Annotated in this window: 101 protein-coding genes, 1 tRNA gene, 1 pseudogene and 1 riboswitch (2 of these 104 only partly in view); of the genes and pseudogenes, 60 read left to right on the top strand and 43 right to left on the bottom strand. The window is 69.8% G+C overall.

Annotated features, from left to right (window positions below; translation table 11 throughout):
- The 13 genes from ACBJ59_RS27345 to ACBJ59_RS27285 form a co-directional block, all read left to right on the top strand.
- Window positions 1-14, top strand: partial view of an extracellular solute-binding protein gene (locus ACBJ59_RS27345; protein ID WP_375113106.1) — the final stretch only. 1273 nt of this gene lie to the left of the window's left edge; the window shows 14 of its 1287 coding nt (coding positions 1274-1287); its start codon lies off the left edge, out of view; the stop codon is at window positions 12-14.
- A complete protein-coding gene (locus ACBJ59_RS27340; RefSeq protein ID WP_375113105.1) occupies window positions 11-970 on the top strand; it encodes a carbohydrate ABC transporter permease in 960 nt (319 codons plus the stop codon). The genes ACBJ59_RS27345 and ACBJ59_RS27340 overlap by 4 nt, the downstream gene beginning before the upstream one ends.
- Window positions 967-1815: a carbohydrate ABC transporter permease gene (locus ACBJ59_RS27335; protein ID WP_364120674.1), complete on the top strand. Its 849-nt coding sequence runs from the start codon at window positions 967-969 to the stop codon at window positions 1813-1815. Before ACBJ59_RS27340 ends, ACBJ59_RS27335 begins: the two co-directional genes overlap by 4 nt.
- A 4-nt stretch (window positions 1816-1819) precedes the next feature.
- A complete protein-coding gene (locus ACBJ59_RS27330) occupies window positions 1820-3187 on the top strand; it encodes a glycoside hydrolase family 5 protein (RefSeq protein ID WP_375113104.1) in 1368 nt (455 codons plus the stop codon).
- 95 nt (window positions 3188-3282) lie between these two features.
- Entirely contained in the window at window positions 3283-4107 is an 825-nt protein-coding gene (gene efeU / locus ACBJ59_RS27325) for an iron uptake transporter permease EfeU (RefSeq protein ID WP_375113103.1), read from the top strand.
- Between the two features lie 11 nt (window positions 4108-4118).
- On the top strand, window positions 4119-5249 hold the full coding sequence (gene efeO / locus ACBJ59_RS27320; protein ID WP_375113102.1) for an iron uptake system protein EfeO: 1131 nt from the start codon (window positions 4119-4121) through the stop codon (window positions 5247-5249).
- A gap of 15 nt (window positions 5250-5264) precedes the next feature.
- Window positions 5265-6656, top strand: coding sequence for an iron uptake transporter deferrochelatase/peroxidase subunit (efeB, locus tag ACBJ59_RS27315; protein ID WP_375113101.1), 1392 nt, complete (start codon window positions 5265-5267; stop codon window positions 6654-6656).
- A gap of 126 nt (window positions 6657-6782) precedes the next feature.
- Complete coding sequence (locus ACBJ59_RS27310; protein ID WP_375113100.1) at window positions 6783-7739, top strand: STM4015 family protein; 957 nt, start codon at window positions 6783-6785, stop codon at window positions 7737-7739.
- Between the two features lies 1 nt (window position 7740).
- Window positions 7741-8724, top strand: a complete 984-nt coding sequence (locus tag ACBJ59_RS27305; RefSeq protein WP_375113099.1) for an STM4015 family protein — start codon at window positions 7741-7743, stop codon at window positions 8722-8724.
- A gap of 25 nt (window positions 8725-8749) precedes the next feature.
- Window positions 8750-9811, top strand: coding sequence for an STM4014 family protein (locus tag ACBJ59_RS27300; protein WP_375113098.1), 1062 nt, complete (start codon window positions 8750-8752; stop codon window positions 9809-9811).
- Window positions 9798-10613: an STM4013/SEN3800 family hydrolase gene (locus ACBJ59_RS27295; RefSeq protein WP_375113097.1), complete on the top strand. Its 816-nt coding sequence runs from the start codon at window positions 9798-9800 to the stop codon at window positions 10611-10613. The genes ACBJ59_RS27300 and ACBJ59_RS27295 overlap by 14 nt, the downstream gene beginning before the upstream one ends.
- Window positions 10600-11865, top strand: coding sequence for an STM4012 family radical SAM protein (locus tag ACBJ59_RS27290; RefSeq protein ID WP_375113096.1), 1266 nt, complete (start codon window positions 10600-10602; stop codon window positions 11863-11865). The genes ACBJ59_RS27295 and ACBJ59_RS27290 overlap by 14 nt, the downstream gene beginning before the upstream one ends.
- The gene (locus ACBJ59_RS27285) at window positions 11859-12686 is read left to right on the top strand and encodes an STM4011 family radical SAM protein (RefSeq protein WP_375113095.1); all 828 of its coding nucleotides are present in this window, start codon (window positions 11859-11861) and stop codon (window positions 12684-12686) included. The genes ACBJ59_RS27290 and ACBJ59_RS27285 overlap by 7 nt, the downstream gene beginning before the upstream one ends.
- 62 nt (window positions 12687-12748) lie before the next feature.
- On the opposite strand, the gene ACBJ59_RS27280 is transcribed toward ACBJ59_RS27285, so the two are convergent.
- The 5 genes from ACBJ59_RS27280 to ACBJ59_RS27260 all read right to left on the bottom strand — a co-directional run bounded on the left by ACBJ59_RS27280 (window position 12749) and on the right by ACBJ59_RS27260 (window position 16084).
- Window positions 12749-13984, bottom strand: a complete 1236-nt coding sequence (locus ACBJ59_RS27280) for a DUF6745 domain-containing protein (protein ID WP_375113094.1) — start codon at window positions 13982-13984, stop codon at window positions 12749-12751.
- Window positions 13984-14280: a hypothetical protein gene (locus tag ACBJ59_RS27275; RefSeq protein WP_375113093.1), complete on the bottom strand. Its 297-nt coding sequence runs from the start codon at window positions 14278-14280 to the stop codon at window positions 13984-13986. Before ACBJ59_RS27275 ends, ACBJ59_RS27280 begins: the two co-directional genes overlap by 1 nt.
- Window positions 14281-14359: 79 nt before the next feature.
- Window positions 14360-14584 (bottom strand): hypothetical protein, encoded by a 225-nt coding sequence (locus ACBJ59_RS27270; RefSeq protein ID WP_375113092.1) that lies wholly within the window; start codon window positions 14582-14584, stop codon window positions 14360-14362.
- Window positions 14585-14709: 125 nt separating this feature from the next.
- Window positions 14710-15171: a hypothetical protein gene (locus ACBJ59_RS27265; RefSeq protein ID WP_375113091.1), complete on the bottom strand. Its 462-nt coding sequence runs from the start codon at window positions 15169-15171 to the stop codon at window positions 14710-14712.
- A gap of 37 nt (window positions 15172-15208) precedes the next feature.
- A complete protein-coding gene (locus tag ACBJ59_RS27260; protein ID WP_375113090.1) occupies window positions 15209-16084 on the bottom strand; it encodes a CGNR zinc finger domain-containing protein in 876 nt (291 codons plus the stop codon).
- A 28-nt stretch (window positions 16085-16112) separates the two neighbouring features.
- On the opposite strand from ACBJ59_RS27260, the gene ACBJ59_RS27255 reads away from it, so the two are divergent.
- Window positions 16113-16994: an arginase family protein gene (locus ACBJ59_RS27255; RefSeq protein WP_375113089.1), complete on the top strand. Its 882-nt coding sequence runs from the start codon at window positions 16113-16115 to the stop codon at window positions 16992-16994.
- Between the two features lie 149 nt (window positions 16995-17143).
- Here the strand turns inward: ACBJ59_RS27255 and ACBJ59_RS27250 are convergent, their stop codons facing one another.
- Complete coding sequence (locus ACBJ59_RS27250) at window positions 17144-18709, bottom strand: hypothetical protein (protein ID WP_375113088.1); 1566 nt, start codon at window positions 18707-18709, stop codon at window positions 17144-17146.
- A gap of 82 nt (window positions 18710-18791) precedes the next feature.
- Between ACBJ59_RS27250 and ACBJ59_RS27245 the strand changes: the two genes are divergently transcribed.
- Both ACBJ59_RS27245 and ACBJ59_RS27240 read left to right on the top strand, forming a co-directional pair.
- Entirely contained in the window at window positions 18792-19616 is an 825-nt protein-coding gene (locus ACBJ59_RS27245; protein WP_375113087.1) for an SDR family NAD(P)-dependent oxidoreductase, read from the top strand.
- Between the two features lie 115 nt (window positions 19617-19731).
- Complete coding sequence (locus ACBJ59_RS27240) at window positions 19732-21225, top strand: alpha/beta fold hydrolase (RefSeq protein WP_375113086.1); 1494 nt, start codon at window positions 19732-19734, stop codon at window positions 21223-21225.
- Here the strand turns inward: ACBJ59_RS27240 and ACBJ59_RS27235 are convergent.
- The gene (locus tag ACBJ59_RS27235) at window positions 21168-22361 is read right to left on the bottom strand and encodes an FAD-dependent oxidoreductase (protein ID WP_375113085.1); all 1194 of its coding nucleotides are present in this window, start codon (window positions 22359-22361) and stop codon (window positions 21168-21170) included. The genes ACBJ59_RS27240 and ACBJ59_RS27235 overlap by 58 nt on opposite strands.
- 335 nt (window positions 22362-22696) lie before the next feature.
- Here ACBJ59_RS27235 and ACBJ59_RS27230 point away from each other — a divergent pair, with 335 nt between their 5' ends.
- The 6 genes from ACBJ59_RS27230 (at window position 22697) to ACBJ59_RS27205 (ending at window position 28734) form a co-directional block, all read left to right on the top strand.
- Window positions 22697-23785, top strand: a complete 1089-nt coding sequence (locus ACBJ59_RS27230; protein ID WP_375113084.1) for an ABC transporter ATP-binding protein — start codon at window positions 22697-22699, stop codon at window positions 23783-23785.
- The gene (locus ACBJ59_RS27225; RefSeq protein WP_375113083.1) at window positions 23778-24872 is read left to right on the top strand and encodes an ABC transporter ATP-binding protein; all 1095 of its coding nucleotides are present in this window, start codon (window positions 23778-23780) and stop codon (window positions 24870-24872) included. Before ACBJ59_RS27230 ends, ACBJ59_RS27225 begins: the two co-directional genes overlap by 8 nt.
- Window positions 24869-25816, top strand: a complete 948-nt coding sequence (locus ACBJ59_RS27220; protein ID WP_375113082.1) for a carbohydrate ABC transporter permease — start codon at window positions 24869-24871, stop codon at window positions 25814-25816. Before ACBJ59_RS27225 ends, ACBJ59_RS27220 begins: the two co-directional genes overlap by 4 nt.
- Window positions 25817-25901: 85 nt before the next feature.
- Window positions 25902-26654 (top strand): carbohydrate ABC transporter permease, encoded by a 753-nt coding sequence (locus ACBJ59_RS27215; protein WP_364120866.1) that lies wholly within the window; start codon window positions 25902-25904, stop codon window positions 26652-26654.
- Window positions 26655-26656: 2 nt separating this feature from the next.
- Window positions 26657-26932: a DUF2160 domain-containing protein gene (locus ACBJ59_RS27210; protein ID WP_375113081.1), complete on the top strand. Its 276-nt coding sequence runs from the start codon at window positions 26657-26659 to the stop codon at window positions 26930-26932.
- A gap of 17 nt (window positions 26933-26949) precedes the next feature.
- Complete coding sequence (locus tag ACBJ59_RS27205; protein WP_364120743.1) at window positions 26950-28734, top strand: ABC transporter substrate-binding protein; 1785 nt, start codon at window positions 26950-26952, stop codon at window positions 28732-28734.
- Window positions 28735-28744: 10 nt separating this feature from the next.
- Here ACBJ59_RS27205 and ACBJ59_RS27200 read toward each other — a convergent pair whose 3' ends face one another.
- The 6 genes from ACBJ59_RS27200 to ACBJ59_RS27175 form a co-directional block, all read right to left on the bottom strand.
- A complete protein-coding gene (locus tag ACBJ59_RS27200; RefSeq protein WP_375113080.1) occupies window positions 28745-29785 on the bottom strand; it encodes a dienelactone hydrolase family protein in 1041 nt (346 codons plus the stop codon).
- Complete coding sequence (locus tag ACBJ59_RS27195) at window positions 29775-31055, bottom strand: Gfo/Idh/MocA family protein (protein WP_375113079.1); 1281 nt, start codon at window positions 31053-31055, stop codon at window positions 29775-29777. Before ACBJ59_RS27195 ends, ACBJ59_RS27200 begins: the two co-directional genes overlap by 11 nt.
- Before the next feature lie 9 nt (window positions 31056-31064).
- The gene (locus tag ACBJ59_RS27190; protein ID WP_375113078.1) at window positions 31065-32354 is read right to left on the bottom strand and encodes an extracellular solute-binding protein; all 1290 of its coding nucleotides are present in this window, start codon (window positions 32352-32354) and stop codon (window positions 31065-31067) included.
- A 43-nt stretch (window positions 32355-32397) separates the two neighbouring features.
- On the bottom strand, window positions 32398-33264 hold the full coding sequence (locus ACBJ59_RS27185) for a carbohydrate ABC transporter permease (protein ID WP_375113076.1): 867 nt from the start codon (window positions 33262-33264) through the stop codon (window positions 32398-32400).
- Window positions 33248-34210 (bottom strand): carbohydrate ABC transporter permease, encoded by a 963-nt coding sequence (locus ACBJ59_RS27180; RefSeq protein ID WP_375113075.1) that lies wholly within the window; start codon window positions 34208-34210, stop codon window positions 33248-33250. The genes ACBJ59_RS27185 and ACBJ59_RS27180 overlap by 17 nt, the downstream gene beginning before the upstream one ends.
- A 194-nt stretch (window positions 34211-34404) precedes the next feature.
- Entirely contained in the window at window positions 34405-35358 is a 954-nt protein-coding gene (locus ACBJ59_RS27175) for a LacI family DNA-binding transcriptional regulator (RefSeq protein ID WP_364120760.1), read from the bottom strand.
- 191 nt (window positions 35359-35549) lie between these two features.
- Between ACBJ59_RS27175 and ACBJ59_RS27170 the strand changes: the two genes are divergently transcribed.
- The 4 genes from ACBJ59_RS27170 to ACBJ59_RS27155 are packed head-to-tail and all read left to right on the top strand — an operon-like array spanning window position 35550 to window position 40280.
- Window positions 35550-36443 carry an NAD-dependent epimerase/dehydratase family protein gene (locus ACBJ59_RS27170; protein WP_375113074.1) on the top strand — a complete coding sequence of 298 codons (894 nt, stop codon included), beginning with the start codon at window positions 35550-35552 and terminating at the stop codon, window positions 36441-36443.
- Window positions 36440-37312 carry a 5-dehydro-4-deoxyglucarate dehydratase gene (locus ACBJ59_RS27165; protein ID WP_375113073.1) on the top strand — a complete coding sequence of 291 codons (873 nt, stop codon included), beginning with the start codon at window positions 36440-36442 and terminating at the stop codon, window positions 37310-37312. Before ACBJ59_RS27170 ends, ACBJ59_RS27165 begins: the two co-directional genes overlap by 4 nt.
- Window positions 37309-38361 carry a mandelate racemase/muconate lactonizing enzyme family protein gene (locus ACBJ59_RS27160; RefSeq protein ID WP_375113072.1) on the top strand — a complete coding sequence of 351 codons (1053 nt, stop codon included), beginning with the start codon at window positions 37309-37311 and terminating at the stop codon, window positions 38359-38361. Before ACBJ59_RS27165 ends, ACBJ59_RS27160 begins: the two co-directional genes overlap by 4 nt.
- Window positions 38361-40280: a DUF6807 family protein gene (locus ACBJ59_RS27155; RefSeq protein ID WP_375113071.1), complete on the top strand. Its 1920-nt coding sequence runs from the start codon at window positions 38361-38363 to the stop codon at window positions 40278-40280. Before ACBJ59_RS27160 ends, ACBJ59_RS27155 begins: the two co-directional genes overlap by 1 nt.
- Before the next feature lie 42 nt (window positions 40281-40322).
- Here the strand turns inward: ACBJ59_RS27155 and ACBJ59_RS27150 are convergent, their stop codons facing one another.
- Window positions 40323-40568, bottom strand: coding sequence for a hypothetical protein (locus tag ACBJ59_RS27150; RefSeq protein WP_375113070.1), 246 nt, complete (start codon window positions 40566-40568; stop codon window positions 40323-40325).
- A 52-nt stretch (window positions 40569-40620) separates the two neighbouring features.
- On the bottom strand, window positions 40621-41349 hold the full coding sequence (locus tag ACBJ59_RS27145) for a TetR family transcriptional regulator (protein ID WP_375113069.1): 729 nt from the start codon (window positions 41347-41349) through the stop codon (window positions 40621-40623).
- A 108-nt stretch (window positions 41350-41457) separates the two neighbouring features.
- Here ACBJ59_RS27145 and ACBJ59_RS27140 point away from each other — a divergent pair, with 108 nt between their 5' ends.
- Genes ACBJ59_RS27140 through ACBJ59_RS27120 form a run of 5 tightly spaced genes read left to right on the top strand, consistent with a single transcriptional unit; the run spans window position 41458 to window position 48461 of the window.
- Window positions 41458-43080: an ABC transporter substrate-binding protein gene (locus ACBJ59_RS27140; RefSeq protein WP_375113068.1), complete on the top strand. Its 1623-nt coding sequence runs from the start codon at window positions 41458-41460 to the stop codon at window positions 43078-43080.
- On the top strand, window positions 43077-44015 hold the full coding sequence (locus ACBJ59_RS27135; RefSeq protein ID WP_375113067.1) for an ABC transporter permease: 939 nt from the start codon (window positions 43077-43079) through the stop codon (window positions 44013-44015). The genes ACBJ59_RS27140 and ACBJ59_RS27135 overlap by 4 nt, the downstream gene beginning before the upstream one ends.
- Window positions 44008-46245 carry an oligopeptide/dipeptide ABC transporter ATP-binding protein gene (locus tag ACBJ59_RS27130; RefSeq protein WP_375113066.1) on the top strand — a complete coding sequence of 746 codons (2238 nt, stop codon included), beginning with the start codon at window positions 44008-44010 and terminating at the stop codon, window positions 46243-46245. Before ACBJ59_RS27135 ends, ACBJ59_RS27130 begins: the two co-directional genes overlap by 8 nt.
- The gene (locus ACBJ59_RS27125; RefSeq protein WP_375113065.1) at window positions 46235-47230 is read left to right on the top strand and encodes an ABC transporter ATP-binding protein; all 996 of its coding nucleotides are present in this window, start codon (window positions 46235-46237) and stop codon (window positions 47228-47230) included. Before ACBJ59_RS27130 ends, ACBJ59_RS27125 begins: the two co-directional genes overlap by 11 nt.
- A gap of 7 nt (window positions 47231-47237) precedes the next feature.
- Window positions 47238-48461, top strand: coding sequence for an acyl-CoA dehydrogenase family protein (locus ACBJ59_RS27120; protein WP_375113064.1), 1224 nt, complete (start codon window positions 47238-47240; stop codon window positions 48459-48461).
- A gap of 420 nt (window positions 48462-48881) precedes the next feature.
- Here ACBJ59_RS27120 and ACBJ59_RS27115 read toward each other — a convergent pair whose 3' ends face one another.
- The 6 genes from ACBJ59_RS27115 to ACBJ59_RS27090 form a co-directional block, all read right to left on the bottom strand.
- A complete protein-coding gene (locus ACBJ59_RS27115; RefSeq protein ID WP_375113063.1) occupies window positions 48882-49496 on the bottom strand; it encodes a DUF6879 family protein in 615 nt (204 codons plus the stop codon).
- Window positions 49497-49745: 249 nt separating this feature from the next.
- The gene (locus tag ACBJ59_RS27110; RefSeq protein ID WP_375113062.1) at window positions 49746-50606 is read right to left on the bottom strand and encodes a polyphosphate polymerase domain-containing protein; all 861 of its coding nucleotides are present in this window, start codon (window positions 50604-50606) and stop codon (window positions 49746-49748) included.
- 459 nt (window positions 50607-51065) lie between these two features.
- Window positions 51066-51605: a DUF4956 domain-containing protein gene (locus ACBJ59_RS27105; protein WP_364120869.1), complete on the bottom strand. Its 540-nt coding sequence runs from the start codon at window positions 51603-51605 to the stop codon at window positions 51066-51068.
- Window positions 51606-51693: 88 nt separating this feature from the next.
- Window positions 51694-52356 (bottom strand): response regulator transcription factor, encoded by a 663-nt coding sequence (locus ACBJ59_RS27100; RefSeq protein ID WP_375113061.1) that lies wholly within the window; start codon window positions 52354-52356, stop codon window positions 51694-51696.
- Entirely contained in the window at window positions 52353-53756 is a 1404-nt protein-coding gene (locus tag ACBJ59_RS27095) for an ATP-binding protein (RefSeq protein ID WP_375113060.1), read from the bottom strand. The genes ACBJ59_RS27100 and ACBJ59_RS27095 overlap by 4 nt, the downstream gene beginning before the upstream one ends.
- 18 nt (window positions 53757-53774) lie before the next feature.
- Window positions 53775-54173: a hypothetical protein gene (locus tag ACBJ59_RS27090; protein WP_375113059.1), complete on the bottom strand. Its 399-nt coding sequence runs from the start codon at window positions 54171-54173 to the stop codon at window positions 53775-53777.
- 119 nt (window positions 54174-54292) lie between these two features.
- Between ACBJ59_RS27090 and ACBJ59_RS27085 the strand changes: the two genes are divergently transcribed.
- Together ACBJ59_RS27085 and ACBJ59_RS27080 are read left to right on the top strand one after the other, a co-directional pair.
- Entirely contained in the window at window positions 54293-55078 is a 786-nt protein-coding gene (locus ACBJ59_RS27085) for an SDR family oxidoreductase (protein WP_375113058.1), read from the top strand.
- A gap of 152 nt (window positions 55079-55230) precedes the next feature.
- Entirely contained in the window at window positions 55231-56058 is an 828-nt protein-coding gene (locus ACBJ59_RS27080) for a hypothetical protein (RefSeq protein WP_375113186.1), read from the top strand.
- A gap of 120 nt (window positions 56059-56178) precedes the next feature.
- Here ACBJ59_RS27080 and ACBJ59_RS27075 read toward each other — a convergent pair.
- A pseudogene (locus ACBJ59_RS27075) lies at window positions 56179-56691 on the bottom strand (DUF6493 family protein); the annotation flags it as partial.
- 669 nt (window positions 56692-57360) lie between these two features.
- Here ACBJ59_RS27075 and ACBJ59_RS27070 point away from each other — a divergent pair.
- From ACBJ59_RS27070 to ACBJ59_RS27050, 5 genes are read left to right on the top strand one after another with little or no spacing between them, the layout of a single operon-like run.
- A complete protein-coding gene (locus tag ACBJ59_RS27070) occupies window positions 57361-58026 on the top strand; it encodes an ABC transporter permease (protein WP_375113185.1) in 666 nt (221 codons plus the stop codon).
- The gene (locus ACBJ59_RS27065; RefSeq protein WP_375113057.1) at window positions 58019-59194 is read left to right on the top strand and encodes an ABC transporter ATP-binding protein; all 1176 of its coding nucleotides are present in this window, start codon (window positions 58019-58021) and stop codon (window positions 59192-59194) included. Before ACBJ59_RS27070 ends, ACBJ59_RS27065 begins: the two co-directional genes overlap by 8 nt.
- The gene (locus tag ACBJ59_RS27060) at window positions 59191-59967 is read left to right on the top strand and encodes an ABC transporter permease (protein WP_375113056.1); all 777 of its coding nucleotides are present in this window, start codon (window positions 59191-59193) and stop codon (window positions 59965-59967) included. Before ACBJ59_RS27065 ends, ACBJ59_RS27060 begins: the two co-directional genes overlap by 4 nt.
- Window positions 59964-60920 carry a glycine betaine ABC transporter substrate-binding protein gene (locus ACBJ59_RS27055; protein WP_375113055.1) on the top strand — a complete coding sequence of 319 codons (957 nt, stop codon included), beginning with the start codon at window positions 59964-59966 and terminating at the stop codon, window positions 60918-60920. The genes ACBJ59_RS27060 and ACBJ59_RS27055 overlap by 4 nt, the downstream gene beginning before the upstream one ends.
- Before the next feature lie 48 nt (window positions 60921-60968).
- A complete protein-coding gene (locus ACBJ59_RS27050; protein ID WP_375113054.1) occupies window positions 60969-61820 on the top strand; it encodes an SDR family oxidoreductase in 852 nt (283 codons plus the stop codon).
- Here the strand turns inward: ACBJ59_RS27050 and thiC are convergent.
- A complete protein-coding gene (gene thiC, locus ACBJ59_RS27045) occupies window positions 61769-63361 on the bottom strand; it encodes a phosphomethylpyrimidine synthase ThiC (protein WP_375113053.1) in 1593 nt (530 codons plus the stop codon). The genes ACBJ59_RS27050 and thiC overlap by 52 nt on opposite strands.
- Window positions 63354-63466, bottom strand: a riboswitch (TPP riboswitch). Its footprint overlaps the gene before it by 8 nt.
- A gap of 90 nt (window positions 63467-63556) precedes the next feature.
- Between thiC and ACBJ59_RS27040 the strand changes: the two genes are divergently transcribed.
- Genes ACBJ59_RS27040 through ACBJ59_RS27030 form a run of 3 tightly spaced genes read left to right on the top strand, consistent with a single transcriptional unit; the run spans window position 63557 to window position 65898 of the window.
- Window positions 63557-63907, top strand: a complete 351-nt coding sequence (locus ACBJ59_RS27040; protein ID WP_375113052.1) for a hypothetical protein — start codon at window positions 63557-63559, stop codon at window positions 63905-63907.
- Between the two features lie 12 nt (window positions 63908-63919).
- The gene (locus ACBJ59_RS27035) at window positions 63920-64753 is read left to right on the top strand and encodes a universal stress protein (RefSeq protein WP_375113051.1); all 834 of its coding nucleotides are present in this window, start codon (window positions 63920-63922) and stop codon (window positions 64751-64753) included.
- 35 nt (window positions 64754-64788) lie between these two features.
- Complete coding sequence (locus tag ACBJ59_RS27030) at window positions 64789-65898, top strand: cellulose binding domain-containing protein (RefSeq protein WP_375113050.1); 1110 nt, start codon at window positions 64789-64791, stop codon at window positions 65896-65898.
- Here the strand turns inward: ACBJ59_RS27030 and ACBJ59_RS27025 are convergent.
- The 4 genes from ACBJ59_RS27025 to ACBJ59_RS27010 all read right to left on the bottom strand — a co-directional run bounded on the left by ACBJ59_RS27025 (window position 65882) and on the right by ACBJ59_RS27010 (window position 68016).
- Complete coding sequence (locus ACBJ59_RS27025; protein ID WP_375113049.1) at window positions 65882-66379, bottom strand: YbaK/prolyl-tRNA synthetase associated domain-containing protein; 498 nt, start codon at window positions 66377-66379, stop codon at window positions 65882-65884. The two genes, ACBJ59_RS27030 and ACBJ59_RS27025, sit on opposite strands and share 17 nt — an antisense overlap.
- Window positions 66369-66671, bottom strand: a complete 303-nt coding sequence (locus ACBJ59_RS27020) for an ArsR/SmtB family transcription factor (RefSeq protein ID WP_375113048.1) — start codon at window positions 66669-66671, stop codon at window positions 66369-66371. The genes ACBJ59_RS27025 and ACBJ59_RS27020 overlap by 11 nt, the downstream gene beginning before the upstream one ends.
- A gap of 68 nt (window positions 66672-66739) precedes the next feature.
- Entirely contained in the window at window positions 66740-67408 is a 669-nt protein-coding gene (locus ACBJ59_RS27015; protein WP_375113047.1) for an AIM24 family protein, read from the bottom strand.
- 221 nt (window positions 67409-67629) lie between these two features.
- Entirely contained in the window at window positions 67630-68016 is a 387-nt protein-coding gene (locus ACBJ59_RS27010) for a response regulator transcription factor (RefSeq protein ID WP_375113046.1), read from the bottom strand.
- 114 nt (window positions 68017-68130) lie between these two features.
- On the opposite strand from ACBJ59_RS27010, the gene ACBJ59_RS27005 reads away from it, so the two are divergent.
- From ACBJ59_RS27005 to ACBJ59_RS26995, 3 genes are all read left to right on the top strand, one after another.
- Window positions 68131-68202, top strand: a tRNA-Arg gene (locus ACBJ59_RS27005).
- A 461-nt stretch (window positions 68203-68663) separates the two neighbouring features.
- Window positions 68664-69026 (top strand): hypothetical protein, encoded by a 363-nt coding sequence (locus tag ACBJ59_RS27000; protein ID WP_375113045.1) that lies wholly within the window; start codon window positions 68664-68666, stop codon window positions 69024-69026.
- Window positions 69027-69307: 281 nt separating this feature from the next.
- Window positions 69308-69541, top strand: coding sequence for a hypothetical protein (locus ACBJ59_RS26995; protein ID WP_375113044.1), 234 nt, complete (start codon window positions 69308-69310; stop codon window positions 69539-69541).
- Between the two features lie 12 nt (window positions 69542-69553).
- Here ACBJ59_RS26995 and ACBJ59_RS26990 read toward each other — a convergent pair whose 3' ends face one another.
- Both ACBJ59_RS26990 and ACBJ59_RS26985 read right to left on the bottom strand, forming a co-directional pair.
- Window positions 69554-70399 carry a tetratricopeptide repeat protein gene (locus ACBJ59_RS26990; protein WP_375113043.1) on the bottom strand — a complete coding sequence of 282 codons (846 nt, stop codon included), beginning with the start codon at window positions 70397-70399 and terminating at the stop codon, window positions 69554-69556.
- 268 nt (window positions 70400-70667) lie between these two features.
- Window positions 70668-74216, bottom strand: coding sequence for a protein kinase (locus tag ACBJ59_RS26985; protein ID WP_375113042.1), 3549 nt, complete (start codon window positions 74214-74216; stop codon window positions 70668-70670).
- 820 nt (window positions 74217-75036) lie between these two features.
- Between ACBJ59_RS26985 and ACBJ59_RS26980 the strand changes: the two genes are divergently transcribed.
- From ACBJ59_RS26980 to ACBJ59_RS26970, 3 genes are all read left to right on the top strand, one after another.
- On the top strand, window positions 75037-75225 hold the full coding sequence (locus ACBJ59_RS26980; RefSeq protein WP_375113041.1) for a hypothetical protein: 189 nt from the start codon (window positions 75037-75039) through the stop codon (window positions 75223-75225).
- A 294-nt stretch (window positions 75226-75519) separates the two neighbouring features.
- Window positions 75520-75927: a DUF3592 domain-containing protein gene (locus ACBJ59_RS26975; RefSeq protein WP_375113040.1), complete on the top strand. Its 408-nt coding sequence runs from the start codon at window positions 75520-75522 to the stop codon at window positions 75925-75927.
- Window positions 75928-76027: 100 nt separating this feature from the next.
- The gene (locus tag ACBJ59_RS26970; protein WP_375113039.1) at window positions 76028-76951 is read left to right on the top strand and encodes a hypothetical protein; all 924 of its coding nucleotides are present in this window, start codon (window positions 76028-76030) and stop codon (window positions 76949-76951) included.
- A gap of 138 nt (window positions 76952-77089) precedes the next feature.
- Here ACBJ59_RS26970 and ACBJ59_RS26965 read toward each other — a convergent pair whose 3' ends face one another.
- The 5 genes from ACBJ59_RS26965 to ACBJ59_RS26945 all read right to left on the bottom strand — a co-directional run bounded on the left by ACBJ59_RS26965 (window position 77090) and on the right by ACBJ59_RS26945 (window position 81906).
- On the bottom strand, window positions 77090-77671 hold the full coding sequence (locus ACBJ59_RS26965) for a dihydrofolate reductase family protein (protein WP_375113038.1): 582 nt from the start codon (window positions 77669-77671) through the stop codon (window positions 77090-77092).
- A gap of 67 nt (window positions 77672-77738) precedes the next feature.
- Complete coding sequence (locus ACBJ59_RS26960) at window positions 77739-78578, bottom strand: helix-turn-helix domain-containing protein (protein ID WP_375113037.1); 840 nt, start codon at window positions 78576-78578, stop codon at window positions 77739-77741.
- Window positions 78579-79375: 797 nt separating this feature from the next.
- Window positions 79376-79969 (bottom strand): DUF6461 domain-containing protein, encoded by a 594-nt coding sequence (locus ACBJ59_RS26955; protein WP_375113036.1) that lies wholly within the window; start codon window positions 79967-79969, stop codon window positions 79376-79378.
- A 526-nt stretch (window positions 79970-80495) separates the two neighbouring features.
- Window positions 80496-81107 carry a DUF6461 domain-containing protein gene (locus tag ACBJ59_RS26950; protein ID WP_375113035.1) on the bottom strand — a complete coding sequence of 204 codons (612 nt, stop codon included), beginning with the start codon at window positions 81105-81107 and terminating at the stop codon, window positions 80496-80498.
- A 79-nt stretch (window positions 81108-81186) separates the two neighbouring features.
- The gene (locus ACBJ59_RS26945) at window positions 81187-81906 is read right to left on the bottom strand and encodes a hypothetical protein (RefSeq protein ID WP_375113034.1); all 720 of its coding nucleotides are present in this window, start codon (window positions 81904-81906) and stop codon (window positions 81187-81189) included.
- 422 nt (window positions 81907-82328) lie between these two features.
- On the opposite strand from ACBJ59_RS26945, the gene ACBJ59_RS26940 reads away from it, so the two are divergent.
- From ACBJ59_RS26940 to ACBJ59_RS26920, 5 genes are all read left to right on the top strand, one after another.
- Window positions 82329-83702 (top strand): DUF262 domain-containing protein, encoded by a 1374-nt coding sequence (locus ACBJ59_RS26940; RefSeq protein WP_375113033.1) that lies wholly within the window; start codon window positions 82329-82331, stop codon window positions 83700-83702.
- Window positions 83703-83723: 21 nt separating this feature from the next.
- Window positions 83724-84662 carry an RNA-binding domain-containing protein gene (locus tag ACBJ59_RS26935; protein ID WP_375113032.1) on the top strand — a complete coding sequence of 313 codons (939 nt, stop codon included), beginning with the start codon at window positions 83724-83726 and terminating at the stop codon, window positions 84660-84662.
- 361 nt (window positions 84663-85023) lie between these two features.
- Complete coding sequence (locus ACBJ59_RS26930; protein ID WP_375113031.1) at window positions 85024-86106, top strand: HNH endonuclease; 1083 nt, start codon at window positions 85024-85026, stop codon at window positions 86104-86106.
- 16 nt (window positions 86107-86122) lie between these two features.
- On the top strand, window positions 86123-89050 hold the full coding sequence (locus ACBJ59_RS26925; RefSeq protein ID WP_375113030.1) for a DEAD/DEAH box helicase: 2928 nt from the start codon (window positions 86123-86125) through the stop codon (window positions 89048-89050).
- Window positions 89047-90231 (top strand): hypothetical protein, encoded by a 1185-nt coding sequence (locus tag ACBJ59_RS26920; protein ID WP_375113029.1) that lies wholly within the window; start codon window positions 89047-89049, stop codon window positions 90229-90231. The genes ACBJ59_RS26925 and ACBJ59_RS26920 overlap by 4 nt, the downstream gene beginning before the upstream one ends.
- Window positions 90232-90685: 454 nt before the next feature.
- Here ACBJ59_RS26920 and ACBJ59_RS26915 read toward each other — a convergent pair whose 3' ends face one another.
- Genes ACBJ59_RS26915 through ACBJ59_RS26905 form a run of 3 tightly spaced genes read right to left on the bottom strand, consistent with a single transcriptional unit; the run spans window position 90686 to window position 97056 of the window.
- Window positions 90686-94837 (bottom strand): AAA family ATPase, encoded by a 4152-nt coding sequence (locus ACBJ59_RS26915; RefSeq protein ID WP_375113028.1) that lies wholly within the window; start codon window positions 94835-94837, stop codon window positions 90686-90688.
- Window positions 94834-95811 carry a hypothetical protein gene (locus tag ACBJ59_RS26910; RefSeq protein WP_375113027.1) on the bottom strand — a complete coding sequence of 326 codons (978 nt, stop codon included), beginning with the start codon at window positions 95809-95811 and terminating at the stop codon, window positions 94834-94836. Before ACBJ59_RS26910 ends, ACBJ59_RS26915 begins: the two co-directional genes overlap by 4 nt.
- Before the next feature lie 3 nt (window positions 95812-95814).
- Window positions 95815-97056, bottom strand: coding sequence for a P-loop NTPase fold protein (locus ACBJ59_RS26905; RefSeq protein WP_375113026.1), 1242 nt, complete (start codon window positions 97054-97056; stop codon window positions 95815-95817).
- Between the two features lie 1400 nt (window positions 97057-98456).
- Between ACBJ59_RS26905 and ACBJ59_RS26900 the strand changes: the two genes are divergently transcribed.
- Together ACBJ59_RS26900 and ACBJ59_RS26895 are read left to right on the top strand one after the other, a co-directional pair.
- A complete protein-coding gene (locus tag ACBJ59_RS26900) occupies window positions 98457-98732 on the top strand; it encodes a hypothetical protein (protein ID WP_375113025.1) in 276 nt (91 codons plus the stop codon).
- A gap of 333 nt (window positions 98733-99065) precedes the next feature.
- Complete coding sequence (locus ACBJ59_RS26895) at window positions 99066-100301, top strand: serine hydrolase domain-containing protein (RefSeq protein WP_375113024.1); 1236 nt, start codon at window positions 99066-99068, stop codon at window positions 100299-100301.
- Between the two features lie 86 nt (window positions 100302-100387).
- On the opposite strand, the gene ACBJ59_RS26890 is transcribed toward ACBJ59_RS26895, so the two are convergent.
- The 3 genes from ACBJ59_RS26890 to ACBJ59_RS26880 all read right to left on the bottom strand — a co-directional run bounded on the left by ACBJ59_RS26890 (window position 100388) and on the right by ACBJ59_RS26880 (window position 103087).
- Window positions 100388-101032, bottom strand: a complete 645-nt coding sequence (locus ACBJ59_RS26890) for a TetR/AcrR family transcriptional regulator (RefSeq protein ID WP_375113023.1) — start codon at window positions 101030-101032, stop codon at window positions 100388-100390.
- Window positions 101033-101052: 20 nt separating this feature from the next.
- Complete coding sequence (locus ACBJ59_RS26885; protein WP_375113022.1) at window positions 101053-101703, bottom strand: hypothetical protein; 651 nt, start codon at window positions 101701-101703, stop codon at window positions 101053-101055.
- 256 nt (window positions 101704-101959) lie between these two features.
- A complete protein-coding gene (locus ACBJ59_RS26880) occupies window positions 101960-103087 on the bottom strand; it encodes an alkene reductase (protein WP_375113021.1) in 1128 nt (375 codons plus the stop codon).
- Window positions 103088-103214: 127 nt separating this feature from the next.
- On the opposite strand from ACBJ59_RS26880, the gene ACBJ59_RS26875 reads away from it, so the two are divergent.
- The 3 genes from ACBJ59_RS26875 to ACBJ59_RS26865 all read left to right on the top strand — a co-directional run bounded on the left by ACBJ59_RS26875 (window position 103215) and on the right by ACBJ59_RS26865 (window position 108017).
- Entirely contained in the window at window positions 103215-106631 is a 3417-nt protein-coding gene (locus tag ACBJ59_RS26875; protein ID WP_375113020.1) for a BTAD domain-containing putative transcriptional regulator, read from the top strand.
- A 388-nt stretch (window positions 106632-107019) separates the two neighbouring features.
- Window positions 107020-107346 (top strand): hypothetical protein, encoded by a 327-nt coding sequence (locus tag ACBJ59_RS26870; protein ID WP_375113019.1) that lies wholly within the window; start codon window positions 107020-107022, stop codon window positions 107344-107346.
- A 374-nt stretch (window positions 107347-107720) separates the two neighbouring features.
- The gene (locus tag ACBJ59_RS26865) at window positions 107721-108017 is read left to right on the top strand and encodes a hypothetical protein (RefSeq protein ID WP_375113018.1); all 297 of its coding nucleotides are present in this window, start codon (window positions 107721-107723) and stop codon (window positions 108015-108017) included.
- A 121-nt stretch (window positions 108018-108138) separates the two neighbouring features.
- Here ACBJ59_RS26865 and ACBJ59_RS26860 read toward each other — a convergent pair whose 3' ends face one another.
- Window positions 108139-109659, bottom strand: a complete 1521-nt coding sequence (locus ACBJ59_RS26860) for a hypothetical protein (protein ID WP_375113017.1) — start codon at window positions 109657-109659, stop codon at window positions 108139-108141.
- A gap of 1237 nt (window positions 109660-110896) precedes the next feature.
- Here ACBJ59_RS26860 and ACBJ59_RS26855 point away from each other — a divergent pair.
- From ACBJ59_RS26855 to ACBJ59_RS26845, 3 genes are all read left to right on the top strand, one after another.
- Window positions 110897-111883 (top strand): hypothetical protein, encoded by a 987-nt coding sequence (locus ACBJ59_RS26855; RefSeq protein ID WP_375113184.1) that lies wholly within the window; start codon window positions 110897-110899, stop codon window positions 111881-111883.
- Window positions 111884-112356: 473 nt separating this feature from the next.
- Window positions 112357-113262, top strand: coding sequence for a S41 family peptidase (locus ACBJ59_RS26850; protein ID WP_375113016.1), 906 nt, complete (start codon window positions 112357-112359; stop codon window positions 113260-113262).
- A gap of 296 nt (window positions 113263-113558) precedes the next feature.
- Window positions 113559-114056 (top strand): hypothetical protein, encoded by a 498-nt coding sequence (locus ACBJ59_RS26845; RefSeq protein ID WP_375113015.1) that lies wholly within the window; start codon window positions 113559-113561, stop codon window positions 114054-114056.
- Between the two features lie 8 nt (window positions 114057-114064).
- Here the strand turns inward: ACBJ59_RS26845 and ACBJ59_RS26840 are convergent, their stop codons facing one another.
- Window positions 114065-114358 carry a hypothetical protein gene (locus ACBJ59_RS26840; RefSeq protein ID WP_375113014.1) on the bottom strand — a complete coding sequence of 98 codons (294 nt, stop codon included), beginning with the start codon at window positions 114356-114358 and terminating at the stop codon, window positions 114065-114067.
- 2 nt (window positions 114359-114360) lie between these two features.
- A protein-coding gene (locus ACBJ59_RS26835) for a hypothetical protein (RefSeq protein WP_375113013.1) crosses the window boundary here: on the bottom strand, window positions 114361-115343 show its 3' portion. It continues 775 nt past the right edge of the window; only the last 983 of its 1758 coding nucleotides appear in the window; its start codon lies off the right edge, out of view; its stop codon occupies window positions 114361-114363.

Genomic DNA, 115343 nt, shown 5'->3' with positions numbered 1-115343 from the left:
AGAGCGAGGGATGACGACACTCACGAGAGGGCCGGAGGCGGTCCAGCTTCCGGCCCCCACCCCTGTCGGCAGGCGTCGCGGTCGCTGGGTGACCATCGCCCTGTTCCTGCTGCCCGCCATGGTGCTCTTCCTGATGCTGGTCGTGGCCCCCATGCTGGTGGCCCTCTATTCGAGCGTGTTCAGGTGGAACGGCTTCGGCGGCCTGCCGACCAACTTCATCGGGATGGACAACTTCACCCGGCTGTTCAGCAGCGAGATCTTCGCGCAGGACCTGTGGCACCTGCTGGTCCTCGTCCTGCTGTCGATCTTCGTGCAGCTGCCGTTCTCGCTGGCCATCGCCATGCTGCTGAACCAGCGCATGCGCGGGCGGGCGTTGTACCGGGTGCTGTTCTTCGCCCCGTACGTGCTGTCCGAGGTCATCACGGGCGTGCTGTTCTCGCTGATCCTCGCCCCTGACGCGGGCATGGCGAACCAGCTCCTGTCGATCGTCGGGTTCGAGTCGGAGTGGCTGGCCAATCCCGACACCGTGATGCCGTCGCTCTTCCTGGTCATGACCTGGAAGTACTTCGGCTTCCACATGATGATCTATCTCGCCGGGCGGCAGAACATCCCGAACGAGCTCATCGAGGCCGCCCAGATCGACGGGGCCACGGGGTGGAAGACGTTCAGGTACGTCACGCTGCCGCTGCTCGGCCCGACGATCCGGATCAGCATCTTCCTGTCCGTGATCTACACGATCCAGCTCTTCGACCTGGTCTGGATCCTCACCGGCGGCGGGCCCTCGCACTCCTCGGAGACGATGGCGGTCACCATGATGGACTGGGGGTTCAAGCGCTCCCAGGTCGGCTACGCCAGCGCGATCAGCGTCGTGATGTTCGCGCTCAGCCTCGTCTTCGCCCTCATCTACCAGCGTTTCGTCATGCGCCGTGACCTGGAGGGCGCGACGACCTCCCTGGGAGGCCGCAGATGAACCACGGGAAGATCAAGCCGGCCAGGCGGCGGCGCAAGACGCTGCCCCTGCACGTGATCGCGTTGATCGTGGGCGCGTTCATGGTCATCCCGGTGGTCTACGCGCTGATCGGCGGTTTCAAGGAGAACAGCGAGCTGTCCGCCAACCCCTTCGGCCTGCCCGAGACGTGGGTGACGGCCAACTACACCGACGTGCTGGGCTCCGGGTCGTTCTGGCGGCAGATGTGGAACAGCATGTTCATCGCCGTGGCCACGACCGTGCTGACCGTCGCGCTGTCGGCGCTGGCGGGGTTCGTCTTCGCCAGGTTCGCCTTCCGCGGCAGGGAGCTGTTCTTCACGATGTTCACCGCCGGGCTGATGTTCCCGTTCGCGGTGGCCATCCTGCCCATCTTCGTGCTGCTGCGCACGTTCGGGCTGCTGGACAACCCGCTCGGCGTGATCCTGACGCAGGCCGCCTTCGGGCTGCCGCTGACGATCATCATCCTGCGCGGCTTCTTCCGCAGCATCCCGGGCGAGATCGAGGAGGCGGCCACCATCGACGGGTGCACGCCGTTCGGGTTCTTCTGGCGGATCCTGCTGCCGATGGCCCGGCCCGCGATCGCCACCGTCTCGGTCCTGGCCATCGTCGGGAGCTGGAACAACTTCATGCTGCCGCTGGTGGTGTTCAGCGAGGAGGTGAGCTGGACGCTGCCGCTCGGCATCCAGCAGTTCCAGGGCCAGTACGCCTCCGACACCGCCCGCATCCTGGCCTATCTGATCCTGGCCATGGTTCCCGCGCTCGGGTTCTACGCCATAGCGGAACGACACCTGGTCGGTGGCCTCACCGCGGGTGCCACGAAGGGGTGACTTCATGCTGCACGTGTCCGGAACCCATCTCCTCACGGACGACGACACGCCGGTACGCCTGCGGGGGGTGGGTCTCGGGGGCTGGATGAACATGGAGAACTTCATCACCGGCTACCCGGCGAACGAGTCCTCCATGCGGCACGCCGTACGCACCGTGCTGGGCGACGACCGGGCGGAGCTGTTCTTCGACCGGCTGCTGACCTCGTTCTTCACCGAACAGGACGCGGCCCTGCTGGCCGGACTGGGCATGAACTGCGTCCGCATCCCGGTCAACTACCGCCACTGGGAGTCCGACGAGCGCCCCCTGGAGATCGACCAGCGCGGCTTCCGCCACCTGGACCGGGTGATCGGCCTGCTGGGCGCGCACGGCATCCACAGCGTGATCGACCTGCACGCGCTGCCCGGCTCGCAGAACCAGCACTGGCACTCCGACAATCCCACCCACGTGGCCGCGTTCTGGCAGCACCGGCACTTCCAGGACCGGGCGGTGCACCTGTGGGAGGTCATCGCGGACCACTACCGCGACAATCCCTGGGTGGCCGGATACAACCCGGTCAACGAGCCGGGCGACGTGTCGGGCAAGGTGATCGGCCCGTTCTACGACCGCCTGGTGAAGGCGATCAGGGCCGCCGATCCGCGCCACGTCCTGTTCCTCGACGGCAACACCTACTCCACCGATTTCTCGATATTTCGGGAGGTGTATGAGAACACGGTCTTCGTCCTTCACGACTACGCGCTGGCCGGTTTCGCCCACGGCGGCCCGTACCCCGGGTACACCCGCGGCGAGTGGTGCGACCGCAACCAGCTGGAGCGGACGTTCGACAAGCGCTCCCGCTTCCAGCGCGAGACGGGCACGCCGCTGTGGGTGGGCGAGTTCGGGCCCGTCTACACCGGGGACCCCGTCGTGGACGGGCAGCGCTACCAGATCCTGCGCGACCAGCTCGCGATCTACGACGAGCACGGCGCGGGCTGGTCGCTGTGGACGTACAAGGACGTGGGGTTGCAGGGGCTGGTGCACGCCTCGGGGGCCTACCTCGACCGGTTCGGCGACTTCATCGCCAAGAAGCGGCGGCTCGGCGCCGATCGCTGGGGCTCGACGATGGAGGAGTCGACGGACGTGCTGGCCCCGCTGCACGCGCTGGTCGAGACCGAGTTCCCCGGCTGGGACCCGTACCCGTGGGGCGCCCGCTACCAGGCCGACGACCTGATCAGGCACATCCTGCTGGCCCAGGCACTGCTCCCCGAGTACGCGGAGCTGTTCCGCGGGCTCGGCGACGACGACCTGGTCGCGCTGGCGGACTCGTTCCGCCTGGAGCGGTGCGTACGCCGCGAACCCCTGCTCGACCTGCTGGCCGACAATCTCAAGAGGTGAGTGGGGGGTCCCTGTCGTTCCGGATGCTTGCGTAGGTATGCTTCGCCTGCCCTAATTTAGGCAAGGCTTCCCTCAGCGAGTGGCGGTAGGCAATCGTGTTCGCCAGTTACCTCATCGGATTGCGCGAAGGACTCGAGGCGGCGCTCGTCGTCTCGGTCCTCATCGCCTTCCTGGTCAAGAGTGACCGCAAGGACAAGCTCCCTCAGGTCTGGAGCGGGGTCGGCGCGGCCGTCGTGCTGTCGGTGGCGTTCGGGGCGCTGCTGACCTTCACCGCCGCCCGCCTCAGCTACACCGGGCAGGAGCTGTTCGAGGCGATCACCTCGCTGCTCGCCGTCGTGTTCGTGACCTGGATGATCTTCTGGATGCGCCGGGCGGCCCGCGCGCTCTCCAAGGAGCTGCGCGGCAAGCTCTCCGAGGCGCTGGAGCTGGGGTCGGTCGCGGTGGTCGTGATGGCGTTCCTGGCCGTCGCGCGCGAGGGGCTGGAGACGGCGCTGCTGTTCTTCGCCTCCGTGCAGGGCGCCACCGCTTCGGCAGAACCGTTGATCGGCATCTGCCTGGGGCTGCTCACGGCGGTACTGATCGGCTGGGGCATCTACCGCAGCGCCCTGACGATCAACCTGACGAAGTTCTTCGCCTGGACCGGCGGGCTGCTGATCCTGGTGGCCGCCGGCATCCTCAAGTACGCCGTGCACGACTTCCAGGAGGCCGGCGTGCTTCCCGGCCTGAACACCCAGGCCTTCGACATCAGCGCCGTCCTGCCCGCCGACTCCCCGCACGGCGCCGTGCTGGCGGGGATGCTGAACATCACCCCGCAGCCCAGCGTTCTGGAGGTCGTGGCCTGGGCCGCGTACCTCGTTCCCACCCTCTTCCTCTTCCTGCGCCCGCAGCAGGCCAAGTCCACCGCGCCCTCGGCCGCGTGAACAGGAGCATCATGCGTACCGCCATCAGCATGTCCGCCGGCGCGCTCGCCCTGGCGGCGCTGGCCGCCTGCGGCTCGGGGGGCACTCCCGCCCCCTCCGGCTCCGCCGGACCCGGCAAGGTCGCCGTGGCCGCGAACGACACCGAGTGCAAGGTCGCCGCCACCGAGGTCGCGGCGGGCACCACCACGTTCGCGATCACGAACGGCGGCACCAAGGTCACCGAGTTCTACGTGTACGCGCCGGGCGACCGGGTCATGGCCGAGGTGGAGAACATCGTGCCCGGCCTGACCAGGGAGCTCATCGCCGAGCTGCCGGCCGGAGCGTACGAGACCGCCTGCAAGCCCGGCATGGTCGGCAAGGGCATCCGCAACGCGCTCAAGGTGACCGGCGAGCACAAACCGCTCAACGCCGACGCCAAGCTGGCCGAGGCCACCAGGAGCTACCAGCGCTACGTCAAGTCGCAGACCGACACGCTGCTGGTCAAGACCCAGGAGTTCGTGGACGCGGTCAAGGCGGGCGACATCGAGAAGGGCAAGGAGCTGTTCCCGGTGGCGCGTACGTACTGGGAGCGCATCGAGCCGGTCGCGGAGATCTTCGGCGACCTCGACCCCGCGATCGACGGCCGCGAGGCCGACCTGGCCGAGGGCGAGGAGTGGACCGGCTTCCACAAGATCGAGAAGGATCTGTGGATCCACAAGGACATCAGCAAGAGCGGCCCCATGGCCGACAAGCTGATCGCCGACATCAAGACCATCGTGGCCAAGGCCAACGCCACCGAGCTGACCCCGCTGAACCTGGCCAACGGCGCCAAGGAACTGCTCGACGAGGTGGCCACCGGGAAGATCACCGGCGAGGAGGACATCTGGTCGCACACCGACCTCTGGGACTTCGACGCCAACCTCGAAGGCTCCAAGGCGGCCGTGCAGGCGCTCCGGCCGGTGCTGGAGGAGCGGGCTCCCGACCTGGTCAAGACGCTGGACGAGAAGTTCGCGGCGGCCGAGGCGGCGCTCGCCGTGCACCAGAAGGGCGACGGCTGGCAGCTGCACAACGAGCTGTCGAAGGCCGAGCTGAAGGCGCTGTCCGACTCGATCAACGCCCTGGGCGAGCCGATCAGCAAGATCGCCCCGATCGTGGCGAAGTAGCGGGAGGTGGGCACGATGGCGACCAACGGACAGGGCGCCGCGGACGACCGGGAGCCTACGCCCGTCCCGGCCGGCGGGCAGGGCGCCGCGGACGCCCCCGCCGATGGGCCCGCCACCGGGCCCGACACCACGGGGTCGCCCGCTAAGGGGCGGGAGGCTCGGGTGAGCAGGAGGAAGCTGTTCGGTCTCGGCGCGGCGGGGGCCGCCGTGCTGGGCACCGGGGCGGTGGCGGCGCGGTCGCTGCTGGACGAGCCGCCCCGGGCGCACGCCTCCTCCACCTCCGACCCGTTCCCCTTCTACGGCGAGCACCAGGCCGGGATCGTCACGCCCGCGCAGGACCGGCTGCACTTCGTGTCCTTCGACGTCACGACGGACAAGCGGGCCGAGCTGATGGAGCTGCTGCAGGAGTGGACGGCCGCGGCGGCGCGGCTGACGCAGGGCAAGGAGGCGGGCTCGTTCGGCGCGGTGGGCGGCGCTCCCGAGGCCGCGCCCGACGACACGGGTGAGGCGCTCGGGCTGCCGGCGTCGGGGCTGACGCTGACGGTCGGGTTCGGGGCGTCGTTGTTCGACGAGCGGTTCGGGCTGGCGGGGAAGCGTCCGGCCGCTCTCGCCGACTTGCCGAATTTTCCGGGAGAGCAGCTCATTCCGGAAATTTCCGGAGGTGACCTCTGCGTGCAGGCGTGCGCCCACGACCCCCAGGTCGCCGTGCACGCCATCCGCAACCTGGCCAGGATCGGCTTCGGCAAGGTCTCCGTACGCTGGTCGCAGCTCGGCTTCGGCCGTACGTCGTCCACCTCCCGCTCCCAGACCACCCCGCGCAACCTCATGGGCTTCAAGGACGGCACGAACAACCTCAAGCTGGAGGACTCCGACCTGCTGCGCGACCAGCTCTGGGCCTCCGCCGAGGACGGCAGCGCCTGGATGGCGGGCGGCAGCTACCTGGTCACCCGCAAGATCCGCATGACCATCGAGACCTGGGACCGCACGTCGCTGGCCGAACAGGAGCAGATCTTCGGCCGGGACAAGGGCGAGGGTGCGCCGCTGGGCAAGAAGGCCGAGTTCGACCCGCTGGACTTCGCGGCCAAGGGGCCGGACGGGCAGCCGTACATCAAGGCGGACGCCCACGTACGGCTGGCACACCCGAGCTCGCACGGCAACGCGCACCTGCTGCGGCGGGGCTACAACTTCGTGGACGGCTCGGACGGGCTCGGCCGCCTGGACGCGGGGCTGTTCTTCATCGCCTACCAGCGGGATCCCCGCAAGCAGTTCGTACCGGTGCAGATGAGCCTGGCGCGCACCGATCCGCTCAACGAGTACATCAAGCACGTCTCCAGCGCCCTCTTCGCCTGCCCACCGGGCGTCCGGGACGCCGGGGACTACTGGGGCCGCACCCTCTTCGAAACCTGAGTCCCCGGGCGGCCGGGAGTCGCAGCCGCGGGAGCTGTGCTTCCAGGGCACGAAAGGTTGGCGGAAATGTCAGGTTGGTCTGGTAGGACAGGACAGCCGTATCCCCCCATGACCTAGGACCACCCCGTGACCGATGACCAGCCGACCCACTACGAGCGCTACCTCGACGCCTACGCCGGGTACCCCCTGGCCTATGCGGCCGCCCCGGAGGACGGGGAGCCGGGACCGGACCTGTCCGCCGTCGCCTGGCGGATCGAGGCGAGCGAGTGGGACGACGACGCCCCCGACCAGATCTCCGAAAGTTTCGACTGGTTTCTCGAAAATGCCGACACCGCGAAGGTCAAGGCCATCGTGATCGGGGAGTGGGAGGAGTGCTACGACACCGACAACGCGCCCGTCATCGCCCGCCTCGCCGAGAACGCCGGCCGCCTGCCCGAGCTGCGTTCCCTGTTCCTGGGCGCGATCTCGCCGGAGCAGGCCGAGATCTCCTGGATCCAGCAGTCGGACATCACGCCGCTGCTGGAGGCGTACCCGAAGCTGGAGCGGCTGGAGGTGCGGGGCGGGACGGGGCTCGCGCTGGCGCCGGTGCGGCACGAGGCGCTGCGGGTGCTCAGGTTCGAGACCGGCGGCCTGCCCGCGCAGGTCGTGCGCGGGGTCGGCGGCAGCGACCTGCCGGCGCTGGAGCACCTGGAGTTGTGGTTCGGCGTCGATGAGTACGGCGGCGACGCGACGGCGGCCGACGTGGCGGGGATCCTGGGCGGCGAGCGGCTGCCCGCGCTGCGCCACCTGGGCCTGCAGAACTGCCCGTTCGCGGACGAGCTGGCCGCCGGGCTGGCGGCCGCGCCCGTCGTGGCCCGGCTGGAGTCGTTGAGCCTGTCGATGGGCTCGCTCGGCGACGAGGGCGCGGCGGCGCTGCTCAGCGGCCAGCCGCTCACCCACCTGCGCCACTTCGACCTCGAACACCACTACATGAGCAGGGCGATGATGGCCCGCCTCACCGAGGCGCTGCCCGGGGTCGAGGTACGGCTGTCCGAGCCGCGAAGCCGCGACGAGGACTGGCGCTACGTCCAGGTGAGCGAGTGACATGGACCGGTACGAGGTGACGTTCGCCGATCCCGGCGACACGTTCCGGCCCGGCGACCCGGCCCACCACGACCACTCCTTCGGCCTGAACCGCGAGCACTTCGCCGGTCTGCCCGTCAGGGCTCCGGGCCAGGGCGCGGACCCGTCCGAGCGGGTCGCCTGGCTCGTGTACGACGAGGGCCACCACGACGCGGACAGGAACGAGACGAGCCTGGCCGACGAGCTCGACGGCCTGCTGGCGAGCGTGGACCCCGGCCGGGTGGAGGCCCTCGCGGTGACCGGCTACGGCTCGACCAACGCGCCCAGGGTGCTCGCGGCGTACGCCGACCGGCTGCCCGCGCTGCGCTCGGTGTTCCTCGGGTTCACCGAGACCGAGACGTGGGAGATCTCCTGGATCCGGCAGGGCGACATCACGCCGCTGCTGGCGGCGTACCCGGAGTTGGAGCGGCTGGAGGTGCGCGGGTCGGAGGGGCTCGTGCTGCGGCCGGTCGCCCACGAGCACCTCAGGGTGCTGCGGTTCGAGTGCGGCGGGCTGCCGGGCGAGGTGGTCCGGGCGGTCAGTGCGAGCACGTTCCCGGCGCTGGAGCACCTGGAGCTGTGGCTCGGCGTCGAGGACTACGGCGGCGACGCGACGATCGCCGACCTGGAGGGCGTCCTGTCGGGCGTGCGGCTGCCCGCGCTCAGGCGGCTCGGGCTGCGCGACAGCGAGCGACAGGACGAGGTGGCCGCCGCCGTGGCCGCCGCGCCCGTGGTGGCCCGGCTGGAGGAGCTCAGCCTGGGCATGGGGCTGCTCACGGACCGGGGCGCGGAGGCGCTGCTCAGCGGGCAGCCCCTGACCCACCTGCGCGTCCTGGACCTGCGGCACCACTTCCTCCGCGACGCCATGATCTCCCGGATGCGGGCGGCGCTGCCCGGCATCGTCGACCTCCACGAGAGACGGGTTCCCGAGGTCGACGACTGGATGTACGTGGCGGTGGCCGAGTGACGGCCCCGAAGGTGACGGTGGGCGGGTGACGACGTCGGGGACGCCGGTGCGGTTCGGCGTGGTCGGGACGCCCGGGGATCGGCGGGTCACCATGTTCCGGGACGCCGTGGTCGGGCGGGGGCTCGCGGAGCCGTACGTGATCTCGTGGCCGGACGTGCTGGCCGGGCGCGAGGTCGGCGCGCCCGAGGGGTCGCTGCTGCGCGTCGACTCCCCCGGGGAGGACGCGCGGGCCGACGAGCTGCTGCGCGGGCCGGGCGATCCGGCGCGGGTGGGCGGGGGCGCCGCCTGGCACAAGGCGTTCACCGCCGGGCTGGAGCGGGTCGCGGCGATCCCCGGCGTGCGGCTGCTGGGGGACGTGGGCGAGATCGGGGTGATGTTCGACAAGCGGCGCTGCCATGCGGTGCTGGCGGGGGCCGGGGTGCCGGTGCCGGGCGCGTTCGAGGCCGGGTCGTACGAGGAGTTGCGCGAGGAGATGGCGCGGCGCGGCTGGGCCAGGGTGTTCGTGAAACCCGCCCACGGCTCCTCGGCCTCCGGCGTGATCGCCTTCCAGGCCCACGCCGGCCGCGTGCGGGCGGTCACCTCGGCCACCTGGATCGGCGGGGTGCTGTGCAACTCGCTGCGGGTCAGGACCGTGACGGAGGAGGCGGAGGCGCGGCGGCTGGTGGACTTCCTGGCGGCCGACGGGTTACACGTGGAGCGGTGGTTCCCGAAGGCGTCGAGCGGCGGGCGGGTGTTCGACCTGCGGGTGGTGACCGTGGCCGGGGCTCCGACGCACGCCGTCGTACGTACGAGCCGCAGCCCCATGACGAACCTGCACCTCGGCGGCTCGCGCGGCGACCTGGAGACGGTGCGCGGCCGGGCCGGGCTGTGGGAGCGGGTGCTGGAGGTGTGCGCCCGGGCGGCCGCGTGTTTCCCGGGCAGCCTGAGCACGGGCGTGGACGTGATGGTCGGGGCGGACTGGCGGTCGGTGGCGGTGGCGGAGGTCAACGCGTTCGGGGACCTGCTGCCGGGGCTGGGGGATTTTTCAGGACATGGGCGGGACACCTATGCCGAGCAGGTCGAGGCGGTCATCGATGGCCGCTGGTGACGGGCTCGACATGAACGCGATCATCGGCAGCCACGACGTCCTCCTGGTCACGCTCGACACGCTGCGCTACGACGTGGCCGCCGCCCAGGCCGGGGCGGGGCTGTTGCCGAACCTGCTGCCGCCCGGCGCGCGCTGGGAGCGGCGGCACAGCCCGGGCAGCTTCACGTACGCCGCCCACGCCGCCATGTTCGCCGGCTTCCTGCCCACGCCGGTCACCCCCGGCCCGCATCCCCGGCTGTTCGCGGCCACGTTCCCCGGGAGCGAGAGCACGGCGGCGGGGACGTGGGTGTTCGACGCTCCCGACCTGCCCACGGGTCTGGCGCGGGCCGGCTACCACACGGTGTGCGTCGGCGGCGTCGGGTTCTTCAACAAGCTCACCCCGCTCGGGTCGGCGCTGCCGGGCCTGTTCGCCGAGAGCCACTGGGAGCCGGAGTTCGGTGTGACGAACCCCGCCTCGCTGGAGCGCCAGATCGACCGCGCCGCCGAGGTGCTGCGGGACGCGCGCGGGCCGGTCTTCCTCTTCCTCAACGTCTCGGCCCTGCACCAGCCGAACCACTTCTACCTGCCCGGCGCCACCGGCGACTCCCTGGACAGCCACGCCGCCGCCCTGCGCTACGTCGACCAGCACATCGGCCGGCTCTACGCGCTCATGAGCCGCCGCCGGCCCTGCCTGGCGATCGTGTGCTCCGACCACGGCACGGCGTACGGCGAGGACGGGCACGTCGGCCACCGCACTGGCCACGAGGTGGTCTGGACGGTCCCCTACACCCATTTCGTCCTGGAGAACCATGCGGCCGTATGAGAGTTACGTCTACGCCTACCCGCACAAGACCGCGTACCGGCCGCTCGACCCGCGCCCGCACCTCAAGGAGGTCTGGGCCGGGGAACGGCCGGGAGCGCTGTACGTGCACATCCCGTTCTGCGAGATGCGCTGCGGCTTCTGCAACCTGTTCACCCGCACCGGCGCGCCGGAGGAGCTGGTCACGGCCTACCTGGACGCCCTCGAACGCCAGGCCGGGCAGGTACGCGACGCGCTGGAGGAGACCTCCTTCGGCACGGCGGCCTTCGGCGGGGGCACGCCGACGTACCTCAGCGCCCGCGAGCTGGACCGGCTGTTCGACCTGACGGAGCGGACGATGGGCGTGGACCTGGCGCGGATCCCGCTGTCGGTGGAGACCTCCCCCGCCACCGCCACGCCCGACCGCCTGTCCGTGCTCGCCGAGCGCGGCACGTCGCGGATCTCCATCGGCGTGCAGAGCTTCGTGCCGGAGGAGGCCCGCTCGGCGGTGCGCCCGCAGAAGCGCGCCGAGGTGGACGCGGCGCTGGACGCGATCAGGGCGTCGGGCGTGCCGGTGCTGAACATCGACCTGATCTACGGCATCGACGGGCAGACGCCCCGGTCGTGGCGGTACTCGCTGGACACGGCACTCGGGTGGCGGCCGGAGGAGCTGTACCTCTACCCGCTCTACGTCCGGCCGCTGACCGGGCTGGGCAAGCAGGGGCGGGCATGGGACGACCAGCGCCTGGAGCTCTACCGGGCCGGGCGCGACCATTTGCTGGCGGCCGGGTACGAGCAGGTGTCCATGCGCATGTTCCGGCTCCCCGGTTCCGGTGCGGAGGCGGACTACTGCTGCCAGACCGACGGCATGGTGGGCCTGGGCTGCGGCGCACGGTCGTACACGAGCGGCCTGCACTACTCCTTCGAGTACGCCGTCGGCGCCCGGCACGTGCGCTCGATCATCGACGACTACGTGGCCAGGGCCGACTTCGACGTGGCGAACGTGGGCTTCGCGCTCTCGCCGGACGAGCGCAGGCGGCGGCACCTCATCCAGTCGCTGCTGCGGGCGGAGGGCATGTCCCGGCGGCTCTACACGGACCGGTTCGGCACCGACGTCCTGCACGACTTCTCCATGGACGGGCTCGGCCACTGGCTCACGATCACGGACGAGACGATCACGCTCACCCCGGAGGGCCTGGCCCACTCGGACGCGGTCGGCCCCGCCCTGTTCTCGCCCGAGGTGCGGCGGCTCATGGACGGGTACGAGGCATGCTGACCATCCTCTACCGGGGCCCCCTCGCCAGCTGCGACTACGACTGCGCCTACTGCCCGTTCGCCAAGCGCCGGGACACGCCCGAGCAGTTGCGCGCCGACAGGGCCGCGCTGGAGCGGTTCGCCGGGTGGGTCGCGGAGCAGGCGTTCGAGGTCTCGGTGCTGTTCACGCCGTGGGGTGAGGGCCTGGTCAGGTCCTGGTACCGGCGGGCCCTCGTGGAGCTGTCCTGGCTGCCGAACGTCGCGAAGGTCGCCATCCAGACGAATCTGAGCTGCCGTACGGGGTGGTTGTCGGAGGCATCGGAGCGGGCCGCGCTGTGGGTGACCTACCACCCGACGCAGGTGCCGTACGAGCGGTTCCTGGCCAAGGTCCGCTCGCTCCCGGTGCGCCACAGCGTCGGCATCGTCGGCGACCCGGCGCACCTGCCGTACGCGAGGAGGCTCCGGGCCGACCTGCCGCCCGAGACGTACGTGTGGGTCAACGCCGAGGAGGGCCGCCTCTACACCGACGCCGAGGCCGCCGAGTGGTCGGCCGTCGACCCGCTCTTCCACCACAGCCGCTTCTCGCACGCCAGCGCGGGGCTGCCCTGCCGCACGGGAGACAGCGTGATCTCGGTGAACGGCGACGGCACCGTGCGCCGCTGCCACTTCGTGCCGGAGGTGCTGGGCAACCTGTATGACGGCTCGTACCGGGGCGCGCTGCGGCCCCGGGGGTGCCCCGCCACGGCCTGCGACTGCCATATCGGGTATGTCCACCTGGAGCCGCTCGGTCTCTACGACGTCTTCACCGGCGGGGTGCTCGAACGCATCCCCACCACCTTCTAGCCTCGGCGAGCGAACCGCCGTACCGGACCATGACCGCCCGGCCCTTCCGGGGCGCCGTGACCTCAGGTCTCACGCTGCGGGAGGTAGGCGTCCTCGGCGACCCCGAACGTCCACGCGACCCCCTGGCGGGCGCGCTCGGTCCACGGCGGCACCCGCAGGAAGTAGGTGCGGCGGGTGCCGTCGGGCTCGGGCGTGGAGTTGACCACCTCCACCATGACCAGCGGCTCATCGCCGTCCAGCTCGACCCGCCACAGGACGCCGGTCTCGTCGGAGTGCACCGGCTTCGCGCCCGACTCGGCCAGGTAGCGGTCGAACCCGAAGTGCTCCAGCATGACGCGGCGCAACTCGGCGTTCTCCTCGGAGCGGATGCGCTCGGGGGTGAGCCCGGTCATCGCGGCGCCGAAGCCGGCCGGGACGGGCATGCCGTGCCAGGCGTGCAGGGCGAACCCGTCGGCGTAGACCATGGCCGGCCCGTCCGCGCGGTGCAACCGCCCCTGGTCGTCGAGGTGCAGCTCGACGGGCCGTTCCGTGACGATGGCGACCCGTTCGTACGGCCACCACCACCCCGCGCGCTCGGCGACCCGCTTGAGCCCGTCAAGCCCATCGAGCCCATCGAGCCCGCCCAGCGCCGCCGACCCGGGCGCGTCGAGCGCGTCGAGCCCGTCAAGCCCGTCAAGCCCGCCCAGCCCGTCGAGCCCGCCCAGCGCCGCCGGCCCGGGCGCGTCGAGCGCGTCGAACGCCGAGAGCCAGGGCGCGTCGTGCTGCCCGAGCACGGCGTCGAGGGTCACCTGCCGCAAGCTCTCGCCGCCCCGGTCGGCGATCGCCCGCCGCAGGTCACCGACGAGCCGATCGACCTGCGGCCAGAGCCGCCCACCCGTCTCGGCCCACAGCTCCGCCCACCCGACAGGCCCCAGTTCGCCGTACGCCGCCGCCCTGGCCCGCTCCCAGGGCCTGGTACGCAACTCATCCCGCACACACCGCCCGGCCCCACCGCCCCCCAGCCCGAGACCACCACTCCCGACCCCGGGACCGGCACTTCCCACCCCGCCGGGACCGTCGCCCCCCTGCCCGTCGGGACCGTCGCTCCCATCGGGACCGTCGCTTCCCTGCCCGGAACCGGCCTCCGCACCTCCGGCCAGGCGAGCCGCCAGTTCGGCTCCGGCGGCGGGCGACGGCAGCACCACGACCAGCTCGGGCTCGGCCAGCCCCGCCTCCCGGTACGCCTGCCGCACAGCCTCCTCGGCATCCTCCCCCGGCCCGGTGGCGAGGGCGACCCGCTCCCACGTCAAGGTCGCCATCAGTCGGCCACCACCCGGTAGGAGCCGGGCACGTATTCACGCTGCCGGACCACGCGATACCAGCCCTTCGGCAACGAGATCGCCTCATGCTCCTCATGCACCAGCCGCCCGCCCTCGGGCAGGTGCAGAAAGCCCCGGGCCAACGTGCCGGGACCGGGGATGGCGTGACAGTGCCCGGTGGCCTCACCGTGCGCCAGCACGAGCCGCCCACGGGCATCCCTCGGCTCGGAACGCGCCACGCCGGGCGCGGACTCCTCGGGAACGGGCACGAGCAGGATGTCGCCCTGTCGGTACATCGACCAACCTCCATCGATCGGGGGGATGATCGAAAGCTAACCGGGCCCACCGACAATTCCCGGTCTCACCCGCGCCGCCCTACCGGCCACGCCGCTGGTCGGTCTGCTTCGGATGACCGGCGCCGGCGCGCGTGATCCACAAGGTGCGCTCCTCATCGTCGATCGCGTACCACAACCGACCGCCGGACGTGGCTTCGTACTGCCACTGTTCCAGCGATTGGCCGCCTACCTTGACCACACCGAGCGCACCCTTGAGCGGGTGCTGGCGGCAGTCCACCCGTCGCGGGTCCGCGGTGATGGCCACCCATGCCCGGTCGAGGTTCTCCGGCGCTTGGGCGAGAAGGTGCCGCCAGCCCTCAGCCGCGCGCCTGTCGGCGAAGCGGACGCGCCATGGATGAGGCCGCGGCACGTCGTCGCCACGCCCTGACATCAGACGTCGCCGTTCGGGCGCGTTACCTCTCCGCCGTCGCCGGGGAAGGGCCCCTGCAGTTCGCGGGCGAGCCGGGGATCGCTCCAGACCACCGCGGTCGATCGCCACGACGTCAGCGCCCGCGCGAACGGGAGCAGCTCTCCCGTGTCCGCACCGGCGATCAGGTGGTTGAGGAGCTCACGCACGCACTCATGCCGCTCCGCATCGGGCAGCCAGGTGAGCCAGGGAAGCTCCTCTGCCAGCACTTCCTCCGCGAGATCGCCGTTGCGGCGAGCCACGATGGCGAGCGCTCGGGCGGCGATGCGCAGGCTGGACGCCCCCGCTTCGAACCGTTCCGCGCGCATCAGAATGAGGTTCTCGTCGTCGCGGCGTTCGAGGATGACGTCGGCATTGTCCAGGGTGGGCAGCACCTCTGAGGGTCCCCGGAGGAACGCGCTGTACGGAAAGCTCTTCGTCACCATGGCCACCAGCTTATCTGAAGTAGTTCAGATAAGCAGCTCAGCGGTGGCGGGCGCGGGAGGCGGCGGCGTGGGCGCGGTTGGCGCAGCGGGTCGAGCAGAACTGGCGCCGGCCTGGGCGGCTCCGGTCGACGAAGGCGTCCTGGCACGGGCGGGCCGCGCACAGGCGCAGCCGTTCCCAGTCGCCGGCCGCCGCGAGGTCCAGCAGTTCCGTCACCGCCCGCACCGCGAGCCGCTCGCCCAGCGGGGCGCCCTCGGGGGCGGCGAGCCGCAGGACCGGGGTGCCGTCCGAGTCGACCACGGTCGCGCGCAGCGGCAGCTCGGCCGCCCAGCGGGCCAGGGCCCGCGTCCGCGCCTGCGCGTCCGCGCCGCTCAGGACCTCCCGGAGCCGCCCCCGCACCCCCCGGACGGCCTCGAGCTCCCCCGCCTCACCCCCCTCCCGCCGACCGCCACCAGCCTCCTCCACCGAGCCCGCTTCGCCCGCTTCGCCCCGGCCCCCGCCGGACCCACCCGCCGAACCCGCACCGTCCCGGCCACCCCCCGACACACCCGCCGGACCCGCACCACCCTGGCCACCGCCCGACGCACCCGCCGGACCCGCACCACCCTGGCCACCGCCCGACGCACCCGCCGGACCCGCACCACCCTGGCCACCGCCCGACGCACCCGCCGAGCCCGCATCGCCCCGGCCACCGCCCGACCCGCCCGCCGAGCCCGCGCCGTCCCGGCCGCCGTCGGACGCACTTGGGGTGACCGACTCTCGCTCATCGCCGCCGGGTGCGCCCGGCACGTCCAGTTCCGCGCAGAAGCGTCGCAACGCCGCCACGTCCGGGAGCCGCTCCGGGTCGTCCAGGTATTCGTCCCACGCGTTGGCCAGGTCGATCGCCACGACCCCCGTCTCACCGAACTGGCGCATCCGCACCCCTCCTGTTACCGTCAGGACTATGAGCATAATAACCCCTGACAGAGTCTTGACGGTCCTCGACGCCCCCTCCAACCTCGGCCTGCGCCCACCGGCCCCCGGCACGATCCCCGGCTGCTACAAGGCCCCCTGGGCGCTGCGGAACGCCGGACTTGTGGGGCGTCTCGGCGCGACCGACGCGGGCGCGCTCGTCCCGCCCCGCTACGTGACCACCTGGAAGCCGGGCGACGGCGTGCGCAACGGGCCCGCCATCGCGGCCTACGCCCGTGCCCTGGCCGACCGGGTGAGCGTGATCAGGCGGGACGGCGGGTTCCCGATCCTGCTGGGCGGTGACTGCTCGATCGTGCTCGGGCCCGCCCTGGCCCTGCGCGAGGAGGGGCGGTACGGGCTGGCGTACCTGGACGCGCATGCCGACTTCCGGCACCTGGGCAACTCGCCGCACGTCGGCGCGGCGGCCGGTGAGGATCTGGCTCTGGTCACCGGGCGGGGTGACGACTACCTGACGGACATCGGCGGGCTGCGGCCGTACGTCAGGGACGAGGACGTGATCGTGCTCGGGGTGCGGGACGAGGAGGACCTGCGGGACATCGCCGACAGCGGGCTGGCGTACGTGCCCGGAAACGACATCCCCCTCGACCGGGCCAGGGAGGTGCTGGTGCGGGATGAGCTCGACGGGTTCTGGATCCACGTGGACGCGGACGTGCTCGACCCGTCCGTGCTGTCCGCCGTGGACTCCCCGACTCCTGGCGGGCTCGACGCCGGCCGGCTCACCGGGCTGCTGCGCGGGCTGGCGGGCCTGCCGGGAGCCGCCGGGCTGGAGGTGACGATCCTCGACCCCGACCTCGACCCGAACGGCACCCAGGCGGCCCTGCTGGCCGACATCCTGGTGGCCGCCCTCACCTGACCCCCGACCCCCGACCCCTGACCCCGTCCTCCGCACGTCGCCGCTCCTGGCCTCCCACTTTCGGCCCGCCCGTGACAAGCGCCGCTCGTGACAAGCGCCGCTCGCGACAAGCGCGGTCCCGATGAGGGCGGGTCCCGATGAGGGCGGGATTAGCGGATCACGTAAGCGCTCGTGCTGGAGTGGCCGGCCGCGTTGGTGGCCGTGATGGCGGTCCAGGCGCCCGAGGGCACGTACGGGGCCCAGGCCGACTCGAGCCGCTCCCGCCCGTACCATTCCTGCTTCACCACCACGTCGCCGAAGCGCAGCGTGCCGCCGTGCAGGTTGTGGCCCTCGACGAGGATCCCGGGCCGCCCGTTCAGCTCCTTCCGGTACGCGGCGACGATGATCGGCTGCTGCCACCCGGCCGCGATGTCGTCGGCGAGCGACGGCGTGTCGTAGCGGGCCTGGCAGGTGAAGAAGGGGTCCCACCCGTAAGAGATGACCTTGACGGCATGCCGCCCCGCCGCCATGACCTGCTGGTCGAGCCGGCTCTTCGTGGTCCGCCCGCGCAGCGGCAGCGGGTCCACCCGCCCGCACTCGCCCGTCGCCGGGGAGGGTTCGAAGCCCTCCACGTTGACCCACAGCTCCACGCCCTCCGGGACGCGCCGGGCCGCCGCCTCGACGTAGTCGCTGGTGGAGCCGTAGTAGGCCTGCGCGTTGCTCACGTCTCCCACGACCGGCACCAGCCGGGGCGCCACCTTCGCGGCGGCCTCGTGCGCGCCGTACACCGGGACCTTGCCCGTCCCCCGCCCGTCCTGCACGGCGATCGCCATCGGCAGCCCCGCCCGGGTGCCGGCGAGGTCCGCGAGGCCCTCCTCCACCTGCGACGGCGGGAACCCGCGGCCCCTGCGCGCGTCGATGTACGGGCTGACCACGATCTTCTTCCCGGGCAGCGCGGCGGCGACGACCGCGTGCTGGGCCGCGTACAGCAAGACGATCGGGTCCTTGTCCGCCCGCGCCCGCACGGCCAGCTCGAACGACTGGTACACCCCGCCGAACGCCGACAGCCCCGTGAACCGCTCCCGGTAGTCGGCCAGCACCCGCGCCGTGAAGGCGTTGAGCGCCGCGGTGTGCGCGTGGTCGGGCTCCCACGGCTTGCCCTCCCGCTGGGGCGCCGCGGGCAGCCCGGGGAAGACCGTCATGCCGTACGCGGTCGCCTCCCGCATCAGGTTCCCCAGCCCGTCGCCGTCGGTGGTGACGAGCACGAGGTCGTGCACGGCTTCGGCGCAGGAGGCGGCCAGCGACAGCCGGTAGAAGATCCGCCCCCGGCTCTCGATCCGCCGGTCGAGCCCGGGGCAGCGCAGCATGCCCGGCCCGAACTCCTCGCTGGTCGCGTACGTGTAGACCTGGCGGACCCGCTTGCCCGGCACCTCGGCGCACGGCCTGCCGTCCACGAGGCAGGCGTCGAAGTCGGGATCGGGCCGGGTGTCGAACCGGGGCCCGAACGTGATCAGCGTGTCGCCGCCGATGGTGTGGATCGCCTCGACCATCCGCTGCGTGACGCACCTGTCGGCCCGCGGCATGACCCAGTAGCCGGTGACCGCGTAGGGGGCCGCCACCCGGGTGTCGCGGGGCGGGCATTCCTCCGTCTCCGGATCGTCCGGTATGACCATGCCCACCACAAAGGCGACCGCCACGACCAGCCACAGGATCCGGTGCACCCACGCCCCTTCCACGCGCCCCCAGCCTACGCATCACACCCCCGGTGCGAGCCGCCGTCGAGTGATCGCGGAGAATGGCGGCAGGGGGTGGGACATCGTGCGGATCGATCTCAGTGGCAGGACCGCGCTGGTCACCGGCTCGACCCAGGGGATCGGGGCGGCCATCGCCACCGGGCTGGCCCAGGCCGGGGCCCGGGTGGGCATCAACGGCCGCGGCGAGGGCTCGGTCGCGGCGGCCATCGAGCGGATGGACGACGAGCGCATCGAGGCCGAGCGGACCGTCGGCGCGCTGCCGCGCTACGACCTGGTCGCGGCGCCGGGCGACGTCTCGACGGACGAGGGCTGCGAGCGGGTGGTGAGCATGCTCCCCCACGTGGACATCCTGGTCAACAACCTGGGCATCTTCGGGGCCAAGCCGGCGCTGGAGATCGGCGACGACGAGTGGCGGCGCTACTTCGAGGTCAACGTGCTGGCCGCGGTCCGCCTCACCCGGGCCTACCTGCCCGCCATGACCGAGCGCGGCTGGGGCCGGATCCAGTACATCGCGAGCGACTCCGCCGTCGTCATCCCCCAGGAGATGATCCACTACGGCATGACGAAGACCGCGCTGCTGGCGGTCTCCCGTGGGTTCGCCAAGGAGGCGGCGGGCGGCGGGGTGACGGTCAACTCCGTGATCGCGGGGCCGACGCACACCGGGGGCGTGGAGGAGTTCGTCTACCAGCTGGTGGACCGGGACCTGCCCTGGGATCGGGCGCAGCGGGAGTTCATGCGGCTGCACCGCCCGCAGTCGCTGCTCCAGCGGCTGATCGAGCCCGAGGAGATCGCGAACATGGTGGTCTACCTGAGCTCGCCCTTCGCCTCCGCGACGACGGGCGCGGCGGTGCGGGTGGACGGCGGCTACGTGGACTCGATCCTTCCCTGAACGCGACACCCTCTGAAGGAGAGCCTCCCCTGAGCGCGATCCTCCCCTGAAGGAGAGCCACGGGCTCCCACTGCCGGGGGATGTGACCGGCCCGGCCCGCGGTCAGCCTGAGGGCATGATCCTTCACACTCTCATCGCGGGCGCCGTGGCGCTCGGCGCCCTGGCCGTCCCCGCGCCACCGGCGATCACGTGGCGGGACTGCCCGGCCTACTCCGACGACGTGCTGCGCTGGAGCGGGCTCGCCGAGAAGGACTTCCCCGAGTTCCGGCGCCTGTTCGGCCGTACGGAATGCGGCACGCTCAAGGTCCCCCAGAACTACGCGGACCCGGGCGGCAAGCAGATCACCATCGCCCTGACCAGGCTCAAGGCCACCGACCGGAAGCGGCGGGTGGGCAGCCTGGCGGTCAACCCCGGCGGGCCGGGCGGCAGCGGCTACCTGATGCCCATCGAGCTCGTCATGGGCGGCGCGAAGCTGAACGACCGCCACGACCTGATCGGGTTCGACCCGCGGGGAGTCGGCTACAGCACCAAGGTCAAGTGCGCGGTGGGCCCGCAGAGGCCGCCGGGTCCGGGCCCCGTCACCGAGGAGGAGGCCAGGAGGGTCTACGCCGAGACCGTCAAGGGCAACCAGGAGTGCGGCAAGTCGGACCCCGGCTTCGTCGGCCAGCTCACGACCGCGAACGTGGCCCGCGACCTCGACCGGATCCGCGCCGCGCTGGGCGAGCCGCGGCTCAGCTTCCTGGGCGTCTCGTGGGGCACCTGGCTGGGGACGGTCTACCGCAGCCTGTTCCCCGGGAAGGTGCGGCGCATGTGGCTGGACAGCCAGGCGCTGCCCGTGCCCAGGATGGACGTCTTCACCGAGGTACGCGCCATGGCCACCGACCGCGACTTCCGGCGGATGGCCGCGTGGATCGCCGGGCGCGACGACACGTACGGGTTCGGCTCGACCGAGGAGGAGGTGGTCTCGGCGCTGACGCGGCTGCGCGAGAAGTACGACGCCGACCCGTTGACCTTCACCGACATCGACGTCACCATCGACGGCCGGATGATCGCGGAGGCCGCCGGACAGCCGAGCGTGGCCTGGCCGGACGTGACCGAGGTGCTGAAGGAGCTGGTGGACGCCACCGGGCCGGAGGCGCCGCCCGCGCTCAAGCGGGCCTTCGGCGATGAGCGGCCGCCGAAGCCCGCGGATGCGCCCGAGCGCCAGAACCGGGTGGCCAACGTGTCCATCTTCTGCAACGAGGATCTGGGGCCGCGTACGTTCGAGTCGGCCTGGAACGCCTACCAGCAGCGGCTGAAGCGCTATCCGGTGACCGGCGAGGCCAGCGCGTTCTTCCCGCTGTGCGCGGGGTGGCCGCTGCCCGCCCAGGCCCCGAAGCTGCGGCACAGCGGGGGGTCGCTGGTGATGTCGGGGCACCTGCACGAGAGCCCGTCGCCGTACGAGTGGACGCTGGAGACGCAGAAGGTCATCGGCGGGCACGTGGTGACGATCGATGACGACGTGCACGGCTCCGCCCTGAGGACTCCGGCCTGCCTGACCAAGGTCGTCGCCTACTTCGAGACCGGCCACCGCCCGGGCTCCTGCCCCGGGGTCCCGCTGCCGAGTTGACGGCGGTCGAGGCCGGAGAGCTGCCAGGCCAGGCGGCGGCGTACGGCGGGGACGCGGCCCGCGAGCCCCAGCACCAGGTTGCGCACCGGCCGCAGGGCCGCGCTCGCCGTGGCCAGCGCCGTCAGCCGCCCGGCCAGCGCCACGACCTTCTCCGCCACCGGCCGGCGGGCGGCGGCGTAGCCGTCGAGCTGGTCCTCGGGGCCGCCCGCCAGCACCTTGGCCAGCGCCTCGCCCAGCTTGACGGCGTCCTCGACGCCCAGGTTCATGCCCTGCCCGCCGGCGGGCGAGTGCACGTGCGCGGCGTCCCCGGCGAGCAGGACCCGCCCGTCCCGGTAGGTGTCGGCGATCCGGTGGTGGACGCGGAAGCGCGACCCCCACACCACCTCCTCGACCACGGCGGGCACGGCCTGGGGCCCGCGCGTGTCGAGCAGCCGCTGCACGAACGCCGCGTCGGGCTCGCGCGGGGCCTCGTCCACGGTCGCCACGATCCGGTGCAGCCCGTCGGGCAGTGGCGCCACGACCACCAGGCCGTCGGGCGAGAAGTAGAGGATGACCTCGTCCTGCGGCACCCCGCCGCTCAGCCGGACGTCGGCCAGGGTGAACGACTCGGCGTACGTGCCGCCGCCGAAGCCGATCCCGGCCTGCTCGCGTACGACGCTGTGCAGCCCGTCGGCCCCCACCAGGTAGGAGGCCCGCAGCGTGCGCCCGTCCGCCAGGGTCGCGGTGACGCCGGAGGCGTCCTGCGCGATCGTGGTCACCAGCGCCGGCCGCAGCACCCGGACGCCCAGCTCCGTGAGCCTGGCCAGCAGGAACGCCTCGGTGTCCGCCTGGGAGACCATCAGCGTGTACGGGTAGCGCGTCGGCAGCCCCTCGAAGGGCACCGGCACCAGCAGCCGGTCGCGGTCGCGGATCGTGAAGCGCGGCGTGTGCACCCCGCGCGCGGTCAGGGCGGGGGTGACCCCGTACGGCTCCAGCAGCTCCAGCGTGCGCGAGTGCACGACCGCGGCCCTGGAGGTGTTCGCGCCCTCGGCCTGCCCGTCCACGACGACGACGCCGTGGCCGAGCTGGGTCAGGACGATGGCGGTGGTCAGCCCCACGGGGCCGGCGCCGACGACGAGCACGTCAGTGCTGATCATGATTCCTCCTCGGAAGCCCACGCTTGTAGGCCAACACCTGTTGACACTAGAGCGATGGTCCCCGCATGTCAACGCTTGTTGGCCAACGCTCGCAGGCAGAACCCAGCACAGATGCAGGAAATTGTCCTATATCGCTACTTCCTGACCTTTATCCCGCTAACAGCCATGACCAGGGCACGAATCATCGGGGCGATAGCCCACACCGTTCACGGCTTTCTTCGCCTTGACAGGACGGGAAAACAACAGTCACACCATGCACAAAGGCCACATCGACCCTCTTTGCAGGCACATTCAGATCATGTTAGAAGGGAGGGAAGCAGAGAGGACCGGGCACAGTGACGGTGATTCTCGACGGCGTCTCCGTGCGACAGCGCGGAGAGATCTGGCTCGACGACATCCGCCTGGAATTATCTGATGGAATGACCACCCTCATCGGCCCGATGACGGCGGGAAAGACGACGTTGATGCGGGTCGTCGCCGGTTTGCTGACGCCCGACTCAGGCCGGGTGACGGTCAACGGAAAAGACGTCACCGGAATTTCGGTGCGAAAACGTTCGGTCGCCTTCGTCTATCAGCAATTCATCAATTATCCGTCGCTGACCGTCTACGAGAACATCGCCTCCCCGCTCCGCCTCGACCCGCGATTCCGCCGCGACGGCGTGGACCGCCGGGTGCGCGAGGTGGCCGAGCTCATGGGCATCGCCGAGCTCCTCGACCGCCGGCCCGCCGAGCTGTCGGGCGGGCAGCAGCAGCGCACCGCCATCGCCCGCGCCCTGGCCCGCCCCGTGGACGTGCTGCTGCTCGACGAGCCCCTGGCCAACCTGGACTTCAAGCTGCGCGAGCAGTTGCGGGCCGACCTGAAGAGCATGTTCGCCGGCTCCTCCGGCGTGGTGCTCTACTCCACCGCCGACCCCGGCGAGGCGCTGACGTTCGCCGCGCCCACCGTGGTCCTGGGCGAGGGCAAGGTCCAGCACGTCGGCGACGTCGCCGACATGTACGCGCACCCGCCGACGCTGGCCGTGGCCGCCACGCTCAGCGACCCGCCGCTCAACCTGCTGCCCGGCGTCGTCCGCGACGGGCGGATCGAGGTGCTCGGCACCTCCTTCCCCGCGCCCCGCGCGCACGCGTCCGGCCAGGACGTCCTGCTGGGCGTGCGGCCCCACCAGGTGTCGATCACCCCCGACGGCCCCGGCGCGCTGGAGCTGCCCGCCGAGATCAGGCTCGCCGAGGTCACCGGGAGCGCGACGTTCCTGCACCTCCTCCTCGAAGGCGGCCGCCACCTGGTCGCCCACCTGCCGGGCCCCCGGCTGTTCACCCCGGGCCAGCCCACGGTCGCGTACGTGAACCCCGCGCACGTCTTCGTCTTCGACCGCGCGGGCCGCCTGCTCGCCACCAGCGCCGCGGAGGTGGACCTGCATGGCTGACATCCGGCTGGAGGGCGTGGGCCACAGCTACGACGGCGGCCGGACGTGGGCGGTCAAGCCGATGACGTGGACGTGGCGCGGCTCCAGGGCGTACGCGCTGCTGGGCCCCAGCGGCTGCGGCAAGACGACGCTGCTGAACATCATCTCCGGCCTGATCACACCCACGGTGGGCCGGATCTTCCTCGACGACCGCGACGTCACCGGCGTGCCCACCGCGGGCCGCAACATCGCACAGGTCTTCCAGTTCCCGGTCCTGTACGAGGAGATGTCGGTCTACGACAACCTCGCCTTCCCCCTCAGGAACCGGAAGGTCCCGAAGCCGGAGATCGACCAGCGGGTCCGCCAGGTCTCGCAGCTCCTCGGTCTCGACCACGTCCTGAACCGCAGGTCACGCCGGCTCGACCCGGGCCGCCAGCAGATCGTCAGCCTGGGTCGCGGCCTCGTCCGCTCCCAGGTCGCCGCCGTGCTCCTCGACGAGCCGCTGACCGTGGTGGACCCCACGCTCAAGTGGACGCTGCGCAGCAAGCTCAAGGAGATCCACCGCGACACCGGCCACACGCTGATCTACGTCACCCACGACCAGACGGAGGCGCTGACGTTCGCCGACGAGGTGGTCGTGCTCAACGACGGCGAGATCGTGCAGGCCGGGCAGCCGGCGGAGCTGTTCCTGTCGCCGGCGCACGAGTTCGTCGGCCACTTCATCGGCTCCCCCGGCATGAACATGCTGCCCGCCGAGATCGTCGGGGACGTCGTGCGCATCGGGCAGGCGGATGTGGGGGCGATCTTGGAGCCCCTGCCGCCGGGGCCGGTCCGGATCGGGGTGCGGCCCGAGTTCGTGCTGGTCACCGGCGCGCTCACCTCTCCCGGGGTGCCGGCCCAGGTGGTCGGGGTGGACCGGATGGGTGCGTACGACCTGGTCCACACCGTGGTCGGCGAGCACCAGGTGATCGCCAAGACCGAGGCGGGCTCCGCCCACGAGCCCGGCGCGGTCGAGTTCCTGCACTTCCCCGCCGACCGCACGTTCCTGTTCCGGGACAAGGTCAGGTGCGGTTCCCTCGCACCCCTGAACGGAAGGGGGCCGGCGTGACCGACCAGGCCACTGTCGCGGGCAGCCAGGTGAGCGGCGAGGTCGTCACCGAGGCCACCGCCGAGGAGGAGCCGCGCGCCGCGCTGAAACGCAAGGACAACCGGGCCTGGTGGCTGGTCCTGCCGGTGGTCGTGTCGGTGGCGTTCACCGCGGTGATCCCGCTGATGACCGTGGTCAACTTCTCCGTGCAGGACGTCTTCAGCCCCAACGACCGGGTCTTCGTCGGCCTGGAGTGGTTCCGGTCGATCGCGCGGGACCCGGAGGTGCGCGCGGCGCTGGTGCGCACGCTGCTGTTCTCGGGGCAGGTGCTGCTGCTGGAGATCCCCCTGGGCGTGGCGCTGGCCGTGGTCATGCCGCGCCGGGGCCTGTGGGTGTCGGTCGCGCTGGTGCTGGTCGCGCTGCCGCTGCTCATCCCGTGGAACGTGGTGGGCACGATCTGGCAGATCTTCGCCCGCGGCGACATCGGGCTGGGCGGCTGGACGATCAACAACGTGCTGGGGATCAACTTCAACTACACGCTGGACTCGACGGACGCCTGGATCACGGTCCTGGTCATGGACGTGTGGCACTGGACGCCGCTGGTGGCACTGCTGGCGTACGCGGGTCTGCGCTCGATCCCGGAGCCGTACTTCCAGGCCGCGCAGATCGACGGCGCCTCGGCGTGGGCCACGTTCCGGCACATCCAGCTGCCCCGGCTGCGCGGGGTGCTGACGATCGCGATCCTGCTCAGGTTCATGGACAGCTTCATGATCTACACCGAGCCGTTCGTGGTCACCGGCGGCGGGCCCGGCAACGCCACCTCGTTCCTCAGCATCCTGCTCTCCAAGATCGCGGTCGGCCAGTTCGACCTGGGCCCGGCGGGGGCGTTCTCGCTGCTCTACTTCCTGATCGTGCAGATCCTCTGCTACGTCTTCTTCACCGTGCTCACCAGGTCGGGGAGGTGAGGTGATGGCCGTCAAGCGAGACAGGACCACCGGCCGGCGGCTCCCCTGGGCGCGCACGGTCTTCTGGCTCTACGTCGCCACGCTGATGTTGCCGCTGTTGTGGATGTTCGGCATGTCGATCCGCCCGAACGAGGACATCCTCGGCAGCTTCTCGCTCATCCCGCAGCGCGTGACGTTCGACAACTACGCCACCTTCTTCACCGACTCCGTGTGGTATTCCAGCTATCTCAACTCCATCGTCTACACCTCGCTGAACGCCGTGATGTCGCTGATCGTGGCGCTGCCGGCGGCGTACGCGTTCTCCCGCTTCCGGTTCGCCGGGGACAAGCATCTGTTCTTCTGGCTGCTGACCAACCGCATGGCGCCACCGGCGGTGTTCCTGCTGCCGTTCTTCCAGATCTACCAGAGCGTCGGCCTCTTCGACACGCACCTCGGCGTGGCCATCGCGCACATGCTCTTCAACGTCCCGCTCGCGGTCTGGATCCTCGAAGGATTCATGTCCGGAATTCCGCGGGAAATAGACGAGACCGCGGCGATAGACGGCTATTCGCTGCCGCGCTTCTTCATCAAGATCTTCCTGCCGATGATCCGCTCCGCGATCGGCGTGACGGCGTTCTTCTGCTTCATGTTCAGCTGGGTCGAGCTGCTGATCGCCCGGACGATCACCTCGGTGGACGCCAAGCCGATAGCCGCGACGATGACGCGAACGGTGAGCGCGGCGGGCGTGGACTGGGGGCTGCTGGCGGCGGCCGGCGTCCTCACCATCGTCCCCGGCGCCATCGTCATCTGGTTCGTACGGAACTACATCGCCAAGGGCTTCGCCCTGGGAAGGGTCTAGCCGTGCTCGAATGGATGGTCTGGACCGCCCCCACGGCCCTGGTGTTCGCCGGGCTGGCACTGCTGCTGGTCGTCATGACGGTCTGGGGCCGGATCTCCCCTCCTGTGGCCAGGCGGGGCTTCCTGCGCATCGAGACCGATCGGGGCGACCGGCTCTACATCGGCCTGATCACCGCCGCCGTCGTGCTGGCCGGCTGGATCGCAATCACCGACCTGTCCATGTGGCTCGCACTCGGCTGCGCGCTGCTCGTGGCGGTCGTGATCGGCATATGGGGCTAACAGAAGAGGAGCCTAGGATGAGGCATCGGGCAGGCAAGTCCGCGGCCGTAGGTCTGGCCGCGCTCGTCCTGATAGCGGCCGGCTGCACGCAGGGCGCGGAGCGACCCGCGAGCGACTTCAAGGAGGCCGACGGCAAGGCCGCGGCCCAGCGGTGGGTGTCACAGGAGTTCACGCCGAGCACCCTGAGCAAGGACCAGCAGATCGCGGAGATGGACTGGTTCATCAAGGCCGCGGCCCCGTACCGGGGCATGCAGATCAACGTGGTCTCCGAGACGATCACCACGCACGAGTACGAGTCGCAGCAGCTCGCCAAGGCGTTCACCGAGATCACCGGGATCAGGATCAAGCACGACCTGATCCAGGAGGGTGACGTCGTCGAGAAGCTCCAGACCCAGATCCAGGGCAACCAGAACATCTACGACGCCTACGTCAACGACTCCGACCTCATCGGCACGCACTCGCGCGGCGACTACGTGGTGCCGCTGTCGGACTACATGGCCGGAGAGGGCAAGAACGTCACCTCGCCCACGCTGGACCTGAACGACTTCATCGGCATCAGCTTCACCACCGGGCCGGACAAGAAGATCTACCAGCTCCCCGACCAGCAGTTCGCGAACCTGTACTGGTTCCGCTACGACTGGTTCACCGACCCGGAGATCAAGAAGCAGTTCAAGGACGCGTACGGCTACGACCTCGGCGTCCCGGTCAACTGGGCGGCCTACGAGGACATCGCCGAGTTCTTCACCAGCAAGGTCAACGGCAACGGCACCATCGACGGCAAGAAGGTCTACGGCCACATGGACTACGGCCGCAAGGACCCGTCGCTGGGCTGGCGCTTCACCGACGCCTGGCTGTCCATGGCCGGCAACGGCGACCCCGGCATCCCGAACGGCCTGCCGGTGGACGACTGGGGCATCCGGGTGGAGAACTGCCGCCCGGTCGGCTCGTCGGTCACCCGCGGCGGCGACACCAACGGCCCGGCCGCGGTCTACGCCCTGACCAAGTACGTGGACTGGCTGAAGAAGTACGCCCCCCGCGAGGCCGCGGGCATGAACTTCAGCGAGGCCGGCCCGGTGCCGGCGCAGGGCAACATCGCCCAGCAGATCTTCTGGTACACCTCGTTCACGGCCGACATGACCAAGGAGGGGTTGCCGGTCGTCAACAGCGACGGCACGCCGAAGTGGCGCATCGCGCCCAGCCCGCACGGCGCGTACTGGAAGGACGGCAACAAGCTGGGCTACCAGGACGCCGGCTCGTGGACGCTGCTGAAGAGCACCCCGCAGGACCGCCGGGCCGCGGCCTGGCTGTACGCGCAGTTCGTCACGTCGAAGACGGTGTCGCTGAAGAAGTCGATCGTCGGCCTGACGTTCATCCGCGAATCGGACATCAAGAGCCAGTACTTCGCCGACAACGCCAAGAAGTACGGCGGCCTCATCGAGTTCTACGGTTCACCGGCCCGCGTGCAGTGGACCCCGACCGGCACGAACGTGCCCGACTACCCCAAACTGGCCCAGCTCTGGTGGCAGAACGTGGCCACCGCCGTGACCGGCGAGACCACGCCGCAGCAGTCGATGGACAACCTGGCCAAGCAGCAGGACGACATCCTGTCCCGGCTGGAACGGCTCTCGCGCGAGCGGCAGGGGTACGGCGGCCAGTGCGCGCCGAAGCTGAACCAGGAGCGGCCCGCCCAGTACTGGTACGACCAGCCGGGCGCCCCCGCGCCGAAGCTGGCCGACGAGCGGGGCAAGCCGGAGACCCTCGACTACGACAAGCTGATCGCCACCTGGAAGAAGGCCGACTGAGAGCGGAGCCCTACTCCTTGACGTGCGCGGCGAGCCAGTCGAAGGCCCGCTCCTGCATGGGCACGTCGAAGCTGTGCGGCACGTCGGCGAAGTCGGCCTGGTAGGCGCCGGGGGCGTCGCGGTAGCGCTCGCTGATCCGGGCGTGGGCGCGGCGCATCCCCTCCTCGGGGAACAGCTCGTCGCGCATCGCGTACTGGACCATGAGCGGCGCCGGGGCGCGGGCGGCGACCAGGTCGGGCCAGTCGCCCAGCCGCGGCAGGCCCGGCGGCCACAACATCCAGGTGTGCTTCTCGACGTGCCCGCCGAGCATGTCCCGGTAGGACGAGACCATCGCGGCGACCACGACCGCGCGCATGTCCGGGTCGAACGCCCCGAGCAGCGCGGCCCGCAGCCCGCCGCCCGACAACCCGACGCACCCGACCGGCCCGACGTCGGGCCGGGAGCGCAGGTAGGCCGCCGCCGCGAGGTCCTCCCCCGCCACGACGCCGGTGAACGAGGTGCCCAGCACCGCGCAGTGCTTGGCGACCACGTGCTCGTGCTGCCTGGCGGCGAGGTCGTAACGGTCGGCCTCGCTGAGGGGTCCGTCCTCGATGTCCAGGGGGAAGCGGCGGCTGCCCCACACGAACGCGTCGTGCGCCAGCACCGCGAACCCGCGCCGGGCCAGCTCGCCGGCGAACGCCCGGCCGCCGTAGATGTCGTCCCGCAGCCGCCGCACCTCGGGCGACGGCCCCTCGGGACCGTCGGCGATCTTCTCCTTGCCGGCCCACTTCATCCCGGCGTGGCAGTGCAGCGCCACCACTCCGGGCAGCGGCCCGGCCGCGTCCCGGGGCCGCAGCAGGTAGGCCCGCGTGCGCGGCCCGAACCCCACCGACCAGGACAGCTCCTCGCCGTACAGGTCACCCGCGGTCCAGGTCCGCTCGACCCGGACGTCACCGGCCACGAGGTCGAGCACCCCGATGGCCTCGCGCGCCGCCGCGCGCAGCTCGGGCCCCGGAAGCACCGGGTACAGCCCGCGCTGCGCCGCGGCGATCCCGGCCAGCTCAGCGAACACGCGTGCCGTCGTCCGCCAGGTGCACGGGAGCCCCGGTACGGGCCGAGACGTTGGCCGCGTGGCCGGTCAGCACGCTGCGGATGCCGTCGCGGTAGCCGGCCTGCCGGGCCAGCGGGTCGCCGTCGGGGCCGCGGAAGACGTCGTTGAGCAGCAGGCGGTCGCCCCCGCCGTGCCCGCCGGCCCCTGTCTCGATGGGCACCTCCTCCGGCTCGCTCCAGTGCCGGCGCAGCATGAGCCGCTCCCAGGACCCGGTCGCGTGCTCCTTGGCGGCCGCGCTCGGGTCGATGGCGGCGTGCGGCGGCGTCCACTCCCGCTCCACCACGTCCAGCTCCAGCCGCCCGGCCGTGCCGTTGAAGGCCACCCGGTAGCCCTCCCAGGGCGCGTGGGCGTGCAGGGAGTAGGTCAGGACGGCGCGGTTGGCGTAGCGCACCATGACGGACATGTTGTCGTCGATGTTGATGCCCTCGCCGAAGACGTCCTGGTCGCGGATGTAGCCGTCCTCGTGCTCGGCGTCCAGGTAGAGGCGCTTGAGCCGGGGGTCGGCGGAGATGTCCAGGATGAACGGGTCGGTGCCCAGCCCGGGCGCGCCCTGCCCGCGCTCGGGGCGCTCCTCCAGGCCGCGCTTCCTGGCGTTCTCGGCGCCGTAGAAGCGCAGGTCGGTCTGGGCGAAGACGAGCTCCGGAGCCGACCCGAGCCACCAGTTGACCAGGTCGAAGTGGTGGGTGGACTTGTGCACCAGCAGCCCGCCGGAGTTGGCCCGGTCGCGGTGCCAGCGGCGGAAGTAGTCGGCGCCGTGGATGGTGTCGAGGGTCCACTCGAAGTGCACCGAGGTCACCTCGCCGATCGCGCCCCGCATGAGCAGGCGGCGCACGGCGGAGTTGCGCGGCGAGTACCGGTAGTTGAACGTCACGATCAGCTTGCCGGTGCTGCGCTCGGCCGCCTCGGCGATGGCCGCGCAGCCGTCCGCGTCGATCGTGAGCGGCTTCTCCACGATGACGTCCCGCCCGGCGTCGAGCGCCGCGCACACGTAGCGGGCGTGCGTGGCGTCGACGGTGGTGACGATGACCGCGTCGGCGAGCTCGAGCACCTTGTCGAACTCAGCGGGGGCGAAACACGGCACTTCCTGACCGATCCGCTCGACGTAGTAGTCCATGCGGGTCCGGTTGGTGTCGCACAGGGCGACGATGGTGCCGGCGTCACGCCACTCCCCGAGCAGCGCGTCGACGTACATCTGCGCGCGGTGCCCGAGCCCGACGAACGCGTACTTCATGTCTCTCCTTTAGCCGGCGATGGAGGCGTTGGCCTCCGTGATGAACTTCTGTGCGGCGTCGTCGGGGGTCATGCGGCCGAACATGACCTCCTCCGAGTACCGCGTGAGGATGTCCTCCATGGCGCTGGCGCCCTTCGGCGGGGCGGCGGGCGGGTCGGTCAGCTCGCCCTTGGCCTCGTCGAGGAAGGCCAGCGTCTTCTTGTCCGCGTCGGGTAGCTTGTCCCGCACCGCGGCCAGCACCTTGGAGCTGGCCGGCAGGCCGCGGTCGCTGAGGATGATCTGACCCGCCTCGGGGTCGTTGATCATGTAGTCGATGAACTTGGCGGCCTCGGCGGCGTGCTCGGTCTTCGAGGAGGCGCTGTAGAACATGGCCGGCTGCAGGAACATGCCGCCGGTGGTGGCGCCCTTGATCTTCGGCATCCGCAGCAGGTCCAGCTCCTGGCCGGAGGCCTTGCTGGCGGCGCCGAGCTGGTTGCTCCACCACATGCCCATCGCGCCGGTGTTGGTGCCCAGCAGCGACTGGTCGATGCTGGTGGCGCCGATCTCGGTGCTCTTGGCGGCGTCGGGGGCGCCCTTGCCCTTGATGAGGTTCTGCATGATCGCCCACCATTCCTTGATGGTCTCGGGCGACAGGCCGAGCTTGTTGCCGCTGTAGAACGGCTCACCCTTCTGCGTGGCGTAGATCTGCAGGTAGGCGGGGTTCCAGCTCAGCTGCGTGCCGGTGATCTTGCCGCCGCTGCCGGAGGTGACCTTGTTGGCCAGCTCGACGTACTCCTCCCACGTCCACTGCTTGTCGTCGGGCAGCTCCGCCTTCGCCTGCTCGACCAGCGCCTTGTTGACGATCAGGGAGAAGGCGTTGACACCGGTGGGGATGGCGAACTGCTTGCCGTCGATGGCGCCGGTGGCCAGCACCTTGCCGTCGATGTCGGCGGTGTTGACCTTGCTGGCCAGGTCGGCGAGGGTGCCGCGGTCGGCGTACTCGCGCAGGCCGCGGATCTCCAGGCTCATCACGTCCGGCGCGTCACTGCCCGCGACCTTCGTGGAGAGCGTCTCGTAGTAGCTGGCCCAGTCCGAGAACTCGCCCTCGACGTCGATGGTCGGGTTCTTCGCCTCGAACTTCTTGATCGCCTCTTCGGTCATCTTCTGCCGCGCGTCGCTGCCCCAATAGGAGAAGCGCAGCTTGATCTTGCCGTCGGCGGTCTCGCCGCCGCCGCCGCTGCCGCCGCCGCAGGCCGCGGTGACCGCCAGCACAGCGGTGGCGAGCAGTGCCGCCGACCACATCTTCTTGCCAGAGCTCACGGCTCTACCTCCTATGGGTGTTCTCTGTTGGGGGGTGGAGGAACTACTTCAGGCCCGTGGTGGCCACACCACGGATCAGGTACTTCTGACCTGCCAGGAAGAACCCGAAGATGGGGCCGAGCGCGATGATCGACATGGCGAACATCGGGCCCCACGACGAGTCGCTGCTGGCGTCCAGGAACGTGCGCAACGCTACCGGTACGGTGAAGTTGTCGGGATTGTTGAGATACAGGAGCTGGCTGAGGAAATCGTTCCAGGTCCAGATGAACGTGAAGATCGCGGTCGTGGCCAGCGCCGGCATGCACAGCGGCATGACGACCCTGATGAAGATCCGCCAGTAACCGGCGCCGTCGATCTCCGCCGCCTCGTCCAGCTCACGGGGCAGCGTGCGGATGAACTGCACCATGAGGAAGATGAAGAACGCGTCGGTGGCCAGGATCTTCGGCAGGACCAGCGGCCAGATCGTGTTGATCAGGTCGAGCTCGGAGAACATGATGTACTGCGGCACGATCGTCACGTGGTGCGGCAGCATGATCGTGCCCAGCATGAGCGCGAACCACAGCTTCTTCAGCGGGAAGTTCAGCCGGGCGAAGGCGTAGGCGGCCAGCGAGCACGCGACCAGGTTCGCCACCACCGACAACCCGGTGATCACCGCGGAGTTCCACAGGTAGTAGCCGAAGGGATGCTTGAGCGCGGTCCAGCCCTCGGTGTAGTTGTCCAGCGTGACCTCGCTGGGCCACAGCCCCGGCTGCCGGAAGATGAGCTCCTCCGGCTTGAGCGAGCTGGAGATCATCCAGAGCAGCGGATAGAGCATGACCAGCCCGAAGCCGATCAGCAGGATGTGCTTGACCACCGGCCCGCCCTTGAGCGGGCGGAACAGGACCGGGATCGGCCTACTTGGTGTCGCCATAGAAGACCCAATACTTGGAAGCGAGGAAGTTCACCCCGGTCAGCCCGGCGATGATCAGCAGCAGGACCCAGGCCATCGCGGCCGCGTAGCCCATGTCGTAGTTCTTGAACCCCTGCAGATACAGGTAGAGCGTGTAGAAGAGGGTGGAGTCGGCGGGGCCGCCTTTCCCGCCGCTCACGATGAACGCCTGCGTGAACGACTGGAACGACTTGATGAGCTCCAGCACGAGGTTGAAGAAGATGATCGGCGTCAGCAGCGGCAGCGTGATCGAGCGGAACTGCCGCAGCGGCCCCGCCCCGTCCACGGAGGCGGCCTCGTAGTAGCTGCTCGGGATCTGGCGGAGCCCGGCCAGGAAGATGATCATCGGGGCGCCGAACGTCCACACGTGCAGCAGGATCAGCGTCCCCAGCGCGGTGTCCGGGTCACCCACCCACCCGGGGCCCTGGATGCCGAAGACCGACAGCACCGCGTTGACCAGGCCCTCGGCGCCGAAGACCTTGCGCCACAGGATCGCGATCGCGACGCTGCCGCCCAGCAGCGAGGGCAGGTAGAAGATCGAGCGGTAGATGGGCAGCCCGCGCAGCCCCCGGTCGAGCACCAGCGCCAGCGCAAGGGCGAAGGCCAGCTGAAGCGGGACCGAGACGATCACGTACACCGTGGTGACCTTCAGCGAGGCCAGGAACCTCGGGTCCTCGGTGAACATCTTCACGTAGTTGTCGAACCCGACCCACTTGGCCTCCTCCAGGAGGCTGTAGTCCGTGAAGGACAGGTAGAGGGAGGCGAAGATCGGGCCGATCGTGATGATGAGCAGGCCGGCGAACCAGGGAGCCAGGAACAGATAGGCGGCACGTGCCTCGCGGCGGGACCGTTTCGTGGAGCGGTGACCACCACGTACGGGCTGCTTCGCCGCGTGGTGAGGTTTCACCGCCACCGAAACTTCAGTCATCACGGACCTTCCGGCGAGAAGTGAATGGATAGCGCTTTCCTATAGCTGGCGGGAAAGTTACGTCAACCCTTTGCAGGCGTTACATAGCCGTTACCGATATATCGCCACGGCGTTTTCCCAGCTGACAAGCGTGCCCGCCCGAGAAGTCAGATGAATTTCGTTCCGGTTTAGTACAACCGTTTGCAGCTGCCGGGCTATCGTGGAGCAGCGGTGGAGTCCCTGATCACCAGGCGGGTCTCCAGCGAGGTGGTGGCGGTGACCTCCTGGATGAGCAGGTCCACCGCGAGCCGCCCGGCGGCGGCCGTCGGCATGGCCACCGTGGTGAGCTTCGGGCGGCTCAGCCGGCCGGGCACGATGTCGTCTATCCCCACCACGCTGACGTCCTCGGGCACGCTCAGCCCGAGATCGCCGAGCCCCTCGATGAGCCCGATCGCCACCAGGTCGTTGTAGGCCAGCACGCCGGTCGCCCCCGAGTCCCGGACCCGGGCCGCCGCGGCGAACCCGCCCCGCTCGGTGGGCGCGTTGGGGCCGATGACGACGAGTTCGACGCCCGGCACCTGTTCGGCGGCCGTACGGATCTCCGCGCTCGTCCACGAGCCGGCCGGCCCCGAGACCAGCGCGACCCGCGCGTGCCCCAGCCCGGCCAGGTGCTCGACCGCCAGCCTGGCCCCGTGGCCGACGTCCATCAGCACGGTGGCCGCGCCGCGCAGCCGCCGGTTGATCACCACGAACGGCACCCGCTCGGCCAGCCGCTCCAGCGCCTTGTTGGAGGAGCGCGGGCTGCACAGCACCAGGCCGTCCACCTGCTTGGAGAACGCCTGCACCAACTCCTCCTCGGCGGCCGGCTCCTCGTCGGTGTCGGCCACGAACAGGTGGTAGTCGCGCTGCCGGGCCGCCGAGTGCGCCGCCTTGATCAGCGGCGGGAAGAACGGGTTGGCGATGTCGGCCACGATCAGGCCGAGATTGTGGGTACGCCCGGTCGTGAGCGCCCTGGCCGCCCGGTTGGGCCGGTATCCCAGCTCCTCGGCCACGGTCAGCACCCTGGTGCGGGTGGCGGCGTTCACCATGTGCGGCGCGGAGAACGTCCGGGAGACCGTCGACACATGCACGCCGGACGCCCTGGCCACATCACGAATCGTCACTGTCACAGTCGCCCACCCTAACGCAACCGATTGCAGTACCCATGAGTACGATGAAAGCGCTTGCCACACGGCCGCGTCAGGACAAGGCCGAGAACTCCCAGCTAGACGGGCGGTGACGAAATCGCCTCTTGACGCCTCACCCTTCCTGACACAAAGGTTTAGTGCAACTGTTTGCAGTCTTGAAGGAGCCCCTCACGGTGAGCAGAGTCCTCGTCACCGGAAGCGCAGGACGCCTCGGCCGCAGCGTGGTCAGCACGCTCGCGGCGGCCGGGCACGAGGTCATAGGCGTTGACCGCGCCCCCGGAACACCGGCGGAGGCGGCCGTCGCGTTACCGGCCGACCTCACCGACACGGGCGAGGCGTTCGAGGTGATCGCCAGGTTCCGGCCGGAGTCGGTGATCCATCTGGCCGCGATCGCGACCCCGTTCAGCTTCCCGGAATCGGTGATTTTCAAGGTCAACACGCAGCTCGCGTTCAACGTGTGCGAGGCGTCGGTGGCCCTGGGCGTGGCGGGCCTGGTGATGGCCAGCAGCCCCACCGTCATGGGATACGGCGCGCCCGGCGGCTGGGCGCCCCACTACCTCCCGATCGACGAGGAGCACCCCGTACGCCCCTGGAACGCCTACAACCTGTCCAAGGTCGCGGCCGAGGAGACGATGAAGGCGTTCGCCCGGGCGGGCGGCACGAAGATGGCGGCGGTGCGGCCGTGCTTCGTGATCCCCCCGGAGGAGTGGGCGGGCGCGCCCACGCAGTCCGGCCACACGGTGCGCGAGCGGCTGGACCGGCCCGAGCTGGGCGGGGTGTCGCTGTTCAACTACATCGACTCCCGCGACGCCGCCGAGATGATCGCCGTGCTCGCCGAGGCGCTGCCCGAACTGCCCAACGGCGAGGTCTTCTTCGCCGGCGCGTCCGACGCGCTGGCCAGGAAGCCGCTGGCCGACCTGCTGCCCCAGGTCGTGCCCGGCACCGAGCCGTTCGCGGCCGGGCTCACCGGCACCACCCCCGCCTTCTCGATCGCCAAGGCAGAGCGCCTGCTCGGCTGGCAGCCCAAGCGCAGCTGGCGTACCGAACTCAAGGATGAATCCGAATGAATCTCAGCGGTGTGCTGTTCTTCCCCGTGACGCCCTTCGACGCCGACGGCACCCTTGCCGAGCAGGTGCTGGCCGAGCATGTGCGGCAGGGCATGGAGCACGGTCCGGGCGGCGTGTTCGTGGCGTGCGGCACCGGCGAGTTCTCGGCCCTGTCCGAGTCCGAGCACGCGCGGGCGGTGCGGGTGGCGGCCGGGGTCGTGGGCGGCCGGGTGCCGCTGTTCGCGGGCGCGGGCGGGCCGCTCGGCTCGGCGCTGAACCAGGCGCGGGCGGCGCGGGAGGCGGGCGCCGACGGGCTGCTGCTCATGCCGCCGTACCTGGCCCAGGGGCCCGGGCACGGCTTCGAGGCGTACGTGCGGGCGGTGGCCGAGGTGCTGCCGGTGATCGTCTACCAGCGTGGCTCCGTAGTGCTGGAGCCGGAGGCGGTGGTCGCGCTGGCCGGCGTCCCGGGGGTGATCGGGCTGAAGGACGGCCTGGGCGACATCGACCGGATGCAGCGGACCGTGCTGGCCGTGCGCGAGGTGTACCCGGACTTCCTGTTCTTCAACGGGCTGCCGACGGCCGAGCTGACCATGCCCGCCTACCGGGGCATCGGCGTGGAGCTGTACTCCAGCGCGGTGTTCGCGTTCGCGCCCGAGATCGCGCTGGCCTACCTCAACGGTGACGAGCGGCTGCTCACCGAGTTCTACGCCCCCCTCGTACGCCTGCGCGGCAAGGTCCCCGGCTACCCGGTCGCCCTGGTCAAGGCCGGCGTACGGTTGCGCGGCCTGGACGTCGGCGCCGTCCGCCCGCCGCTGGTCGAGGTGACCGGCGAGCACCTGGAGGAGCTGGAGGCGCTGATCAAGACCGGTCTCGAACGGGCGGCGTCATGACGATCGCGGACCTGCGTACCGAGCTGCGCACCGCCCCGCTGCCGCGCCCCTGGGGCGCGGACGTGCCCGCCAACCACGTGATCGTCACCCACGTCACGCTGAAGGACGGGCGCACCGGCACCGGGTTCTCGTGGACGCCGCAGATCGGCGCGCACGCCGTCAAGGCGCTGCTCGACCACGACCTGCGCGAGGCGCTGATCGGGCTGCCCGCGCACCCCGAGGTGGTGTGGGACCGGCTGTGGCGGCACCTGCGCGAGGCGGGCCCCGGCGGGATCACCACGATCGCGCTGGCCGGCGTCGACCTGGCGCTGTGGGACCTGCGCTGCGGCGCCGACGGGCTGCCGGACGCGCTGGGCCGGCGGCGCGAGGAGGTGCCGGTCTACGGCAGCGGCGTCAACCTGCACTATCCGCTGGAGGAGCTGGTCGAGCAGGCCAGGCGCTGGGTGGCGGCCGGCTACCGGGGCGTCAAGATCAAGGTGGGCCGCCCGGACCTGGCCGAGGACGTGGCCCGGGTGGCCGCCGTCCGCGAGGTGATCGGGCCCGACCGGCTGCTGATGATCGACGCCAACCAGCGCTGGGACCTGCACCGGGCCCGGCGGGCGCTGGCCGCGCTGCGGGAGTTCGGCCTGCACTGGATCGAGGAGCCGCTGCCCGCCGACGACGTGGCCGCGCACGTGGAGCTGCGCCGCTCCGTGGACGTGCCGGTCGCGGTCGGCGAGAACGTCTACACGACCTACGGCTTCCGCGATCTGCTGACCGCCGGGGCCTGCGACGTCGTCCAGCCGAACGTGGTGCGGGTCGGCGGCATCACGCCGTTCCTGCGGATCGCCGAGCTGGCCAGGACGTACGACGTGCCGGTCTACCCGCACCTGCTGAGCGAGGTGTCCGGGCAGCTCGCCCTGTCCCTGCCGCTGCCGGTCATGGTGGAGGACGTGGAGGACGCCTCGTTCGCCGCGCTGGGGTTGCTGGCGGAGCCGTACCCGGTGGAGATCTCGGGTGGCACGCTGCGCGCGGGCGGGCACGCCGGCCTCGGGCTGAGGTGGTCGTGATGGCGCCGGTGAAGGTCGTACTGGCCGGGGCCCAGGGCCACGGCCGCCACCATCTGGGCGTCCTGCGCCTGCTGGCCGATCGCGGCCTGGTCGAGCTGGCCGGCGTCTGCGACCTGCGTCCGGTGGAGGTGGACTTCGGGGCGCCGCTGCAGTCTCCGGACCTGGGCGATCTGATCGCTAAGACCGGCGCCGAGGTCACCGTCATCTGCACACCGATCGACACGCACGCCGACCTGGCGGTGACCGCGCTGCACGCCGGCTCGCACGTGCTGCTGGAGAAGCCGCCCGCGGCCAGCCCGGAGGCGCACCGCAGGATCGCCGCGGCGGTCGCGGAGACCGGCCTCGCCTGCCAGGTCGGCTTCCAGTCGCTCGGCTCGGCGGCCGTCCCGGCGCTGCGCGAGCTGATCGCGAGCGGCGCGCTGGGCCGGGTGCGCGGCATCGGCGGCGCGGGCGCCTGGGAGCGCCCCTCGGCCTACTTCACCCGCTCCCCCTGGTCCGGCAGGCGCCGGCTGAACGGGGTGGACGTGGTGGACGGCGCGCTGACGAACCCGTTCGCGCATGCCGTCGCGACCGCGCTCGCCCTGGTGGACAGCCCGATCGCGGAGATCGAGACCGAGCTCTACCACGCCCATCCGATCGAGTCGGACGACACGTCCTGCGTGCGCGTCCGGCTGGCGGACGGGCTCGTGATCACGATCGCGGTGACGTTGCTCGCGCCGGAGCGGCACGAGCCGTACCTGGTCGTGCACGGCGACCGGGGCCGGGCCACGCTGGTCTACACCGAGGACCGGCTCAAGGTGGAGCTCGCCGACGGTTCGGTCACGACGACCGTGCACGACCGTACGGGGCTGCTGGAGAACCTCATCGACCACGTGCGCACGGGCGCGGAGCTGCTGGTGCCGCTGTCGCGCACGGAGACGTTCACGCAGGTGCTGGACGCGGTGCGGCTGGCTCCCGAGCCGCTGCCGATCCCCGAACGGCACCAGCTGGTACGGCGGGACGAGGCGGGCGAGGTCGTGGGCCGGATCCTGCCCGGCGTGGTCGAGCTGACCGACCGCAGCGCGGCCGAGCTGGCGCTCTACTCGGAGCTCGGCGCGCCGTGGACGGGGGTGGAGCTGCTGGTGGCGGGCCGGGCGGTGGCCGCCTACGACTGGCGTCCCGACCTGCCCGTCACCGACTCACCCCGCCCCTACCTGCACCGGGTACGCACCCTCGGCGGCGTGGAGGTCACCCAGGTCCGCCCCGAGGACCACGTGCACCACCTGGGCGTGGGCGTGGCGATCTCCGACCTCGGCGGGGCGAACTTCTGGGGCGGCCGGACGTATGTCAAGGACCAGGGGCCCACCTGGCTGGACAACCACGGCACGCAGCGGCACCTGGCGTTCACCCGGCTGGACGACGGCGGCTTCGCCGAGCAGCTGGAGTGGACCGGCCCCGGCGGCCCGCTGGTCCGCGAGGAGCGGACGGTCACGGCCCGGCCGGTCGGGGACGCCTGGGCGCTGGACTTCGCGTTCACGCTCACCAACCTCACCGCCGCGCCGCTGGAGATCCACAGCTCGGCCACCAAGGGCCGGGCGGGCGCGGGGTACGGCGGCTTCTTCTGGCGCGCGCCCGGCACCTCCGCCGCCAGGACCACGCTCCCGGGCGGCGAGCAGGCCGTGCACGGCAGCCGGAATCCGTGGGTGGCCATGTCCGGCACCACTCCGGAGGGGCGGGACTGGACGCTGGTCTTCGTCCAGGCGGACGGCGACCCGTGGTTCGTCCGGGTCGAGGAGTATCCGGGGGTGGGGCAGGCGCTGGCCTGGGACACGCCGCTGGTCCTCGACACCACTCTGACCAGGCGGGTCGTCACCGTCGTGGCGGATGGAAGACTGACCGAGGAGGAGGTTTCCGCCCTGGCGGCCGACATGAGACTCTGATGCGAAGTTTCGCGTTGATCGTCTACGGCGGTGCATCCGGGCCTACCTGTCCACGCCCACCGCCTCCCCGCCACCGTGGTCCGGGCAGCGCCACCTCGAGGCGCTGGCCGGCGGGGGCACCGGTGCGGTGTGGAGCGAGGTCGCCCGGGCCACCACCGCCTCCGTCCTGAACACGTACGCCTCGGGCGGGGCCCGCGTGGACCAGGAACGAGTCCTGTCGGCGGTCTGCGCGGAGGCGGGCGTCCGGTTCGGGGGACGCCCGGGGTCGAGCTCGTACGCCGCTCGCACCCGGACGGCCGCTCCTTCCTGTTCGCCGTCAACCACACGGGGACCGACGCGGTCAGGATCGTCCGGGAGGGTCGCTGACGGGCGCGACCTCGGCGACCGTACCCGTCTCGGGGAGAAGGCCCGGCGGGGCGGCGGCCTCGCCCGCCGCCTTCCCCGACGTCGACCTGAGCAGCCTGAGGGCGCCCCGCGACAGGGCGGTCAGGATGTCGGCGGCCTCCGCCAGGTCGGGGTAGCGACCCTCCAGGTGGCCCATCGCCAGCGCGTTGGTGGCCGCGTTGATCCCCTCGGCGATCATCTCCAGCCGCCGCCGGTCACGCTCGTTGTCGGCGGTGTAGCCGAGGGCGGCCAGGTCGGCGGCGTGGTGCTCGCGGTAGGCCGCCGCCGTCTCCACCGCGAAGTCGCGCAGCGAGGACGACGGGTCGTGCCGGGCCCTGAGCTGGATGCGCAGCAGCTCGGGGTGCCGGCAGATCGCCTCCAGGGGGATGCGGAACGTCTCGCGGTGCCGTTCGAGATCGTCGGGAGCCTCGCGGGCCCTGCGGCGCGCCTCCCGCATCGATCCGCGCAACCGCTCGCCGCCCTCCTCCACGAGCACCCCGAGCAGCTCCTGCATGTCCTTGAAGTGCACGTAGAAGCTGGACTGGGCGATGCCGGCGGCCTTCGCGACCTTGACCGTGGTCAGCCCCGCCTCGCCCTCCTCGTCCAGGATCGCCAGGGCGGCGCGAACGAGCTTGCGCCTGGTCAGATCCTTGGCCTCGCTCCTGGTGAGCGGCGTGCCTGTCATCGATCCCCCTCCCCTCGTAACGATTGTCCCGCGGCACTTGTGCGTAATTTCACCGATAGTACTATCGGTGAAATTGCTCTCGGGGGGATCTACCGGGAGGAGGCGTGGATGAAACGCTGGAGAACACCGGCCACGGTGCTGCTGGCCGCGTCGGTGCTGCTGGCGTGCAGCGGACAGCGGCCGGTCGCGGGGCCGCCGCAGTCGAGCGCGCCGGCGACGGGACCGACCCAGGGCGGACGGCTGGTCTACGGGCTCAGCGCGGACGCCAACGGGTTCAATCCCGTCACCGACCAGTTCGCGGCACAGAGCTACAGCATGGCGGGCTCGATCATCGAACCGCTGGTCAGCGTGGACGCCAACGGCGAGTGGAAGCCGTACCTGGCCGAGTCGCTGACCCCGAGCAAGAAGTACGACGAATGGACGATCAAGGTCAGGCCGGGCGTCTCGTTCTCCGACGGGATCGCCCTCACCGGTGACATCGTCAAGGCCAACCTCGAAGCGCAGAAGGCCTCACCGCTGAACGCGGCGGTGTTCGTGCCGGTCAAGTCGTTCGAGCTGGTGGACCCGATGACGGTCAAGGTGCAGCTCAACCAGCCCTGGGTGGCCTTCCCGTACTATCTGGCCGCGCAGATCGGCATGATCGTCCCGCCCGCGTCGCTCAACGACCCCAAGTCGGCCAGCCTCAAGCCGGTGGGCACCGGGCCGTTCGTCTTCAAGGAGTACGTCCCGGACAACCGCATGGTCGTCGCCCGCAACCCCAAGTACTGGCGGCAGGGCCTGCCGTACCTGGACGAGGTCGAGTTCAGGATCCTGCCCGACAGCCAGACCCGGGCCCAGACCCTCGAAGCCGGCGGGGTCGACGCCATCGGGACCTCGCGCGACGAGGACCTGACCAAGTTCGGCGCGCAGAAGGACACCTACACGGTGCACCGCGCGCAGGGCATGGCCGTGCCGGAGTACATGTTCCTGCTCAACACCGCGGTGGCTCCGCTCGACGACGTACGGGTCCGCAAGGCCCTCGCCTACGCCACCGACCGCAAGACCGTCATCTCGACCCTGCGCGGCGGGCTGACCAAGCCGGCCGACGGCCCGTGGTCGGAGGACTCCAAGTGGTACGCCCCCGGCGGCTACCCCGACTTCGACGCGGCCAAGGCCGCCGAACTGGTCAAGGAGGTGGAGGCGGAGAAGGGGCCGATCCGCTTCGAGCTGATCTCCACCCCCGACCCGAACACCATGCAGGGCGTGGAGCTGGCCCAGGACATGTGGCGCAAGGCCGGCATGGACGTGTCGATCAAGCAGGCCGACCAGCCCGACCTGATCAACCGCGCCATCACCGGGAACTTCGCCGCCACCGTGTGGACGCAGTTCTCCTCCCCCGACCCCGACGGCGAGTACATCTGGATGCACCAGGGGTACGCCAAGCCCGTCGGCGCCATTTCGCTCAACATGACCCGGCTCAAGGACGACAAGCTGAGCGCCGCCCTGGACATCGGCCGGACGAACCCGGACGAGGCCGCGCGCAAGCAGGCGTACACCACCGTGCAGGAGCGGCTGCGCGATCTGGTCCCGTACGTGTTCATCGACCACCTCAACACCGGGGCGATCGTGGCCAGGACCAAGGTGCGCGGCATCGGTGAGCACGTGCTGCCCGACGGCGAGAAGGGGTTGCCGCTGACCGGCTCGCCCATCCCGTACCACCCCTTCGGCCAGCTCTGGGTCAGCGAACGGTGATCATCGTCCACCGGCTGGTCCGGCTCCTGGTGGTGCTGGTCGTGGTGACCTTCCTCTCCTTCGTCCTGCTCAATCTGCTGCCGGGCGACCCGCTCACGCAGATCCTGGGCCTGTCGGCGACCGAGGAGGCCCGCGCCCAGCTCCGCCAGGAGCTCGGGCTGGACCAGCCGCTGATCGTGCGCTATCTCGACTGGCTGGGCGGGCTCGCCACCGGTGATTTCGGTGACTCCTACATCACCAGGATGCCGGTCGCCACCGAGCTGGCCGAGCGGCTGCCCGTCACCCTCGAGCTGCTGGTCGCCGCGCAGATCATCGCGCTGGGACTGGCGATCCCGGTGGGCGTGGCCGCTGCCCGCCGCGCCGGCCGCGCTCTGGACCAGGTGCTCACCGCGCTCAGCTTCGCGCTGCTGTCCACGCCCGTCTTCGTGCTGGGCGTGCTGCTGATCCTCGTCTTCGCGGTCACCTGGCAGGTGGTTCCCGCGACCGGCTGGACCCCCATCACCCTCGACCTGGGCTGGAACCTCACCTCCGTGATCCTGCCCGCGATCACGCTCGGCTGCGGGCAGCTGGCGGTCTACGCGCGGCTGCTGCGTACCGACCTGATCGCCACCCTCCAGGAGGACTACATCACGCTGGCGCGCGCCCGCGGCCTGTCGCCGCGCCGCATCCTGTGGCGGCACGCGCTGCGCCCCTCCGCGATCACCCTGATCACCGCCATCGGCCTCAACCTGGGCGCGCTCATCGGCGGCACCGTGATCATCGAGACCCTCTTCGGCCTGCCCGGCGTCGGGCGGCTCATCGTCGACTCCATCTTTTCCCGCGACTACCTGACGGTTCAGGGAGGCGTCGTGCTGATCTCGGTCGGCTACGTGGTGGTCAACTTCGCGGTGGACCTGGTGTACGCCGCCGTCGACCCCAGGATCCGGCGTGCGTAGGCGGCTGGGGCTCGGGTTCTGGCTGGCGATCGGCTGGATCGGGCTGGTGCTGCTCGCCGCCCTCCTCGCCGACCTGCTGCCGTTCCCCCGCTACGACGAGACGCTCGCCGGCCCGCCGCAGTCGGGGCCCAGCGCCGCGCACCCGCTCGGCACCGACGGGCTCGGCCGCGACGTCCTCAGCCGGGTCGTGTACGGGGCCCGCGTCTCGCTCGGCGTGGGCCTCGGCGCCGTCCTGCTCGGCCTGGGCATCGGCGCGCCGCTCGGCGTCCTGGCCGGATACCGGCGGCGGGCCACGGACGCGATCATCATGGCGGTCAACGACGTGGCGCAGGCCTTCCCGGCGCTGGTGTTCGCGCTGGCCGTGGTGGCCTTCGCCGGGGCGAACCTGCGCAACGTGCTCATCGTCCTCGGCGTGCTAGGCGTGCCCTCCTGGGTCCGCCTGATCCGGGGCGCCACCCTGACCTTCGCCGAGCGCGAGTTCGTGCTGGCCGCCCGCGTGCTGGGCACCCGTGACCGGCGGATCCTGTGGCGGGAGATCGTGCCGAACGTGGCGGTGCCGGCGGCGTCGTACGCGTTCATCGGCATGGCCGTGGTCGTGGTCGCCGAGGGCAGCCTGGCCTTCCTGGGGCTGTCCGTGCAGGCGCCCACCCCGACCTGGGGCGGGCTGATCAACGAGGGCCGCACCCTCATGGAGACCGCGCCGCACGTGGTGCTGGCCCCCTCGATCGCCATGTTCCTGACCGTGCTGTCGTTCAACCTGGTGGGCGACCGGCTGCGGTCCATGACGGACGTGCGGGAGAGCGGCCTGGAGCCGGTACGCCAGGCCGCCGCCGCGCCCGCCCTGCCCACCGCGCCGCACCCGATCCGCGACACCCTGCTCCAGGTGGAGGACCTGCGCACGCACTTCGTCACGCCGCGCGGGGTCGTCAAGGCCGTGGACGGGGTCTCCTTCACCCTCGAACGCGGCCGCACCCTGGCCATCGTCGGGGAGTCGGGCTCGGGCAAGTCCATGCTCATCCGCTCCATCCTCGGCCTGCTGCCCGGCACCTCGGTCCGGGGCGGGAACGTGTACCTGTCCGGCGACGACCTGACCACCTACAGCCCCGTCGAGATGCGCTCGGTCCTGGGGCTCCGGCTCGGGACCGTGTTCCAGGACCCGATGACGGCCCTGAACCCGGTACGGACGATCGGGACCCAGGTGATGGAGCCGCTGCGGGTGCACCTCCGGATGAGCCGCAAGCAGGCCCGCGCGGAGGCGGTGCGGCTGCTCGCCTCGGTCGGCATCCCCGACCCCGTACGCATGTTGCGCCGCTACCCGCACCAGCTCTCCGGCGGGATGCGGCAGCGGGTGACGATCGCGATGGCGCTGTCGTGCCGTCCCGACGTGCTGTTCGCCGACGAGCCCACCACCGCGCTCGACGTGACCATCCAGGACCAGGTGCTGCGGCTGCTGCACCAGCAGCGCGAGGAGCGGGACATGGCCGTGGTGCTGGTCAGCCACGACCTGTCGGTGGTGGCGCGGTGGGCCGACGAGGTGATCGTGATGTACGCCGGGAAGGTGGTGGAGCGGGGGCCCGCGGACGAGGTGTTCGCGCGGGCGCGGATGCCGTACACGGAGGCCCTGCTGCAGGCGGCGCCCCGGCTGACGGACCCGGTGCACCACCGGCTGCGCGTCATCCCCGGCCGGCCGCCGGACCTGGTGGACCTGCCTGCCGGGTGCGCGTTCCGCGCGCGGTGCGCGTACGCGCAGGAGCGGTGCGAGCGGGAGGCGCCGCCGCTGTTCGAGGAGGCCCACCACCAGTACGCCTGCTGGTACCCCCGCGACACCGCCCCGGCCCGCCCCCTGGAACCCGCCCTGCTCCCCACCACCGCCTCGCCGAACTCCGGCCACCCACCCACTTCGGACGCCCACCCCTCGGACGCCCAGCCATTGGACACCCACCCCTCAGACGCCCAGCCTTTGGAGCCTTTGGACGCCCAGCCTTTGGACGCCCAGCCTTTGGACGCCCAGCCTTTGGACGCCCAGCCTTTGGACGCCCAGCCTTTGGACGCCCAGCCTTTGGACGCCCGCCGACCATCCACCATCGAAGCCCATCGACCATCGCCCCCCACGGGCGCCCCAGAACCGCAGCACCCCCCGCACCCGTCACCGAGCGAGGCGGCCACGAAGACGACCACCGCGGCCGAAGAGGCGGCAGGCGTGAAGGGAGCTGAGTTCGGTGGCCGGTAGCGGAAGTGCGCACCTCCGTCCCCGTGACGAGGTGCTGCTGCGGGTGGAGGATCTGGTCGTGGAGTTCCCGGCGGGCCGCGGCCGCACCGTGCGGGCGGTCTCCGGGGTGAGCTTCGACCTGGCGCGCGGCGAGACGCTCGGCATCGTCGGCGAGTCGGGCTGCGGCAAGTCCAGCGCCGCCCGAGCGCTGGTCCAGCTCCCCAAGCCCCGCTCGGGCTCCGTCCAGCTCGACGGTCTGGAGCTGACCACGCTGCGCGGAGAGGCCCTGCGCAGGACCCGCCAGCGCCTCCAGATGATCTTCCAGGACCCCATCTCCTCCCTCAATCCCCGCCGCCGCGTCCGCGAGATCGTCGGCGAGGGCCCCCGCGTGTGGAACCTCCCCGGCGACCGGGTGGACGAGGTCCTGGAGGCGGTCGGGCTCGACCCGAAGACGGCGGCGGTGCGCCGGCCGCACGAGTTCTCGGGCGGGCAGTGCCAGCGGATCTCGATCGCCCGCGCCCTGATCCTCGACCCGGAGGTGGTGATCTGCGACGAGCCGGTGTCCGCCCTGGACGTCTCGGTGCAGGCCCAGATCCTCGGCCTGCTGGAGGATCTCAAGGCCCGCTACCGGCTCACGCTCGTCTTCATCGCCCACGACCTGGCCGTGGTGAAGAACGTCAGCGACCGGATCATGGTCATGTACCTGGGCAAGGTGTGCGAGCTGGCGCCGAGCGCGGACCTGATCAGCCGGCCGGCGCACCCGTACACGCGGGCTCTGATCGCCTCCATCCCCGGGGGCGGACTGGACCTGCCGCCCGCCGACACGCTGATCAGCGGCGAGCCCCCGTCCCCCGTCAGCCCGCCCACCGGGTGCCGCTTCCGTACCCGCTGCCCGCGGGCGACGGCGACGTGCGCCGCGGAGGAGCCCCAGATCAGGCAGATCGGCGAGGACCACTGGCTGGCCTGCCACAACCCCGATGATTCGCAACTTCACCGCAAGGAGTAACACCAGCATGGCCATCGATTTCACCCTCGCCCCGGAGCACGAGGAGATCCGCAAGCGGGTCCGCACCTTCATCCAGGGCACCGTCATTCCGGCCATGGAGGACCTGAAGGAGGGCGATCGCGACGAGTACCTCCGGGCGATCTTCCAGCTCCGTTCCCTGGCCAAGGCGGAGGGCCTGTGGCTGCCGCACATGCCGAAGGAGTGGGGTGGCATGGGCCTGGGTCACGTGGAGCTGGCCATGGTGCAGTCGGAGGCGGCCAAGACCCGCATCGGCCCGTGGGTGCTCAACTGCCAGGCTCCCGACGAGGGCAACATGCACACCCTGCTGCACTGGGCGAGCGACGAGCAGAAGGAGAAGTACCTTCGCCCGCTGCTCGACGGGGTGCAGATGTCCTGCTTCGCCATGACCGAGCCGGAGGTGGCCGGGTCCGACCCCACGCTGATCCGTACCGAGGCGGTCCAGGACGGCGACGAGTGGGTGATCAACGGCCACAAGTGGTTCATCTCCAACGCCCGGCGGGCCAACTTCGCCATCCTCATCGCCAGGACGGAGCCGGACGTACCGGAGGGTTCGCGCGGCGCCAACACGGCCTTCCTCGTGGACCTCCCCAACCCGGGCTGGAACGACGTACGCGAGGTGGAGACCATGCACGGCTCCACCGGCCACAGCGAGATCGTCATCAAGGACCTGCGCCTGCCCGACAGCGCGATCCTCGGCGGGCGGGGCAACGGCCACCGCCTGGGCCAGTACCGTCTGGGCCCGGCCCGCCTCGCCCACTGCATGCGCTGGATCTCGCAGGCGGAAACGGCGCTGGACATGATGGTCGACCGCGCGCTCAAGCGCTACAGCCACGGCTCCCTGCTGGCGGAGAAGCAGGGCATCCAGTGGATGATCGCCGACTCGGCCATGGAGCTCTACCAGTGCAAGCTGATGGTCCTGCACGCCGCCTCCAAGATCGACAAGGGCGATGACTTCCGTACGGAGGTGTCGATGGCCAAGCACTTCGTGGCCAACAGCCTCAACCGGATCATCGACCGCGCGATCCAGGTGCACGGGGCCCTGGGCTACTCGACGGACACGCCGCTGGCGAACATGTTCCAGCACGCCCGCTGGGCCCGCTTCGCCGACGGCGCCGACGAGATCCACCAGATGCGCATCGCGGAGCGCACGATCGCCGCCTACCAGGCCACCGGCTCCACCAGCACCGCCACCGGCGACCTCCCCCTGTAACCCCAGACTCCGTCCCTCCGGGGACGGAACCGCTCACATCCCCCTACTCACCTGCATGGCGCCCGGCCTTCTCCGAGAAGCCCGGGCGCCGCGCATGAGCCACACCCTAGGCACGTTCCACATCCGCCCAAATTGACCCCCACCACGCCCCGTCCAACCTCGACCCGACCTCGCCCCGCCTCGACCCCGGCCCAACCTCGCCCCGCCTGGACCCCGGCCCGGCCCAACCCCGCCCTCATCCCGACCGAGCCTCGCCCCGTCCCAGCCCCGTCCCGACCCAGCCCCGGCCCAATCTCGCCCCGCCTCAACCCCGCCTCAACCCGGCCCCGTCCCGACCCAGCCCCGGCCCGATCCCACCCCGCCCCCATCCCGGCCCGGCCCTGTCCCGGCCACCCCGAGCGAGGTCGGGAATCCTTCGTCTCAGACGGTCACCCGAGGCGTGGGCAACGGCACGATCTCCCGCTCGTAGTAGGCCCGGAAGTCCTCACCACCGGCGAACATCTTGTCGAGCTCCCCCCGGCAAGCCGCGATCACCTCGCGATCGTCGATCCGCCGCGCCCCGCTGTGCGTCCCCGTTTCGTCATACGTCACCTCGTACATGACCGCCGTCCCGAGCACGACCAGCTCCGGCAATCGCCGCCCCACCTCAAGCTCGGCCACCTCACCGGCATCAAGCACCCGCACCTGCTCGGCAGTCGCGACCTTCAGCGCCAGAACATGCATCTCCCACTGCAAATAGGGCGTGACCGGGTGCTCAACGATCCGAATTCTCCTGCGGACGAACTTCTCCGCCGGCCGTTCCCGGATCCCCGTCGCCCCCGTCGCATCGCACTCGCCGTCGATCAGCTTCAGCGACCGATTCCAGTCGCCCTCCATCATGGCGACCCAGCTGGGCTCCCCCGCCTCCCGGAAGCTCTGGATCCGTTCGAGCTTCCAGAACACGTCATCGATCTCCCGGAAATTCGGCCAGAAGTCATCGAGATACTCATCCGCACTCAGCAAGTCGCCTGGAATCTCACGAATGCGCTCAAGCATGAGGAATATCCCTTTTAGCCGCAAGCAGCGCGTTCCGCAGAACAACTACCAGACATTCAGTCGTGGGCCGGTGAACACATCCGACGGCAACCGCTACTCATACTCGCTGGTCAACTCCCTACCTATCACCATGAAGTCCCCGTTGTCGAGTTCCCGCAGGTCAGACCGGGCGGGTCGCCCCGGGCACCCCTGGGCAATCCCCGGGCCCAAGCACCAATTCCCACCCACCCGACCTCACCTCTTCATTGCTCATTCCAATCCCCCGACACCGGCCCCGCCCGCATGGGTCTGCCATTCGACTCGGCAGCGACCGGCTCGGGTCGGCGGGCGCCGGGGGCTCGGCCGGTGGGTCAGGTAGCGGTGCAGGACCGGGTGCCAGCGGTTGGCGGGCAGGTCGCGGAGGGCGGCGACCGCGAGGCAGTATTTGCTCACCGTCACCGGCCGCACCCCGAGCCCGCGCAGCACCTTGTCGATCACCGCCTTCCCGTCCACCGACTTCGACTCCAGCAGGACCAGGTCCTCGCGAGCAGGGGTGCTGCGTTGCCCGTCGCGGCAGAGCAGCCCGGTGTCGCACGTGAGCCGGGCCGCGCCGGATCGGTCGATGAGCGTGACCCGCTTGTAGTCGGTGGCCAGCACCGGCTCCATCGTCTCGGGTGCGATGAGGCGCAGCTCGCTGAGCAGCGTGTCGCGGACGAAGTCCAGCGCCTCCCTGGTTAGCGTCCGGCTCGGCACGCCGTCGTACGGGATGCGGTGTTTGTCCGTGGAGCCCCGCGCGCCGTTGAGCTTGAGCTCCAGCCACTGGCCGCCCCCATCGAGGTAGGTCCGGGTGCGCAGCTTGAACCGGCGCCGCCGGTCCTGCCGATGCTGGTGGTAGGTGAGCAGGTCAGGGGTGTCGAAGTAGGTGGAGGTGTAGCGGAACTGCCGCCGCCCGTCGATCCGCAACGCGCAGAACCGGTCGCCCAGCTCCGCCGCGAGTCTCGCCATGGTCGAGGCGGTCACGATGTATTTGCAGTCGACCCGGCTCATCAGCTCCGGCACGTCCTCGAGCCCGATAGCGGGGAGCGCGGCGGCGACTCCGGCGAGCAGCGCATCCGCGTACGGTTCAGCCATCCTGCCCCTCCAGCGATACCACGCCCCCCCGGCCCGCCCTCGACCCCCGCCCGGCCCGCTCGGCCCTCCGCACCCGCACCCGCACCCGCACCCGCACCCGACCGGCCGTCGGCCCCCGACCCGCCCTCGACCATCGCCCTACGCGACCAGCCCTCGGCGTCCGGGCCGCCCCACCAGCCCTCCGCCCCCGCCCCACGCGACCCGCATTCGGCTCCCGCTCCACACAATCCGCCCTCGACCCCCGGCCGACCCAACCGGCCCTCGGCCCCCGCTTCACCCGACCGGCCCTCGACCCCCGACCGGCCTGACCGGCCTTCGACACCCGCTCCATCCGGGCCGCCTTCGACCCCCGCCCCGCCCGGCACACCGTTGCGACCCCTGCCTCCACGGCTACCACCCTCTTCATCAGATTCATCCGGCAAGCCCTCACCGAACGCACCCTCACCCAGCGGCCGCGCGTCACCGCACGCCCACCCTCGGGTTCGGGGCCACGTAGCGGACGTCCACGACCGTCACGTCGCGTACGTAGTCGACCTGGGTGACCACGCAGTGCAGCACCCGCGCCCGCAGCCGGCTCTCCAGATCCACCCGCAGCAGCTCCGGATCGGCGTGTACGACATCCAGCGTCACCACCTGATGGCGCGTGCGGCCGAGCAGCCCGGGATGGTCGGCGATGTACATCACCACCAGCAGCACCCCGTTCAGCAGGAGGGCGGTCAGCGGCCACGATCCGGCGATGCCGTTGACCAGGCCCAGCACGATCGCGATGAAGTAGTAGGCGATCTCCTGCTGCGTGATCTCGCTCGACCGGAGCCGGATGATGGAGAGCACGCCGAACAGCCCGAACCCGACGGCGATGTCGACCCGCTGGACCAGCAGCAGCGACACGACTGCGAAGATGCCCACGTTCAGCGCGACGTAGGCGAACAGCAGGTCGCGCCGATGATGCCGCCGATAGTAGAGACCGTAGGCGAGGACGATGATCGCCACGAGGTCCATCACAAGCCCGGCTACCAAGACCGCTCCTTCCGTCGGTGCCTTGATGAACAGCTTGGCGGCGCACGGTGAAGCGGCGGTGAGCTGATGATTAGGCGACTCTCATCCGGTAGCCCGTGCCCCGGACGGTCTCGATCCGGTCTGCCCCGATCTTGCGTCGCAGGTAGCGCACGTAGACGTCCACCACGTTGGAGCCGGGGTCGAAGTCGAACCCCCACACGTGGCTGAGCAGCTGCTCCCGGGTCAGCACCTGGTCAGGATGGCGGCAGAAGATCTCCGCGAGCGCGAACTCCCTGGTGGACAGGTCGACCGCCCGCTCCCCCACGTAAACCCGCCGGGTGCGCAGATCAAGCGACAAATCGGACACCCGCAGCACCGTCACCTCGGGCGTACGCTCGGCCCGCAAGCGCAACCGCACCCGGGCCAGGAGCTCCTCGAAGGCGAAGGGCTTGGCGATGTAGTCGTCGGCCCCGCCCTCCAGCCCGGCCACCGTGTCGGTCACGCTGTCACGCGCGGTCAAGATGATCACAGGAATGCTCACCATGGCGCCCCGCAGCCGCCGCAACACCGTGAACCCGTCGCTCAACGGCAACCCGATGTCCAGGATGAGCAGATCGAACCCGCCCGCGCTGGCCAGGTCGTAGGCCGCCACCCCGTCACCCACGACGGCCGTCACGAAGCCGTTGGCCCGCAGCCCCTTCTCCACGAAGGAAGCGATCCTGGCTTCGTCCTCGGCGATCAGAATCCGGTTCAATGCAGCCTCCACAGCTCCCACAGCGGAAGAGACATGACAAAACACGCCCCGCCGCCCGGGGCCTCGGTCACTTTCACGTTGCCTCCATGAGCTTGGGCGATGGATCTGACAATGGCCAACCCCAGGCCGGCGCCGTCGTGGGCGCCGGTGCGGCCGGCACCGCGGACGAACCGTCCGAAGATCCGCTCGCGCTCCGCCGGCGCGACGCCGGGACCGCTGTCGCGCACCCACAGCTCGACGCGCCCGTCGCGAACGGCGGAGCCGACGGCGATCAGGTCATCGTCGGCGGTGTGGCGCACGGCGTTGGCCACGAGCTGCATGAGCGCCTGCGTGAGCCGGTGCCGGTCGGCCGGCAGGCGCGCCTCGGCCACCTCGTCGACCCGCCACCGGCGCTCGCCGAGCGCCCGGGCCTTGGCCACCACGCTGACCGTGAGGTCGGCCAGCTCGACGTGGTCCAGCGCCAGGAACCCCGGCTGCTCGGCCTTGGCGAGGGTGAGCAGGTCGTCGACGATGCGGTTCATCCGCTCCAGCTCGTCGGTGACCAGGGCGAGGGTCTCGGCGCGGTCGTCGGGGTCGTCGCCCATGAGCTCCAGGTGACCCCGGATGACGGTGATCGGCGTGCGGAGCTCGTGCCCGGCGTCGTCCATGAAGTGCCGCTGCACGACGAAGGCCTGCTCGAGCCGGTCGAGCATGTGGTTGAACGTCCCCGCGAGCGCGGCCACGTCGTCGTCGCCCGGCACGTCGAGCCGGCGGGTCAGGTCGGAGGAGTCACTGATCTGCTCGGCGGTCTGCCGGACCAGCCGGACCGGCGCCAGCACCTGCCCCGCCACGAGCCATCCGGCCACCCCCGCCAGGCCCATCGCCGCCAGCGCGGACAGCCCGAGCACCCGCACCGCGTCCACGATCTCGTCGCGGTGCTGGTCGTAGAAGATGGCCACGACGAAATGCCCGCGGCGGGTGTCGCCGGCCACGGAGACCGGGATCACCGCGTATTGGACCGTTCCCTGGGTGGTCTCCATCTCGTCGCGGATGACCCGGGTCGCCGTGGCCATCCGCCCGACCAGCTCCTCGTCGGTGTCGAGGCGGACCGGCGGCAGCTTGAAGGGGACCTTGTCCGCCCTCCCGTCGATGATGCTGAAGAAGGTCTCCCGCTGATCGGGAGCGTTGAGCACCAGGTATTTCGTCAGCAGCTCCTGGACGCCGGTCACCGTGCCCCCGGTCTTCGGGTCGAGCGCGGAGCCGGCGTAGTTGCGGAGCTTCTGGACCTCGTTGCCCAGCTCGGCCGTCATGCGATCGTCGAGCCGGGCGAGCAGGATGGTCCAGGTCGCGAAGATCGCGACTGACAGGGCGAGGCCGACGACGGCGAGCATCCAGCCCACGATCCGGGCTCGGGCGCTCACCCGCATCTGGCCTCCCCATCAGTCGTCGCCGTCATCGTCGCCACCACCATCATCGTCGTCATCGTCGCCGCCGCCACCCGGTCTGGGAGAAGGCGGCTCGACCGGCTCGGCCTTGGACCTGCGTGCCGTGGGCCGCTCGCTCGCGCCCGGCTCCGCGCTGCCGCCGGGCTCGGCGCCCGCGCTCCCGGTCGGCGAACCGGCCTTGGACGTCGGCTCCCCGGCCTGCCGGGAGGGCACGGCCGAGGCCGGGGACGACGGTGACGGTGACGGTGACGGTGACGGTGACGGTGACGGCGAGACCACCACGGGCTCGCCCAGATCAGGATTCTGACCCGCCGCCCGCACCAGCCCCATCGACATGACGCCCGCCACTGCCACCCCCAGGGCGAGGACGATCATCGTTCCCCGATGTTTCATGAGCTCGACCCTGACGCCCTTCGAGGAGACCACGCTGAGGCCCAGATGAGAAACCTCTCATCTAAGTGCACCGCACCACAGTAGAATCTTGTTCTATATCCGGCCCGGGAGGAGCGCTCATGCGAGTACGGGACAAGGTCGTCGTCGTCACGGGCGGGGCAAGCGGGATCGGCCGCGCGCTGGCCCTCAGGTTCGCCGCGGAGGGGGCGGCCGGTGTGGTCGTCGCCGACCTCGACGAGGCGGGCGCCGCCGCGGTGGCCAAGGAGATCGGCGCCCGGGCGACCCCCGTACGCGTGGACGTCTCCGTGGAGGCGGAGGTGGCCGCCCTCGCCGACACCCCGTACGGCCCGGTCGACCTGTTCTGCTCCAACGCCGGCATCATCGGCGGTCACGGCCTGGACGCCCCCGACCAGGAGTGGAACAGCCTGTACGCGGTGAATCTCATGGCCCACGTGTACGCCGCCCGCGCCGTCGTCCCCTCCATGGTCGCCCGGGGCGGCGGCTACCTCCTCAACACCTGCTCGGCCGCCGGTCTGATCGGCTGCCCCGGCGACGCGCCGTACGCGGTGACGAAGGCGGCGGCGGTCGCGTTCGCCGAGTGGCTGGCCATCCACTACGCCTCCAAGGGCATCAAGGTCAGCGTCCTGTGCCCGCAGGGCGTGCGTACGGCGATGCTCGAACGCGGCATCGACGCCGACCACGTGACCGCCAGGGCGGTGCACGCCTCGGGGGCGATCCTGGACCCGGCTGACGTGGCGACGGCGGCCGTCGAGGGCCTGGCCGCGGAGCGTTTCCACATCCTCCCGCACCCGGAGGTCGCGGAGTTCGCCCGCCGCAAGGCCGAGGACCCCGACCGGTGGCTGGCCGGGATGTCGCAATTCGTCGACTCCCTGTCGGAGACCTGAGGCCGTGACCAGCCCCCGCCGGAGACCTGAGGCCGTGACCATCCCCCGCCGGAGGCCCGAGGTCGCGAACATCCCGGCCGGAGGCCCGAGGCCATGAACGTCCCCCATCGGAGGTCCGAAGCCATGAACATCGCTGACGGAGGCATGAGGTCATGAACACAGCAGCGGCCCGCCGGGCCTGGCGCCGCCTGGAGCCCGTGCACGGCATGATCTATTTCGTCCCGGAGGCTTCCAGCCGCTACACCAAGCTCGGCCTAACCGGCATGTCCGGATATTTCACCTCCCGCAGCGCCCCCTTCGGCCGCGCCTCCGCCGAGCTGGTCATCGCCACGTTCTACAACTTCTGCCCGACCCTCGTACGCCAGTCACTCCATGACGCCTGGACCATCGTCAGCCCGGAGCAGGTCCTCCAGGCCCGCTACGAAGCGGCCGAGGAAGCGCTGCGCCGGGCGGGCCTGCACGAACTCCCCGACCTCGACCAGACCCTCGCCCTGGCCCGCCGCGCCGCCGAAGCGGCCTGCCTGCACCCCCAGGGCCGCCCCCTCTTCGCCGCCCACGCCACCCTCCCCTGGCCGGACGAGCCGCTCATGCAGCTGTGGCACGCCCAGACCCTGCTGCGCGAGTTCCGCGGCGACGGCCACGTGGCCATGCTCCTCGCCGAGGGCCTGACCGGCCTCGAGGCCCTCGTCCTGCACGCCGCCTCCGGCACCGTCCCCACCCCCTTCCTCAAGATCAGCCGCGCCTGGCCCGAGGAGGACTGGGCGGCCACGGAAGCCGGCCTCCGCGAGCGCGGCCTCCTGGACGGCGACACCCTCACCGAGGCGGGCCAGGCCCTGCGCCGGCACATCGAGGACCGCACGGACGCCCTGGCGATGCCGGCGTACGAGGCGCTGGGCGAGGACGGCTGCGAACGCCTCGCCGAGCTGGCCCGTCCCTTCGGCCGCCGGGTCGTCGACGCGGGCCTGCTCGGCCTGAGCTGACCGCCGCGACCCCGGGAACGCCGGGACGAGGCGGGCCTCGAGAGCCGGGGGCAGGGCCTTGAGCGCGGCCCTGATCCGCTCGGCTCCGGCCGCGCCGAAGCGCCCGCGGTGTTTGAGCGCGAGTTGCGCGGCCCTGCCCTGGACGGGGTACGACTCGTGGCCGAACGCCAGCACCAGGGCCGGTGCCAGGTCGTCCGCGAGCGCCGGCGACTCGCGTACCGTCTCGTCGAACCACGTGAGACCGGCGCGCACCAGCTTGGTCTCGGCCCTGAACAGCAGCCCTTCGAGCGCCTCCGTGACCTCGGCGGGATCGTGGGCGCCGAGGCTGCGGAGGTGGTGGAGGGCGAGGTCGGCCACCGGGCCCGGCGCCACGGGCAGGAGCCGCACGTAGTCGCGGCGGCGGCGCCCCACCTCGGCGGCGGTCGGCGCGAGCAGCTCGTGCAGGCGCGCGAAGAAACGCAGGTCCTGCGCCGTGCCGCCGCGCAGGAAGCGGCGGACGCAACCGTCGAGGATCTCCTCCCGGTCAAGGCCCCCGAGCAGCTTCAGCCAGCCCGTGGGCGGAGCCGCGCGCTCGTGCCGAAGCGCGCGCCCGACCCCCTCGGCCTCGAAGAGGCGGGGCACCAAGGCGGGCATGAGGGGATCGGACGAGGCGGCGACTCCGCCGGAGACCCACGCCACCACCAGCGGATCGTGCGGGGGCGGGGCGACGGCCGTGTGGCGCAGCAGCGCGAGGGCGAGCGGGACCCCGGGATCCCGCGGGCCCCGGAGCCTGCCGGCCAGGCGGACGGCGAGGTCCGCCTGCCAGGCGGCGGGCCGGTGGCCGAGGAGGCGCACCATCGGCGCCGGGTCGCCGAAGCCGGCGGACGGCAGGTGGCGATGCTCGGTCAGGAGGTCGCGGCGGGTCACCCAGGCGGCCACGGCGGCGGCCGTGCCCAGCGTGCCCGCCCCCGCCAGGCGCGTCAGCTCGGCCCACTGCTCCCAGGGCTCGAGCGGCAGCTCCTCCCAGCCGTCCTCGTTCCACAGCGACGCCCGCCCGGACTCGGCCCGGGCGCGCAGGACGGGGAGGTGGCCGCGGAGCTCCGCGGCCACAGATCCGCGGTCGGCGGGGCCCAAGGTGACCAGCCGGTCGATGAGGTCGTCGGCGTCACCCGCGTGGATGAGGCGGCGGATCTCGCGCCAGGCGGTCATTCTCGGCTCCTCCGACGTCGTTGTGGAAAGAACTGTAGGGGTCCGCCACGACAAACGATCAAGAACCACTGATGAGCCGTTTGAGGCATGAGGCACCGGTTACGTACCAAGCTGATGAGCCTGTGGGAGTACATCGAGGACAGGTGGGATCTCATCGTCTTCGAGGCGGTCCAGCACGCCGCCATGGTCGCCCAATGCGTCCTGGTGGCGGCACTGATCGGCGTGCTCGCGGGCGTGCTCACCTACCGCCGCCCGAAAGTGGCGAACCTGGCGACGGCGAGCGCGGGGGTCCTGTTCACGATCCCGTCGCTGGCCATGCTGGGGCTGCTCATCCCCCTGCTCGGGCTCGGCGTGGCGCCTAGTGTGACCGCCATCGTGCTGTACGCGCTGCTCCCGATCGTCCGCAACACCGTCGTCGGCCTCCAGAGCGTCGACCCCATGCTGGTGGACGCCGCCCGCGGCCTCGGCATGAGCCGCCGCCGGGCGCTGGCCAGGGTCGAGCTGCCGCTGGCCTGGCCGGTGATCCTCACGGGCATCCGCGTCGCCACGCAGCTCTCCATGGGCATCGCCGCCGTCGCCGCGTACGTCTCCGGCCCCGGCCTGGGCGAGCAGATCTTCTCCGGGCTGGCCCGGCTCGGCGGGGCGAACGCCGTCAACTCCACACTGACCGGGACGATCGGGGTGGCGATCCTCGCGCTCGCCTTCGACGCCTGCTTCGTGCTGCTCGGACGGCTCACGACCACACGGGAACGTCCGGCCGCGGGAGGCGCGCGTGGCTGACCGGCCCACCGGCGGCGTGCCGATCGAGCTGCGGAAGGTGACCAAGGCGTTCCCCGGGGGTGAGGCCCCGGCCGTACAGGAGCTGGACCTGCACATCCCGGCAGGCGAGATCGTGGTCCTGCTCGGCCCCTCCGGGTGCGGCAAGACCACGACCATGCGCATGATCAACCGCTTGATCGAGCCCACCTCGGGCGACATCCTCATCGGCGGCCAGAACTCCCGGGACATCGACCCCGACCGGCTGCGGCGGCACATCGGGTACGTCATCCAGCAGGCCGGCCTGTTCCCCCACATGACCGTGGCCGCCAACATCGCCCAGGTGCCCAGGATGCTCGGCTGGGACAAGCGGCGGATCGCCGGGCGCGTCGACGAGCTGCTCACGCTGGTGGGCCTGGAGCCGGACACGTTCCGCGACAGCTTCCCGCGCCGCCTCTCCGGCGGGCAGCAGCAGCGCGTGGGCGTGGCCAGGGCGCTGGCCGCCGACCCCCCCGTGCTGCTCATGGACGAGCCGTTCGGCGCCCTCGACCCCATCAGCCGCGAACGCCTCCAGGACGAGCTCCTCCGCCTCCAGGACGACCTGGCCAAGACGATCGTCTTCGTCACCCACGACGTGGACGAAGCCCTCAAGATCGGCGACCACATCGCGATCATGGAGCGCCCCGGGCACGTCGTGCAGTACGCCAGACCGGCCGAGATCCTCACGAACCCGGCGAGCGAGTACGTCGAGCAGTTCCTGGGCGCCGGCTCCTCCATGCGCCTGCTGCGCCTGACCAAGGTGGGCGACATCGAGCTGGACCAGGTTCCGTACGCCTCCGAGGACGCCGACGCGCACGAGCTGCTCCACGAGGTCGAGCGCGACGGCCGCGGTTACGCGCTGATCACCGACGGGATGCGCCGCCCGCTCAGGTGGATCGCCCTGGCCGACCTCCATGGGCGCATCGGCCGGGTGGGCACGGTCGGCGACCCCGTCACCGCCTCCATCGGGCACCGGATGACGCTGCAGGACGCCCTGGAGGCGCTGCTCAACGCCGACACCGACATCGTGCCGGTGGTGGGCAGGCGGCAGGCGTACGCGGGGGCGCTGTCCCTGGGCACGGTGCAGAGCGCGATCCAGTCGATCAAGGCCCACGAGCGCGAGCGCCGCCTGCGGAGAGGCGATGCCACGTGACCGTCGAGAGCGCGGCCGCCAAGGAGGCGGCGACGCCGGAGCCCCGGATCGGCCGGTCCTGGCACGCGTTCCTGCCCCCGCTGTGCTATCTGGCCGTGGGCGTCGCGATGGTGGCCTGCACGCAGGTCGTGCCGCTCGACAGCATCGAGCGCGGCTCGCTCGGCCTGCCGTTCATCCTCCGGCGCACGTGGGAGCACGTCCAGCTGGTGTTCTACTCGACCGTGCTGGTGCTGGCGGTGGCGCTGCCGCTGGGCGTGCTGCTCACCCGGCGCGGGCTGCGCCGGGTGACGCCGATCGTGCTGTCGCTGGTGAACCTGGGTCAGGCCATCCCGTCGGTGGGGCTGGTCGTGCTGCTGGCGGTGCTGTTCCGGATCGGGTTCTGGACGGCGGTGGCCGCGCTGTTCGCGTACGGGCTGCTGCCGACGCTGCGCAACACGATGGTGGGGATCGAGCAGGTGGACCCGCGGCTGGTCGACGCCGGCCGGGGCATCGGAATGTCGGCGGCGGGAGTGCTGTTCCGGGTGGAGCTGCCGATGGCGGCGCCGGTCATCATGTCGGGCGTACGGACCACGCTGGTGCTGAACGTGGGCACGGCGGGCGTCGCGGCGTTCATCGGCGCGGGCGGGCTCGGCGACCTGATCACCGCGGGCGTGAGCACCCAGCGCAACCTGGTCCTGGTCACCGGGTGCGTGCTGATGGCGGTGCTGGCGCTGCTCATCGACTGGCTGGGCGGGCTCGCGCAGCGGCTCCTCGCGCCGAAGGGGCTGTCGTGAGGGCTCTCACGGCCGTGCTGTTCCTGCTCACCGTCGCCGCGTGCGGGCTGCGGCCCGCGTCGTCGTTCGTGCCGCCGGTCGAGCCGGGCAGCATCCGCCCGGTGCCCTCGCTCCAGGGCACGACGGTGCGGGTGACGTCCAAGGAGTTCACCGAGCAGCTGGTGCTCGGCAAGATCGCGGTGCTCGCCCTCACCGCCGCCGGGGCGGACGTGGCCGACCAGACGAACGTCCAGGGCAGCGTGAACGCCCGCGCCTCGCTGACGCGCGCCGACGCCGACCTGATGTGGGAGTACACCGGCACCGGCTGGATCACCTACCTCGGCCAGGCCGACCCGGTGCCGGGGGCGGAGCGGCAGTTCGAGGCCGTACGCGACCTCGACCTGCGCAGGAACGGCATCGTCTGGCTGCCCCCGGCCCCGCTGAACAACAGCTACTCGATCGGCGTCACGCGCGCCACGGCCGGCCGATGGGGCCTGACGAAGATCTCGGACATGACCAGGATCCCCGTGGACCAGCGGACGTACTGCGTCGACCACGAGACCTTCGGCCGGGACGACGGCTTCCTCGGCATGCTGAGAGGCTACGGCCTGGAGTACGGCAAGGACGTCCCCAGGGGGAACGTGCGGCGGGTCTCGGTCGGCGTCCTGTACGACTCCGTCGCCCGCGGCCAGTGCGCCATGGGCATGGTCACCACGACCGACGGCCGCGTCAAGGCCCTCGACCTGGTCCTGCTGGAGGACGACAGGCGCTTCTTCCCGCAGTACAACGCGGCCGTGACCCTGCGGCGCGAGCTGGCCGACGCGCACCCGGAGATCGCGCGCATCTTCGCTCCCATCAGCGCCCGGCTGACCGACGACGTGATGCGCGACCTCAACGCCAAGGTGGACGTGGACGGCGACGTGCCGGTGCTGGTGGCCCGCGACTGGCTGAGGTCACAGGGCTTCGTGAAGTAGGCGATCCGCTGGCGTTAGCCATACCCGAACACGGGCAGGCCGCTGTTCATGTCGGAAACACCACCACCCCAGACCCAGCCGTACCCGGGTCGCACCGGCGAGATGGCTCCGGAGCCGCGTGACGAGATGCGCGACTACGTGGGCCGTGACCTGCTGAGCGGCAGGAAGGCCCTCATCACCGGCGGCGACTCGGGCATCGGCCGGGCGGTCGCCGTGGCCTTCGCCAAGGAGGGGGCGGACGTCGCGATCGCGTACCTGAGCGAGCACGAGGACGCCGCCCACACCCGCAAGCTGGTCGAGGAGACCGGCCGGCGCTGCGTGCTGCTGCCCGGCGACCTGGCCGACAGCGCCCACTGCGCGTCGGTCGTCGAGCAGGCCGTCGCCGAGCTGGGCGGCCTGGACGTGCTGGTGAACAACGTCGCCTACCAGGCGCCGGTGAGCGGCCTGGAGGAGCTGACCGACGAGCAGTGGGAGCGCACGTTCGCGGTCAACATCCACAGCTACTACCGCGTCACCAAGGCGGCCCTCCCGCACCTGCGGGAGGGCTCCGCGATCGTCAACACCTCCTCGATCAACGGCCTGCGCGGCAACAAGTCGCTCATCGACTACGCCGCCACGAAGGGCGCCATCAACGCCTTCACCTACTCCATGGCCCAGAACCTGGTCGAGCGCGGCATCCGGGTCAACGCCGTGGCGCCGGGGCCGGTGTGGACGCCGCTGATCCCGGCCACGATGCCCGAGGAGAAGGTGGGCAAGTTCGGCGAGCACGTGCCGATGGGCCGGCCGGCCGACCCGGACGAGATCGCCCCCTCGTACGTGTTCTTCGCCTCCGGGCGCATGTCGTCGTACTACACCGGCGAGGTGCTGGCCCCCGTCGGCGGGGAGACCCTGCCGGGCTGATCGACGTAGACGGTGCCGCCGCGCTGCCGGAACTCGGCCGACTTCTCCGCGAAGCCCGCCTCCCGGATGTCGTGGCTGATCCGCATCGAGCAGAACTTGGGCCCGCACATCGAGCAGAAGTGCGCGGTCTTGGCAGGTGCGGCGGGCAGCGTCTCATCGTGGAAGGACCGCGCCGTGTCGGGGTCGAGCGAGAGGTCGAACTGGTCCTCCCAGCGGAACTCGAACCGCGCGTCCGACAGCGCGTCGTCCCACGCCTGCGCCTGCGGGTGCCCCTTGGCCAGGTCGGCGGCGTGGGCGGCGATCTTGTACGTGATCACGCCGGTCTTGACGTCGTCCTTGTCCGGCAGGCCGAGGTGCTCCTTGGGGGTGACGTAGCAGAGCATGGCGGTGCCGAACCAGCCGATCATGGCGGCCCCGATGCCCGAGGTGATGTGGTCGTATCCGGGGGCGATGTCCGTCACCAGCGGGCCCAGCGTGTAGAACGGAGCGTCGTCGCAGAGCTCGCGCTGCAGGTCCACGTTCTCCTTGATCTTGTGCATGGGCACGTGCCCGGGGCCCTCGATCATCACCTGGACGTCGTGCTCACGCGCGATCGCGGTCAGCTCCCCCAGCGTGCGCAGCTCGGCGAACTGGGCCTCGTCGTTGGCGTCGGCGATCGAGCCGGGCCTGAGCCCGTCGCCGAGCGAGAACGACACGTCGTAGCGGGCCAGGATTTCGCACATCTCGGCAAAGTTCTCGTACAGGAAGCTCTCGCGGTGGTGCGCCAGGCACCAGGCGGCCATGATCGAGCCCCCGCGCGAGACGATCCCGGTCTTGCGGCGGGCGGTGAGCGGCACGAACTCCAGCCGCACCCCCGCGTGCACGGTCACGTAGTCGACGCCCTGCTCGCACTGCTCGACCAGCGTGTCGCGGTAGACCTCCCACGACAGCGCCTCCGGCCGGCCCTTGACCTTCTCCAGCGCCTGGTAGATGGGCACGGTGCCGACCGGGACGGGCGAGTTGCGCAGGATCCACTCGCGCGTCTCGTGGATGTCGTCGCCGGTGGACAGGTCCATGATCGTGTCGGCGCCCCAGCGCGTGGCCCAGGTCATCTTCTCGACCTCCTCCTCGATGGAGGAGGTCACGGCGGAGTTGCCGATGTTGGCGTTGATCTTCACCAGGAAGTTGCGGCCGATGATCATCGGCTCGGACTCGGGGTGGTTGACGTTCGCGGGGATGATGGCCCGGCCCGCCGCGACCTCCTGCCGGACGAACTCGGGGGTGACGCCCTCGCGCACGGCCACGAACTCCATCTCCCTGGTCACCAGCCCGCGCCGGGCGCAGGCGACCTGCGTGACCGGCTCGCCCGCCGCCCCGCGCTCGTGGATCCACCCCTCGCGCAGGCGCGGCAGCCCCTGCCGGAGGTCGGGCCGGAAGGACGGGTCGGTGTACGGGCCCGAGGTGTCGTACAGCGTCACCGCCGAGCCGTCGGACAGCCGCACCTCGCGCATCGGCACGCGCAGGTCGCCGTGGTAGATCTTGGTGAAGCGCGCGTCAGTCATCGCGCAAACTCCCTTCGCCGGCATTACCCGGAGCAGGTTCTGGCGGTCGGCGGCTGTCAGCCGTCCTCTCAGCCCGGTCTCCACCGGGCTCCCGCGTTGGACGGCGAAGATCGTACCCAGATGTGCCCCCGGCCGAAACCCGCGCGGCGAGGTTTGACGAGCGCCCTCGGCGGTAGGCTCCCCATCAGGGGAAACATGAAGAGAATCGCCGCTGTCGCAGGACTACTCGTCGTGATGGCCGCGTCCGGCGCCACCGCCGCCGCCGGGGACGGCATCGATCAGCACGAAGTAAGCCAGGAACAGTACGACACCCTGATCGCCCAGTGCCGCTACGCCGACACCGGGAAGGCGAAATGCCGGGCCGCGGTCAGAGAGATGTACCGCGTCGGCAGAACCGACAGAAGCCTCGACTGCCGGTCCTACTCCGGCGTGACCGTCTGCGGCACGCTGCGGCTCAGCAGGTCCGAACGCGCGTGCGTCCGTGACTCGGAGGCCCAGGGGCTGCCGTTCCGCCGCGCCGAGGTGGAATGCTACGCGCTGTCCTGAGGGGGCTGGGACGTGATCATCGTAGGGGTGGACGGCTCCCGCACCGGCCTTGAGGCGGCCGGGTGGGCCGCGGCCGAGGCGGAGCTGCGCCAGGCGCCGCTGACCGTCGCGCACGCCGTACCGAAGTGGGTGTGCGAGCAGGGCGCCGTCCGCTACGCCGAGGTGGCCCGGTGGATGCGCGACGGCGCGAACACGGTGCTCACCTCGGCGGAGGAGCGGGCCCGCCGGGAGTGGCCGCAGGTGCGGGTGGAGGGCGTCCTGCTGCCCGGCGATCCCCGCTCCGCGCTGGTCAAGGCGTCCGAGGGGGCCGAGCTGCTGGTCGTCGGCAGCCGCGGGATCGGCGGCGTCCGGGGGTTGCTGGTCGGGTCGGTCGCGTACGGAGTGTCCGCGCACGCGCGTACGAACGTCGTACTGATCCACGGGCGCCCCGACACCCCGCGCGGCGAGATCGTGGCCGGGACCGACGGCTCGCCCGGCGCCGGGCGGGCACTGGAGTTCGCCTTCCACGAGGCCGAGCTGCGCGGCGCCCGGCTGCACGCCGTACAGGCGTGGGCCTGGCCGCACGTGAGCGGCTTCGAGCCGGCCGACCGCGAGAGCGAGCAGGACACGCTGCGGAGGTTGAAGGAGTCGCTGACCGCGCACCGGGAGCGGCATCCCGGGGTGGACGTGGTGGCGGAGGTCGTCCACGGGCACCCCATGGAGGTGCTCAAGGAGGCCGCTTCCGGCGCCGACCTGCTCGTGGTCGGCTCGCGCGGGCACGGCCAGCTCGCGGGCATGCTCATCGGCTCGATCAGCCAGGCCCTGCTCCACCACGCCCCCTGCCCCCTGGCCGTGGTCCGCGCCTGAAAGTTACATGCGTCGCCCCAGGTCACGCCCCCGCGATGATCGTCTCCCTTTCCGCCGCGAGCCCGCGCTCCTACGATCTGCGCAGGCTACGACGGGAGCAGACGATGCCCAAGACCGGCGCCGCGCTGGCCGCGATGCTGGCCCTGGCCGCCGCGGTGTTGTTCGCCACCACCGCGTCGGCCGGCGCCGCCGCCACCAGGATCATGCCCCTGGGCGACTCGATCACCGGATCCCCCGGCTGCTGGCGGGCCCTGCTCTGGAACCGCCTCCAGAGCACCGGCCACACGAACGTCGACTTCGTCGGCACCCTCCCGCCCCAGGGCTGCGGGGTCGCGCACGACGGCGACAACGAGGGCCACGGCGGCTACCTCGCCACCAACATCGCCGGCCAGAACCTGCTGCCCGGCTGGCTCTCCGCCACCCGGCCCGACGTCGTGCTGATGCACCTGGGCACCAACGACGTGTGGAGCAACATCGCGCCGGCGACGATCCTCGGCTCGTTCACCACGCTCGTCAACCAGATGCGGGCGAGCAACCCCGGCATGAAGATCCTCGTCGCCAAGATCATCCCGATGAACCCGTCCTCCTGCGCGGACTGCGCCCAGCGGGCCGTGAACTTCAACAACGCCATCCCCGCCTGGGCCGCGGCCACCAGCACCGCGCAGTCGCCGATCACGGTGGTGGACCAGTGGACGGGCTTCAGCACGGCCACCGACACCTACGACGGGGTGCACCCGAACGCCGCGGGCGACCAGAAGATGTCCGACAAGTGGTACCCGCCCCTGGTCGAGGCACTGTCCGGCACCGCCACGCCCACCGCCACCACCACGACCCCGCCGCCGCCCGGCGGCTGCACGGCCACGTACAGCAACACCGGTCAGTGGCAGGGCGGCTTCCAGGGCGAGGTCATCGTCAAGAACGCCGGCACCACGCCGATGAACGCGTGGACGGTGGCGTGGACGTTCGCCGACGGCCAGCGGGTCACCCAGCTCTGGGGCGGCACGCTGAGCGCGAGCGGCTCCTCGGTGACGGTACGCAACGCCGGCTGGAACGGCCTGCTGGCGCCCGGGGCCTCCACCGCGTTCGGCTTCCTGGCCTCCTGGAACGGCACCAACACGGCCCCCACGCCTAGTTGCTCAGCGTGATGTCCGCCATCCGGGGCGCCGCCAGCCGTACGTAGTCGTCGGTCGCCAGCGCCACGGAGCGGTCGAGCCGGGCGGCGTTGAAGTAGAGCTCGGGCCGGTCCAGCAGCGAGGGATCGGCGACCAGCTCGAGCCGGGAGTCGTAGCTGAAGGGCAGCACGGTCCCGCTCACGCTCCCGGCCAGCTCCTCGGCCTTCTCCTTGCCGGCGAAGGCCACGTACGTGCCGTCGAGCAGCGCCTTGACCGCCTGGAGGTCGAGCCGGGCATCGCCGGGCACGACGGCCAGCACGTGCCGGGTCTGCTTCTTGCCGACCTTGACCATCACGATCAGGCACTTGGCGGCCTGCGCGACGTCGTGCCCGCGCAGCGCGCTGACCAGCTCCGTACGTCCCTCGGGCGCGTGGTCGATCACCCGATAGCGCGCCCCGGCGGCGTCCATGTCGGCGATCAGGCGCTCGTAGGCGGCGTTCGGCTCACCAGTCACTGCTCAACAACTCCTTCGCGGCGGCGATCCGGCCCTCGTCGCGCTGGTAGAACACCCACTGCTTGATCTTGCGGCCGCGGATCAGCCCCGCCTTGGCCAGCACCTTGAGATGCTCGCCGCAGGTGGGCTGGCTCACGCCGAGCTTCTCGGCGATGAACAGCGAGCAGACCCCGTCGCGTACGAGATCGCCGTCGCGCTGCGGCGGGAAGTGCCGCTCGGGGTCGCGCAGCCACTCCAGGATCAGCAGCCTCTTGTCATTGGCCAGCGCCTTGACCAGGTCGACGTCCAGCACAAAGGCATTATGGCAATTAGCTAATTACCTGTCTACCCGTCGCGTCTACCCGTCGCCCGGAGCCGCGGTCACTTGGCGGCCGTCACCACGGGAGCCCCCTCGCTGGCCTGCACCAGCACGAACCCCTGCCCCCTGAACGCCAGCTGCATGGCCTCCCCGCTCCCCCGCCCGATCAACGCCCCCACCTTCATCGTCCGGTTGACGCCGACCTCCAGCCCCGCGCTCCAGCAGACCGCCGACTGACCATCGGCGAACGTCGGCATGCGAGCCGCGTCGAGCAGCACCGGCGTGCCATGCGTGGTCACCGCCACCCACCCCGTCCCGGTGACCGTGGTGTTGAACAGTCCGCCGGCCGCGACCCCCGCACCCTGCACGCGCTGGATGTCCCAGGAAAGCTGCGGCTGGAAGGCCAGCAGGTTGCGCCCGTTGACCGTGATGCCCTCGTTCTCCAGGTAGAACAGGTGGATGTCGTCGGCGTTGTCAGCGAGATAGAGCAGCCCCTGGCCGCGTACACGCATGAGCGAGCCACCCTCGCCCGTCATGGCCTTCTTGAACATCTTCCCGAGGCTGCCCGCGCCCTCGTAGTCGAAGTCCATCTGCCCCTGGAAGGCGACCATGGACCCCTGCTTGGCCAGCACCTCGTGGGGCAACTGGACGCGGAGCATCTTCCCGTTCTCCAGGGCGAAACCGGGGGGCAGTTGCTGGGGGTCGAGGTTGCCGAAGATCGAGCTGCGCACGTTTTCCAGCCTTTCGGAGAGAGGTGATGCGGCCAGCGTACGGAACAACCCACCCACGCGGATCGAGCCCCCGCTCAGCCCCGGCCAGCCCGACTGCCATCACCCTCGAACACGGCGACGCTCGCAAGCCCGCCGAGCCTCCTCAACACCCACCCCACCCACCAACTCAAGCCCTGGCCCTGGCCCTGGCACCCACGGACACAGGACGGAAACCCACCAGCTCAGGGCCGGGAACCCGCCGCCAGATCCCGAACAACCTGAATCAACTCAGCAGGATCGAACGGCTTGGTCAGATAGGCATCCACCCCGATGCCCCGCCCCCGCATCTTGTCGTCGTCCTGAGCCCTGGCCGTGATGAGCACCACCTTGATGTGACTGGTGGCCTCCTCCGTCCGCAACCTCTGCGCCGTCGTCCACCCGTCCAGGAACGGCATCATCACATCAAGCGTGATGACGTCGGGCATGACGTCGAGCACCCGATCGAGGCAGTCCTGCCCATCCGTGGCGGTCACCACCTCGAACCCCTCCAGGTTCAGGTTCACCGCGATGAGCTGCCGGATGACCTCGTCGTCATCCACGACCAGTACTTTCCCAAGAACCTCACCCACGGGCGCAAAGTTACCTGTAGCGGGCTGGTCACGGGTGGTTTTCGCTGGATGCGTTCAAGGAGCTCTAATCTGGTGCCGAGTGGTGTCGGGATGCTGATAGCCTTATCACTCGTCGCCCCCTTAGCTCAGGGGATAGAGCACCGGCCTCCGGAGCCGGGTGCGTAGGTTCGAATCCTACAGGGGGCACACGACCTTGATCAGCGGTTCCGGCCGCTGACCAGGGCAAACATCACAGGTACGGGCGGGTCTCCAGTCTCACGGAGTCCCGCCCGTTCTCGTTGACGCTCATGGGTTGTGGACCAGGTATGGGCCATGATCAAGCTGCTGATCGAGCTTCGGACGGCGAGACGCCCCATGTCTTCTGTGCGCCTTGAACATGAGCCGCCGCCAGCGTTGAGCGGGAGATCCGCCGAATCCGTTTGATAGCGGATCATTGGCCGCCATCACGACCCATATGGGCTGCCAGCGGTGTACCGGATCACGATGAACGGCAGTCGTTGTGGATCTGTCCAGTCGTTCGAGGCCGGCTGACCGAGGCTCCTAAGGGTGCGGGCCGCTTACGGCAGTGCTTGCTCCTTCCAGGGAGGTGATCGTCCAGGCCGCGACCGACCTGCTGGACGAAGGCGGCGAGAGCGCGCTGACGCTGCGTGCCTCACCATCCGCCTGAGCACCGGCTACGGCCCGGCGCGGTCGTCGACGCCGACCCGCGGGAAGCGCTGCGCGGCGTCGCGCTGGGCCTGTTCGACGCGATCGACGCCCACCCGTGGGTCGGCGCCGAGCTGTCCCGGCAACCGTGGCGGCCTGCGCTGCTCGACTTCTACGAGAGCGTCGGCAGGCTGCTGCACGCGCTCGCCGTCCCCGAGCGAGCGCGCTTCGACGCGGCCGGCGCCCTGGTGAACTACGTCCTCGGCGTCGCCGCACAGAACGCCGCAAGCCGCGGCCGGGGGCGAGACCAGGAGACGGGCCGGGCGGACTTCCTGGCCGGCATCGCCTCCCTGCGCCGGACGTGAGATGAACGGACCGTCGTCGTTCCGGCACCACCGCGGCCGACACCGCTCTGCCGCCCGCCGACGCTCACCGAGCGTCTCACCATCCGAACGCAGGGTTGATCATCAGGCAGGTCCTCCCTAGGGTTCAGGGCCAACCAAGCCATCGCTTGCTGGAGGACTGTTGAAGACCCGTATTCTGAGCGCCGCGCTGGCCATCGCAACATTGAGTGGACTGCTGGTGGCAAGCCCGGCGCAGGCGAGGGACGGAGTGTCTTCCGATCTGTCCCGGTGACAACCTTCCGGTGAAGGCCCGGATCGTATACAAACACACCACCGGAACCTGGCTCACGCTCCCCTGGAAGAAGGACACCAACGGCTGCGCCGACAAGGGCACCAACTTCGGAAACTTCACCCTCTCCCGCTCCCGGTCCATATCGGCGGCCACCCTGGAGCTGTGCGTCTACAACAAAAAGTCTGACTTTCACTGCGTCAACACCACGATTCGCTACAACCAGTACGTACACCCGGGCCGCTGACGCTCAGGCAGGTCACAGCATGTTCCCGATCGGCCCGGGCATCTCGGGGACGGGCTGATCGAGCAGCTCGTCCAGCTCCGCGCGGGTCAGGAGGCGCGCCTCCAGCAGAGTCGTGCAGCAGTCCCGCCAGATCCTGCGCGCCTCGGCGGGCCGGCCCGGCTCGTGCAGGGTCTGGCCGTACCACCAGGCGGCCGCGGCATGGCAGATGCGATATCCGGCTTCGCGGAGGAGGGTCAGCGCGACCTGGAAGGTGTCGGCCGCCTCGGCGAGGCGTCCCGCGTGCATGTAGGCGCGGGCCAGGGTCTCGTGGGACGTGCCCTCCACGTACAGGCTGCCGCTCCACTCCACGACGGCGATCTTCGCCTGAGCTATGGCCTCCTCGAACCGGCGCTGCCGGCAGTGCAGGTGTACGCCGTTGTTGTGGATGGTGCCTCGCGCGTAGGCGTCGCCCGTCTCCTCGGCGATCTCCATGGCGCGGGCGAAGTTGATCCGGGCGAGGTCGAGCTGCCCCAGCAGGGTGTGGATGATGCCGAGGTCGTTGAAGGCGCCGATTCTCCGGTGCGGCAGACCTGCCCTGCCCCAGCACACGACGGTCTGTTTCAGCTGCTCGATCGCCTGCTCGTAACGCCCCTGGTCGCGGTAGGCCCAGCCGAGGAAGCTCGCCGCCTGCGCCTGGCCGGCCCAGTCTCCGCACCGCGCCGCCACCGCGATCGCGTTCAGGTGGACGTCGGCCAGGTGGGTGACCCAGCCGCGGTAGTTGAACGGCCGGTGCAGCCCGAGGGCGGTGTGCGGATCGGCGGACTCGGCCGCCTGGTGCGCCACGGCGAGCAGGTTGGCCCGCTCGGCCACGGTCCACACGTCGACCTCCCCCGCGACGCCCCCAGCCGGCTCTCCCCATGCCGCACCGCCAACCCATGCATGTGCTGATACGAGACCACCGCAGCGACCGAGGTCGTCATCGTCTGCCGGATCCAAACGTCGGCGGGCGCAGCGAAGGCCCTGCTCGGCCTCATCGCTCAACACCGCCCTTGACCACCTCGGTACGGGTCTCGACGATGAGGCGGCCCCGCGGCACCGCAGGTGGAGCCGCCCAACGCTCGACCCCCCCGTCAGACCCAACCCCTGGTCATGACCGCGATCGTGCTTGTCCCGGCTGGGTCGAGGGGGCACAGACCCGGCGGTAGGGCAGCTCGGGGACGAAGCGGTGCCACTCTCCCGGCGACAGCTCATGTCCCGCGAGCGCGCACACCGCCGTCGCCGTCGGTGCCGGATCCATCTTCTCCGCCCGCACCTCACCCCGTACCCCGACCGTGTACAGCAGCCCGTCCGAGGGCGCGAACGCCAGGTCCACCGCCTCCTCTCCAACAGCGAACGCCCCCATGGGACGTCCCGTCGCCACATCCCACAGGCGGACCCCGGCCGGTGTGGACGCCGCCAGCGTGCGGCCGTCGTGGGAGAAGGCGGGCGCCGACGCGGACTTCGCCGCCAGCCGCACCGCCGACGGCCGCCAAGTGCGGGTGTCCCACACGGTGATTCCCGCCGGTCCCGCCATCGCCAGCGATCTGCCGCCGGGGCCGAAGACCGGGACGCCCGCGTCCAGCCGCCGTACCACGCGCCCGGACGGGATCTCCATCACCGCTCCGGTCCCGGTGACCAAGGTCCGGCCGTCCGGGCCGAACGCCACCGGCTGGTTCGCGTGCGCCTCCCGCAGCAGCGTCACCTTCTTCGTACGCCATCGCCACAGCTCCATCGGCGCCTCGCTGCCCTCGTCGATATCGCCCACCTGGGTGGGAGAGACGGCCAGCGAGGCACCGTCCGGGCCGAACTCCAGCGTCGACACCCCCTCCATCTGCTGCTCGATCGCGAACACCGCTTTGACCGTGAGATCCGTCGCGTCCAGCACCGCCACCGACGCTTTGTTCGGGTCCGCCCCCGCCAGGGTCAGGAATCCGCCCACCGCGACCAGCGAGCCGTCAGGGCTGACCGCCACCTCGCAGCAGGGGGAATCGTCCGCGCCTTCCCCTTCGGCGGCGACCCGCAACGATCGCGGCGACCCGCCGGTCTCCGCGTTCCGCACCTCCAGCCGGGTCCCCATGACCGTCGCCGCCGTGGTCCCGCCCAGCGCGCCGCGCCCCGGTTCGGCGGCCCGCGCACCGCCCGGTTCGGCCGTCCGCAACGTCAGCACCGTCCCGTTCTGGCCCAGCAGCCGTAGCGTCCTGCCGTCGGCGCCGAACGCCGAGGGCCTCTCCACCCCCGACGTCGCGAACGGCACCCGCGACAGTTCGGTGCCGTCCGCGGTCCGGTACACCACGATCTCGTCGTCGTCGTCGGTCACCAGCAGCGCCCCGTCCGGCGACAGCGCCACATTGCGCGTGCCCGCACCGTCGGCGAACGTCCAGTCCAGCGCGCTGCCCGTGGCGAGATCCCAGAAGCTCACCGCGCCGTCGCGCACCGTGGCGAAGACCTTGCCATCCGCGCTGAACACCGCATCCGTGGCGTCCCTCCAGTCCTCCAGGTACTCCAGCGTGCGCTCCTTGCCCGACACCAGATCCCACACCCGCACCTGCGAGGTGTCAACGGAGTTCAGGCCCGTCACCGCGTACCTGCCGTCCGGGCCGAGCTCGTCCACCAGGGCGCCCCCCGGCGCGCGGAGTGCGCGGCGGGTGCGCACATCCACCCATACCGTGTTCTGCACCTCCATCCCCGGGGGCAGCCGGAGGAACCTGCCGTCGGAGCTGAACCGCATGGACTCCCGCACCAGGAACGTGTACCCGCCGCCGAACCCGGTGCCCACCGGCCGTCCCGACCGTACGTCCCACAGCCGCACCGACCGTTCGTCCCGCACCGCCAGCAGCGAACCGTCGTGGTTCAGGGCCGCCTGCCGTACACCCGCGCCCACGCCCGTCACCCGAGCGGCCCGCTTGTGCCCGGCCACGTCCCACACCGTCGCCACGCCCTCGCGCACCCCGACCAGCATCGTGCCCGTGGTGTTCAGCGCGTACACCGTTCCGGGGGCCGCGTCCGGAGGGGAGAACACGTCCCGGGCCGGATGCGTCAGCGCCTCGCGCAATCCCGCCCGCGTCTCCGGTTCCTGCGGGCCGACCCGCCATGCCGCCACGTTCAGCAGCATCGCCGTGCGCGGATCGGCCAGCCGCATTCCCTGCGCGCGGATCACCAGCGACCGGGCCACCGCCCGTTCCAGGTGCGCCGCCACCGCCGCCCTCTCGGTCACCGCCTCGCGCCGCTGCGCCTCGGCGTACACGCCCGCGCCCGACGCGACCAGTGTCAGCGCCGCCAGCGCGGCCGTCACCTGGCGGCGCCGCCGTGACCGGCGCGCCGCCGCCGTCAGCCCCTCGGTCAGAAACCGGTCCTCCAGCGGGCTCAGGGTCAGATAGCGCCGCCCACCGGTCGCCCACGTACGCGCGAGCTCCAAGGCACTGCCCTGGTACAGGTCGCTCGGACGGCGTTCGTGGCGGTCCCACAATCGCGCCGCCTCGCTCAGCCGCCGGTGGATCGCCAGCCCCGGCCGCTCAGCCTCCAGCCACTCTCGTAATCGCGGCCATGCCCGGGGCAGCGCCGCGTTCGCCAGCCGCACTCCGGCGTCCTGCCTGACGACCAGGCCGGCCTCCAGCAAGGCCGTAAGGACCGTCTCGTGGCCGGGCCGGCCCCCGCACACCTCCGCCGGATCGGCGGTCCGCAGCACGTCCTCGCCGCCGTCGCCCGTCTGGATCAACCGCAGCAACACGTCCGGCACCACCGCCCGCTCGGCCGCGGGCAGGGCGTCGTACATCCTCTCCGCCACCGCCCCCAACGGCGGCGAGGCCACCATCACCGCCGGCCGCGCCCGCGCCGCGGCGCTGAACCCGCGATCCAGCAGCGCTCCGCCGGGCCCGCGCCCGCCTCGGCCGCTCAGCAGATCCAGCAGCAGATCCCGAGCCGGAGGGCGGTCCCGCGCCGGTTTGGCCAGGGCGCGACTCACCGCGGAGCGCAGCACCGGTGGCAGCACCTCGCAGTCCGGCTCCAGCGTCAGCACCCGATGCATGATCGCGCCCATCGTCGTCGCCTCGAACGGGCTGTGTCCTGTGGCCGCGAACAGCACCACCGCCGCCCACGCGAACACATCCGAGGCGGGCCCCGCCCGTTCGCCGCTCAGCACCTCCGGGGACATGTACGGCGGAGTGCCCCGCACCTGGTTGGACGCCGAATGCGACATCTCCTGGGTACGGGCGATCCCGAAATCGATCACCCGCGGGCCCTCGGGGCTCAGCAGCACGTTGTCCGGCTTCAGATCCCGGTGCACCACGCCCGCCTCATGGATCGCCACCAGCGCGGTCATGATGCCGATCGCCAAGGCGTGCAGCCGGTCGCCGGAGAACACCCCGCCGTCCTCCACCGCCCGGCGCAGGCTCGGTCCCTCGACGTATTCGCTCACCAGGTACGGCTGGTCGCCCGAGCCGTCCGCCGCGATCAGCCGCGCGGTGCAGAACGATGCCACCCGCTGCGCCGCGGCCACTTCCCGGGCGAAATCCTTGCCCCGGGATCCACGCCGGAGCACCTTGACCGCTACTCGGCCTCCCGCGTCGTCGTAGGCCTCGTACACGACGCCCTGGCCGCCCTCGCCCAGCCGCCGCGCCACCCAGTATCCACCCAGCCGATCAGGATCACCCGCCGCCATCGCACTCTCCACCCCGCCGAGCGAGCGCGTGCTTGCCGCGCCTTCAGGAGAGTTCGACGCCACCGGCACGCCTTTGGTTCAGGACGGCTCCCAGGCGTGAGGAGAGCAGCGCCGGTTACGCCGGATGAAAGGGCTCAGTGGGCATCACGGCCACACAACAACCGTTGGTGGAGCTGAAGACCGTGATGCTCTGCCTGGCCGTTGGCTTGGCCCGTCTGATCGGCTGGACCAGCATCTCCGCAGCCACCGACGACTACCGCCGCCCCGACGACGGCCCTCAGCTACGTACTCGGTCTCACAACACGAGAGCACTTCGGCCCTGCCCGGGGGCACTCGGCTAGATCGGCATTTTCAGCCCCTGGCTGCGGTTTCTCAGCCGCAGGTCCTTTTTGTTTCGGCCAGCGCGGGATCACTCGGAGTTCGTGAAGACAACGAGAGAGCATGCGGTGGCCGCGGGCCACGTCGAGCCGCGCCGCGCCGGGCCGCCAGCGCGTACGTACGCGGGATGCTGGCCGACATCGACCGCAAGAACTGCTGGAACCTGGCCGAGCACGCCGGGCTGACCGGCCCGATGGGACGCCAACGCCATCCGCGGTGACGTGCGCGCTTTTGTGGTTGACCGGCTCGGTCCGGAGGGTGTGCTGCTCGTCCGCTCGCGGTGTTGATCGCGCTGGGAGCGACCAGCGTGAGGCAGATGGCTCTGCCGGCCCACCAGGAGCAGGCATCCGGCACGCCACAGCAGGACTCCACCATCCGGCGGGCGCTGGAACCGATCGGCAAGGGATGAGTTACTGCGCGTCAGACCTACCCTCGGGCCAGGGTGTGGGTCCTGATCGCCGCCGCAGAGACAGGTTTCCTCTGGTTACGGGCGGCCGGCAAGGTGCCGACTGGGCGGATCGTCATCGACGTGGACGCCACGCTGATCACCGACCACTCCGATGAAGCAGGGCGCTTCGGCCACCTTCATCCCGCACCGACGATTTCGGCACTCGTTCACTCACTCTCGTGAACACGATCCGGACAGCTCCTCCCAAATCGGGTCGTTTGCAGCTATGAATGCCTTGTTGTCCGTATTGATCAGCCCGAAAAAGCGTCAATGTGACTCCGCTCACACTCTGATCACGCGCATGAACCAACCCCCCGGAAACTTGGTCAAACGCCAAAAGAAGTTATTCCACATCTGAACACCACGTACATAAAGGAGAAACCGCAGTAGGGGCAGGCCACCTTATCGAGCCTTACGGCACGCGGGAAACCAGCCCTTACCACGGCTGATTCTCACGTGAGCGAAAGGTGACCCTTGTTGGAATCGACATCTTCACCCGCGCCGCTCTGTTTTTTCGGTTTGGCATACCTGGCGTACGGTATCTGGCTGCTGATCAGCGCACGACGGCTCCGTGCCCGCGGCGTTCGGGCACCCGGCGTAATCACTGGCCTGGTGCAGAGTCGTGACCCTGATAGCCCTACCCGCAAGCCGACTTTCCGTTTCACGACCCTCGAAGGCCACGAGGTCGAAGTCACCTCGAAGTTCGGTGAGGCCAACCCTCCTCGACCAGGAGATCGCGTCACCATCCTCTACGACCCGCAAAAGCTGCGACATGCCCGCATCGACACCGGCGGTCAGCGCGGTTCCACCATGGGGTGGTTCGTGACGGGCTCCGGCCTGCTTTTCGTGACCCTCTGCGTGCTCATCACTCTCAACATCATCTAACTCCGATGGAGCCGCGCTCCGCACTCCTGCGAGCACTGGTTTCTCCGTCCAGAACCACCAGAGCGTCCGCGGTACCGAGTTGATATCGCAAAGGAGCCAGATGTCCGCAGTGCAACCGCAACACGACCGCAGGCCCGATCCCGATGGCGGCCACGCGGCCAGGCGCGTCATCGCCACCGTGCTCTTTCCATGGATGACCGCCAAGTTCCTGTTCAAGCCCCGGGTCGGTCCCTTGCGCAAAGACCGGATGCTGGACCGGCTCTCGTTCTGGAGATCGGTGGTCGGCCTCGGCGTGATCCTGATAGCGACTTCCCGCTACCAGGATGTTTGGGCCAACATCATCCGAAAGGCGATGGAAACCGGGCGGCTTGCCTTGGTTCTGCTGCCGCTACCGATCCTCGTGATATTCATCGTGACCCGCTCCGGCCGCCGCCGCCAACTCCTGCCCGGCGTGCTGCTTCTGATAGGACGCGCGGTGCTCGCGCTGGCCTTCTTCTACCTGCCGATCGTGTTGATCCTCGCCGCAGCCGGTGAGCTCAACATCGACTCCCTCGCCAACGGTGACGTCGAATTTCAGCATGACATCGACGTCAACGCCTCGGGGACAGCAGCACTCTGGCTGCTCGCCGCGATAGGCTTGGTGATTGTCCTCATTCCCTGGTTCTTGGGCTTCTGGTATTGCACGATCTACTGGGCAGCGCGCACCGGATTCTGGATGGGCGATATCCATCCGCTGCTCGCACCGATCGGCACAACGAGTCTCATGCTGCTGATCAGCGGCCAGGAGATCATCGCGCGCGACACCAATGGCGTGCCCGACTGGCTGTGGCTCACGCTGAACCTCTGCGGCGCGGCCACGGCGCTGGTGCTGGCTGTATTCGAATACCGGCACCTCCGGTCGACCGGTTACCGGTTCCGCAACGGACCGGAACCAGCGGCCACGGATTCGGACAGCCGGACGGCCGAGGTGGAGGTCGCGATCGGGGCCGCAGGACCGGAGACGGGTAGGGGCAATGCCTGCTGACGAGCTCGGTGGTCCGCAACCGTCTTCGTGCAGATACGCCCATCCCGGTCGCGAAACCGGGCCCGTGATCTCGCGCCATGTCCGGCCTTGACGCCCGCCACCACGACCGGGGAGCCGCGCCTGCCCGGCTCGGACCGGTCATCGGCGCACGCGACAGCGCAGGTGGAGCACCCGGTTGCCCTGGATCACCACATGGGGATCCTCCAGCAGGTGCTGCGCGTCGACCGAGCCGAAGTAGCGCTTGCCGGACCCGAACACCACGGGCACGACGTCCATGGCCACCTCGTCCACGAGCCCCGCGGCCAGCATCTGGCCACCGACGTCGCCGGCGGCGACCTCGACCGTGCGGTCGCCCGCGAGCTCCTGTGCCTTGGCCATGGCGGTCTCGACGCCGTCGGCGAAGTGGAACGGCGCCTCGGGGTCCCAGCCTTCGGGCATCGGCCGGTGCGTCACGACGACCACGTGGGCGATCCCGCCCGGCGGCTTGCCGCCCCAGCCGTTCGTCATGTCGAAGACGTGGCGACCGACGATCGTCACGCCGATCTCGTCCCAGTATGACCGGGTGTAGTCGTAGGACGCCTGCGACACCTTGATCTGCCCGCTCTCGTCCAGCGGGACGTCACCGTTGGACAACCACTCGAACAGCGGGCCCACCTGGTCGTTCCGGTCCGCGATGAAGCCGTCGACCGACACCGAGCTGTACATGACCACCTTGCCCATGGCTCTCTCCTGTTCATCGGGAAGTGCCCATACTGGCGTGCCGAGGGGTGCCGGCTCTTGTAAGAAATCAATCGGCAGGCAGTGGCCCGACGTCGAGCGCGTGGCCAGGATGCTCGCGCAGGAACCGCCGCCTGGCGTCGACGTACCGGGTGGGGGTGAGGCCCGTGAACGTCCGGAACTCGTGCCCGAAGTGGGCCTGGTCGAAGTAGCCCGCGCGCCCGGCGAGCTCGACCCAGTCGACCGGCCCGGTGGGGTCGATCGCGAGCACGATGCCGGCGAAGCGGTAGGTGCGCGCCAGCCGCTTCGGTGTGACGCCGATGAGGGCCTTGAACCGTTGTGCCAGATAGGTGGTGCTGACGCCGGCGGCCACGCTCAGACCACCGATCGTCACCGTGCCCCCGGCCGCGGCGATGACGCCGCTCGTGTGCCGGACCAGCCCCAGGCCGGTGGTCTCGGTGAGCCGCCGCAGCAGCTCGTCCTCGAGCAGCGCCAGCATCTCGTGCGGCCCGGGCGCCAGGGCCAGCCGCTCGCGCAGCTCGGTGACGGCGCGGCCGCCCCAGACCTGCTCCACCGTCACCGGCAGGTCGCGCAGCTCGGCCGCGGGCATCCCCAGGAACGGCGCCAGCCCCCATGGCTTGAAGTGCACGCCCACCGACCTGGTACCCGGCGGGTAGCCGAACTCGACGGCGCGGGTGGGGGTGGTGATCACGCACCCGTCGGCGTATCCGGCCGTCCCGATGCCGGTGGCGGCGCGGATGCGGAACGGCGGCCCGAGGTTGAGGACGAGCAACGCCGACGGCATCGGCGGCAACATCAGCCGGGAGTACGGCGGGGTGCCCTCCAGGTAGTAGATGTCGTCGATCAGCTCGTTCAGCGGCGGTCGCGGCACCAGGGACACGTACTGCACACGTCACAGCATTGCCGACGCACGGATGGGCCGCCAGGTCGTGGCTGCCCGCACCGCCTGCCGCCGGCGCGCTCCGTACGGGTCTTAGGTCAAGCCGGTACTTCCTCGCCTATGAGGAGCGGCAGTGCGGCCTGGTGGCGACGATCCGTCCTTGATCACGGAGAGCCCCCGTAGCGGGCCGGTCCGCGTTCATTGGATGTCTTGAGACCGGAGCGCCGGACGTCACAGCCAGGTCAGCCTCCGATTTGGACTAGCAGCCCGACGGCAATCGGCCACGTCCGCCCGGCCAACCGTACAGACACAACCCTTGATCGGGCCCATTGACTCTGACGCGACGCGGAAGGATCGTGCCTTGGAGCCTGTTCAGCAGCACGATGGGGCTGCTTGGCGCTGCGGCCGTCACCGTTGCTCCAGCAGGAGTAGGCCTGATCGACAGCACGCGGCTGTCCCGTCAGCAAGCTCCCATCGGCCAGGTGCTCGCTGCTCTTACGCTCGGAGCGTCAGGATCGGTGAGGAACACTGTGGCGGCCATATCACGGTTCTTCGCGACACCGTCTTCCTGGCTTACGCAGCCAGTTGGATGATCACGCACTGGTGAACGCAAGGCATCGGTTCCTGCTCGTGATCCATATGCTGAACCACCCGCCCCCCACCGGTTACCTGCTGGGTTGATCGCGCTGCCGTTCGTGCTGGTGTACCAGTGATGGACGTAGTGCGTGTGCGGGAAACGCGTACAGGTGGCCGGGCCGCGAACCGCATGAGCGACTGGAACGTCCTAGCGCTCTCGGCCGCCCGGCTCATGCCGGGGGCATGCAACCGACGGTCACCCCCAGGTGAGTGCGCTCCGGCCACGCCGAATCGAAGCGCACCGAGGTGATCTTCTCGGCCAGCGTCAGCGTTGCCGCAAACCAGTCCTGAGCCCATACGTCGAGGCCCACACCGTGCTCGACGACCCAGCCCACCTCTGCCTCATCGGGGTTCACGATGTCGAGGGCCATCGGGTCAAAGGAATAAAGGACATGGCCGTGCTCGGCCCACTTGACGTAGGCATCCCCATTTACGGTCCAGTAGACGCTCAAGGCGGCTCCGTCCGAGGAGAGCCGCCGCAACAACGCGGACGTAATGCCGCGATGGCTCGTCGGCTCCACCACCACGACCCAGTCGCCCTGCTGATCGAGCAGGATGGCGCCGTCGCTCGGGTCGCCGGGATCGAGGTCGTACCCTTCCTCGTATATGTCCTCGAAATCGGCCTCACGTGTCCGGAGCGGATCTCCGCCGAAACGGCGGACGCATTCTGGTAAGGGCAGGCCACCGACCCACGTGATGCAGGTTGGTTCTTCGAAGAGCAGGTGTGCCGTCGCGTTATAGCCATCGAATATGTCGCTCATCATGACTCCACAAGGAGGGCGCGGCACGATCAGATATACGCAATCGTGCCGCGCCTGGATTTAAATCAGCCAGATGATCCTAAGCGTCCACGGTACAGCCGTACAGGTGGAAGAGCTCCATATCCATCGCAGCCGTCTAGGGCCCAGCATTGATTGCCTCCGGTTTTTGTCGGGGATAGAACCCTCGACTTTCGCACTGGCCCTGGTCACCTTCATGCGGCCACCGTCGGTACACCCCGGCGCCCACCACTGAACACACCGGGTATCTTCTTCGGCGCCCCGTTTCCGGCCTTGGGAATGGTGGTCTCCGGCTTGTAGAGTGCCGCCGCTACGTAAGTGCGAGACCGTCTTGGTGACGAGCGGGACATTCTCGTCAAGATGAAGACCTCAAGGCCGCCAAGATCGAAGCCCCCTGGGGCGCGCCGGCGCGAAGACGGCGGCGACTTCTACGACCGGCGCGATGCGAGTCAGCCCGGCGGCGCGCGGGTCGGCAGCCTGGCGACGTACCGCACGGGCTGAGCTTGAGCCGTCAGGAGGTGGGCCGGATGCAGGAGTGCTGCGCCTCGAACCAGTCGGCGGCGATGCCGGTCCCCGTGAAGCGCCCGATCAGGGCCAGAGCAGAGCTGACGCTCTCCTCCCGGTCAACGCGATCGTCGAAGACGTCGTCCGCGCTGATCTGGAAGCGCAGCCCGTCCATCAGATGATCGAGCGCGTACGGGTCGTCGCCGAAGCGTAACTCCGGCTGGGAAGGACTGAATGAGGTCACCAGGCGCCCGTCGCGGGCGTAATGGAGGTAGTCCCGGTTGCTGATGTCCATGCTGAGGCCCAAGGCCTCGCGACCGCCTGCGGTGATGGACAGCAGATGGTCGCGGTCGGCGGTCGCCGGCACGATGCTGATCCAGTCTCCGGCCTCGGCGACCCAGAGGGATTCGTCGTCGATGTTCCGGTCGAGGATCTCACTCAGGTGGCACGGGGTGCGGGTGGAGAGGTCCAACTGGTAGATCGGGGCGAGCGTGTCGAGGTCCGTGCCCTTGATCCAGATGGCGCTGAATCCCAGCGCCCACAGGTCCATGTCGCCGTCGAGCCCCTCCGTGAAGAGAGTCGAGGCCAGAAGGTCGTGCAGGTAGGTCGGTGACTGCATGGCCGCCTCTCGACCAGGAGGGGGCATCCCACTGGATGCCCCCTCCTCAAAGGTGGTTACGGGTTACCTTGCTTGGTCGTCACGAAGAAGGCGTTGGCGGTGCGCCGTCCTTTATTCTCACGAAGAAGGCGTTGCCGGGCCGGTTCTGCAGGCCCCCTTCGAGGGTTGCGTTGGGAAGGACACGATAGGGGGCGTAGAAAGCGCCCAGGTCGCGGCCTGCGGCCTGGTTGTGGTCCGTGCTGACCATGCGGAGCGAGGCGTTGAGAGAAGGAACCCAGACGTTGTTCTCCATCTTGCCGTCGACGCCGATCGCTTGCCAGGTGGACGCGAACAGGTATTCGTCGCATTGTTTGTTCGGATCGTCACGTCCGGGAAGATCCTTGCAGTACTTGTCTAGATTGTTGGAGTTCTTCGAGTTGTACAGCGCTCCGTCCGGAGCTGGGACCCGGTCTCTGTTGGCCCGCTTGGTCAAGGGAACTTTCCGGCAATGAGCCGCGTCTGGCGAGTTCAGACACCCGTCGTAGTTGCCGGGGAAGTTCTTGGTTATGGGCGCTCCCTCCTTGGTTACCTTTGGATCCGTGTCCCGCGGATTCTGGAAGGCGAATCGGATGTGCTGGGCCACCTCTCCTCGGTGAGGGTCTCCGGTGTACATGGTGTAGACCCGGTCAACGCCGAGGAAGCGGCACCCTCCGGTGTTCCCTCTCCACGTGGTTCTGTCGTTCACGCGGACGCGGTAGCTGATGCGCTCGCTGTCGCACCGCGCGACGAAAGGCAGGTCGCCGTTGATGGTCGGGACCACCAACCAGACGGACGCTGACCACGAGTACCAAAGCGACGCCCGCGAGAGACATCAGCCACGCCCAATCAGGCATGATCCATGCCACGCAAATCACCAGAGAGGATCGTCCAAAACGACGGCAGGTCTCGGCGCGTGTGGCCAGTTGAGGTCCATGCGCACGCCGCTGCTCAGTTCGACGACGGCCATTACGTGGCTCTCTGCCACGAACACAACATTCCCGCTCGTATCCTGCCACGAGGGAAGCAACCCTGACATTCAGGATATTCGCGTTTTATCACCACAACGGGCAACGAGAGCCCGCTCACCGACCTGGCGCGCAAGACCGCCTCACTGGTTAAATCTCAGGCGGTGTTAATCGTGACGTCCGCCAGGAGCTTTCGTCTGCCCTGTCGCGAGAGCAACGTCTGCGGAAAGGAACCGGAGTGGCGAAAACGTTCGAGAGCGGCGACATTCCGCTGGCGGACCTGCTCGGCCAGGCGCACCAGGGAGTACTGCAACTGCCCGATTTCCAGCGTGGGTGGGTCTGGGACGACGACCACATCGTGAGTCTGCTGGCCTCGGTCTCTCGCTCGTTCCCGATCGGCGCCGTGATGACTCTGGAGACCGGAAACGCTGACGTGCGCTTCCAGCCCCGGCTACTCCAGGGAGTCCCGAGTTCCGCGACGGCGGACAAACCGAAGTACCTGCTGCTCGACGGGCAGCAGCGCACGACCTCTCTCTACCTCGCGCTCCGTTCCGGAGCACCGGTCCCGACCCGGGATACGCGGAAGAAGGACGTTGAGCGCTGGTACTTCGCCGACATCCATGCGTGCATCGACCCGGACGCCGACCGGAATGACGCCATCCTGTCACTACCGGCAGACAAGCGGCGGGTGAATGCCCGCGGCGACGTCGTGCTCGACGCCTCCGCGACCGAGATGCAGGTGAGAGCCGGTAAGGCGGGCCTCTTCCCGCTCGACATCGTCCTCAACCCGGCCGCCATCACCGATTGGCAGGTCGCCTTCTTCATGGCGGGGCCTCCAGAGGAGCAGGTGAAGATCTGGAAGAGTTTCCAGGAGGCACTGATCCTGCCGTTCCTGCATTACAGCGTTCCGCGGATCGCGCTTGATCAGAAGACGACCAAGGAAGCCGTCTGCCAGGTCTTCGAGAAGGTAAACACCGGCGGCGTCGAGCTGACGGTCTTCGAGCTGCTGACGGCGACGTACGCCGCGGAGAACTTCCGGTTGCGCGAGGACTGGGAGAGGCGGCGAGCGACCTGGGCGGACGAGCCGCTGCTCGCAGACCTGGACGCCACGACCTTCTTGCAGATCGTCACGCTGCTCTGGACTCGTGACCGCTGGGAGGAACGCACCCGGGACCGGATTCGCAGTGACCGCGTCCCGGCCGTGTCGGCCAAACGCCGCGACATGCTGTCGCTGCCCCTGAGCGAATACCGGCGCTGGGCCGATGCCGTCACCCGGGCGTTGCAGGGAGTGGTGCGATTCCTGCAACGCGAGCGCATCTTCCGCGCCCGCGACCTCCCGTACAGCACCCAGCTCGTTCCCTTGACGGCGATTCTCACCTTGCTCGGCGAGGGCGCGTTCACGCCGGAGCCGATCGCGAAGTTGCGTCAGTGGTACTGGTGCGGGGTGTTCGGCGAGTTGTACGGCGGCACCACGGAGACCCGCTTCGCCAACGACCTCCAGGACGTGCTCGCGTGGGTTCAGGACAACGGCGAGGAACCGCGCACGGTGCGCGAGTCGCAGTTCCAGGCTGAACGGCTGCTGGGGTTGAGCCGCCGCAACAGTGCCGCTTAGAAGGGTCTCTACGCGCTCGTAATGAAGCGGGGCGGTCGCGATTTCCGCACCGGCGAGACGATCGACGCGAAGGCGTACGCGGCGGACTCGATCGACATCCGCCACATCTTCCCTCAGAAATGGTGCGCGGCGAACGGCATTGACAGCGCGTATGCCAACTGCATCGTCAACAAGACCGCCATCGACGGGCAGACATGGGGATGGATGGGCGCGAGCGCGCCGAGCAAGTATCTGGTCGCGATCGAATCCGGTGTGCCGGTGAGTCCGCAGGACCTGGACGCGATCTGCAACAGCCACGACATCGACCCGGTCGCGCTCCGTCAGGACGACTTCGGCGCCGTCTTCGACGCACGCTTCGAACGGCTGATCCGTCAGATCGAGGATGCGACCGGCCGGCCGGTGAACCGGGGCGACGGCCAGGACAGCCCCTTCTCCGTGCAGCGCGGCGCCGCCGCGCTGGCACGCGGTATCGAGGCACTGATCAAGGCCGGGGAGAGCAAGGTCGTCGAGTTCAAGTCGACCGGCCGCATGAACCTGGACACCGGGCTGAAGGATCAGGCGATGGAGTGGGCGGTCATCAAGACCGTCGCCGGCTTCATGAACGGGCACGGAGGGACGCTGCTGGTCGGCGTTCAGGACGACGGATCAGTGCTGGGCCTGGAAGAGGAACTGGCCGTCTTCTCCAAGAAGAACACCGATGGCTGGGAGCAGTGGCTGACCGGGCTGCTCATTCAGTCCTTCGGCAAGGCCGTGACGGCCAACGTGACCGTCGCGTTCGGCACCGTCGACGAACGCACAGTCGCCCGCGTCAACGTCGCGCCCGCCTCAGCGCCGGTATATACGACCCGGACGAAGACGGGAGCGAAGGGAGCCGTCTTCCTCGTCCGGCTCAACAACACGACGCATGAACTCGACGGGCCCGAGGCCTCCAAGTATCAGCACGACCGGTGGTACAAATAGCATCGGCCGAAGCCAGGGGTTCGGAGGCGTCTCCGCACAGGCAAGACGAGCGGTCCATCCGCTCCGTCTGGCGTTTGGACTGGTTCATGAACCGCCCCCAGCTTTGATGGAGACCATGGTCCACCGAACCCAGTGATTCATCTCACCGGGTGCGAACAGTCCGGCTCTGGGGCAAGATCTATAAGGATCACTGTTGGTGTCTGCCGATGGCATCTTGCAGCGGCTGCTGATCGCAATCCAGGCCGAGGGCCGCCTGACCTCGGATTCCTACGCGCTCCGGACGCAGGCGCATTGACGTGATCTCAGCCCAACTTCTGCAGGAGAGCCACCGTCTGGAAGCAGCAGTCGTTACCATCCTGGGGTGGCGCAAGCTCAGCGCAAGCACATTCCCACTGAGATCCGGCGCGCGCTCTTCGACGCGACCGACAGGCGATGCACCATCTGCCGCAGACCCCTGGACATCGAGGGCGGCACCCACCACATCGGCGAAATGGCCCACATCGCACCGCACTCCCCGGACGGGCCTCGCCGGGAGGCGGCCAGGCCGACCGAAGTCGATGGCCTCGGCAACCTCATGTTGCTGTGCCCGAGCTGCCATCGGACCATCGACAAAGAGCCGGGCCTGTGGCCGGACGATCAGTTGCGCGCCATCAAGGCCGAGCATGAGGGGTGGGTGGTCGTCGAACGAGCCCGACCGGAGCCGGACAAACCGCTTGACGTGGAGCCGACGGGCCTTGGAAAGATCGTGGAGATCGGGGGCGTCGCCTACCAGGTCGCGAGGGATCCCGAGGAGGAGAGGTCCGCGGACGGCACAGCAATCGTGTCCCGGGCGTTCGCGTTCGCGCCGGACGGCCGTCACGTCTGGATCCGCAGGATCGCCACCAGATGGTCCAGTTCCGAGGCCCTGGAACGCCGCCTCGCCCTGGCCGCCGAGGCCGGCCTGCTCACCGAAGCACTCCCCGGCCTGCCAACGCCCGTCGCGGCGTCCATGACCGCAGAGAGGGCGACGCTGGTCACCGCGCTGCCTTCGTTCACCACCCTGGCCCACTTCTACGGCGGCCGAGGCCGCGAAGCCGAGGCCGTCCGTGTCCTGGCCGCCGGAGCCGCCGGGCTCTGCAAAGGGCTGGCCTCCCTACACGCCAGGGGCCTCGCCCACGGTGCCCTCGCAGATGACTCGATCATGACCGACCGGAACGGAGCGCTCTTCCTGCGCGACGCCGGCCAGGCGTTTCTGCATCCCATCGAGCCCGCCGAGGACGTCCGACAGCTGGCCGAGCTGATCCACGTGACGGTGACCGGGCGTCCACCAGTATCGCTCGTCTCGGCCGCCGTCCTGAACTCTGCCGTCCCGGAGCGCTTTGCCCGTGCCCTCGACCGCGCGCTCTCACCCGATCCGGCCGAACGTGGCGACATCGTGGAGCTCGGCGCTGGACTGCGCATCTGAGGCGAAGGAGCAGACCGTGGAGAGAAGGGTCGTCGACCTCGGTGCCGAGGTCGGTCTGATTTGGTCCAAGAACTTTCCCAGCAAGCTGATCGGGCAGCGCGAGCGTCATCCGCTCTTGCCAGGGTTGGAAGGCATCTGCCACGACCTGTGGGCGGCCGGGCCGCAGAACCTGATTCCTGCTCGTCTGGAACGCGGCCGGGAGGGCCGCCACGACTCTCTCAAGATTTATGTCGACGGCCGGTACGCGCTCATGATGTTCCCCACCCAGGACCTGCGCGGCTACCGGATCGTCTGGATCCATCCAATGCGCTTCAGCGACCACGACCAGATTGTGCGGGGCGGCCTGCTGCTGCGCGCCGGGCGATGGCGGGTCTTCGATCACCCTTATCAGCTACGTCACTCCTCCGGCTGGCCAGCCATCCAGACCGCCTGGGCCACCGGCATCACCGCACCGCCCGATCAGGAGCCCAAGGTACGGGCCTCCCACACCGCCTATCTCGACCGACTCGCCACGCTGGTGGACCAGGGACGACGGATCGAGGCCTCGGCGGGTGACGCCAGCCGGCTCGTCCCGTATCACCGCGTCTCCTCGGTGGCTGCGACCCGCCGCTCCGCGCGGTCGGTGCACGCCTTCCAGCTCATCGACGCCAACCGGCTGGCGGAAGGCACTCGCGTGCACATCGACGGCGAGCCCGATCTGCGTGGCCGTATTGAGCGGATCGACGAGGGCGTGGCGATGGTGCGGTTTGAACGGCCCGTGGACTTCGGCCGGATCCCCGAGAGCGGTGCCTTCGCCGAGTCACCCAACCTGATCGCCTTCGATAAGAAGCGAGCGGCCATCGAGATCCTGAGGGAAGGCCGCGCCCGCAATCCGCTGCTACTGACCGCGCTGGTCGACCACGGCTTCCAGACCTTCGCCCCCGCGCTCGGGCGTCATCCCCGCGAACGTCTGGACACCAGCCAGCTCAGCGCCTTCCACAAGGCGCTGGCTGTTCCCGACCTCGCCCTCATCCAGGGGCCGCCCGGCACCGGCAAGACGCACACCATCCGCCAGATCGTCCTGGCCTGTGCCGAGGAGCAGCGCAAGGTCCTCATCTCGTCCTACACCAATCGAGCGGTCGACAACGTGCTTCAGGACCTGCCGGAAGACTTGCTGGTCCTGCGTATCGGCCGAGAGAACGGCGTTACGCCGGGTTGCGAGCACCTGATGCTGGAGGCGCGGGCGGTCGAGCTCCAGCGGCGCATCGCCGAGCGGACCGAACCCGTCCTCGCCCGCTACGGCGCCGCGGCTTCGGATGGCCCAGCGGACGCGCTGTATCGACAGCTCGCCGAGGACCTGCGGCGTCTGGACGATGTCGGTGCGCAGGTCCGGCACAGCGCCGCCGCCCTGGCCGAGCGCGAAGAGCTCGTAACCGCCGATCTCCGACGGCGGATAAGGGCCCTGGACGACGAGGGGCGCCGCCACGAGGAGCTACTCGCCGGGCACATCCTTGCCCTCAACCGGCTCGACCACATGCTGAACAGGGCTCGGCGGGCCGCCGATCTCCCGCTGGTCGGCCGGCTCTTCCGGCGGCGGCTCACCCGACTCCAACAGGAGCGGTCCACGACGGCTGCCGGGTCAGAGGGCATCCGCCAGACGCTGACCGTGACGGTGCAGGATCGGGCACGGCTGGCGGCCGAGCTCGACAAGGTCCGCGCCACTCATCCCGACCTCGTGGCCGCCCGCCGGGCTCACGAACGCGACCTGGCCGGACAACGAGCCGGCGCCGAGCGGGCCGCGAAGGTCGCCACGTCCCTGCGCGGACTGCTCGACGGCGAGACGCCCGAAATCAGTGCCGACCCGGCGAGGCTGGCCGCGTTCCTCCCCGCCGCGGGTTCGGTACTCGCGCTGATGCGCAGTCGGCTCGGCCTCCTGACCTCCTGGCGGGGAGAACTCGAACGGCGGACCGAACAGTTGTACGGCGAGCTCGTCAGATACGCCGATGTGATCGGCGCGACCTGTATCGGCACCGCGACGAGCGAGCATCTCGACGACGTCGACTTCGACGTGGCCATCGTCGACGAGGCCGGCCAAATCAGCACAGCCGACCTGCTCGTTCCACTGGTCCGGGCACGCAGGGCAGTCCTCGTCGGCGACCACGTCCAGCTTCCGCCGCTGCCGGATCAACGGCTCGTCGCCTGGGCCGCGGCAGAGCACCCCGGCGATTCCGGGCTGGCTCGGCTCATCACCGACAGCGCCTTCGAGCTGCTGTTTCCCTCCACGCCTCAGGAGAACAAGGAACTGCTTCGCTTTCAGCGCCGGATGCCCGAGAGCCTGTCTCGCTTCATCTCTCGCCACTTCTACAGCGGTCTCCTGGAAACTGACGTGAGACGGGTTCACCACGACGACTTGTTCGCCGCTCCCATGGCGTTCATCGACACCGCGGAGCTCCCAGAGCGGGAGCGGCGCGAACGGAAGCCTCGCGCGGACGAGCCCTGGCCGAAGGACAGCCGGCTCAACATGTGCGAAGCCAGGCTGCTGGCGCTCCTGGCGGCCCACTACCACGCACGGTCCGACGACTGGGCGGTCATTCTCCCGTACGCGGCTCAGATCGGCCTGGTCACCTCCCTGCTCACCCGGCGCATCGGTGACGAGAGCGTCGTCGCCCGCCGGGTGGCGACCGTCGACTCGTTCCAGGGCGGCCAGCACGACACCATCCTCTTCGGGTTCACGGTCAGTAACCCGTACCGCAGCATCGGCTTCCTCCGCGAGGTACGCCGCTCCAACGTGGCCTTCTCCCGTGCCAAGCAGCGGCTGATCCTCGTCGGCGATCTCACCACGCTCCTCAACGCCAGCGACCCCGGCTTCCGCGACCTGGCGCGAGCGCTGCACGACCACGTGCGAACCGCCGGGGACCTGCGCGGGTACCGCGAAATCACGCGACACCTCGGGGAGCACCCATGAGCAGCACGTCGACCGACACAATCCTCTACGCTCCGGCCCGAGCCCTGGAACACGCTGCCGACCTACGCGGCATCCGGCCTGTACGCATCCACGCGCTCGCACTCCCTCTACACGCCGCGGAGCTCTCCGCGACCATTGAGGAACGCGGCCCGTTCGACCTCCTCGACCGGTACGTCGGCCTTGCCATCGCCGAAGGCGGGTTCACCCGGCTCCAAGACATCGCAGCGTTCCTGGGCGTCTCCGAGCACATGGTCGACCGAGTGCTGCGCTTCCTCGGCGGAATCGGCCACCTACAGGGCAGCGCCGACGCCCTCTCCCTCACCGAGCGCGGACTGCGATCAGTCCGCGACGACCGCCGCTACACCGAGAAGCAGGAGCGGCTGCGCCTGTACTTCGACGGCGTACGAGGCGGACCGCTGCGTACCGCTCACTACGCCCACGGTGTCCGGATCTTGGACCAGGACGCCGCATACGCCCAGCGGGCCTTTCACCTCCTTCCTGAAGCATGCGCCTTCCGTCCGGGCGCCGTCGCGGAGCTGGCCCGGCGTCCCGACCGGGGCGAGTACGACTTGCCGGATGAGCTGCTCAACCTCGAGGTGCTGGAGGTGAGCCGGGCATTCCTGCCTTACTACGCCGTCAGGGCGCACGACGGCCAGCGGCTCAGGACACTTGTCTACTCCGGTGTCGCCGAACTGCGGGACCATCATCTGGAGGAGATCCTCAACTCCTGGCCGAAAGCCACTCACGCGATGGAGAGCACCGACTCCGAGCAGCCCCGCGACCATTTCGCCGAGTGGATGCGCGAACGAAATATCCCCCCGCAGGCGCTCACTTGGGTCGACCACTACAGCTTCCGGCTCGTCCTCCCGCCCTCTCGCTACTCTGAGCGCACAGTCGGAGCAAGGGAGAAGGGCACCTTCTCCCTGATGATGCTCGGCTCGTACGTTGCTCCGCGCAGCCACGTCCTCCAACTGTGGTGCGACGACGCCCCTACGCGGACCAAAACCGTCCTCACCCGGGCGCTGGCCTACGTCACGGCGACCCGCCGCACGATCTCAGAACTGACGATGGTTCTCGAACGCGTCTGCCGCCAGCTCGAACCAGACACCGATATCACTGTCGATGACCTGCACGCGCACGCCCGCAGGGTAGGATACGGCGCCCTCGACCTAAAGGAATGAGGCAGGAGTTCCACCGCCCTCGCCAGACACCATCCCGCCTTGTCCGCAGCTTCGCCGAACTCCTCACGCCGGCCAAAGGCGAGGACTCCGAACCCAACCACCTGGGTCACCACCCATCAGAGCCCGCTGACGTGCTCTACCCGCCCAGGGTGCCGTGAACGCCGCCCGTACCCTTCCGCACCTCAACAGCCGGGCTGAAAGCCAGGGGTATCACTCCAGACGCCGCGCCACGGCGGTGCTGTCCAGGCCATCGGCACACAACAAAATCATCCAGAACCGATGGGCCAGCACCTGCGGGCAGGACGCGCCGCGTTATCTGGCAGTAGCGGCGGTCTGTCCGTCAGAACAGCATGCAGACAACGTTTCGTGAGCCCGCCGTGCAAAAGCAAACGATTTCGTCGTATAGAGACCTGTATGGCTGCAGGCCCTGGCCTGGAACTGAGACCCGTAAACCTCAGCACAGCTCTTGATAGGGGAAGCCCGGCACGTACTCGCTCCATTCCTGCGGCGTCAGCTTCCGCCCGTCGGCGATGGCGCACGCGCTGGAGACCAGGTCGGTGGTGCCGCGCAGGGTCCAGCTCCGGACCGTGCCGTCCACGCCCACGGCCAGCACCGACGTGCCCGCGGGGCCGAACACCACGGACGTCACCCGATCAGTGAACCCGGTCAACGGCATGGCGATCTGGCGTTGCGCCTTCACGTCCCAGAGCCGGACCGTCCTGTCGGCGCTCGCGCTGGCCAGGATCCGCCCGTCGGGCGAGAAGGCCACCGACGTGACGGCGTCCGTGTGCCCGGTGAGCGGTGCTCCCACGAGCCGTTGCGCCGCCACGTCCCATAGTCGGATCGTCCCGTCGGCGCTCGTGCTGGCCAGGGTCCTGCCGTCGGGGGAGAACGCCACCGCGAGCACCTCGGCGCCGTGACCCGTGAACGCCAGCCGGGTGCTTGTGTGCGCGGGGCCGCGGACGTCCAGCACCAGGACGCGGTCGTCCCCGACGCCCGCCGCGAGCCCACCACTGTCGGGGCTGAAGGCCAGGGCGGTCGCCTGGGTGCGCCACTCTCTGAGGCGCCTGCCGCTGGCCACGTCCCAGAGGCGCACCCCTGTCTTCGTCGCCGCCGCGAGCACAGTGCCGTCGGCGCTCACCGCGACCGACGTCGCTGCGTCGGGGGAGGAGATGACGCGCCGCGAAGCCGTCTCGGCTTGCCCGTTCCGGACGGTCCACAGCAGCAGATCGCCGTCTTCGCGGGCGGCGGTGAGCACGCCGCCGCTGAAGACGATCGCGGTGATCGCGCTGCCCTTGCCTGCAAGGGCGGGTTCGGCGGTCTTGCCATCGGCTGTGTTCCACAGCCGGACGGACCCGTCACTGGTCCCGGTGGCGAGCAGGGCGCCGTCCGGGCTGAAGCTCAGCGCCGTCACCGGGCCGAGCTCGATGGCGGCAGACGGAATGGGACGCGACACCACGTTCTCCAGGCTGACCCTGGCCTCCTGGGTTGGGCTGATCCGCCAGGCGGCGAGCGCAAGGAGCGTGGAGAGCCGTTCGTCCGTGGCGAAGGAGACACTGCGCTCGGCCAGAAGACGGGAGGTGATCTTCTCACGTTGCTCCTGGACGGTCCGCAGCGACTGCATGGCCAGGAACACCGCGACCAGCGACGTCACCAGCAGGATGGTCTGACTGACCAACAGGAGACGGCGGGTGCGCGTGGCGCGGCGCTGATGCCGCCACGACGCCTCGATGTAGTCCACCATGATCGGGTGCAGGCCCGGCCGGTTACCGGAATCGCGCTCCAGCCATTCCCGTGCCGTCGCTAGACGGCTGCCCCGGTAGAGGAAGGCAACCTCGCGGCCGGCCGCTTCCCATTCGAGCGCGTCGTCCAGCATCTCATTGATCAGCTTGGTGTCCTCAAGATCCTCGCGCAGCCAGTCGCGTAGCCGCGGCCAGGCGTGCAGGAGGATGTCGTGCGCGATCTGCAGCGTGTCACGGTCGATGATGAGGAGACGAGCGGAGCCGAACGCCTCCACCACCGCGGCCAACTCCTCGTCGTCCTCCACTAGGCGCCGCGGGATGGTACGGCGCACGGGCACGCTGTCGCGGGTGACGGACGTGAGGCGGCGGAACAGAGCCCTGGCGGCACGCTGCTGATCGTCGGTGAGCCTGCCGTAGACCTCCTCCGCCCGGTTGCTCACGCCCTGGGCGACGCCGCCGCTGCTCAGGTACGCCCGCAGCGTGAGACGGCCGCTCTCGCGCCGCTCCCATACGGCGAGCATCGCCTGCGACAGCAGGGGAAGGGTGCCGAATCCCTGGCTCCCGCCGAGTGCACCCACGTCTCCCAGGATGGTCTCGACCAGGCCGGGTTCGATGGTGAGGCCCGCAGTCATGACGGGTCCTCTGATTGCGCGCACCAGGTCGGGCTCGGACATCGGGCCGAGGACGAACGGGCGGTCGTTGAGCGCCGCCAGGAGCTCGGGATGGCGGGCGCACTGGTCGATGAAGTCGCCGCGGACCGAGATGATCACGAACGCCTGCCTGACCTTGGTGGCGATGACGTGCAGCGCCCGCACCATCACCTTCCGCTCCTCGGGGTCGGCCAGGGTGAAGATCTCCTCGAACTGGTCGACGACCAGAATCAGGCCCCGCTCGCCCTCCGGCGTCTCGGGCCAGGCACCCATCACCTGGTTCACCAGCAGGTGGGCGTCCTCCGGGTTGGTGCGCAGCCGGTCGCGCAGCCCCACCACGTCCGTGCCCAATGCGCTCGCCAGGTGCACGGCCAGTTCGGACACCGGTTCGACGCCGGGGACGAGCACGATGCGCCGCCAACGCGCAACCTGCTCTCCCATCGCGCCGCGAGCGAGCGCGGGCAGCAGCCCGGCGCGCAGCAGCGACGACTTCCCCGCCCCCGACGCGCCCGTCACCATCAGCAGACCGGCCACGGGCGAGCGCCCGGCCAGGGCGGCGACGAGCCTGTCAACCTCCTGCTCGCGTCCGTAGAACAGCTCGGCGTCGGCCTCGGTGAACGGGGCGAGTCCGCGGTAGGGCGCCATCCGCGAGTCATGCGCGATGGACGTCGTGTCGAGCCCGGCGGCCAAGCCACGCAACCGGTCGAGAGAGCCTGCGCCAGTGAACACCACAACGTCGTGTGCGGCTCGCCGCAGTAGCGGCAGCGCGGCCGGGTTGACGTACCCGACGACAATCAGCAGGACCCGGGCGGGCCAGCCCTGCTCCCGCGCCCGGCGCAGCAGGCTGGACTGCTTCAAGAACCGGGTGGCGGCCGAGGTGGTGAAGAGCGCCTCTTTGATGTCGATGAGGAGCTGCGGGCCGAAGTCGGACAGGACGGCGAAATCCGCCTTGCCCCCGTTGCCCTGCCAGTCCCGTACGTAAGGAGCCCGCTCGTCGTGCAGCCACGCCTCGACGGCTAGCTCGACATCCTCGCGAGTGACGAGGGCGGACGCGGCGACTTCGCGGACGAGCGCGCGGTCGATCACGGTGCGGCCGGGGGGAGCCGCCTCGACCAGGCGCCAGGCGAGCTGCAGCAGGAGCCGAATGTTTCCCCCGCTGACCCGCAGCAGCTCGGACACCGCGTCCGAGTGGAACGCCACCCACCCGGCATAGGCGTCGAGCACCTGGCGCGCCTCTTCCGGGCTGATGAGCGAGGTGTCGACGTGGTTGCCGCCGAAGCGCTGCCGCAGGTCGTCCGGCAGCGCGTGCCAGGCCGCCGTGCTCCCCGACAGCAGCAGCATGCCGGACTCCTGCGGAACGCGCTCGACCAGCGAGTGCAGCAGGCCCACGTTGTCCGGCCGGTCGAGGACGAGACGCTCGCACTGGTCGATGACGACGATGATCGGCCGTCCTGCGCGGGTGGACAGCGCCGTGAGAAGCTGCAGCCCGAAGCGGCACTGGTCAGGATCGTCGAGCGGGCCGGAGACGCCGAGCCGCTCCGCCTCGGCCAGGTCGAGGTCGCGGCCGGTGAACCAGGTGTAGGCGGCCTCCTCGTTCGCCGGCTCCAGCAGCCCGGCCAGGGCGCGCTGGAACTCCTGCCCGTCGTCGGAGACCCGTTCCAGCTCGCCGGCCTCGGCCTCCAGCACCGAGCCCGGCTCGACCAGCAGCTCTTCGTAGAGCAGGGCCAGCCTGGCCGGGTTCTCGCGGACCTCCGCGAGCAGCGCGGGCGGGGCGTCCGTGCCGAAGCGGGCGCCGAACCGCTCGACGGCCAGCACGCCGCGGAACGCCAGGGCGAGTTCCCGCAGCCGGTCCTGGCCCACCTGCGACATCAGCCGCCGGTAGAGCGCCACGAAGTCGCCGTCCTGAGCCTTGACGTACAGTCGCAGCGCGCCGGTCTCCGCCGCCTTCGCGGCCGCCTGCCCGAGCGCGTAGCGGATGGCGTGCGTCTTGCCCGATCCGTGCTCGCCGTGTAGGAAGACCGCCTGCCCGCTGTTGCGCGAACGCAGCGCAGCCACGTCGAGATAGCGCCGGACCCATGCAGTCAGCCGGTCGACGGGGGTGAGCATGACGGTCGGGCCGGTGATCTCGGCGTCGAGTATGTCACCGTCGCGCACGTGCTCTTCCATGCTCATCGTGCCGCGCGCGGGGAACGGGTTGCGCTCGCCGCCGGTCATGACGAGTGCCCCAGCGTTCTGAGCAGGTCGATCGTCGCGGTCATGAACTGCCGACCGATCTCAAGCTCGGTGTTCTCCGGCCAGGCGCCCCCGTCGGCGCTCGTCCGCAGCCGGAAGTCGATCCAGGCGCCGAGCATCTTGACCACAGACTTGATCGGCGCGGGCTCGGACCACACCACCTCCAGGCTGTCGGGAGGGAACGGGCTCGGCAACGGGGAGGCGCCCTTCCACCGTTCCTCGGCCACGCACCGGATCTGCGGGCCGTCCAGTGAGCGCAGCCGGATGAGGTGCGCGTCGAGCGTGTGCAGCTCGTCGACGGCCGGGGTGTTGGCGTGCTTGTAGGCGCCGTGCGTGAAGACTGCGATCGACCGGCTGTCCTCGAACACCTTGCGCATCCTGCCGACAAGGCTGGTCTGGCGCAGTCCCTCGAACACGACGCCGAAGGTGTGCTCGCCCAGTGACTGGCCGCTCAGCTCGTTGTGCAGCCGGCGGGCGAGCGCGCGATACCGGCTGGCGTAGATCGTCTCACCGCTGGTTGAACCGATCGTCTCGATGGCGTCGAGAGCGGACTGCAGCTCGGGGGTCAGAGTCAGGCCGGCCTTCTCGATTTCGTTCTGCAGCTCGACCATGGCCGCCGTCACCGAGTCGACGTCGCGGTTGTTCTCGACCCTGATGCGGGTGACCAGCAGACGCCTGCCGAGGCCGCGGACCTGGCTGTAGACGTCGAGCACGTGGTTGGCGACGGTGGTGCGGCCGGTGAAGTCCGTGCCGCTGACCACGACGAAGGCTGATTCGTTCGCCGCCGCCGTCCGCTCCAGGTAGGTGCGCAGGGTTTCGGTCATGGCGGCGAAACCGTTGACGTCGACGAGCATGACCCGGTCGCCGTCGTGGACGAGCGGATTGAGTGGATCGATCCGGTAGGGATTACCGTCGCTCAATCCGTAGAGCTCATACCGCAGGGCCGCCTCGGTCATACGCTAACTGCCCAGCATCCTGAGATAACGTGGCAACTCGTCCTTCACCTCGGCGAAAACCGTGTCCGCGAAGACGGCGCTCAGGTAGGCCTGGGCGCGGTAAAACTTCTGCACCGCCAATTTCACCGCATCCGCGTCGGCCTGGCCATAGCGGGCGATGAACTGGTCAGGACGGTCGAGCGGCAGGCGGCCCGCGTATGCGTCCTCCAGCGCCGGCGCCAGCTCCGGCCGCGCGGCGACGGCAGCGTAGAGCTCCGGGCTTTGGATCCGCAGGGCCGCGAGCCTGATCAGCACGTCAGGACGGACGCGGGAGCCCCGGGCGATCACGCTCGCCATCGAGCAGGAGTTCAGCACCCGTTTGATGCGGCGCGGGTTGGGCACCACGATCTCGCTCAGCAGACTGGCGTGCTCGGCCAGGTCGCCGGTGAGCTCCAGGCCGGACAGGAAACGCTCGGCCTCGATTGGAGGCAGGTACAGCGGTAACTGGATCATCTTGTCCAAATATTCGTCGCCGATCTCGATGACCGTCGAGGCCTCGAACCCGAACTCTCGGTACTTGACCCCGACCCCGCGGTCGACCACGTTCTTGGCAACGGCCAGGATGACACAGACGTTGCGCAGGTCGAGGAAGAGCTTCACGGACTCCAGCAGATCGATGATCTCGTGCGGCTCGCACCTGTCGAGATCGTCGATGAAGAACAGCAGCCGCGCGCCCCGCTCGCCCACCGCGTCGGCCTGCTCCTGCAGGGTGCGCCGCAGGTTGCGCATCTCGCTCTCGACCTTGCCGCGCTGCTCAGCGTACTGCTCGGCCAGCTCGTTGATCTTGTCGATGGAGACGTTTCCGCCGGAGACCTTGCGCAGCAGCGCGTCCGTGGTCAGGTTCGCAATCATGAACCGGAGGCGCTTGACGGTCTCCCTGAACCGGTTGCTGCGGTCCTCGGCCAGCGTGTCCTGCAGCGTGTGCAGGAGTGGCAGCAGCATGTTCGGCTCCCGCCGGTGCACCCACGGATTGAAGTGCACCCGCACCGTACGCTCCGCGTGGTCGGTGCTCAGCCGCTCGTCGAGCATCCGCAGCAAGCTCGACTTGCCGCTGCCCCATGCGCCGAAGACGCCGACGGTGAACGGGGTCTGGGTGGTGTCCGCGGTGACCAGCTCCGCGAGGGCGTCCACGTAACGGACGAAGTCGAGCCGGTCTCCGGCCAGGCCTACTGGTGCGTCAGAGAGCACGACGAATTCGTTCCCCACCCCGCCGCCTTTCACAGAGCTCGTGTCGAGTCCCCATACTCGCCCCACCGGGCCGTTTCCGGGGCCCGTTTGGAGGTGTCGAGCGTGATGCATGAACTCTGCACCAGATCCTCACACACGCGGCGGCATCCGCGTACGCGGCGGCTTTGAAATGCCTGACATCACGCCTGGCAGGCCGGCGGGAGACACACTCAGACACCTACCACTTGACCTGTAGAAACAGAGGGATTCGCTGCTCACTCTGATACGCCCACCAGCAGCGCCACTGCGCATACCGCCAAAGCCGTGAAGTCTTCAGACATCACCTGAGCACGCTGGAGCAGTCAGCCGCTGCCCTGGAGGAAGGGGCGCCTGCTTAAATGGGCCTACCGCGCACGGCTGGTTCGCGTCGCCGGGATCGCGTACCAGTTCCGGCACCGTCAACTGCAGGACTACCTGTCCACCTCGTGGGCCGACCAATGTTGACGCGACACCCGTACGTGGTCGTCGAAGCATTGAAGCACTGGCAGCCAGCGCGTCGGCCGCGCCCTCGCTAGCCCCGTAGAACGGCTCATCTGGCCATGCACATGAACCGGTCCGGACTTCTTGGCCCGCATCAACTCGCCGTTGACACCCGCATCTGAGAAGAGCGGGACCGCCTTGCAAGGCTCCCGCCGGGAGTATCGCTTCCACCAGTGCAAACACCCGCCCAGCGATGGACAGTGGGGACGTCCTTCCTGAGGAGCCAATGCAGGTCGAGCAACAATCACATATGCCCGTTAGTAGAGAAACCGGACACCGTTCGACTCGAGCTCTCCTAAAGCGGGTGCCGCAGGTTCGAATCCTGCCGGGGGCACTCACCCAGATCGGCAATACAGACGCCCGACCTGCGGTTCCTCAGGCGCAGGTCTTTTGCTTTGCGCCCTTGGTAGGCAGCTGACGGTGCCCCCATGCAGCCGCAAGACCATGATCAGGGGATATAAGCAGGATGATCTTGACGGCGTCCAGCTCACGCCTTAATTCCCCGCCATCCCGGCCCTCGGTACCCACCGCAACCACCCCGGACATTGGACGAACACCATGGGCGATCGTGCCACATAGGTGCGTAACCCCACTGCGGGTGCACGCTCACCCGCTGAGTACACGTCCCCTCTCCACGGACGGCCATGGGCCGCCAAAGCCCAGCAGGATGCGGCCAGTCCATACGGGGGTCGGGTGGAGGTCGGCCTGTTGGTGCTGCCCTGCCGGTCCGGGAGCCGGAGCTCGCCGTCGGACCAGTGTTGCCGTCGGACCAGTGTTGCCGTCCGACCGGTGTTGCCGTCGGAGCCGGCGGTGCTCGGCGTGCCTGCAGACGACCCGCGGCGCGCCGCGCCAGCGTCGGCTACGGCGAGATCGCACATAAAGGGTTCTTCGCCAACGACATGTCCGGCTGCTGGATCAGCCATCGCCTGCCGGTGCCCGGCCGTGAGGCCGTCTGCCTGCCAGGCTTCCACGAGATCCTCGCCCACGTCACCTCAGGCCACGGGTCGCCCTCGCCGGCCGCCCAGATGCCGGACCTCTGCCCGCCTCCCGACATAGCCTTCATCCCCGTGGAGGGCGGCGCCACGTTCGACTACATCGTGGCCTGGCGCACCGACCGGCTCAGGGCCATCGCCGGGGTCTCTCCCCACCACGTCACACCGCCGGCTGGCGGTTGAGGACGGGCCGACCGCCTACCGGGGGCCAGGATCTCGGGGAGAGCAGGGGCGCGAGCAGCAACCGCCCGTCAGTGGCGATAGCGAGTCAGGACAAACGTCCCGCGTGTAGAGCCGCCCCCTTCCGCCGCCCCCTTCCGCCGCCCCCTTCCGCCGCCCTTGGCTGGCCGACTCGGGCGGGCGAGTGGACTCGGACCGCGGCGTTGCCTCCCGGAGACCCCGCGGGGTGAAGCCAGTGGTGCAGCCGCTCGCTACGCCTGCCGGTCCGCTTCGACGAAGACCATGACATCCGTAAGCTATGTGACTCAAGTATCGGATATGACTTAAGGGGCGTATGTGACCGGCCTTTCCCGCAGAACTCTTCTCGCGGCGGCGCCGACGACGCTGATCGCCGGGCGACCGGCGCAGGCGGCGCCACCCGCCCCTGTCGTACGGGTGACGGGAACCGCGCCGACGCAACTGGCGGGGTACGACAACCTGCTCAAGAAGTTCGTGCTGGATCGCCAGATCAGGGCGGCGCAGCTGGCCATCATGAAGAACGGCAAGATCCTGCTCGCGCGCGGCTACTGCTACGACGACTACTCCAGGGTGCCGTCCGTCCCATCGCCGACGTCGTTGTTCCGGATCGCCAGCCTGAGCAAGAACATCACCTCGGCCGCCGTCATGCGCCTGGTGCAGGACGGCAAGCTGAGCCTGTCGGCCAAGGTCACCCAGTTGCTCGGCCTCACCCCGGCCGACGCCCGGATGGAGCAGGTCACCGTGCTCCGCCTCATGCAGCACCTCGGCGGCTGGGACCGCGACGTCTCCAAGGACCAGCTCTGGCTGGACCACACCATCTCGGCCGCGCTCGACGTGCCGCTGCCGATCGGGCACGACGACATCATCCGGTACGCCACCGCCCGCCCGCTCGACCACGCCCCAGGCACCAAGATGGTCTACAGCAACTACGGGTACCTGCTGCTCGGCCGGATCATCGAGAAGGTCTCGGGCCAGCCCTACGAGACGTACATCACGACCAAGCTGCTCCAGCCGCTCGGCATCACCCGCATGAGGCTCGGCGAGAGCCTCAGGAGCGAGGCCGCGGCCGGAGAGGTCAGGTATGAGTCGCAGTACACGAACAAGACCGTGCTGGACACCTCCGGAACCACCGTCCCGTACCCCTACGGCGGCTTCAACATGCCCAACCAGGACGCCAACGGCGGCTGGCTGGCCTCCGCCGTGGACCTGGTCCGCTGGACCCTCGCCTTCGACCGGCCGGGCACCGTGCTGAGCTCGGCCTCGATCGCCACGCTGGTGGCCAAGCCGGAGATCGGCGTCAACGAGTACGGCTCCTGGTACGGCGGCGGCTGGTGGTGCCGCCAGGTCACCGGCCACCTCAACACCTGGCACAACGGCTCGATGCCGGGCACGTTCGCCTACCTCGCGCGACTGCAGAACGGGTTCAGCTACGCCCTGCTGTTCAACCGGCGCGAGGAGAGCGGGTCGCTCGACTACGACGGGATCGACGACGACATGAACAAGGTGACCGTGTCCTCCTGGCCCACCACCGACCTGACCTCGAAGTACTTCTGAGCTGCGCGATCGCTCCCCCGGACCCGGACTCTGCACGGACGTCCCGGCCACCGCTGGAGGTTCCGAGAAGGCGAGCGCCTCAGTGCCTAGCGGTGGTTCGGCGGCGTGTTCAGGAGTTCGCGGGCCAGCGCTTCGCCCCACCATCGCTCGACGCGGTCCGGCGGCCAGCCGCGTTCGGCGGTGAGCGTGGTGTAGACGTCGATGCTGCACAGGCCCGCGTAGATGTCGGCGGCGGCCGGCACGTCGAGGCCGGGGCGGAGGGTGCCGTCCTGCCACGAGGAGAACACCGCCACGCGGGTCTCGTCGGCGCGGGCGCGGCTTTCGCGGTAGAGGGTGGCCAGTTCCGGCTCCGTACGGGCGGCTTCGCGCAGGGGCACGATGACGTCCCCGGCGTGTTCGAACAATCGCCGGTCGAAGGCCGCCATCACGGCGAGCTGCCGCTCGGGCGTCGCTTCCGGTGCCTCCAGCTCGGCGAGTTGCCGGGAGGGGTCGGCGGACAGGCCGGCGGCGTCCGCAAGTGCCCTGGTCAGGCCGGCCTTGTTGCCGTACACCGAGTACACCGTCGGCACGGAGACTCCCGCCTCGCGGGCGACGTCGCGTACGGTCGTCGCCGTCCAGCCCCGGGCGACGAAGAGCCGGCGCGCGGCCTGGGCGATGTCGGCGCGAGTCTCCATCGCCTGGGCCGTACGGCGGATCGAGTCGTAGCGGCGCCGGGCCCCCTCTGCGCTCATGATGTGTAGCGTAGGGCAAGCTAGCGCAGCAGCAGGGTGACGCTGTAGGCGACGATCCAGGAGATCCAGCCCAGCCACCCGATCAGCCCGGCCAGTCCGAGGCGGTTGCCGCCCTCGACGTTGTACGGGGCGGCGAGCGAAGACAGGACAAGCAGCGCGGCGCTGAGATATCCCAGGTACGCCTGCCAGAGGGGGACGAGACCACCACTGACCCCGGCCACGGTGAAGCCGAGCAGCGCCATGGCCAGGAATGTCTGGTTGAGCCCGAACAGCACGTTGCTCATCCCCCACAGCCCCGCCATCGAGCCGCGTCCATGGCGGGCGGCGGTGGCCATGCCGAACCGGAGCGCCTCGACGCAGGCGAACGTCGCGTTCTGCAGCAGCACGCCGGCGAAGCCCACCAGCGCCCACGCCGTCTGATCGGCGTTTCCGCGCCACAGCACCGACAGCAGCCCGGCCGCGAAGAGCGTCAGGCACAGCCACGTCACCGGTACGAGCACCGACGGCTTCTTCAGCGCGTCCGCGATCCCGTCGAACGAGTCGGTGGCCGCGTCCAGGCCCTTGCCCGAAGTCGGCAGCGGGAGGCCGGAGCGGAGGTAGAGGACATTGACCACGATTCCCACGAGCACGAACCCGATCCCGCCCATCCCTGCCAGAGCGATGAACTCCATGGCGGCGCTCCTCTGATTTGAGTTGACGCTACTTATAATGAATATATAGCACCTCAATCGCACCGGCGTCGTCCGCGTTCGGCACAATGTCCGGGTCTGTGGGCTGGTTCTGTGGGCTGGTTCTGTGGGCTGGTTCTGTGGGCTGGTTCTGTGGGCTGGTTCTGTGGGCTGGTTCTGTGGGCTGGTTCTGTGGGCTGGTTCTGTGGGCTGGGGTGGAAGACCTGGTAGCGGCCGTACTGAAGATCACGGCAGGAGCTCAGACCGCGACCGGAGCGCGCTCCTCCCGGGCGGCGGCCAGCGCCGGGTAGTCGGTGTAGCCGAGCTCGCCATCCCCGTACCAGTGCTCCACGCGCACCGGATTGAGCGGTGCGCCGCGGCGGAACCGTTCGACCAGGTCGGGGTTGGCCAGGAAGGCGCGGCCGAGCGAGATCAGGTCGGCGCCCGCCGCGAGCAGCCGCTCGCCCGCGTGCCGGCCGCCGTCGGCGGGGAACGGGGTCGGCCAGGGCAGCGACGGGTTGGCGATCAATGCCGCCCGCCAATCGGCGCGGATGCGGCGGAACAGGGGCTGGGCGGGGTCGGCGAACACCACGTGCAGGTAGGCCAGGCCCTTGTTCGCCAGCGCGCCGACGAGCGCGGGATAGACGTGCTCGATGTCGTGCTCGCGCATGGCGTTGGCCGTGACGCCGGGTGCGATGCGCAGGCCCACCCGGTCGGGACCGATCGCGTCGGCGACGGCCTCGACCACCTCGACCGCGAAGCGGATGCGCCCGGCCACCGAGCCGCCGTAGGCGTCGCCGCGCCGGTTGGTGTCGTCCGAGAGGAACTGGTGGATGAGGTAACCGTTGGCGCCGTGCACCTCCACCCCCTCGAACCCGGCGTCGATGGCCCGCCGGGCGGCGGCGGCGAAGTCGTCCACGGTGGATCGGATCTCCGCGACGGTCATCTCGCGGGGCACGACCCCCGGCCTGGGCCCGCCGGGCGTGTGGATCGAGTCGGGGAACACCACCGGCGAGGGCGCGACCGGCGTCAGCCCGCTGGTGTCCGGGTGGCCGATCCGGCCGCCGTGCTGCAACTGCAGGAACATAGTGCCGCCCGCGGCGCGCACCGCGCCGGTCACGCGCCGCCAGCCGGCCACGTGCCCGTCGTGGTAGATGGCGGGAATGTCGGGATAGGTCTGCCCGACCGCGTTCGGCGTGGTGGCCTCGGCGATGATCAACCCGGCGGACGCGCGCTGGGCGTAGTACGTCGCCATGATCGGCGCGGGGACGCCGTCGGCCGACGCGCGGTTACGCGTCAGCGGCGCCATCACCAGCCGGTTGGGGAGGTGGAGAGAGCCGAGCCTGGCGGGTTCGAACAGGCGGGAGGTCAACGCTGAGCCGGTCATGGTCTTGTTCCGATCTCTCTATGTGGTGGGACTGGGTTCGACTGTGCTCCTGAGCGCTTCGGAGTGGCTGATGGTCCGCTGATGGCCGCTGACGGTCTGCCGGCCGGCGCTGTGTACGGTGACCACTGTGTGGTTCGGAGTGCTTGGTCCGCTGAGGGTGCGGGACGACGAGGGCCGGCCGGTCAAGGTTCTCGAAGTCAAGGTCAGGGCGCTGCTCGCCGATCTGCTCGTACACGAGGGGCGGCCGGTCGCCGCCGATCGGCTCATCGACGACCTGTGGGGGGCGCGGCCGCCGGGCAACCCCGCCAACGCCTTGCAGGCCAAGGTCTCCCAGCTACGCCGGGTTGTCGGGCGCGACCGGGTGGCCTACCAGGCGCCGGGCTACCTGCTGCGCCTCGGTCCGGCCGACGAGGTGGACGCGGACCGGTTCCTGGCCCTGGTGGCCGGGGCCCGCTCCGCCGACCCGGTGGCGCGGGCCGCGCTGCTCACCGAGGCGCTCGAACTGTGGCGCGGTCCGGCGTACGCCGACTTCGCCGACGAGGAGTTCGCCCGCGCGGCGGCGCACCGTCTGGCCGAGCAGCGCCTCGCCGTCGTGGAGGAGCAGACCGAGACCCGCCTGGCCGCGGGTGACCACCTCTTGCTCACCGGAGAACTCGCCGCTCTGGTAGCCCGCCATCCGCTGCGTGAACGGCTGCGCGCCGTTCAGCTCCGGGCCCTCTACCTGGCCGGTCGCCAGGGCGAGGCGCTGGCGTCGTACGAGGAGTTGCGGCACCGGCTGGCGGACGAGCTCGGCGTCGACCCCAGCCCGGAGCTGGCCGCGCTCCACCAGGCGATTCTGCGCCAGGACGCGTCGCTCGGCCCGCCTCCTGCGGTTTCAGATCGCCTTCTGTCGAATCTTCCCGCCCAGCTCACCGCTCTGGTCGGGCGCGGGCCTGCTCTGGAGGAGGTTGACCGGCTTCTCGGCGGCGCCCGCCTTGTCACGTTGATCGGGCCGGGCGGGGTGGGCAAGACGCGGGTCGCGGTGGAGGCCGCGACCCGAATCGCGGCGCTGGAGGACTCGTCGCGGGGTGCGCGATTCCCGGATGGGGTGTGGCTGGTCGAGCTCGCCGACCAGCGCGGGGGCGTGGCCGACCTCGCGCAGGCGGTCGCGGCCACGCTCGGCCTGAGCGGCGACGTCCCGGCCGGCCCGCCGCACCCCGGCCACTTTCCGACCAGCCCACCGCACCCCGACCACGTTCCGACCAGCCCACCGCGCCCCGACCACGTCCCAGCCGGTACGCCGGGCCCCGGAACGGCCAGGGCGCCCGCCGACCGGCTGGCCGCCGCCCTGCGCGAGCGCCGGATACTGCTCGTGCTCGACAACTGCGAACAGGTCGTCGAGCCGGCCGCCGAGCTCGTGGATCTGCTGCTGCGCGCGGCGCCGGGGGCGAACGTCCTGGCCACCAGCCGGGAGCCGCTCGGCCTGGCGGGCGAGACCGTGTACCTGGTCGAGCCGCTCCAACCGGCCGACGCGATCCGGCTGTTCACCGAGCGGGCTTCCGCATCCGCCCCGGGCTTCGTCCCCGACGGCGAGAGCCGCGAAGCGGTGGCCGAGATCTGCTACCGCCTCGACGGTATCCCGCTCGCGCTCGAACTGGCGGCGACCCGGGTGCGGGGCCTGGGAGTGCGGGAGCTTGCGGCGCGGCTCGAGAACCGGTTCCGGGTGCTCACGGCCGGACAGCGGGCCGCCCCGGCACGGCAGCAGACTCTGCGGGCGGTGATCGACTGGAGCTGGGAGCTGCTCAGCGAGCCGGAGCGGATGGTGCTGCGCCGCCTGGCCGTGTTCGCCGGCGGTTGCACGCTGGACGCGGCCGAGGCGGTGTGCGCAGGGGCCGGAGTGGCCCGCGATGAGGTGCTCGACCTGGTGACGCGCCTGGTCGACCGATCCTTGGTCGTCATGGCCGACAGCCCGGCGGGGCCGCGCTATCGGCTGCTCGAATCGGTGGCCGCGTACGCGAGGGAGCGGCTGCGCGAGGCGGACGAACTCGCCGGCGTCCGCGAGCGGCATCTGCACCACTACCTGGATCTCGCCGAACAGGCCGAGCCCCAGCTCCGTGGCCCGCGGCAGCAGGCGTGGCTCGGCCGCCTCGACGCCGAAGCCGCCAACTTCCGGTCGGCGCTCCAGGAAGCCGTCTCCCTGGATACAGCCGTCCTTCCGAGCGCGGCTGCCCTGGGAGACGGGGCTGGCGTGGGAGACGGGGCTGCCATGAGGGACGGGGCTGGCGTGGGAGATGGGGCTGGCGTGGGAGATGGGGCTGCCGAGGGGGATGGGGCCGCCGTCACAGGCGGCGCTGCTCGCCACCCCGACGCGGCCGTCCGGCTGGCCACCGCCCTCTGCTGGTGGTGGCTGCTGCGCGGCCGGCTGAGCGAGGGCCGCCGCACCCTGTCGGCGGTGCTCACCGTCGCCCCTGAAGCCGCCGCGCTGCGCGTGCTGGAAGGCGCGTTCACGCTGCTGACCGGCGACCGCTCCCGCCCGAAGCTGCCGCCCCACGATGGGATCGCCGATCCGGTACGGCGGGGCCGGGCGTTGTGGTTGCACGCGTACGGCCTCTTTCACGCCGGACTCCCGGACGCCGGCGAGGAGGTCAACGCCCGGGCGCAGGCCCTCCTGACCTCCGACGACTGGGGCACCGCGGCCGTACTCGGGCTGCGGGCCATGAACGCACTGGCTCATGGCGACCTCGACACCGTCACCCGCGACGGCCTGCGCAGCGCCGCGCTCTTCCACGAGCTCGGGGACCGCTGGGGCGAGTTGCAGACCGTGTCACCGCTGTCCACGCTCGCCGAGATCAAGGGCGACTACATCGAGGCGGCCCGCCGCCAGAGCGAAGGGCTGCGCATCGCCGAGGAGCTCGAGTTGGCGGCGGAGATCGCCGCCCGCCTGTCCGGGCTGGGTCGGCTGGCGCTGCTCTCCCATGACTGGGATCACGCCCGTGAGCTGCACGAACAGGCCCTGCGGCGGGCCGTGGACCAGGGGTACGTCTACGGCGAGGTGCACGCGGTCATGGGGCTCGCCCTCGGGGCCCGCCGGTCCGGTGACCTCGGCGCGGCGGAGACGTACCTGGCCCGGCTCCGCGACGAGCTCGTGTCCTCGGCGGCCGGCGAGCACCTGCTGCTGGTCGAGCTGGGTTTCACCGCCGAGCTGCGCGGGGACGCGGCGCGAGCCGCGGACAGTCAGCTGCGCGGGCTGGAGGTCGCCCGTTCGATCGGGGAGCCGCGGGCCGTAGCCCTGTCCCTCGAAGGATTGGCGGGCGCGGCGGCACTGTCCGGGGACGCGGATCGAGCCGAGAGCGCGACGCTGCTGCTCGGCGCGGCGGACGCGGCACGGCGAAGCGTGGGCGCGCCGCTGCCGCCCGCCGAACGTGGTGACGTGGATCGGATCATGACGGTGACGAGAGCCGTCCTGGGTGAGGCCGCGCACGCCGAGGCGTTCCTGCGTGGCACGGAACTGACCCCGCAGGAGGCCGCGGACCTCGCCCGTACTGTGCTGGCCGACGCGTCCTGACCGTCCTGCACGTCCTGCACGCCCTGGTCAAGGCAGCACCGGCACATCACGCCGACCATGCGCGACAGTTCTGTCGCGAAGAACCTCGTCCGGGGACGACAAGGAGGGACTGACGCTGACCCACACCACCGCAGACGTCATCGTCTCCGGCCGCAACAACCTGCGCATCGCACAGCTCTATCCGAAGAATCGAGCCCGTGCGTCAACCTTCACCCGCTTCGGACGCGGGGACGCGAGGACGCGGGGAACTGGCGGACGCCTGCCTCGTCGAGACCTTGCGCACACGGACGAACAAGCCATTGACCTCGGCCTATCCGTTCTTCTCCGCACCTCATGCCGTGGCCCCAGTGGGACGACATCGCGAAACTCCTCAGTCAGCTCGCCACGCATGAAGCATCGGGAACGCGGTGACGGCAGCGGGCTGAGGAATGCGTTCGACGTCGGCTGCGGTCGCGTGAAAGGGACGGCGGAGGGAAGATCTCGCAACGTTCGCGGAGAGGTACGGGCCTGTGCTGGCACGGTCGGGGAGTGGATCCGGGTCGTGGTGCCCCACCGCTCCGGGCGCGGCGGCTATTTCGGGCGGCCCGAACAGCGGCAGCGTCTGCAGCGCGGCATCCGGGCCGACGATCCGGCGTCTCCTCCGTGCGCCTTCCATCCCGAACCGGGTGGTCTGCTGGTGTGGGGCGAGTCGCGCGGAAGCGAGTACAACTTCTGAGACACCTCGGTGTCCGCCGATCCGGACGACTGGCCGACCAGGGTCTTCGTCCAGCATCGGCCGGACGAGCAGTGGCAGCTGGTGGACGCTCCCATGACAGAGGTGCTCGCCGCGCGAGTGAGCGACGGCCTGGACCGGGGTGAGGCCCTGCCCGCGGTGTCGCCTCTCTATGCCTGGGCGTTCACCCCGCTCGTACTGGAGGACGTACCGCAGAAGGACATCTTCCCGAGAGCGCGGCTCAAGCTCGAGGTCGCCGGGCAGGTGGCGCAGGTCGAGGCGGCCGCCGAGGTGCCGGCGGACTATGCCGCGCCGGTCGGCGAGTACGGCGTCGGAAAGCCGGCCGGCGTGCTGCGGCTCCTCGGTCCTGGTCCTGGGTGCCGGAGGGCTTCGACCTGGATGCCGAGCAGGCCGCGGTGGGCGCGCGGTTGCGTGCTCGGCGGGTCGCGGGGGAACGGGTGGTATTGTCGCCGATCGCGCCCGCGCCGGGTGGGCTGCGGTTGCGGGGGATGTTCGACTGCGGTGAGACGTGCTGGTGGCTTCCTGTCAGCGGCGAGCCGGCCGAGTGGCCGGTAGTCCTGGTCGACGTGAACGGTCTGGGGTGGCAGCAGCTGCCGCACGGCACCTCGGAGTTTCTCGACCGATGGCTGGACGCACGCTCACCGAGCTGGTGATCGCCGACCTGACGAGCAGGCTGGGCCGGCCGCTCACCGCGCTGGATCCGTCAGATGACAGGCCCATGATGTGGTCTTGAGGGTGGGACTGTCCGGCCACGGGACACACCCCTGGCTCTGGCTACAGCTGGATGATGTTGTAGTGGTCGAGGCGGTCGACGGTCAGTTTCAGCTTGCCGTGCCGGCAGGAGAATGCCGGCGACTTCGACTGCGGGAAATCTGGCGAGACCAGCGAGACGCGACGCGGGCAGGAGCCGAGGTCAGCCTCCACAGTGAACCCTGACTGGGGTGTGATGCCCTGGTCGTAGTTGTGGTTGACGAGGTGGAGGGAGCGCTTTCCGGTGCCACGCTGCACGAGCAGGCTCGCCGCGATGTGGGCCGCGCTGACCCGTACCGCATGGGGGCTGATCACGTTGTCGCTGAAGATCGCGCGACGATCCTTGTAGAAGCGGGTGTAGGTCTTGAAGAAGTCCATCATGCCGAGATCCGTGGCGGTGGGGCTGCCGACTGTGTCCTTCAGGTGGAAGGCGGGGAAGATGCCGTTCGCGTACGCCTCGGCACCGAAGATCTGCCAGTAGTCCTTCTTCTCCTGCAGCGGCAGGTTGAGGTAGTTGGTCATCATGTCGTTCGGCCAGTCGATGAACACGACGACAGGCACGTGGCCCGCGATCCGGGCGCTCTGCTCCTTCAGGTAGCGGTACTGCGACTGGAGCGACTTGGCGCCGTTGAGGTGGCCCTCTACCACCGGCACGTAGTCGGCGCCCCGGAAGTCGGGTGTCTGCTCGTCCGGGTTCCACGGGTACATGCCGACGCTGTTGAAGTCCACATAGGGCCACAGCCCGTTCGAGGAGATGAGGACGTTGCGGTGCCGGGTGCGCCAGGAATACGCCCGCGTCTTGTCGACCAGCTCCTTCCAGTACCGGCGGATGTATGTGGCGGTGAACGACGTGTCCTCGGCGTACATTCGGTTGGCGACCACCCTGCCCCACTCGCGGGCGAGTGGGTTCACCGCGTTCAGGGGGTCGCGGTTCCAGCCGCCGGCCCGCAGGTAAGCACGGTAGTTGAAGTTGGCCGCCAGGTCGCCGGCCGGCACGTCGCGACGGGGGATGTTGTCGTCGGTCATACCGAAGCGCGATTTCCAGTCTGCGGCGGTGAAGGCCGGATACTTCTCCAAGAGGTACCGGTTGAAGTCGGCGATCGCGTAGTCGTCGAAGCCCTCGTTGCCGTTGAAACCGTATTTCGACCCACCGCTGAACCCGGCGTTGATCTCGTCGAAGTTGAGCCCGTCGACTCCGCCGTCCACCTGGATGCGTGCCCAGGACAGGAGGTACTCGCGGTACTTGGGATTGAAGATGTTGCCCCGCCGCGCCGGCTCCGGAAAACCGAATTCGTCATGGGGTACCGGATTGCCGTCCGCGTCGCGGGTTGACATGTCGTCGAAGATCTCGGCAGTGGCGAAGTCCTTCGGGAAGATCACGCTCGCCGTACCGCTGCCCATGAAGGCGATGCCTTTGGCGTGATAGCGGTCGATCTGTGTGAAGTTGTAGTCAGCCGTCTCGTCCCCCGCTGTGGACCACTTCCCGATCGCGCGGATGGTGGTGTCCGGGTCGAGTTCGTAGACCTGCGGGTCCTCCTCGTGCACGTCCGACTGGCTGAACCCGTACACGACGAAGTCCCCGACAGCGCCTGCGGCCGGTGCCGGCTGTCCCCACGCCACGAGCGCCACCGCCACCATGCCCGCTGACCAGCGCAGTACCCCAGATCGCCGTGGCATCATGTCCCCCTGGGAGCTGCGGCGCTGCTACATCGGCAGATGTTTTGGAAGCGTATGTCCGGGTCCTCGATATGGGAAGTGCTCCGTCCGACTCGTCCGAAGGGTCCAGCCCAGGCAACGGTCGGGTCGGTCCTGGTCATCACGGTGCGGACCGCTTGGCGGTGCGACCCGCCGCCAACACGAGAGCGCTCCCTGCCATCCCGCGAAAATCGTGACTGATCTGAACGGTGTCGCGTTCGGCAACAACAGCTCCCCGCGGAAAAGCGTCTGTTCCGAGCCGGGCAGGTGAGCGTACGCGGCCTGAGCCGCTGGCGCCTGGACCATCCGCTACCACCCGATGTTCCACAACGCCAAGGCCACCGCTGGCTGAGCCAACTGCAGCAGCACTACCTTGGTGGAGACTCACATTCGGTGAGCGGGAACGCCTTGCCGGGCTCCGGCCCCGGAGGGCCTTATGACCAGTCCAAATAGCAGCCAAGTGGCTAGTGATGCGAACTGCTTATCGAGCAACAAACGTACGTCGAGAGACAGTTACATAACCCATTAATCGATGAACTGGACTCCGAACGGCTCGAGCTCTTCTAGAGCGGGTGCCGCAGGTTCGAATCCTGCCGGGGGCACTCACCTAGATCGGCATTTTAGGCCCCTGACCTGCGGTTTCACAGCCGCAGGTCTTTCGTTTTGCGCCCTGGATGGGCAACCAACGGTGCTCACATGCAGCCGTAAGACCATGATCAGGGGATATGCACGGGATGATCTTGAGAGCGTTTCCCCAGCTCAGGCCCTAAATTCCCGCCATCCCGGCCTCCGGCAACCACTACGGCCGCACCAAATATTGGACGACCGTCACGAGGGATCATGCCAAATACGTGCGCAAACCCCCACTGGAGGTGCACGATCATCGCCGCACCACTGGCACCATCCCAGCCAGTTCCCCACCCTCGACACACTGCCCATCCACGATGGGCTCGCACCGTCTCCCCTTACCGCGCCCGCCCGCGTACAGGCGCTTCCGCGCAAGGTGGGATTTGCGTCATCATGATCGCATCGATCCGACAAGGGAGGCTGCTTGGTCGTTTTCGCCTGTACAGCATGCGGCGCCGTGATGACCGCGAAGGTAACGCGGGTGGCGCTCCCCGACCACTCCAGCCAGAAGTACGGCCATGACCTGCTCCCCCATCTGCTGGAGCCAGGAACATACGCCGTGGACCCCGGAAACGGCCGACCCTGGCAGCCATGGGAACCCGAGCCGGAAGAACACCGCGTCCGATTGCAGGTGTACCGCATCACCGGGCCCCCGAACAGGATCGGCATCGCGCCGGGCGACGTCCGCGGAACCGTCTTCATCCCCGAACGGCTGGGCGGCTGCTGCTGCGGCTGGGACGGCCAATACGGCCCCAACCTCGCCTGCGCGACATGCGGCTCCCCGGTGGCGACCCGCGTCGACGACTGCGGATTCTGGCAAGTGGTGTGGCTCGAACCGGACGCCGTACACCCCGTCGCCGTCGCCGGCCCCGTCCAGCGGGTGATGGACTGGGAGGAACTGCCGAGCACGCCACCCGCCGACCCACGTGACTGCTGGAGCGCCCCCTGGGAGGCCGCAGTCGCGGTGACACTGGCGCACCTGCTGGTGGCCTCGAACGGCAAGCGGGTAGCCGTCCCTGACGGACCCGTCGCACAAGCGTTCCGCCGGGCAATAGACGGCCTGCTCCCACCGGAGCCACCGAAACGACACCTCACCCTGGCCGGCCCCGGCCTGTCCACCGGCATCACCGACATCGCCCTGGTACCGCGGCATCCGCAGACCGGCCAGGCATGGCCCTGCGACGCAGAAACGGTGGCACCACTGGCCGCGAACGTGTGGACGTACCTCGCCTTCCACGACGACCGGCGACTCGTGCCGGCAACGCGCGGAATGCCCGCCGAGGTCCACCGAGACGATTCACCTCCACTGCTGCCGACCGCTCCTTTCCGCCCTGATGGGAAGGTGTTCCTCCACGCGCTGGAGCGACTAGCGCCGATTCAGCAGCCGTGGCTGCGCCGCATCTACGACCGAGTCAAAGAACGCCCATACATGCACCCGTTCTCGTAGCCATAAGACCTCGAACACAAACGCCTACGCCGCAAGAAGAGCCGGCATCAAACCAAGCCGCATCCCTCGCGCCAACGGCCTCTGATCGACCGGATGCGTGGGAATCGGCAATCCAGCGCTTCCACGAGAGCCGTCTCCACCAAACCCAGTAATTCATCAACTACTCCTGACCCACCTACCGGCGGTTCCTGGCTCGCCCATCAGCCGCGATCAAGGCTTGATCACCAGCGCGATTTGGCCCCCACCCAACGGCCGTCGCCCCGAAGGCCGGGGAGGTGGGGGCGGGCCTTCGGAGTAACCGGGCTGTGCCGCTGGTGGCGCAGCGGTGAAGAGCAACCGCTGACGCAACTGTGGGCGAGCGCCGCGAACTGCTCAGGCACGCCGATCTCCAGAACATCCTTAGGAGGCGGCAAGTAGAGACGGTGTCTGCACGTCTTTGACGTTTTCGTAACGGCGGTGCTCTACTCCCTGCCATGACGACTCTGACGACCCTTCAGCCCACCTCTGTCATCAACAAGACTGCCCGGCTGCTGACCGAGCACTACGTGTTCCCTGAGATAGCCAAGCAACTCGCCGACTTGCTACAACAACGCCTCGCCGAGGGCGCCTATGACGTCGACAGTGCCGAGGAACTCGCCCGTCTGGTCACCACGGACCTGCAGTCCGTCAATGACGACAAACACCTGAGACTGAAGCACCACGCCGACCCGGTGTCCCCCGAGCAAGGCGCGGCAACCCTGGAGTCCATCCGCCGGGACTTCGACACCTCGCTGGGCGGTGCGCCCCGGGTGGAGCTGCTCGACGGAGGAGTCACCGTGGTGGAGCTGGCGCCGATGCTGTTTCCGCTGGATTGGGCCGCCGAACCGCTGAGCGCCGCGCTCACCCTGGCCTCCCGCGCCCGGGCGCTGATCGTGGACCTTCGCAACAACCGGGGCGGCGACCCGGACACCGTCGCCTTCGTCTGCAGCTATCTTCTGGACGAGCGCACCCACCTCAACACCATGTACTGGCGTAGCGGCGAGCGCAGCGAGCAGTCCTGGAGCCTGCCGCACGTTCCCGGCGCGCGTTTCGGCGGCAGCAAGCCGTTGTACGTGTTGGCCAGTGACAGTACCTTCTCCGCTGCCGAAGAACTGGCCTACGACGTGCAGCAGCTCGGCCGCGCCGTTGTCGTCGGCGAGCCCACCCGCGGCGGCGCGCACCCGTGCAAGGGCTGGACCGTGCACCCGCACCTGGAAGCCACCGTCCCCACCGGCCGCGCCATCAACCCCGTCTCAGGCACGAACTGGGAGGGCACCGGTGTGCAGCCGGACGTCCCTTGCGCTGCCGCGAAATCCCTCGACCGGGCACACGCGCTGGCCCTCGCCCGACTGGCAGGCTGACGCAGTCCAGCTCATCGAGAGTGTGGTACCCAACGTCGTTCGCGATCGAGGTGACTGGAGCTCCGAGCCTGGTACCAGACCGGGCTGAGGTTTTGTACCAACTCATGCTTCAAACCAGGCACGCCGGGGTGGGTCCAGTTCTCACCGGACATGAATCCGCTTCACCCCGGTGGGTCCAGCGGACTTCGTCAGGTGGAGGCAGAATTCATTCCTCAACGGACGTGCCCAAGTACCGACGCATAGCACGCACGCATACGAGGTGTACGCCGAAGTGGGGCTTAGGTAGTGTCCGGGGCGTGCGCCAGGGTGCCCGCAAGTCATCGACCGCCGCGATGCTCGTCTTGCTCATGGTGCTGACGGGCTGCTCAGGGGACGCCGACATACCGACGTTGGACGAGGCGTCCAAGCAGCTCATCACGGACGGCGACAAGCTGATCACTTCAAGGGAGTTGGCCGCGACCGGGTCCGCCGCCGTGACCGAAAGAGCGGACCGGGAAAGCGAATTAGGGTGCTTGAAGGGCCAGGTCCAGCGGTTCTTCCGCGCACAGGGCGACCTCGCCGGCCCCCCGTACGTCCATTCACCATCGAACGTGGCCGGCTTGATGGCGAGCTGGCTACAGCTGCGCGGTTACAACATGATCGTGGACAACGCCGATCTTGGCGACGAGAACCTGGGAGCCGCCGTCCTGCGGAATCCGCAGACCGGCATCACCTTTTTCGTGACGGTACGCAATGGGCAGAAGCCGCACATCATGATCGTGGGCAAGACCAGCTGCTACGAGCGCAACGGCTAGTGATCTCTCTAGGAGGGCATCTGTGTGGCCTCGGCGCGTGCGGCCTGGGCTTGCTTGCGCAGATGGTCGGCGGTGGATGCGCAGTCCTCCCGCAGCAGATCAATCTCACGAGCCAGTTGCACGGCCTGCGTGATGAAACGGCCTGCGGCCGGTCCCTTCCAGTAGGCGTCGGCACCCTGCGGCCTGGCCAGGGCGCCGGCGAACACGTCGGCCAGTTGTGCGGCGTACCGCGTGAGGTCGGCCGCGAGCTGTTCCTTATCTGCGGCCTGCTGGAGGAGCTGGCCCTGGCTGGGAATGGTCATGCTCAGCCTCCTCTCGCTTCCAGGGCCTTCTTCAAGCCGTCGTAGAGCCTGCCGCGGATCGCCATCGTTACCTCGTTCTGTTGCTCTTCGGTCAACGGCTTCTGACCATGCTGGGCGAGCGATGCGTTGATCCATTGGGCCTGTTGCCGCACGATGGCGTCCGCAACGGTCGCGGCCGTGGCGGGAGTCTTCTTGTCGAGGTAATCGGTGATCATTCCCTTGACGCCGTCCTTGGCCTCGTCCAGCGCCACGTCACGGCCGGTGGCCGCTGTGGCGTCTTCGATGGGCCAGTATTTGTTGGAGAGCCAGGAGACAGGTATCAGCGCGACCCCGGCGAGCCAGTCCGCATATTCGTCGTCGGTCCACTCCGCATGAGCAGAGCCGCTCAGCAGCAGGTTGGCTGCCCCTCCGGCGAGCGCGGCGCGGGATGTGAACTCACGCTGGACGGCCTCGTCCCCGAACGGCCTGAACCGGCCGATGTCCATCCCAGCGGCGTAGTTCTGCATCGCTTTCATCAACGTGTTCGCCGCGTCTTTGTCCTGCATGAGGCCGCCCATGAACCGGGACGCGGTGTCAGGGTGGAGGCCGTCCCAGGGCGCTCGGGGGTACAGGCGGGTCAGCTCCGGCGAGTCACGCTTGGACTGTCCGCGGGCGAACTGGTCGAGATAGGGCGCGACATTCTTGGCGAGGATCTCGCTGATCGGCGAATCCTTAAGTGTGCCCCACGAGCCCCCGATCCACGGACTGTCCTCGGCTCCCATCCCGCGAATGATGTTGAACCACGCCCGCTCGCGCACGCTGTCCACTCCCGCGCCGGGTCTCAATGCCTTGCCCAGAACGCCGGCCATCTTCTTCTCGAAGTCGGGGATGCCACTCTGCCGGGCGCGCTGGGGATGTAATAGCCAGCCCGCAGCGTCCTTGTTCTCAGCCAGCAGCGTCTGTAACGCCTGCGGATTAGCCTCGTACGCGTCCATCAGCGCATTCA

This window comes from Nonomuraea sp. MTCD27 (genome assembly GCF_041950495.1).
GTDB lineage: Bacteria > Actinomycetota > Actinomycetes > Streptosporangiales > Streptosporangiaceae > Nonomuraea.
The sequence above is the reverse complement of the archived record's forward strand: the minus strand, read 5'-3'. Positions and strand labels throughout refer to the sequence as shown.

Coding starts and splice junctions, on each gene's coding strand:
- ACBJ59_RS27165 (WP_375113073.1), top strand. CDS start 36,440: ATGAATCTCAGCGGTGTGCTGTTCTTCCCCGTGACGCCCTTCGACGCC.
- ACBJ59_RS27050 (WP_375113054.1), top strand. CDS start 60,969: ATGTCGGAAACACCACCACCCCAGACCCAGCCGTACCCGGGTCGCACC.
- ACBJ59_RS27080 (WP_375113186.1), top strand. CDS start 55,231: ATGAACACAGCAGCGGCCCGCCGGGCCTGGCGCCGCCTGGAGCCCGTG.
- ACBJ59_RS27260 (WP_375113090.1), bottom strand. CDS start 16,084: ATGCGCCAGTTCGGTGAGACGGGGGTCGTGGCGATCGACCTGGCCAAC.
- ACBJ59_RS27240 (WP_375113086.1), top strand. CDS start 19,732: ATGATCCTTCACACTCTCATCGCGGGCGCCGTGGCGCTCGGCGCCCTG.
- ACBJ59_RS27140 (WP_375113068.1), top strand. CDS start 41,458: ATGAAACGCTGGAGAACACCGGCCACGGTGCTGCTGGCCGCGTCGGTG.
- ACBJ59_RS27180 (WP_375113075.1), bottom strand. CDS start 34,210: ATGACTGAAGTTTCGGTGGCGGTGAAACCTCACCACGCGGCGAAGCAG.
- ACBJ59_RS26935 (WP_375113032.1), top strand. CDS start 83,724: ATGAAGCGGGGCGGTCGCGATTTCCGCACCGGCGAGACGATCGACGCG.
- efeO (WP_375113102.1), top strand. CDS start 4,119: ATGCGTACCGCCATCAGCATGTCCGCCGGCGCGCTCGCCCTGGCGGCG.
- ACBJ59_RS27280 (WP_375113094.1), bottom strand. CDS start 13,984: ATGGCGACCTTGACGTGGGAGCGGGTCGCCCTCGCCACCGGGCCGGGG.
- ACBJ59_RS27115 (WP_375113063.1), bottom strand. CDS start 49,496: ATGCTTGAGCGCATTCGTGAGATTCCAGGCGACTTGCTGAGTGCGGAT.
- efeB (WP_375113101.1), top strand. CDS start 5,265: ATGGCGACCAACGGACAGGGCGCCGCGGACGACCGGGAGCCTACGCCC.
- ACBJ59_RS26850 (WP_375113016.1), top strand. CDS start 112,357: ATGACGACTCTGACGACCCTTCAGCCCACCTCTGTCATCAACAAGACT.
- ACBJ59_RS26970 (WP_375113039.1), top strand. CDS start 76,028: ATGTCCGCAGTGCAACCGCAACACGACCGCAGGCCCGATCCCGATGGC.
- ACBJ59_RS27340 (WP_375113105.1), top strand. CDS start 11: ATGACGACACTCACGAGAGGGCCGGAGGCGGTCCAGCTTCCGGCCCCC.
- ACBJ59_RS26955 (WP_375113036.1), bottom strand. CDS start 79,969: ATGATGAGCGACATATTCGATGGCTATAACGCGACGGCACACCTGCTC.
- ACBJ59_RS27330 (WP_375113104.1), top strand. CDS start 1,820: ATGCTGCACGTGTCCGGAACCCATCTCCTCACGGACGACGACACGCCG.
- ACBJ59_RS27285 (WP_375113095.1), top strand. CDS start 11,859: ATGCTGACCATCCTCTACCGGGGCCCCCTCGCCAGCTGCGACTACGAC.
- ACBJ59_RS26900 (WP_375113025.1), top strand. CDS start 98,457: ATGTCCGGCTGCTGGATCAGCCATCGCCTGCCGGTGCCCGGCCGTGAG.
- ACBJ59_RS27155 (WP_375113071.1), top strand. CDS start 38,361: ATGGCGCCGGTGAAGGTCGTACTGGCCGGGGCCCAGGGCCACGGCCGC.
- ACBJ59_RS26915 (WP_375113028.1), bottom strand. CDS start 94,837: ATGACCGGCGGCGAGCGCAACCCGTTCCCCGCGCGCGGCACGATGAGC.
- ACBJ59_RS27120 (WP_375113064.1), top strand. CDS start 47,238: ATGGCCATCGATTTCACCCTCGCCCCGGAGCACGAGGAGATCCGCAAG.
- ACBJ59_RS27090 (WP_375113059.1), bottom strand. CDS start 54,173: ATGAAACATCGGGGAACGATGATCGTCCTCGCCCTGGGGGTGGCAGTG.
- ACBJ59_RS27215 (WP_364120866.1), top strand. CDS start 25,902: ATGTTGCCGCTGTTGTGGATGTTCGGCATGTCGATCCGCCCGAACGAG.
- ACBJ59_RS27030 (WP_375113050.1), top strand. CDS start 64,789: ATGATCGTCTCCCTTTCCGCCGCGAGCCCGCGCTCCTACGATCTGCGC.
- ACBJ59_RS26885 (WP_375113022.1), bottom strand. CDS start 101,703: ATGGAGTTCATCGCTCTGGCAGGGATGGGCGGGATCGGGTTCGTGCTC.
- thiC (WP_375113053.1), bottom strand. CDS start 63,361: ATGACTGACGCGCGCTTCACCAAGATCTACCACGGCGACCTGCGCGTG.
- ACBJ59_RS26950 (WP_375113035.1), bottom strand. CDS start 81,107: ATGCAGTCACCGACCTACCTGCACGACCTTCTGGCCTCGACTCTCTTC.
- ACBJ59_RS27040 (WP_375113052.1), top strand. CDS start 63,557: ATGAAGAGAATCGCCGCTGTCGCAGGACTACTCGTCGTGATGGCCGCG.
- ACBJ59_RS27255 (WP_375113089.1), top strand. CDS start 16,113: ATGAGCATAATAACCCCTGACAGAGTCTTGACGGTCCTCGACGCCCCC.
- ACBJ59_RS27335 (WP_364120674.1), top strand. CDS start 967: ATGAACCACGGGAAGATCAAGCCGGCCAGGCGGCGGCGCAAGACGCTG.
- ACBJ59_RS27195 (WP_375113079.1), bottom strand. CDS start 31,055: ATGAAGTACGCGTTCGTCGGGCTCGGGCACCGCGCGCAGATGTACGTC.
- ACBJ59_RS27295 (WP_375113097.1), top strand. CDS start 9,798: ATGGCCGCTGGTGACGGGCTCGACATGAACGCGATCATCGGCAGCCAC.
- ACBJ59_RS26910 (WP_375113027.1), bottom strand. CDS start 95,811: ATGACCGAGGCGGCCCTGCGGTATGAGCTCTACGGATTGAGCGACGGT.
- ACBJ59_RS27275 (WP_375113093.1), bottom strand. CDS start 14,280: ATGTACCGACAGGGCGACATCCTGCTCGTGCCCGTTCCCGAGGAGTCC.
- ACBJ59_RS27160 (WP_375113072.1), top strand. CDS start 37,309: ATGACGATCGCGGACCTGCGTACCGAGCTGCGCACCGCCCCGCTGCCG.
- ACBJ59_RS27225 (WP_375113083.1), top strand. CDS start 23,778: ATGGCTGACATCCGGCTGGAGGGCGTGGGCCACAGCTACGACGGCGGC.
- ACBJ59_RS27105 (WP_364120869.1), bottom strand. CDS start 51,605: ATGGACCTCGTGGCGATCATCGTCCTCGCCTACGGTCTCTACTATCGG.
- ACBJ59_RS27185 (WP_375113076.1), bottom strand. CDS start 33,264: ATGGCGACACCAAGTAGGCCGATCCCGGTCCTGTTCCGCCCGCTCAAG.
- ACBJ59_RS27205 (WP_364120743.1), top strand. CDS start 26,950: ATGAGGCATCGGGCAGGCAAGTCCGCGGCCGTAGGTCTGGCCGCGCTC.
- ACBJ59_RS26870 (WP_375113019.1), top strand. CDS start 107,020: ATGAAGCATCGGGAACGCGGTGACGGCAGCGGGCTGAGGAATGCGTTC.
- ACBJ59_RS27110 (WP_375113062.1), bottom strand. CDS start 50,606: ATGGCTGAACCGTACGCGGATGCGCTGCTCGCCGGAGTCGCCGCCGCG.
- ACBJ59_RS27305 (WP_375113099.1), top strand. CDS start 7,741: ATGGACCGGTACGAGGTGACGTTCGCCGATCCCGGCGACACGTTCCGG.
- ACBJ59_RS26965 (WP_375113038.1), bottom strand. CDS start 77,671: ATGGGCAAGGTGGTCATGTACAGCTCGGTGTCGGTCGACGGCTTCATC.
- ACBJ59_RS27070 (WP_375113185.1), top strand. CDS start 57,361: ATGAGCCTGTGGGAGTACATCGAGGACAGGTGGGATCTCATCGTCTTC.
- ACBJ59_RS26920 (WP_375113029.1), top strand. CDS start 89,047: ATGAGCAGCACGTCGACCGACACAATCCTCTACGCTCCGGCCCGAGCC.
- ACBJ59_RS26855 (WP_375113184.1), top strand. CDS start 110,897: ATGACCGCGAAGGTAACGCGGGTGGCGCTCCCCGACCACTCCAGCCAG.
- ACBJ59_RS27145 (WP_375113069.1), bottom strand. CDS start 41,349: ATGACAGGCACGCCGCTCACCAGGAGCGAGGCCAAGGATCTGACCAGG.
- ACBJ59_RS27085 (WP_375113058.1), top strand. CDS start 54,293: ATGCGAGTACGGGACAAGGTCGTCGTCGTCACGGGCGGGGCAAGCGGG.
- ACBJ59_RS27290 (WP_375113096.1), top strand. CDS start 10,600: ATGCGGCCGTATGAGAGTTACGTCTACGCCTACCCGCACAAGACCGCG.
- ACBJ59_RS26985 (WP_375113042.1), bottom strand. CDS start 74,216: ATGGCGGCGGGTGATCCTGATCGGCTGGGTGGATACTGGGTGGCGCGG.
- ACBJ59_RS26890 (WP_375113023.1), bottom strand. CDS start 101,032: ATGAGCGCAGAGGGGGCCCGGCGCCGCTACGACTCGATCCGCCGTACG.
- ACBJ59_RS26840 (WP_375113014.1), bottom strand. CDS start 114,358: ATGACCATTCCCAGCCAGGGCCAGCTCCTCCAGCAGGCCGCAGATAAG.
- ACBJ59_RS26880 (WP_375113021.1), bottom strand. CDS start 103,087: ATGACCGGCTCAGCGTTGACCTCCCGCCTGTTCGAACCCGCCAGGCTC.
- ACBJ59_RS27265 (WP_375113091.1), bottom strand. CDS start 15,171: ATGGTGACGAAGAGCTTTCCGTACAGCGCGTTCCTCCGGGGACCCTCA.
- ACBJ59_RS27235 (WP_375113085.1), bottom strand. CDS start 22,361: ATGATCAGCACTGACGTGCTCGTCGTCGGCGCCGGCCCCGTGGGGCTG.